The following is a 115,343-nucleotide window of genomic DNA, read 5'->3' on the forward strand; positions in this document are numbered from 1 at the left end:
CTGAAAACCATTCGTCAAAAAAAGGTTCCGATTATCAAATAACGATAATTGGAACCTTTTTTTATTATTTTAGGCTAGTTATGTCCCAGCCCCTTCTTTGTTATCCCTTTAGATCAATAGAAGTCCCTAAATGTGGTTCCATTGATTGCTCCATCATTTTTATCATGTCAGCACTTTGTGTTCTAGCTTGATCCAGCGCATTATCCATCAGTTTAACATTCGCCTGCTGTTTTACCTGTGCTTGATTCATGATAATAGACATCGCAGCTACATCCATTTTAAAACCTCCTTCATAAGAATGAGTTAATCACCTTATTGCTGACCCATTCCGCCGAATTGTTGCATCATAGCAGTAGCTTGATTATTCGCTTGCATCATTGCTTTTTCCATCGCTGTAAATTGACGCCAGTATCTATCTTCAATTTGATTTAAACGGTACTCAAATCGATCAATTTGCTCTGAAATATCCGTTAAGTTCCTTCCGAGCGTATACTGCTGATTAGTAGCAGTCGCCCGACCTGCTCTTTCATAGATTCGATCCATGGAAGCATTAACCGTATCTGTAAGACGATGTGCTATTCCCTTCTCACCATAAGTATCTCCAGTTCCACGGAATAAATTTTCAACTGCATCAGGATCAGAGGAGATCGCTTCTTTTAACTTAGCTTCGTTAATCTCAAGCTTTCCACCCTCCATATAGTTACTAGTGGTGGTAATTCCAATACTCGCTAGCTGATTAAAACCACCTTCACTTGCAGCATTATTTATTGGAGAATAGAAATCGTTACGCATATCTGATAAAGCACCGGACAAAATTGTATCTCTTCTGAGCAAACCACTTTTTGCTCTTTCTTCCCAGTCCTCTTGTTGCTTTTCAGACAAGCTTTCTCTTTGATCATCGGTTAAAGGTCTATAATCACGATAAAATTCCTGATTCACTTTTCCATTTACAGCACCAATCAAGGTATTATAAGTTTCTACAAATTCTTTAATATTATCAAACACCGCTTCAGAATCATTGGAAACATTCAATGTAGTGCTTTCTGCAAAGGTTTGTTTTACATTGAACGTTACCCCATCAACTTGGAAGTTGTTTGAATTTCTTTCAGTATCAAGGCCATTAATATTAAGCTTAATATTATCTCCGCCAGATTCAGTACCATTGCCGAAGCGAAGTACATTATTAATGAAGGCTCCGCTTGTTGTGATCTCACGGTTAGCTACTTCGCCTCCATTGGCTGGATCTTTTGAATCTAACCCATTATAGTTTCCAGTTTCTTTGCGTGTTAATGTCACTTGATCAGAAAAGGAATCGTAAAACATTGAAACACCAGCATTAGACTTGTTAACCTCGTTAATTACAGAATTTAATGATTCATTCCCTGCCACGATGAAGTTCGAGCTTACTTCACCATTTGAGGTATGAGAACCTATATTAAAGTTCGTATAATTTTGATCATAGGTAGCACTAATTTCTGAGCCCTCAGTAACGGGTGTATTAAAAAGAATTTTACCTGTTTCACGATTAATAGTACCGATAGTATTGGTTCCATCTGTTAATTCAAACTCATTATCAGCACCCGTTGCTGCACCAATCGTATAAGTGGTAGTGGTTCCACCCTCTGTCACATCTAAACTTAAATCATTGATCGATCCTCTTTGTAATTGAAATGCACTCGCATCAGCTGTTAATGTTTGAGTTTGTGTTTTGTTTTCTGCAATAAATTCAGCAGAAACCGTCGCCCCGCTTTTTAGCACACCATCTTTAAAGGAAAGTGATCCAGTAGCTTCATCTACAAGTACTTGATTTGCCTCTAAGTCAGCAACAGCAACTCCTGAAACTGCCTCATAACTTTTACCATTAAGCTTGATGTTTATAGCATCCATGTCATGAACTGCTGACCCCAGCTGTAATACCTCATCATTAGAAGCAGCTTTTAGACTTTTTGTTTCCACGGCACCTTGTTTCCACACATTTGTTGAATCACCTAAAAATTTGGCATCTTGTCCGTATAAACCTTTGGAAGGATCAATCTTATTATTTGCATCAGTAGAAAGTCCGCCTTCATTCTTCAGTGTCGCTGCAGTTGCCAATTGTGTCACATTTGAAATATTAAAAGAAGACTCACTCGCAGCGCTACTTGCTGTTGCTGTAACTTTAGCTTCATCCGTGGAAGAAACTTCACGTGCACGATAATTTGATGTAAGCTTCATGTTAGTCAGCGTCGAACGAAAATCTAACAATAACTTATTCATCGTGCGATAATCATCACGCTTCCATTCTAGAACCTGCTTATCTTGTTGCATTTTTTGAAGTGGCATACTTTCTGCCTTCATTAAATCACGAACCATCGTATCAATATCCATACCACTTGCAAAACCACTTATTCTCATCTTTTCACGCCCTTATTTTCTGTCATATTCTTAAGGTTATTATCGGCTATTTTGTTAAAAAGTTAAGTTTGTCAGCAAAAACACAACGTAAGTCCTAGTAAAAGATTAGGAATTTGAAAGTAAAATTCAATAATGACAAGATAATCTGCGATATTTTTTATTTCCTTACTGCTTCTAGCTCCTGCCAAATTTGTTCTATTTTTTCTTTCTCATTTACTGAAAGCTCTTTATCCCCGTATCTCACTTCATCATAGAGCCTTTCTAGTTCTTTAACTGACGGAACATTTTCAGTAATAGCTAAGGACTCATGTGCAGTAAAATATGGTTTATAAGTATTTTCGACTTTCACCATTTCTTTATATAAGAATCTTACTTTTTCTGGATCTGATAATTTTTTAAATTGTCTGCGCCTATTTGCCATTTTAGAAAATAAGTCTTGTGCTTTCTTTTTATTTTCATCACGCCATGCTTTAAAGTTGAACATTGCTTCTTTCTCATCTGTGTATTCCCCATTATTTTCTTTTTCATGTTTTTTGGTAAAAACATCTTGGAAGAGTCGGATCATATAAGCGAATACACGTTTCATAAAGCTTCGTGCTCGTTTAAATAAAAGAAAAATAAACAAGAGAACAATTCCAATAACTAATGCATAACCCATAGTAAATAGTATTTTTTCTATTATTTCTGCAAAAAGAGATGGTTCACTTTCTTCCGCCCCTGGCATCGCAGGCATTTGCCCTTGTTCTGGTTCTTCCATGATCACTTCTTCATCACTGCTTAAAAGAGCTACCAGCCATGAAATACCCTGAATGACCGACCGTGCTGCATGAAAAAATGCGGCTTGGACAATTTGAAAGTTGGTAATTAGAGTGACAGCTACTAACAGCAAAATCAGATAAAAATAATTTTGTCTTTTGATATCCTTACTAACCCCAACTTCTTTTTTCTTAGAAAGCGTTTCTTGTTTTAAATGATTGCGATTCGTAGCAAACAACATAACAGTGAGCAATAAAAATCCCAATAAACCAATTAACTCTAAATATGGAGTCAAAAATTCTATTCGCATATACACAATATAACTAACAAAATAGATTGGTAGGCCTAATGCCCACATAAATCTACTCGGAAAAACATCTGCACCTTCGTTTTCGGCATATAGAAGTCCGCGGTAACCTGTTACGATTGCTAGTATAAAGCCAGAAGTAATCGCAAGAATAGAAGGCATGACGAATATGGCATAGATTCCTGCTAGAATAATAGCAATAACAAGGCTAATCCAGCGGGCTTTTTCCAAAAAAATAAAACGAAAGATTGTGCTTGTTATTCCTACGAAAAGGATACCTAACAGCCAAATAAGCTGTGTTTCTACTGGTAAAACGAAGAGCGCGAACCAAAGTAGTACCGGAAAAAACACAAGAAATTCGACTGCAGATTGAAGCGTTTTTTGAAATAAGATAATGCTTTTAGCTTGCATGCGCTCCCCCCATTTCAGCTGCGTCATTATCGAGGGTGACAACCTCCACTGCATTTCCCATTTGCTCTAATTTTGTGATTTGTGCTTCTATTTTCTCTGTTAAGATTGCCGTGAAGATTAAGATATCGGTATTTGTTCTGCCTAAATCTATATCTTCTTGCAGAAAACCTCTGAAATTTCGGCTCCGATCCATCTTCGTTTTTGCGATGGTATCTAAAATATAGGAGAATTGTTGCCTACTGCTACTCGCTTCTATTCTAATCGAAGGCTTTATTGGTTCTGTTGGGTTGGTAAATGGCGACACAAAATAACCATTGCATCCAAATCCGGTGGCAAGGCCCTGATCAATGGTTACGTTAGCAATTGAAGCAGCATACGAAAGTGCTTTTTCAATTAATGCTTCGTTATCTATCGGGATACGGACATCTTCTGTTAAGTCGAAATTCACATAAATCATCAAATTGTGATCTGCAGTGAAATCCTTTTTATTTATTTGTAAGGTATTTGTCCGGGCTGTTGCCTTCCAGTTAACAGCATTCATTGGATCCCCTTCTTGGTATTCCCTTACACCAGCATGAATAAATGGATCTTCTATAATCCAGCGCTTCACTGTAATATCACCAAGATAACTGTGTGACGGAAGCGGGATTTCATCCACTGCTACGATTTCAGGGTAAACTGTAATGGATGTACTTGCTTCTACAGAATCAAATGTTTCAGTAAATCCAACTACATCTCCTGTTGTAACAGAAACGGTATGTAATGGATAATATCCCCTTCGCTTACAGGTTAATTGATGGCGACGTGTAATTTTCTGATAGGGTAATAGACTAAAAAGTGTCCGGTGAAACGTATCTCCTTCCGTTTCCTGTTGGGAAGATTGAAAGATTAGATTCGGACTAATTTTAGATTCCAATCGAAGCCAAGGAACTGGTAAAAGTTTGCGATTAGTTATCTCATCCGTCATTTCGATCGTATCACCGACAAAGGCATTATCCTGCTTAAAAGTACGCTTATATTCAATTCGTTTTAAGCCCACCCTGCTATAGACCACTCCTTGGATGAAAACAAGGATTAGTAAAACGACGATGACCCATGCGATATTCATGTGACATGAAGCTCCGATTCAGTTGGTACAGGGACTGCTTTTAATATCTCTTCTAAAACCTTAGTTCCTAAGCCTTGCTTTATTCCTATCTTTTGGGCTAAAACGAAGCGGTGAGCAAGCACTGGTTCTGCAATCGCCTTGACATCATCTGGGATAACGTATGATCTTCCTTGAATTAACGCATATACCTGAACTGCCTTTAAGAGCGCCTGGCTCCCACGGGGACTGACCCCTAATGCAAGATCTGGATGATTCCTTGTCTTTTCAATAATATCCATCATATAGTTTAAGACATCTTCGTGGACTTCTACCTGATGATAGACTTCTTGCATCGCCACAATATCAGTCGCGTCAATTACAGATTCAAGTTGCTCTAGAGGGTTCACTTGTTTAAATCGTTTTAAAATATCGATGCCTTCTTCCTTACTTGGATATCCAATATTTATCTTTAATAAAAAGCGGTCTAATTGCGCTTCAGGAAGCGGGAAGGTTCCTTGACTTTCAATCGGATTTTGCGTCGCAATGACTAAGAACGGACGATCAAGTTTTCTTGTCTCCCCATCAATCGTCACTTGTCTCTCTTCCATACTTTCTAGTAAGCTTGATTGCGTTCTCGGTGTGGCTCGGTTAATTTCATCTGCCAATAATATATTAGAAAATATTGGTCCTTTTCGAAATTCAAAGACCCCTTTTTCCTGACTATAAAAATTCAGACCGGTAACATCAGAGGGTAAAAGGTCTGGTGTGAATTGAATTCGTTTAAAAGACCCATTCACTGAAGTAGCAAGTGCTTTTGCCATCATCGTTTTTCCTGTTCCTGGCACATCCTCTAGTAAGACATGACCAGAAGAAATCATGGCAACTAATAATAAATCGATCGTGTCACTTTTCCCTACAACCACCTGTTGCACATTTGTTTTGATTTTTTCTGTTATGCCTTTTATTTCATTAAGTGCTATGTCCACTTCTATTCCACTCCCTATGTATTGTTTGCGTTTTCATTTTTTCTTATCTTAAGTTATAACATTTTTTAGGAAACTTGGTCAAAAATTCCGCCGTTCTCTTGGTGAAGAATTACTATCCTCTCACTCGATTTTTCTGATTATTCGTGAAATTAAGACTTTTTAAAATGTGTCAATTTTTTTAACTTTTTAATAGTTTTATTTATCTAATTTTGATACGCTATGAAGGTATAAGATAAGGGATGAAAGATGAAATACACAATTTGCAATCTATTTATTAATAGTTCATCGTTGCCTATTAATTTGGACAATAAAATTTCTACCCTTGTCGATATACTTCGATGCAAAAATGTATCCATTTTCTACTGCATATAGATAATAGATTTTATATTTTTTTAATAAATATTCAAAGACAGGGGTTTTGAACATGAAGAAAGTTGTCCTTATTGGTGGGGGCTATGGGGGCATGAACGCCTTACATAAGATGCTAGATAATGGCTTACCTAATGATGTTGAAATTACAGTAGTGGATCGGAATCCATATCATTCTTTAAAGACAGAATTTTATGCACTTACTGCGGGCACTGCTTCTGATAAAGAAATTCGCATAGACTTCCCTGAACATGAACAAATAAACTATCTTTTTGGTGACATTAAAGCAATTGATATTGAAGGGCAACAGGTACTAGTTGGACTTGATGAAAAAGCGATTAGCTATGATTACTTACTGATCGGATTAGGATGCGAGGATAATTATCATGGTATTGTCGGCGCAGAAGAATATACAGAAAGTGTCCAATCCATTGAAAAAGCAAGGCAAGCAAGCTATAAGATTAATAATCTACCAGCATACAGTCAGGTCTCTGTTGTTGGAGCTGGTCTTAGTGGTATTGAAGTGGCATCAGAAATCAGGGAAAGCAGATCTGATTTAAACATTCGTCTACTCGATCGCGGTGCTTCTGTACTGAGTGCGTTTGATAAAAAAATTCAAGCATATGTGGAAGATTGGTTTGAAAAAGCAGACGTTAAGATTCTTCACCACTCCAATGTGGAATATGTGGAAGAAGGAAATGTTTTCAATAACGGTACTGCAATTCCGAGTGATGTGATCATTTGGACTGCGGGTGTACGACCAAATAAACTAGTGCGCTCCTTACCCTTTGAAAAAGATTTCCATGAAAAAGTAATTATTAATGATTTTTATCAAGTGCCAACACATGAAAATGTATATGTTGTAGGAGATTGTGCTACATCTATTCACTCCCCAAGTGCACAACTTGCTGGTGAACAGGGGGAACAAATTGGGGACGTCCTTTCTGCTGTGTTAAATAACAAACAACCTAGTAAACCAAAAGCAATCAAATTAAAAGGGCAACTCGGATCTCTTGGAAAATCTGATGGATTTGGAAATATGTATAAGCAAGCAGTCACTGGATTGTTACCTCGACTTGCTAAATCTGGTGTTCTTTGGCTAAATAAACGTCACTAAATGCTCATGATAAATATAACGAACAACCACACTTCATTACCGAGACGTACAAAATTAATAACTACGAAATAGACTTCTCTCTTATTATCTAGAGGGAGTCTTTTCTTTTCCTCTGATTAAATTTAATTTTAATCACCCTTTATCTAAATATAAGCATTGTTTTATAAGTCTGTTCTACATATTCCCTTAACGCATATCTTATAGTAGAAACATCACTACATATTTTCTTAATAAAGAACAACAGTATTGAAAAAAAATGAAATTCGATGAAAAACCAAGATAAACGTCCATTTTTAAAGCAATTTTGTTCTTTATTAAGAATATTGGCTGATTTTGAGACTTTTCAAAACAATACTCCATGAATATAATCATAAGTGTAGTTCGCTATTAAGAACAACAAATTAAGGGAGGAATGTAAGATGTCAATTAAGAAAAAGTTAGGTTTAGGGTTAATGTCGGCGGCACTTGGTATTGGTTTAGTAGGGGGAGGAACTTTTGCATACTTCAGCGATACAGAAACAACGAACAACACATTCGCTGCAGGTACATTAGATCTTTCAGTAGATCCTACTACTATTATTGATGTAGACAATTTAAAACCAGGAGATTGGATGACTCGCTCGTTCGAACTTATTAACGACGGTACATTAGACATTTCTCAAGTGGAATTATCTACAAATTATACTGTGTCAGATGCAATGGGCGACAATGGAAATGAAGATTTCGGTGAGCATATCCGTGTTAACTTCTTAAAGAATTTAGATAAAGATTCGTTATTCCAATGGCCACATGAGAACGTAATTGTATCTACTACATTAGCAGACTTACAAGGAGACGTTCCTGATGCTGTTGAAAACCAAATTTGGGCATTCTTTGGTTGGGATGATGAAGCTAGCGGATTAAGCGCTGGTGACTCTGATACACTAATCGTTCAATTTGAGTTTGTGGATAACGGCCAAGATCAAAATGCATTCCAAGGTGATGCATTAGAACTTGAATGGACATTTGAAGCGCACCAAACTGATGGAGAAGCTAGATAATAAAGAACGGTAAAAGGTGGGCAATTTGCTCACCTTTCCCTTCTTATTCTTTTTCGCCTAAAGATACCAGGTCGTTAGGCGAAAGGGAATAAGATCCCCATATTTTTAGTAGGAGGGAATATCATGTCATTCCTAAAAGTATTAAAAACGCTACAAAAAAAGCCAGCTTATGGATTACAGATTTATCTGATATTACTTATTTGTGTGATGACTCTATTTTCTCTCACACAATTTTCGAGCCAGACTAGTGCATATTTCGAGAGCAAAGCAGCAAATAATCATATGATAAACATTGGTACATGGTGGGATAAAAGTGACCTTCTATTTCATCAGCAACCAACTTTTAATGAATCAAGTTGTCCGAATCCTACGATAGCATTTACTTTTAAAAATCAAGGTTTTTCAATGATTGGCCCTTCTTCGTATGAGATTTACTTCTCCGAACAAGAAGGCAAAAAAGGATCTAAAATTTTCGAGGACGATATTCTAGCATTAGGAGAAAACCAAACCTTGCCCCTTACCTTTGAAACTGAAGAAACTGGCTATTATTCAATAAAATTATTACAGCGCCAAGGTTATCAAGGAAATGAAGACACTCGAACCGAGCTTTGGAGTGATGTTATATTCATAGAATGTGTTGAAGAATTAGAAGAAGAACAACCACCTAGTGAGGTTGAGGAAGATGAAGTAGAAGACAATGACCCTCCAGTCAAAAAAGATAAAAAGGATAAAAAACAAGATAACAAGCCAGAGGAACAAGAAAATAATAAGGAACCTGAAGTGAAAGAGGAAGAAACAACAAACGAGGCACCAAAAGAAAATATTGAAGCCGAAATAGAGAAGGAAAACGAGAAGGTCCAAGAGACGGAAGATAAAAAGAAAACAAAAGAAAAGTCAGAAGAGCAAGTTAAAGCTGTAGAGGAGGAAGATATAGATGGAGCCGATTCAGAAGCCAAGGTCGGAGACGATGGCGAAAAAGAAGAAGTGGCCCAAGGTGAAGAAGGTTCTGAATAATATTATTACTACTGGATTATTTTTAATCTTATTCACTATGATTTTTCTATTAGCTTTTTCCAAAATAACTGGAGATAATCCATCCCTTTTCGGTTACCAGCTAAAAATTGTGTTGTCAGGGTCGATGGAACCAGCTATACAAACAGGTTCTGTCATTGCAGTGCAGGATGTTTCAGATAAAACAACATTAGAAACTGGTGAGGTTATTACTTTCATTGATGAAAGTGAACGGCTCATTACACACCGAATTACCGATGTTAGAACGAGTGGCGATAGTGTACTTTATCAAACTAAAGGTGATAACAATGATGCTGTTGATCAAGCCATGGTCATAGACGAGAATGTTGTTGCTAAATATACTGGTTTTACCGTACCTTACGCGGGCTATGTAGTGAATTATGCTCAATCAGACATTGGAAGTGCACTTTTATTTATTGGACCTGGAATTTTATTGATCATATATGGTTCTTTTATAATTTGGAAAACGATCAGAGAGCTTGATAATAAAAGCAAAAGGCCAATAGAAGAAGATCCCGCTAAACATTCATCCGTCTAGAGGGGATCACTTGTAAATAAAGCGGCCATAAAAAATCAATCATAAAAAAAATTGACTTTTTCAATGGCCATGAAAATAAACGGAGGGTTTCATTAGAAAGAGGGGGTTCCGGTGAAAAAAATCTTATTTTACATTTTCCTTTTAGCAGGCATTGTCTTTTTTATAATGGCACCAGTAGCTGACGCGGAAGCGGCAACAGATAGCAATATAATCGATATCCCAGATTCAAGTGATGCAACTATTTTATTTGATATAGATAATATGAAACCTGGTGATTGGGCTACAAGGGAATTAATAGTTAACAACACACACGATAAAGAAATGCTTTATAATATGGAAATTATATTTATTGATGGTTCAAAAAAATTATTCGAGCAATTGAAATTCAACCTAACAGATCAATCTAACACAATATTTAACGGCAAATTAATCGATTTTCCTAACAGAAAAGATACGCCAATTGAAGCAAATTCAAAACAAAATTTAAAATTGAAATTAGATTTTCCAGAAGAACTTGGAAATGAATATCAAGGGTTAGCAGTTGAATTTGAAGTACGCTTTACAATGAAAGATAAGCTTACTGTTACGTCATTAAGTAATGATTCGCCGTTAAGCTTCCAGCCTATTGAACAAGATATTTCTGTCCCACTTAAAGAAACGGTAACTGCAGAATTACCTAATACAGCTACCACTATGTTTACTTTACTCTTATTTGGAATAGCATTCTTAATGCTAGGTTTAGTAGTTTTCCTGATATACAGAAAAACGAATCCAGAGCTATTACAACTTATAAAGAAATGAAAACAAGCCCACTACGGATTGGTAGTGGGCTTGTTCGACTCTGGAGAAGACTTTTCCTTAATTTCTGGTTTCTTATTATCTTGCATACCTTCATTTTGTTTTGGTTCAGATTGGTTAGATTGTGATTCTTTTGTTTCTGGTGGAGTTGGCTTTTCCTTTACTGCATCATTATCAGCCTTTTTTGGTACATCTTTTGCTTGTTCATTCTTTTCTCCAGAATTGTTATTCTCTTGCTTTATTTCATCTGGTGCTTCAGATTTCTCTTCCTTTATTGAATTTTTCTCTTTATTTTTATTCGGTTGATTCTTAGGCGCGTCTTTTGCTTGCTGCTCTTTTTTTTCTTTAATATTATTAGTTATTTTAGGATTCTTCTCTTTGTTTTGTGCCTTATCAGATTTCGGTTGCTCTACGTTCTTGTTTTCTTTTTTGTTTTTCTCTTGCTCCTGTACTTTAATTGGTTCTGAAGTGCTGTCGGCCGGTTGTTCATCTAAAGCTTTTTCAGATGTTCCACTTCGTTTTTCATTCGCTTTTCTATACTGATTAATAGACACACCATTCTCTGTAGCTTCTTGATAATATGCTTCCTCTTCTTCATATACTTCTATCGCTGGTGTTGCTCCGTTAGCTACAATAGCGTCGGCTAACATTGTTTGAAGCGGCACAGCTTGTTGAATTTCATCCTTTTCTAAACGTACTAGGGTAGAATTAATTTCTGCAAGTTCACCAGACTTTATATACCCCTCTTCAGACAAACGACTAATTAAAGAATTGATCACGTCACCTATCTGTTGTTCTTTAATATCCAAATCGACTAATATTTTTTCTCCATCTTCATTTAAACCTTTTAATCCCAGTAGCTTCCAATTTTCATCAAAGGTTAACTCTACACTTGGATTAATATCAATCACTAATAGATAGGTGGCTTGATTGTCCTCTACTTGCTGCAAATTGAATACTGTAAACAGGATAATAGTCATGATTGTTATTAATGGAAGAAGTAGTTTTATTTTTTTACTGCTAGTATTTTCTTCTACTTCAAAAGAAAAGCTCTCCCCTATAATCGGAAAGTGATCAATCTCTCTTTCTACTGTGTGAAATGACCCATCTTTACTAAGAAGGGTAATATGATTTTCTTCCACTTCAATCACTGTTCCATGCTTTTTATTTTTCAATCAAGCTCACCTCCTTTTTTAATGGTATGTAGTCTCTTAAATATCGCCATTCTGGATGCAACAAAATTATAATGATCGTAATTAAGTATTTGCGGTACTTTTCAATTGTTTTTTCTTTATGAACTGTACTAGCTACAAACTGATTCATTGGAAATCGACGACGAGCATAAAGCTGTTTGACTAACGTTTCATTCTTTATAAAATCAACTGCCATTTGTAATACTTTTTTTCTTGTTCGTTTATGTTTAGGTGTGAAGGCTTCTAATTCTTCAAATCGAATATAGAACGGAGCAAGCTCTTCTTTTAATAGTAATATTTCATCTACAATAGCTTGATGTTCGTTATCCATATTCATTTGCAGACTTGCTTTTTTACTATCATTCTCTTCTATTAAATCAGAGGATAATTGGACTTTAGAATTTCGATTCTCTTTTCTAAAGAAATCTATTAAATCTTGTGAAATAAGTAAATATACATAATTAAAAAAAGTTCTACCCTTACCAGAGTCAAATGTATTAATCGCTTGATTAAAAGCAATCAAGCCAATGCTAGCTTCATCATCATTCCATGTTTTGTATTGTTTACATATTTTCCCTACAATTTGTAAAATATATGGTTTATAAAATTGAATGAGTCTCTCTCGCTCTGCCTCATTACCAGCTTGTATTTCCTGAATACTCGCTTCAAGTTCTTCTTGCGTCATAAAGCCTCTCCCTCACCCAATGCTAAAAAATAAGATGCATGCTTTTCAGCTAAGTCTACATGATATGAAATTAGCTTTTCTTATACGATGAATGACTGTCATCGTATAAGAAAAACTTTATCCCAACGAAAAGGAGTACCTATTGTTGGGATAAAGCATGCTTATTCTAATGTAAGGGATAACAGATAACGGGTAAATAGGTCTTTGGGCTATAATATCCCTAAGCTTCGTGCACTATCTTTATCGCCCGTTCTCAGCATTTTTACCTTGTCCTTGATTTGATTTATTCTTCTCTTCTTTTTCACTATTTTCTTCTTTTACTTCTTCTGAAGCTTCTTCATTCTTACGAGCTTGTTTTTCTTCTGCTTTCTCTACCTTTTTTTCTGCTTTTTCTTCTGCTTTTTGAATCTTCTTTTCTGCTTTTTCTTCAATTTTTTCAATTTTAGCTGCTGCTTTTTCCTCTGCCTTTACAGCTTTATCTGATGGAGTAGTTTCTTCTTCAACTTCCACTTCATCTACATCATTTTCTTCCACAGCTTGAAGTGATACTTGCTCTACTTCTTCAGGTGTCTCTTCTACTTCTTCCTCTTCTTCAGGAGCTTCAACTTCATTCTTAGCTTTTGCTCTTTCTCTATTTTCTTCTGCGCGTTTTTGATTTTCTAATGCTTTAGCAATACCAGCTTTAGCTTGTTCTGGTAAGTCTTCTCGTTCAAGTAAAGCTTGTAATTTGATTGTGCGATTTTTTAAATTTTCAGTCACAGTATCCTCTACAGATTCTTCTTCGTCAGTAGATTCTTCATCAGTGCCTTCTTCATTGGTACCCTCTTCAGCGTCTGATTCATTTTCTTCTTGACCTTCTTCAGTTCCTTCTCCGTCTTCAGTTTCAGTGCTTTCCTCAGAATCTTCTGTTTCATCTGTTGTTTCTTCTTCAGTTGATTCTTCCGTTTCTTCTTCAATTGCTTCAAGCTCTTCTTCGATGGTAACTAGATATGCTTCGTACTCAGTAAGTAAGCTCTGTGCACCTTCCACATCACCTGCATCTAATAATGCTTCTATTTCCACTAATCGTTCCTCAGAATACTCATCAACCAACAATAATTTTTCTAAACGATCTTCTGTTAATTCAAATTCTAATTCTTCTACTAGTTTAGAAGTGTCATAAAAAGAATCCTCAGGAGTTATAACTGGCTCCGCTTCATTGGCATATACTGTTGTTCCTACAAAAAACATACTTGCTGCTACAGCTACGATTGTTTTTTTCATTTTTTCATCTCCACCTTTATTTTAAAGTTATGTAGTGCTTAAAGTTTTGAATCGTTTCTTTTGTTTCAGCATAAGCCTTTTCAGGTGTCATGATAATAACAAGCACATCATGGCTTGAACCCTCTAGTTTGTAAACATCTCCACGAATATTTTCTTTTCGTTTTGTTTCAACTGCAAAATAATTTTCCATTTCTTCTGTAATTTCAGCATTGTTTGAAAAAGATGCCATCACTTGATTTTTCCAAGTTTCTTTCTTGTTCTCATCTAATTTAGATACAATCGCGACAGAAGAGTTATTGACAAAGACGCCTTCCTTTTCTGTGCTTTTCTGCTCTTCTACAACCCATTCATCTACCTGTGAAACCTCAAAATAAGGATTATCATACATGGGATCGATGGCCTCTTCATTGGACGAATTTTCTTCGTCTGCACTAACTTCTAATGAATTTGCTTCATCTTTACTGCAGCCAACTAGAAAAAGTAAAAGTATTGTAAACATTAGGATTTTCTTCAACGCATCTCCCCCAATCTATTTATTATCCTATTCACTTAACTATACGTAAGGCTTTTAAAAAAATAGGGGGGATTATAAAAATTTTTATAATAAATTTTATATTTTATTCTAGAAATCTGATATTGTACCTCCTCTATCTGGTATTGAACGAAAGGAATCTAGTATTTGAGGTGAGTTTTCTAGTTTTCTGGGTAATTTTCTAGCTTTATACCATTATTCAATGGTATAAGTACAGAATTTTTCCATATAAAGAGAGCAGGTTTCCCTGCTCTTCTCATCAATCAATAATATTATTTTCCTCTAAATAATTTCTGGCAACATCAGTTGGATCTTCTCCCTCTACATCGACTAAATAATTCATTTCTCTCATCTCGTCACCAGAAATTTTTCCAGCTAGCTTGTTTAATGCTGACTCTAATTCAGGGTGTTCTTCTAAAGTTTCCTCCCGCATCAGAGGTGCACCTTGATATGGCGGGAATAATTCTTGATCATCTTCTAGAACGACTAAATTATATCGTTCTAACTCACTATCTGTAGAATATGCATCAAGCAAATTTATTTCTCCATTTTCGAATGCAGTATAACGCAACTGTGGCTCCATTGTTATTACCTCAGGAAATTCTAAATCATAAACATCTTGAATTCCTAAATAACCATCCTCACGATCAGAGAACTCTAATGTGAATCCAGCAGTTATATCCTCTTCAACAGAAGCCAAATCTGAAATCGTCTCTAGGTTATTTTCTTCTGAAAACTCCTGTCCAACCGCAAGCGTGTACGTATTATTAAATTCCATTGGCTCCAGTAGCACCATATTAAATTGTTCTTTGATGCCACTTTTAGCCTGTTCATAGACTTCTTCGCGGTCTGTGCTTTCTGGCGTTTCGTTAATTAAGGCACCAAGCACGGTTCCTGTAAATTCAGGATAAATATCAATACTTCCAGATTCGAGTGCATTAAAAACAAAAGATGTCTTACCAAAACCAGGCTCAAGCTTAACACTCATGTCTGTCTCATCTTCAATTAAAATTTTATACATATTGATTAGAATCTCGGGTTCTGATCCAAGTTTTCCTGCAATGACAATTTCATCTTGTCCGCCCCTTATAATAAATGGAGCCAATATTATGAACGTAATAACCACCACAAAACTTATGATAGTAATCAATAGCTTTTTATAAGATAAACGTTCAAATCTTTTTAAAATAAAATCAAATAATATTGCAAGAAGTGCTGCAGGTATCGCACCTAATATTATTAAATTGGTATTATTACGATCAATTCCAAGTAAAATAATATCACCTAGTCCACCCGCTCCAATTAAAGCCGCAAGTGTCGCTGTACCGATAATTAATACTGTAGAGGTTCGAATACCTGCCATAATAACTGGCATAGCGAGTGGTAATTCTACCTTAATCAACCGTTTTCGACTATTCATTCCCATTGCTGTAGCGGCTTCAATCAGCGCACTGTCTACTTCTTTAATACCAGTGTATGTATTCCTAAGAATCGGTAGCAGTGCATAAGCAACTAAAGCAATAATTGCAGGAACCTTGCCAATCCCAAATAACGGGATAAATAAACCAAGTAGAGCAAGTGAAGGAATCGTCTGCATCACAGCTGAAATCCCAATAATGAACTCGGCAATCTTTTCTTTGCGAGTTAAATATATACCAATTGGAATCGCGATCAAAACAGAAAAGAAAACCGCAATAAATGATATTTGCATATGCTCGAGTAAGGATGCCCATAACTCTGATTGCCTAGCTTCAAATACATTTAAAAATTCACGCATGAACCTCACCTCTATCCTGCTGGTGAGCTAAGTGTGCAAAAACTGTTTTTCGGTCAATCACACCTATTGTTTTACCTTTATCAATAATTAAAATACGATCATTTTCAGTTAATGCTTCTAATACTGACTTTGGATGGCTATTAACAGAAATAGAAGGTAAACCTTCATTTTCATTTTCTGGCGACTTCATGATCGATTTCACATCCAATAATTGATCTAACCCTTGCTTTTTATCTCCTACAAAAGTACGTACAAATTCATTTGAGGGATGCTGAACAATTTCTTTCGGCGTACCCAGTTGTACAACATTTCCCTCTTTCATAATACAAACACGATCAGCAAGTTTAAGCGCCTCTGACATATCATGCGTAACAAAAATGATCGTTTTATTGATCTTTTTCTGTAGATCTAATATATCTTCCTGCAATTTTTCTCTGCTAATTGGATCAAGCGCACTAAACGGCTCGTCCATCAAGATAATATCAGGGTCAGCGGCTAGCGCTCGCACTACTCCTATGCGTTGCTGTTGACCTCCTGAGAGTTCATGAGGTAGACGATCACGATATGTCTTCGCGTCAAGGCCAACCATCTCAAGAAGCTCATCAATGCGAGCATCTGTTTCTTCTTGCTTCCATTTCTTCATTTCAGGCACAATCGCAATATTCTCTGCAATCGTCATATGCGGAAAAAGTGCAATTTGTTGTAATACATACCCAATATTCCAGCGTAATTCATGAATGTTATAATCACTAATACGCTTTTCATCAATAAAAATCGTTCCGTCCGTTAGCTTTATCAAACGATTTATCATCTTCAATAGCGTCGTTTTCCCGCAACCACTCGGTCCAATGATGACAAAGAATTCACCCTTTTCAATTTCAAGATCAACACCATCGACCGCATGCGTTTCATCCGCATACACCTTCGATACATTCTCAAATCGAATCATCTCACACTGCTCCTTTTACATTTGTATTTCAACTATTCTTTACCATACCCTAATTCCTAGGTGTATAAGCCTATTTCTTTTGAAAATATATGAGTAAGCACTGTGTTTTATGATGAACTCTATTTTGACATACATATAAGGTTATAACTTTATGACTTCCTCCGTGGATACTGATATCAAAGTAATCTTCCCAAACAAAAACCCAAAAAGGTAAGTTTTCACGTTAGCTTTTGAGGTGTAGTTCTTTATTAAAAATCTTTTTTAAAAAGTGTATAATAAAATTCTCACCTGAAATTAATCACTACTAATTTCAATCTTTGTCTCATAGCACTAGTAATTATTGAAATATCGAACTTGCAATTTAATAGTTTAAGCATGGTCTTGTGTAATTCTTACAGATTTTATGAGATCCTCATAAAAAGGTTTTGTAAACTCTAAATGATTTATAACCTCACGAATATATTTACCAAAATGTTGATTGATTTGTGATATTTTTGTTGATGAATCAATATCATATTTAATATTTTTTGACTTTTCCGCTAACGTCTCTGTTTGCACACGAATCATCGGTGAAATAAAAGAAATATAATAATTATTGTTCTTCATCTTTTTAAATACCCTATCAAACTTATTCAGATTATTTTCAAGTTTAGCCTTTTCATTCGAATTTATTTTCGAGTGAAGTTTCTCTAAAATAATTTCCAGTTCATATAAAAGCTTTTCTAAATTTTCTTGCTCTCTCTTATATTTTAAAAGCATTTTATTTACATGATCGATATTATAATTAGAAGTACCCTTATACCAATTAGGTGCCACTACATGATTACTAAAGTGTTTGTCTATCACATTACTAAGCAAAATAAAGCTAGTGCCTTCTATTTTAGCTCCACCAACTGTTGTGTTATAAACTTGAACATTTGGTGTTGATGCTATGGATTGTTCCAATTGTCGACGCATGCTGTCATAGCCTTCATTGGTAACTATCTTATTTCCCTCTACATCTTGGACAGTTAATAAGTTTTCCGAATTATTCTCGTCGATATCTTTCCCGTATTCAATACCTTCTGCATACATCTTTGAATCTAAGAATGCTAAATTTTGTCCAACCAAATATACCTGAGTAAAACCTAACTTTTCGAGTAATTGATACGTAACAACTGCGATAGAAGGTGCATCATTTACTCTATCTATTTCCTTTGAGTTCTCCAATAATGCAGCTGAAACAGTATCTTGACTTGTAATCATATGAACCATATCCCCAGGATAATTTTCTATAGTTTCATATCCTACTGTACTTCCAAAAATTATAGGGATATCGTTTATTTGTTTATCTTTTAATTTTTCAAAAACGACCTGATTATGTTCAGATGGGTCATAGGTACAAGCAGCATCAGGATAAATATTATTCTCTATTAAAGCATTAATCGCAGATCCAACTGAAAAAATATACGCCAATCCTTGTTCTTTAATCTTTTTTAAATTGTCAAATTCTTTATTTAAGCTTGGCCCTGCTGCTACTATAATTGCAGGTTTATCTTTAAAATGGTTAGTATTAATATCTTTAAAAATATTAGGTGTATTTAATACTGCAGGGAAATTTTTAACTGCATTAATCGTCCAACGTTTTTGAAATGTTACGTTTGCTACAAAATTTCCTTTTTGATTCTTAAGAGTCGTAATTAAAGATTTATATAGTTCCTCTAACTCTTTTTTAAATAAATCCTCGTAGGTAGGTAATGGAAAAACTTCGATATTATTGCCATACCTTTGTTGTAGTATTGCTAGCTCATTACTTAAGCTAGAATTGATGGGTAAAATGCAGCTTAATGTTCCTTTTTCTATACTCTCTAGTGAAAAGTTTTTTAAAAATGTAGCTAATAATTCTCTGTCTGGTTCATAAATGGACATTGTTATAGTAGGATATTTCTTTAGTAATTCAATAATATGATAACCCAGACCAACACCAAATAAAATAACATGCTTTGTTTCGCGTTTTAAATTCACACTTTTAACGATACGTTCTGCTTCTGAATAGGGATCATATTTACTATGAAGGTATTTGGTTCTACTTTGGTTCTTGATCACTAAAGTTGGCATACCTTTTCTAGCATTTTCTACAACTATTTTATCGCGATTTATTTCTACTTCATCTATCTCTTTTATGAGACTGCGCTGTTGTAGTCTCAAATAATTTCTATTTTCAATTAACATCGTTACTATTTCCTTCATTATTAATTGTGTTTGAAATAATCGTATTTAATTCTTCATATGTAGGCTTCATTTCATAGTTAATGATGTCCCCAATGAGCGTATTATCCTTTTGCTCTACTGCTTCACCAAGCTCCATCACAACATTTTGTATTTTTTGATGGATTTCAACATATTCCCCCCAATTACGAGGTCTTTCCTCTATACCATCCATATTCGTAATTAACTGCGTTAACCATTGCAATCCATCAACAAGATGCCCAAACTGTCCCCATTCTTTTGATGAGGGGTTGCTATAAAATTGACTGACTATATCATCTATTAATGAATTTGTTTGTGCTAAATAATTTTTAGCTGAAAGTAAAGATTCATGCACAAATTCTTTTCTAGTTCTTGCGATGACCTCTATTTTTTCGGTTTCTTTTATATTATTAGCTAAAAACTCTTCAAGATTACTATAAATTTCTTGCCCATTAATAACTACATGGCTAAAAATCAATTCGTCTCCAATAAGATTATTTATTTCATTTATTAATTCATTAGGTGATATTTCTCTATCTATACTCACTACCTTGTCATTGTTGTTCAATATTAAATTCATTCAACATCCTCCTGTATTACTTACATGTATATACCTATTATATCGGTCTGTTGATAATCTTTTCAATGGTAGACATCTTTTTTTATAAACAATAAGAAAAAAGACTCTGAAATTAATTCAGAGTCTTTGCTTTCTATTCGTTATTAACCAAGTAATTGTAATACTGATTGTGGTTGTTGATTAGCTTGAGCTAACATGGATTGAGACGCTTGAGAAAGAATATTTGCTCTAGTCATTTCCATCATCTCTTTAGCCATATCTACGTCACGAACACGAGATTCTGCTGCTGATAGATTCTCAGAAGAGTTATCTAAGTTAGCAATTGTGTGCTCAAGACGATTTTGCATAGCACCTAAATATGAACGACCTTTAGATACAGTTTCGATCTGATCTTCAATAGTTGTGATAGCCGCTTGTGCTCCACTAAGAGAAGCGATACTTCCACTTTGTGCTGCTGCAACTACACCAGATAAGTTTACTCCAGCTGTAGTAAAGTCAATTTCTGTTGTTTCAGTTTCGTTCGCCCCAACTTGAATAGTAACATTTCCACTAGCTCCAGCTGTACCATCAAGAAGATTTTGTGTGTTGAATTGTGTATTGTCTTTAATTCTTGCAAGCTCATTACCTAATTGTGTAAATTCATCATTCAATGCATCACGATCTTGTTGAACGTTCGTATCGTTTGAAGATTGAACAGCTAATTCACGCATACGTTGAAGGATTGAATGACTTTCGTCTAGTCCACCCTCAGCAGTTTGAATCATGGAAATACCATCTTGTGAGTTACGGCTTGCTTGATCAAGACCATTGATCTGCGCACGCATTTTCTCAGAGATAGCTAGACCTGCTGCATCGTCTCCTGCTTTGTTAATACGAAGACCTGATGAAAGCTTCTCCATTGAATTTTGCATTGCATTTTGGTTGATTCCTAATTGGCGGTGAGTATTCAACGCTGGAATATTATTGTTAATAATCATAAGTAAATTTCCTCCTTGAGTGTTTTCATTTTCCACATCCATGTGGTTCGACTAATGTGTGAAAGTCGGCCGCCTATCACGTGTATTAGCTTCTATATATAATATCGGTCGATGATACTAAATGTTTAATACTTTTTATCATTTTTTTTTAGTAATTTAATAAAATCCTCTGAAATGCTTGCTGCTTCGCTATTTTCAGCTTTAATTGCTTCATAAATTTCTTGTCTATATATGTCCACATCACTTGGTGCAGTTATTCCTAGCTTCACTTGATCACCGTCTATAGCAACAATTCGCACTTCTATGTCATCACTAATTTTTATCGCTTCATTGATTTTCCTCGTTAAGACTAACATGTTATTCCCCCTTCGCCTTGGAGGTAAGATTAAAAATCTTTTCTTTTGTTGAATACTTTTGACTTTTTGTAATATATTGCTTTGCTATCAATTTCTTTTGATTAATAACGATCGGAGCTTGCAAATTGGTGGTACTAGCTGGCATTGGATCTTTTAACGTTACAATAGAAAAAACTTGTACATCTTCTTCTGATTCGATTTTTAATTGTTCTATCGTTTGGTCATCTAATTCAAATTCAAAATCCTTCAAAAATATAAACGGATTTACTACAAAGAAAGCAGGATTAGCTTGTTTAACTGATTGTAAAACTTGAAAAAGATCATTATCTTCAAAATTCAATAGAATAAATTCCTTTTCATCTGTAAAACCTGGTAACCCCTGCGGGAAATGAATTTTTTCTTCTTCTTTTATATCAACTTCTCCAAAATACTTTGTTTCTATTATCATATTTCACCTCTAGATATTTATTTCAAAACTTCCACTATTTGGTTCTAAATTTTCAACACTTACTTCTATCCAATTTTTCTGTTTTAAATACGTCTCAACACTTCCTGCTTGATATTGAAATTGATTTTTTGTCTGTTGCACTTGTATTACCGGTTTATTAGCTGTTGCATTAATATCAACTTCCGCAGGCTGATAATTAATTTTCACTGCATCTAAGGAAGGGATCCAACCTATATTAAACCGTTTCTCTTGTCTTTCACCGTTTATTTTTGCCTGACGAGCAATTGGTTCTCCGCCATTTTCAATCTTCATTAATTCATCACCCTGGTGTCTTCTTTTACGAGAACCAGCCATTGCGGTTTGCATAGATTCTTGAGCATTTTTCTTAATTGACTGTTCAGTTGGTATAATGCCTACATCTGCCAAAGCTTTTGATTGATCAATGGTTAGTTTCCCTGGACGAGTATTGATTTGAAGATCTACAGGCGTATGGTTTATTGTTTGCACCGCTGGGCCGGAGTCAACCGTAAGCTCTGCATTTTTCTTATTAATACCAATTAAAGCATTTTGAGATTGAATTGATATTTGCGGTAGTTGCATTCCTTCACCTCTTTTAGAAAAACTTGCCTTCGCTAGTCTTATAGAGAATAGATGACTTTTTCTTATTCTTGAAAATTAAATTTCCATTACGTAGATTAGAACTATGAGGAAAAATATAAAATCTAAACGGGCAAGTAAACGAAAAGCCCTACCTTCATCAAAAGGCAAGGCTTCATATTAACGTAAAAAGTCTAATAAAGTTGGTTGGATCACGCGAGAGCCTGAGCTTAATGCTGCACGATGCACACTTTCCTGTGAAGTTAAGTTCATAATAACTTTTTCCATATCTGCATCTTCATTATTAGACATCATATTTTTTGCAGTAACTTCTTGTTCAAGCACCCGATTTTCGATTAACTCAATACGATTTTGTCTTGCCCCAAGATCTGCTCGCTCATTTACATTATTATCAATGTGTCCATCAATAGTTCCTATAAATGCACCTAGAGCATCTGTGTCTGCACCATTTCTTAAAGCAGCTGCAAAATCTTCCATGTCTTTAAACAAATCTTCACTAAAAAGGTTCGTTGGATCAATATTTGCTTGAATTTTAGAACCATTTGAAACTTCAATGTTAACTGCACCATTATTTGTTGGTACAGTCACGACATTTCCATCTGCATCTAATGTTACAGGTGGTTGCTCATCTCCTGCACCATCTATTGTTCCAGTAGTTCCAGTACCATTAAAAATGTATTTATTATTCACTTTTGTATTCGCAATTTCTACTAAGTGTTGTTTTAACTGATCCACTTCAGAAGCAATACTTCCACGTTGACCGTCTTCGTAGGTCCCGTTCGATCCCTGAACAGCTAGATCTCGAAGACGTGACAAACCTTTTTGCACTTTATCAAGGGCTGAATCAGTATTATCCATCCAGTTGTGTACTTCTCCAATATTGCGTTGATATTGCTCCACATTTTTCACTTGGGTGCGATAATTCATTCCCTTCATCGCTATAACAGGATCATCAGATGGTCGGTTAATCTTTTTGCCAGTTGATAATTGTTCCATATATTTACCGAGGCTACCGTAGCTATTACTTAAATTACGGAGCATATTATTGGTTAACATTCCTTGTGTTACGCGCATATACGATTACCTACCTTCCTACTAATCCCATATTATTGATGATTCGATCTAGCATTTCATCGACAGTTGTCATATTTCTTGCCGCTGCGTTATAAGCATGCTGGAACTTTATTAAATTCGTCATTTCTTCATCTAAGGAAACAGCACTGACTGATTGACGATTTTCTTGCACTTGCTGTCTTAACACACCAGCATTATTTACCATTCGGTTAGCTTCTTGGGCTATAACAGCCATTTCACCTATTGCTGATTCGTAAAAACTTTTTACAGATGTTTTTTCACCAAGACCAATATCTAATTTCGTATACACATCTGACAGTAAATCTGCGTTTTCTCCGTCTCCACTATCACCGTTTAGGCTTGCTGCTATTTTGTCTTTGTCCTGCTTAATGTCATCTGTTACATCTATCGTTGACGCTGCTCTTCCTGCACCGTCGAATTCAAAGAAATCATAGCTTTGATCATCAGTTAAGTTTGTTCCTTGTTGATGAACAGTATTAAATTCTGCTACGAATGCTTCAGCCATTTCATCAAGATTACTGAGCATAACATTAAATTCACCAGCTGCATCGCCGTTTTGATCCAAATAACCATTGCCTTCCATTAATGCCTTTAGCTTACCTGTTATGCCAAAATCATGTGCCTCAACAACTGTTGGATCATCAGAAAATGAAATATTTTCTACATTGTTATCATCACCGAAATTAAATGTCATATGGTTGACTTCTTTTGTAGCACCATCAACAAGGGTGACACCATTTGCAGCACCATTTCCAGCTAGTGTTACCGTAGCAATTCCTTGGGCTATAGAACTTGGTTGTCCATTACTTTTATCGTAAGTCACTTTAATATTCACAAGCTCGGATAGACCATCTATTAAACGATCACGCTCATCGTATAAGTCATTAGGTAAATAGCCGTGTGGTTCAATCTCAGAAATTTGTTGATTCAAACTGTTAATCTGATCCATATAAGAATTCACTTGCTTTTGGTCAACCGTAATTTCATTATTCAAGTTATTTCTGACACCTTCAAGTGAGCTATTTATATATTGAAAGGCTTCTGATACTGCTATCCCGCGCTGTCTTACAACAGAACGTGCTCCGGAATCTTCTGGGTTAACTGCTAAATCCTGCAAGCTTTGCCAGAATTGATCCATTGAATGCGATAAGCCTTCCTCTGACGGTTCGTTAAGAATCGTTTCCATTTGACTCATTGCATTTGCTTTAGTCTCATAAAAGCCAACCTTACTATTTTCCTGACGATACTGAATATCTAGAAAGCTATCACGCACACGTTCAATCGAACCCGCTTCCACCCCACTACCAACCTGTCCTGGTATTTCTGGACGATTTCGTGAAGCTGGTGGATATGGTGCTGTTTGAGTCATATTCACACGCTGACGAGTAAAGCCTTCTGTGTTTGCATTCGCTATATTATGACCTGTGGTATACAGGGCAGATTGTTGTGTATTTAGGGCACGCCTTGCTACTTCTAAACCGTTAAACGTTGACGGCATTTATTTGTTCCTCCTAAACTTAAGCCTTGGAATCAAAAACGGATCGATTCGTGCTTTGATCAGTGGCAGACTTCTTGGTATTTCCATAGTTAATGTTTTTAATCGATGGTTGAATCATATCAATCGAAAATCGAACAAATTGTAAGGATTGCTCTGTGAGCTGGCGATTTAATTCTTCCTGTGCACGTAAAGTTACAAGTACTTCTGCAAGTTTTAACGTCACTTTTTCTAATTTGTCTTTTTCCGTTCCTTCTACATGGGATTCGATCATCATCGACACGGTCATTTCATTTGGGTTGAGCTGATGACTTTTCGCCCACCCTTCTACCGCTTCTATTCTTTTTAACTCTACTTGGTTAATTGCTTGTACATGTTTTTGTTCTTGTTTAATTAACTCCTGCAGACTATCAATCTCACCAGCTTTCAACTTTTCAGTTTTTAAGTGGGAGATTTCTAACAAACTTTCATGAAGCTGTGTTAATTTATCTAAAAAAGATACGATCGTTTGAACGGACATACACATACTCCTTTACCGTTCGAATTATTTCTGATAGAACTCTAAGAGTTTTTTCGCCGTTGCTTGATGATCGACTTTATACTCTCCAGATTCTACTTGCTGTTTGATTTCATACACAAACGCTTGACGCACCTGCTGTGGGTGCTGTTTGTTTTGCATCTCCTTCGCTTGCTTAGAGATTTCTAATTGATCTGGTTTATAAGTAGATGATTTCTTTTCATCCGTTTGCTTATTTATTTGCTTTTGATAAGGGTTTATTTGACTCTGATTTGGCCCTTGAATCTTCATTCCAAACCACCTCTTTCCTTTCATTCGCACCTTTATTCTACTATTTATATCGACCATTGTATAACAATGTTAAATAATATTTCGAAAATAGGAAAAAAGGACCTTAATCCATGCAAAAAAGTATTCAACTATTAAAATGGTGCCAGGCACTAATTTAAGATGTCGAATACTTTTTTAAACTTTAGTCTTTTTTCATTGAAAAATATGTTCTTGCTTTTTTATTTTCTTCTGTTTCGTTTCTCTGTTTGATTTTTTCTAATTCAGCTTCGTGTTGTAGATCTGTATTGAATTTACTCGCGCAATTAGAACAAATCTTACCTTCTTGTATCGGGTCACCGCACTGTTCACATTTGTAATTAAGATTAGGAAATTGCGATGGACGCAAACGCTTTTCTTTTACAAACTTCATAATAAGATCCTCTTCTACTCCAGTCTCTTCTATGATTTGTGCAATTTTCGCCTCGCGATTTTTACGAATTTTCAAATAGTTATAAACGATTCGAAATGCTTTATCTTCTTCTTTGATACAATCCGGGCACACTGAACTAGTGGTTTTCACAAATAATTTATCACATCGTGCACAGTTATCAAGCTCCCCCATACTAGACACCTCTTTTTGTCGTATTTTGATTTCATTATAGCATATTCTTCCTGATTGAATAGACCTTTTTCTCTATCTCGCTAGAGTAAAACTGGTCACTTTTGGACAACCACTTTCTAATAAAATCTTTGTTGCATGACGAATAGTCATTCCGGTTGTGTAAATATCATCGATGAGTATAACAGGTTTACTTTGCTGCTTTTTTATTGTAAATGGATTATCTCTTGCCAAGCGCTTTTTTCTAGTCATTTTAGATTGTTTACTAGCTTCCTCGCTCTTTCTGGTTAAGGCATGCACCACTTCAACTTGAATATTTTTATTAATTAACAACGCCAGCGCTTCAGCCTGGTTAAATGCTCGTTCGATTAATCTGTCATTACTTAATGGAATAGGAACTAACGTTAAACTCTCTTCCTTTTTATAAAAAAAGGTTTCAAAAGCATGCAGTAATTCCTCTTGAAAACATTCTATTAACTGGTAATCCCCACGATATTTCCATGTTGTAATAACCTCACGCATGAAAGGTTGAAAAGGATAAACAGAATGGTTCGTAATTGGCACACGTTTCCACTGAGGATCTTGCTGCCATTTTAAACAATCCGCACAAAATCCCTCTTCAGTCATTTCTCTTCCACAGCCTTCGCAAAGGGGAGCAGCTAATATAGGTAATTTTTCTTTGCATTCTGAGCATATGATTGCTTCTTTTACTGGTAGGAGTAAGTTGGTCCAGGTGACTTGTGGCACGATCCGCTCATAACAAATTAGACAATGGCTCATAAATTTCTTCCTTTCTTATTCATCGTTTTTATTTGCTTGATGGCTGATACTAGAGCTTCTGTTCTTCCTTGATGTAAAAATAAAACTTCACCAGTAGGATCATCTGGACTTCTTCCCGCTCTTCCTGCGATTTGCACGAGAGCAGCTTCATCAAAAACAGCATGCCCTGCATCCATCACCACGACATCTACAGATGGAAATGTTACGCCTCTTTCGAGAATGGTGGTAGTTAAAATAATGTCAATTTCATGATTTCTGTATGCATCAATTTTTTCTTTTCGTTCCGCGTCTTCTGCGTGAACGGATTCTATTTTCTTGTTTGGATACATTGCCTGAATTTTTGGTAGGAGTTTTGTTGTGAGAGATATCGTTGGCAGAAATAGGAGAATTTGTCTTGTTTGATTCCGTCGATTTTTATACCAATTTTTAAATACTGAAGGAAGGGTCGATTTCTGCAGGGTATAAGATAGGCGGAATATATATTTTTCTTTTGGAATTGGGAGTGGGTGTCCATGAAAGCGAACCGGTACAAAGACAGCCTCTAGCTTGCCTGTTTGAATCAACATTTGCTCTCTCTTTCGTGGTGTTGCGGTTAAAAATATTTGTGAGCCTTCTTTTTTAAGTGCTCGGTTAGCTAAATAGTGGAGATTTTCATCATTATGGAATGGAAATGCATCGATCTCATCAATGATGATTACATCAAAAGCATTCGAGTACCTGATTAATTGATGGGTTGTAGCAATAGTGAGTTGGCTAATTCCTGTTTTTTCTTTAGTAGCACCATAAAGTGCTTCTATTTCTGTATTTTTAAATGCCTGTCTAAACCGCGGGAATAACTCTCGTACTACATCGGCCCTAGGAGTTGCGAGGCACACGCGTTTATTTTTGGAAATTGCCAAAGTTATTCCTGCAAAGAGCATTTCTGTTTTTCCTGCGCCACAAACTGCCCAACATAAAAGTTTCTTATCCTTACTATCCATTACTTCTGAAATACGATCGGCAGCTTTTTGTTGAGCTTTTGTTAAATTACCTTTCCATGTGCATGGTTCAGATTGATGGGTCCATTTTGGTTGTACCCCTGCCCAAAAATACAGTTTTTCACATGCAAGTACACGACCCGTTTGAAGGCAGTTACGACAATAGACGTGCGTTTGATGACACCTGTTACATGGAATAATTCCAAGTAAATGTTTCTTATTATTTCCGCAGCGATTGCAAGTTGGACGGCTCTTTGGCTGATCGATGGCGTCTAGTGTTTGTAGCTGTGATAAATAGGGTTCTTTTAAGTTTTGGGGTAGTTCTTCTTTTAATAAGAGTTTTCCTGATAGATATTGAACGATGGGGTCTTCTCGAAGTGAGGAATGATTTAATGGAAGAATTTTTTCAGGAGGAACAGAGGATTTTTTTGACATGTTTTTACTCCTTTTTAAATTGAAATAGATAATAGCACGACGGGAAGATCGCCGTGCTTATTTTATAACTTGTACCAGCCAAGACCAATTGCACCTTCTCCAAGATGTGTTCCAATTACAGGACCGAAATAACTAATTGAGATTTCTGCATTGGGATATTTCTCACTTAATTCTTGTTGGAGTGCAGTAGCTACTTCTTCACGATTGGCATGAATTAAGGTGGCTTTTAACTTATCACCTGTCTCTGCATCTTCTTCAAACAATTGAAATAAGCGCTTTATTGCTCTTTTCTGCGTTCTAATTTTTTCATACGGTACAATTTTTGTATTTTCAAAATGCAAAAGTGGCTTTACTTGAAGCATACTACCAACAAGCGCCTGAGCACTGTTTAGTCGTCCACCCCGATGTAAATTTGTTAAATCATCAACCATAAAATAGGCTCGCATTGATTTTTTCATTTCTTCTAATCGTTGAAGGATTTCCGATACTTGCTTGCCTTCATTTGCCATATCTACTGCTTCTAGAACATAAAAGCCTTGCACCATACAGCTAATTTCAGAGTCAAAAACATGGACCTTAATATCATCAACAAGGGTAGAAGCACTTACAGCAGACTGATAGGTACCACTTATTCCACTTGATAACGTGACAATAATAACATCATCATATTCCTTTGAAAGTTCTTCTAATTTTTTTGTGATAATTCCTATGGATGGCTGACTCGTTTTTGGTAAATTTTTTGATTCTCTAACTTTCTCATAGAAAGAATCCGTCGTAAGATCTGTTTCTTCTTGAAAAGACTCAGCACCAAATACGACATTTAAAGGAACCATGTTTATATGTTTAGCTTCCCTAACTTCTTTGGGTATATAAGCAGTACTATCTGTGATGACCGCGACTTTCCTCATTTAATCGTACCTTTCCTATTTTTATTTCAGACATTTCCTCTATTTTACCTAATAATGATGGACTTGCATAGTATCGGAATAAATAAAAGTACTCTTGGTTTCTTTTTACCTACAGTAACCAAACCTATATTTTAAATCTAAATTTTTTTAGTATTAATATTACACTTCAAGCAAATAATACGAAAAAAACACTTCTATTCAGCGGGAAATGCTTCAGATTATCCTTTAACACATCATTATTTCTTCTACTTGGTACGTTAAATTTCAACTAAGTCGATAAGACTTCAGTGTTAAAAATTTACTACCGTATAAAAAAAACCCCGTTCTAAAACGGAGTCTTTTTTAGTATTTTATAAGATTTCTACCCAACCATTTTTTATTGCTGTAACTACTGCTTGAGTACGGTCTTTTACGCTCATTTTTTGTAAGATACTACTCACATGGTTTTTAACTGTCTTTTCACTAATATAAAGGGTATCTGATATGCCCTTGTTACTTTTTCCTTCAGCAAGTAACTGTAGTACTTGACACTCTCTTCTTGTTAAAAGATGTAGTGGTTTTCTGTGTTCAATATTTTTTAGTTTAGCTACCGTGCTTCCAGACCCCATTCCGCCTTCTTCATCAGTAATTAAACGACGATATTCTTGTACTAGGTTGTGCGTAACTTTTGGATGAAGATAAGAACCACCTTCAGAAACAACCGTTATTGCTTCAATTAGTGCATCCGCATCCATTTCTTTTAAAAGATAGCCTTGCGCACCTGATTTTAGAGCATGAGTCACGTAATTTTCATCATCATGAATTGATAAGATAATCACCTTCAACTCTGGAAATTTTTCTAATAGTTCAGCAGTTGCTTCCACACCATTTAGCTCTGGCATATTAATGTCCATTAACACTAGGTCTGGATTATGCTCCGTTACAAGATCTACTGCAACTGAGCCATCATCGCCCTCGGCTACAACATTAAAGTCATCTTCAAACTCAATGATTCTTTTGACACCTTCTCGAAATAATTTGTGATCATCAATTAATACAATATTTGTTGACATTTTAAAATCCTCCCATTTAATATATATCCCGCTAATCTATCGTTGTCAATACCCTTTTACATTCTCTGTGTAAGATGTCGCATGTCCTTTGTTCTACCTTAGCATTCTTTCTAAGAATAATGATTGTTATCCCTATTATACAGAATATTTTTTCATTTGTATTCTTTTAACGGCATTCGTATTGTTATTTTTGTACCATACCCAACTTTTGAATCAATTAAAAGGCTACCGTCTAGCATTTCCACTCGTTCTTGCATACCAATTAAACCGAATGATTTTTCTTTTTTACTATCCGGATTAAAGCCTTTTCCATTATCAACGATGCATAAGGTAACTCGAGTATCTGTAAGCTCTAAACGCACCTTTATATGCGTAGCTTCTGCATGTTTAATAGCATTTTGGATTGATTCCTGCATTAAACGAAATAATGCAACTTCATAATTACTGGATAATCGTTTATCTGGTCCATGATAAACAAACTCGATATCAAGGTCACTATAATCCTCTGTTGTCATGATGTACTTTTTTATAGTGGGAACCAATCCTAAATCATCAAGCGCCATTGGACGTAAATCGTAAATGATTCTTCTGACCTCTTGCAGAGAAGTTCGTATCATAGAGCGCACGCTCTTCATTTCTTCGACTGCTTGCTCCACACTCCGCTCTCGGTATGTCTTTCCTACTAAATCAGACCGCAATAGGATATTAGCAAGCATTTGTGCAGGGCCATCATGAATTTCTCTCGAAAGACGTCTTCGTTCTTCTTCCTGTGCTTCAATAATTTTGAGCCCAAAAGCTTGTTTTTCCTGTGCATTTTGAATTAGAGTACTGACCTCTTTAAAATCCTCATTTAAATAATTTAGTACCACAGAAATTTTCCCAACCAGACCTTCAGCACGCTCTACCGTATGTTCAATTGCTTTTAGTCTTCGCTCGATCTCGTCACGCCGTTCACGGAGTCTAACCTCTTTTTCTCTTTTCATCGCTAATTCAGTTTGTAGTTGATGTGCTTGGTCGTATACTTCTCGAATTCTGACTTCCGAATACATTGTGAAATTCTTACTTACTTCTGATAGTTTTGTTCTTGATAGACGAGACTTGCGCTCGAGCTCGTCACCCTCTTCAATAATCTGCACAACACTTTCTTTTAAATCGTCTAATTCTTGTTTTAAAGCCTCGTATTCTGTACGGGACTCTTCACCCATTTTAAAAATTTCGTCCTTGCTATTTTTTACGGTATCGATCATTTCTTCAATAACGCGATCTAAATCATGCTCATTTCTTTTCAATTGCATCAGATCCTTTTTCCCCTTGTTAAAATGGTTCTAGTTAATCATTCGATTGATCTAGTTCTTTTTAAGGGGGTACTTTTATAATATTTTCTCATCTTTGTAAAATAGCATGGTTAATCTCACTTTTTCTCCTTTTATTATAATACAATTTTATCTACATATCCATTTGCCCATAAACGAATCCCTCGCTATACTTAGCATGAGGAGGTTACATTATGCTCGAATCATATTTTACTGTGAAAAGTTTTGGAGAAGATGAACAAGTCATACAGAAGTCACGATTCATTGGATATGTGAAGCGTGTTGAATCAGAAGAAGAAGCAAAAGCTTTTATCCAAGAAATAAAGAAAAAACATGCAGACGCGAATCATAATTGTTCCGCTTATATGATTGGTGAACATGACCAGATTCAAAAAGCAAATGATGACGGAGAGCCTAGTGGTACAGCTGGCGTTCCAATATTAGAGGTTTTAAAGAAACGAGAATTAAAAGATACAGTAGTGGTGATCACGAGGTACTTTGGTGGCGTGAAATTAGGTGCGGGGGGATTAATAAGAGCCTATGCTAGTACAACCACACTAGCTTTAAATACTACTGGTATTGTGAATCGCATACTCATGAAAGAGTTTAAAATAACTGCTGATTATAGCTTGTTAGGAAAGCTAGAGAACGCTTTAATACAATCTCCATATTTATTGGAAAAAATTGATTATTTGGAGCAAGTAACACTTTATGTATTTGCTGAAAATAACCAACAGGAAATATTTTACAATTGGGTTATTGATATATCGAGTGATCAGGTTAAAGTTATGGAAGGCGAATTACTTTACATGGAAATAGCTGCCTAGATCAAATTAATTGGATTTTTATCTATTTCCCGGGAAATAGGTTATCGAAAAAGGTAGGCGCCACCAGTTATTGGCAGCACCTACCTTCTATTTTCTAATTATCTGCATTTCTTTAATTTCATGAATTAATCTATTTACAAAATCTTTTGAAGTATTTATTTGATTATTCTCCGTCTGGAGGACCATTTTTTCCAAAATCGTTTTATAAAGCTCTTGCTCGGACAATTCCTCACCCCTTTGTAAGAAGATACGATATTTTATGTATGTCTAGTATAATATGTTCATTTAGCTATTTCTGCCTGATGCTTTTGATTTTTTTAAAGCTGATTATTACTAAAACGGCTATTAATCCCCCAAAGGTATCTAGTAACACATCACCAAAATAAGGTGTTCTATTCGGGGTTAATCCTTGATGCCATTCATCTAACCCAGCGTAAATAACGGTAAAAATAAAGGCATAAAGCATAAGCTTGGCCCAATTTTTTTGAGATGTTTGTTTCATTGCATAATAAAATAATAGTGTTAGAACAAAAAAGACCGTAACGTGTGCGCCTTTTCGAATGAAAAATTCGACGATCCCCTTTACACCCAAAGCCTCTAAACTAACTTCCGTATTATGATACGTGAAGTTCATCTTATTAAGTACTGGTTCTAAAAAAGCTAAATTTATGTATTCATCCATAAATGGCTTTATATCTTGTTTTTGATAGGGTTGATCTGAAGAATAAAATATCAGTCCCATCCATCCTATTGGGTATAACCACACAAGTAATCTCTTCATTTGTTCCATAATTTCACTTCAAATCCTTCACTGTTTTAAATTATACACTATATCTGTCGTTTATTGGAAGAGTAAAAGGTAAATCCATCCATAATTTATTGTTTTTGCTAGCTCACTTTCTTAGATAACAGTTATTTATAATAGTTTTTACAAAACAAAAAGAAAGAAAGCCTAATGGCCAAAATTTCGCCACTAGGCTATTACAATGTTAAATCGTATTTGTTCAATTGTTTTGCTTCCATTTATTAAAATCTAGAAACTCTTTAAATTGATCCTTTGAAATACCAGAATTCATGGCATCTTGTGCAAGTTCTAGCCAATCCTCATCTAGTTGATTGCGAATATCTTTTTCACTTTCGCTCATTAATAATTCGTTTACAGATGCATCTAGTACTTTCCCAACCTTCTCAATGAATTGAATCGAAGGATTAGACTGTAAATTTCGCTCAATTGAACTTAAATAGGATTTTGCTACACCTGCTTGCTCTGCTAACTCTGATAAAGACATTCTTTTTTCTTGTCGGAGCTTTTTAATTTTATCCCCAATCAAAGCAATTCACCTACTTTCCACCACACGAAAGTTATTATACCACATAATCATAAAATTGTTCTATATAAAGCATTAAAAATGTCGAAATTCATGAAAAAATCTTTTGATAAGACTTTTATACCAGTGTTATCAATGATCTATTTCAATTTATTAGTTCTTTAAATAGAATATAACATGAGTACTTGTCCAATATCAACGAATTTTTATGATTATTTTCTTTTTTTAAGTTAAATTAGTCGAATGAAGTCGAAAACTTATTTTAAAGAACTTAAATAGGAGGATGCAAGCGTATTATTTTCACTGTATAATAGAGACAGAATGTAAATAAAGGAGAAAGTATATGAAGAAGCTCGCCATATTATTTATGCTGGTCGGAATAAGCTTGTTAGCAGTTGGTGGCTATCAATTTATCAAGACACAAGCATCAGAAAAAGAAGCCATGACTGATGCAAAACAACTTCTAGAAACAAGTAGGACTGAAAAAACTTCAGATGCTGAGCGCTTAAAAGCTGCCGAAGAATTTCTTCCGGACATGGGAGAAGCTGTTGGTATTTTAGAGATCCCCTCTTTAGAAGCTGAACTTCCTATTGTGGAAGGAACAGATCCAGATGATTTAGAAAAAGGTGTGGGCCATTATAAAGGGTCCGCTTATCCGAAGCAAAATGATCAAATTGTATTATCCGGGCATCGCGATACCGTGTTCAGAAAACTGGGCGATGTGAAAATTGGGGATCGTTTCGTTGTAAAGCTTCCTCATGGTGATTATGAATATGAAATGGTAGATTCTAAAATCGTTGATGCGGACGATACGTCGATTATTAAATCAACTGCACCGGATGAAGAATTAGTGATAACAACATGTTACCCATTTTCCTATGTTGGTAATGCTCCTGATCGTTATATTATTTATGCACAACCTGTGACTCCTTGATACGCATAGCAGCAATTGCTAATGCGTATTTTTTTCAAGGTGGGAAGTTCTGCCTCATTGATAAGCATGAGAGCACGTACAGAGACCTTTTAAAAAAGGACTTCCTCAAAAAAACGGTAGGAAACTATTTTTTCAATAAACATATGAATCATAAAAAAAATAAATCTATGGTAAAATTCAACTATATCTATTATAAAAGGTGGGGGTCAATTCCATGAAGAAATTTGGAGTCATTTTCCTATTATTTAGTGCTTTTTTAGTTGCCTGTTCTGATGAAGAGGAAGAAGTGCAGCCTGAGGAGCGGTTAGAGGAATATGTAGCATTATGGAATGAAGAAAATTTTGGAGAAATGCATACAAGGGTTATCGATACACCAAAGGAAAAATTTGTGGATCGATATCAGAAAATATATGAGGATATAGAAGCAGAAGATCTTTCTGTTACGTTTGAGGTACCTGAGCCGGTCGAAGGTGAGGAGGAAAGCGAAGAGGAAGAAGAAAGTACGGAAGAGACTTTTCCTATCAGCGTTTCCATGGAGTCACTGGCAGGACCAATAGAGTTTGATAGTGAAATCACCATGGTTAAAGAAGAACCAGAAACTGAAGATGGTGAAGTGGATTGGAAGGTATCATGGAGTCCAGCACTAATTTTTCCGGAGTTGCAAGATGCTACTACCGAGATTGACTTTGAAAACACAGAACCGGTTAGAGGACAAATATTTGACCGAAATCGTAAAGGCTTAGCTGTTAATGAAAGTATTTATGAGCTAGGTGTCGTTCCAGAACGATTCGAGAATGAAGACGCGGAAAAAGAAGAAATTGCTGAAGCTATCGGGGTTTCCGTTGATGAAATCGAATCTGCTATGAGTGCAAGTTGGGTTCAACCAAGTTACTTTGTGCCTTTAAAAGTTGTACCCGGATTGGAGAAAGATAATATTGATGATGCAGTAGAATCAATTACACCTTTGACCTATCAAACTACCACGGGACGGATATACCCACTTGCTGAAGCAGCGGGCCACCTTGTAGGATATGCAGCAAAAATTAATGCTGAAAAATTAGAAGAGGTGGACCAATCCCGTTATACCGATCAGGATGTGATTGGTTACCGTGGGTTAGAGCAGCTATATGAAGATCGTTTAAAAGGGGAACGCGGTATTAAAATTATCGCTGTGACAGAAGAAAATGAAAAAACGACAATTGCAGAAAAAGAAGTACAAAATGGTGAAAATATTACGTTAACAATTGATATTGAGGTGCAACAGCAGCTTTTTAATGAAATGAGTGGCGACGCTGGAACTGCTGCTGCTATCAACCCAAAAACTGGTGAAACGCTTGCCTTAGTTAGTGCCCCAGCATTTGATCCAAATGCTTTCATTTACGGACTCAGTAACTCGCAGTGGCAAGAATGGCAGGAGGATGAACAAAATCCAATGCTTAATCGATTTGCTGCTACCTTTTCACCAGGTTCAGTCATTAAACCTGTTACGAGTGCAATTGGTCTTGAGAGCGGCTCAATTGATCCAAGTGAAGGGTTAGAAATAAATGGTCTTACCTGGCAAAAGGATGGTTGGGGAAATTATAGTGTCACGCGTGTTTCTGAATCAAGTGGACCTGTTGATTTAATGGACGCGCTCGTTCGTTCCGACAACATCTATTTCGCTCAGCAAGCTTTATCGATGGGAGAAGATGTGTTGGTTGAAGGACTAAAAGAATTTGGTTTTGAAGAGGAATTTCCTTTTACCTATCCAATCGAATCTAGCACCCTCTCAAACAACGGTGCGCTTGATCGAGAAGTACTCTTAGCAGACACGAGTTATGGCCAAGGGGAGATGGAAATGAGTGCTTTACACTTGGCAATGACATATACTCCTATTATCAACCAAGGTGATTTAATGCAACCTATTTTAGAGATGGATGAAGAAAGCGGTCAGGTATGGAAAGAAGATATCTTATCTGCTGAGCATGTGGATTTTTTAGCAGGAGCGCTAAGCAATGTTGTAACGGACGGGACTGCTAGAACTGCTAATCGAGAAAGTGTCGTTATTTCAGGTAAAACTGGGACAGCGGAATTAAAGCAATCCCAAGCTGATGAGAGCGGCCAAGAAAATGGTTGGTTTGTCGGTTATCCTGATGATCAAGAAATTTTAATCAGTATGATGATTGAAAAAATTCAAGATCAAGACAATGGAAGTGGCTACGTGGCAAATAAAGTAGCCAACGTCATCGAAAATTTAAGATAAAATATATAGGGAGAGCACACATCTTTTGGATGTGTGCTCTTGGTTCATTCTTGGGGGGAATTATGATTTGTTCTCGACTTTCACGATTTGTTCTCGACTTTCACGATTTGTTCTCGACTTTCACGATTTGTTCTCGACTTTCACGATTTGTTCTCGACTTTCATGATTTGTTCTCGACTTTCATGATTTGTTCTCGACTTTCATGATTTGTTCTCGACTTTCGCGATTTGTTCTCGACTTTCATGATTTGTTCTCGACTTTCGCGATTTGTTCTCGACTTTCGCGATTTGCTTGCATTGGAAGTCTAGCAAAATTGGAACATCTAACAACTCCGCCGGACCACAAAAAAGAGCCTCCGACAATGTTTGTCTGAGACTCACTTATTATTAATTTAACCTAATTTAACTGGGTCACCTGATTTGATACTTGTTAATACTGCATCTACTACTTCCATTTGAGCTTGCATTTTTTCAACGGAATAATATAGCTCGCGGTCATATAAAATTGCATCTGCAAAATCTTCAATCATTAAAGCGTATTGATCACCTGGCACATTATACTCGGTTTCTTCTCCGTTTTCTTTTACGACAGTAATTTTACCTGCCATATCTTCATTAATGTCAGGTCGATATGCGGCGGAAACGACAATTTTACCAGCGGAACCAATCACTTCATAGCTTTGTCTTGCCATGATATCAAAGCTTGCATTAAATGATGCTTGAATGCCGTCCTTAAACGAAAGAACCCCTGCAGTAGTCGTATCGACACCAAATGTAGAATCAATACGAGCATTTGCATATACCTTCACTGGTTCTTCATTTAAAATATTTCGAATCGTATGAAGCGTGTAGCAACCTACGTCGTATATTGCTCCGCCACCTAGGTCAGCATTCAAGCGAATATTCTCTCCATCATCTAGGAAGAATGAAAAGCTAGCATCCATATATGAAATATCGCCAATCTCGCCTGCTTCAATTAATTCTTTTACCTTAAGATGCTGTGGATGGAATTGATACATAAATGCCTCCATAAAGTAGACATCGTGTTTTTTTGTTACTTCCACCATTTCTGCTAACTCTTCTTTATTTAAAGCGACTGGCTTTTCACATAAAATATGCTTGCCATGCTCAGCTGCTTTTCTAACCCACTCTTTATGTAAGCTATTTGGAAGAGGGATGTACACTGCATCGATTTCTTGATCTTGCAGTAAAGCCTCGTATGTATCATAAGAAGTTTTAATACCTAATTCTTTAGCCGCTTCATTCGCTTTATCTGCATGACGACTAGCAATCGCTACTACTTCTGCATTTTCAGCACGCCCAATTGCTGGTATGACCTGCTCTTTTCCAATTTGTGCTGTGCTTAATACTCCAATTTTTAACTTTTTCATTTTGTGTACACCTATCCTTTCAAATTTTAAAGACGATTAACATCTCTTTCTATAGTGCTTTAACAGCTCCACCATCAACTAATAATGTTTGGCCGGTAACATAACTATTTGCTTCTGAAGCCAGAAAAACGATTGGCCGTGCAAAATCAGCCGGCTCCCCTAGCCTACCCGCTGGAATTGTGTTTGCAATATTGCTAAAAATATCATCCACACTCTCACCAGTTTCAGCAGATCTCTTTTCATTTAACTGAATAATTCTATCTGTTTTTATGGTTCCTGGTCCAACAGTATTGATGAAAATATTATCTGCCGCAAACTCCTGAGCTAAGGTTTTTGATAGACCTACAATCGCTGGACGAAAGGTGTTTGATAGCAGCAAATGGTCCAATGATTGCTTAACTGAGCTTGAAGTAATTGTAACTATTCGGCCAAATTGTTGTTTTTTCATATATGGTGTTACTTCACGCACTAACCGTATCACACTCAGTAAGATTGATTCGAAAGCATCCTGCCAGTCTCCATCATCAAATTTCTCAAAATCACCAGCTGGAGGTCCACCTGTATTATTGATACAAACATCAACCGTTCCATTCCATTCAATCGCAGTTTGCACTAAATTTTTGATATCGTTTACTTTTTTTACATCACAAACGATACCACGCACGTGATTGTTTCCAGTAATTCTTTTAATCTCTTCTGCACTTGCTTCAATCGATTTTTGTGTTCTGCTTGCAAGTAGTACATGTGCACCTTCCTTTGCAAACGCAAGTGCCGTCGCCTTACCTAAACCTTTACTAGCAGCGGTAACAATGACCGATTTTCCGTTTAAGCCAAGATCCAAAGTAGCAACTCCCTTCTTCCCTATACTTCTATTTTATCTAGAAAGCGCCTCAACTAGCAAGCTTTAGCATGTTTCATTTTGTGAAAGTTCAGAATAATCATTTTTTCTAAAAAAGAATTATTTCAAATTAAGTTTTCGCCTTAATAAAAGTGTATCACTCATCTTTATTTTCCCAATATATAAACTACGCACAAACTTAACATTTCTTTCCACACGAAAAAGCAGAAACCAATGGATTCTGCTTTTTCGTATGAATAAGAAATGCGTTACATTTCGATTAGCTTGTTGGAATAAAACATAAACGCTTTCTGGTCTTTATTAATAAGTGCTTGATCGATTAGACGTTTAATATTTTCATGTTCTAGTGCATAAATCACTTCATCTATTGCTGGATTCGAGGTTGTGTTTGGTTCTTCAGTTAAATGTGGTCTTAGAATATTAGCTAGGTGCTCCTGGAAATCCTCTACTTGAATTAATTCTGCTAAAGAAATTCGATTAAAGCTTTTTCCTTTTTGAAAAACAAATACTGCCTCTTCGTTTTCAATTTTTTGCGTCTCACGGTTAAATCGGATTTCTCTAGCCTCAAGTGGTACAAAATGGTACACCCCGCCATCTAAGACTAAGGAAAAATATTGATAAGCTAACACAACCCTGATGTATTTTCCTTCTTCTTTCACATAATACGGCTTAAACATTTTAATAGAAACCATCCTCGTCACCTCCCTAGAATTACGACCACAATTTATGATCGTCACCCTTTTATCTATAGTGTATGCTATCAATAAAAGTTAGTTATCCATTATTGTACAATATTTTAAATAAATTTGATAGCGTTTACATTTTATTTTTAAAAATTTATTTAAATTCCTAGTCTATTAGGTTAATTAACTTGAAAAAATCATACAAACTTCAATATTCGATTGTTTTAACCTGTGGTTTATATGTATACTAGAACTATTCGTGCTATACATATAGTAAAAGGATGATCTATAGATGAAATGGACAACTTGGCCTTTTCGGTTAGTCGGTAGACGTGTGATAAAAACCGCCTTAGCCGTATTTCTGACTTCTCTTATATGCCTATGGCTTGGCTGGCCTCCAGTTTTTGCAGTTATTACAGCTATTGTAACTATTGAACCAACTGTTTCAGATTCCATTAAAAAAGGATTGGTTCGATTCCCAGCTTCTGCGATTGGTTCACTCTATGCAGTTTTCTTTATCTACTTATTTGGGGATTCACCAATTACATATACGCTTGCAGCCTTTTTTACGATTGTAACCTGCTTTCGGTTAAATCTACACGATGGTCTACTTGTAGCTACCTTGACCTCTGTTGCTATGATTGAGGTTATTCACACAAATTTTCTATTGTCATTTCTAATTCGACTAGGGACTACAACAATCGGTTTATCCGTCTCAACCCTAGTTAACATGTTTATACTGCCACCAAATTACACAAAAACGATTTTAAATAATATTCATAGTATGCTGAAGCAGACAGGTGAAGAATTAGAGATGATTATGAAGCAAATGCTTGAAAATCAACAAACTGACAAAGTAAAAGATGAAATTCAACACCGGTTTTATTCACTTAAAAAGGCATTAGATCAAACAGAAGTATTATTAACTTTTCAATCTGATGAAGCAAAATACCACCGGATTGATGCTGAAACTACAAGAATGATTGAAAGAGAAACTGCTCAGTTAAAAGATTTACGGCTTATTCATTACCATATTGGAAATTTAGTAAACACACCGGTTAACGCGGTTTGTTGGAATAATAAAGAATGTAGAAATATTGTTAAGATGGTAACTACACTAACCGATGTAATGAAGTATCCGAATCATTTTACAGTTGAAAAGCACCGAGAACAGGTTACCGCACTCATGGAACAATTTTGGAATAGTAACCAACCTGCTCCAGTAAAGGAAAATGAAGAAAAGCCAAGATTCTTTACACCTGAAATTATAATTTTGTATGAGCTATTATCGATATATCAAATTGTGGAAGACATTATTGAAAAAGAAAATTTATCTACTACTAAAAAAAAGGTGCGCCCCTCATAAGGGAACGCACCTTTTTTGGTTTCAAAAATATCTGAAGTTACTATTTTAAAGCTTGAACTTTTTCACTAAACCATTTAGTTCTTCTGAAAGTTTAGCTAATTGCTCTGCATTATCAGATACTTCTTCCATAGAACTACTTGCTTGTTCAGCTGAAGCCGATGTTTCTTCCACTCCTGCTGCTGACTCCTCAGAAATAGAGGCAATTTCTTCCACAGATGTATGGATTTCCTGACTACTCGTTGAAATATCTGCTAAATTACCCGTTACTGTTTGGATACTTGTAACCATATCTTGCACCGCGCCATTGATTTTCTTAAATGTTTCCCCTGTTTCCTCAATTTGTGCTGTACCTTCTTCTACTTCCTGATATCCACCTTTAAGAGATTCTGATACGGCGGACGACTCAGATTGAATATTTTTTACGATACCAGTAATATCTGTAACAGAGCTTGCTACTTGTTCCGCTAACTTTCTTACTTCATCTGCCACCACTGCGAATCCTCGACCATGTTCACCTGCTCTTGCTGATTCTATCGCAGCATTCAAGGCAAGTAAATTAGTCTGTTCTGCTATGTCCTTAATGACAGATACAAGCTTTGATATTTCTTTTGACTGAACGTCTAATCCTTCAACTTTTCCAACAGCATCTTTTACAATGGTGTTCACTCTACCCATTTGTGAAATGGAACCTTGCATCATTTCCTGGCCTTCTTTTGTCATATCTAGCACATTTTGAGATGCACCATGAATAATTTGTCCATTATCGTTTGCTTCTTTAACTTTCCCAGAAAAATCGCTCATTTTAGAGGCTACATCCCCTGCATGATTTGCCTGTGTTTCCGTTCCAGAAGCTAATTCCTGCATCGTAGAGGCAATTTGTTCATTTCCAGACTTAACTTCCGATGATGACTGTGTTAACTCTTCACTTTGAGCACTAACTGTATCGGATACATTGGCAACACGTCCAATAATATCACGAAGGTTTTCAGCCATTTTATTAACGGAGCTAGAAAGCTGACCAATTTCATCTTTTGATTCATATTCCAGTCGTTCTGTTCTAAGGTCACCATCAGCAACTTGGTTACTAACCGCTACCACCTTACTCAAGTTACTCGACACACTTCTCGTTGTATATATGATCAAAATTAAACTAACAATAACAGAAATAATAATAGCAATACCCTGCGCAACTAACATTGCGGTTTGTCCTGTTTCGACCTGATCATACGCACTATCCCTTTGGCTATTCACCAAAAGTCTCAGTTCCTCTAATGCATTAACCGCATCAATTTGTGTTTGGTTCGCATCATTTCCTAGCATTTCTGCTACGCCATTTTCACCCTGACCAATCATAGATATGATTTCATTAAACTGTCGATTCAATTGATCATCGAGTTTCACTACTAAATCGAATAATGCTTGTTCCTCAGCAGTGTCCATTTTATCTTCTAAGCTCATTTCTAGTACTTCTAATGCTTCTTTCCTTTCATTATATTCATCCGTATAAATTGCCTCTGGTTCTTGTATATATCTAAATACTCTTATTGCTTTCGCCCTAACTAATGAACCCATCTCAGCTACGTCAATCGCTCGATCTGCCCTACGATCCATTGCTTCAATATTTTCATTACTTTTATCCATAAATAAATAGACGATGATAGAAGAAATAATAAACAAGCCTATTACAACACCTAAAATCAGGCCATACTTGGAACCAATTCTTAAGTTTCTAAACTTAAAGCCTTTTGAACGTTTCACTCGATCGGATTCTTTTGATTTTGATCGTTTGAAGGACATTTTTTTCATTTGGTTTCCCCCTACATTTCACATTTTAACTAGTCATAAATATTCATAAAACACTTCCTATATATGTATGAATACGTTTCCTTGAATCTATTCTATCATTACTTCTAAGGAAAATCTATATAATTTTATAGGAAATTAGTCCTTTTCAGTAGATTGTCATTCTTTTTATATTTCACATACAAGCTATCTTTCGTTACAATGAAGAAAATGTACCGAACGGAAGTGATTGTTTGAAAATACTAGAGTTAACCTCAGTTGCCGAAGACGCCATTCGAATAGAGTTTGAACCGAGTGATATACAAGCTTTTAATCAGCAAATCATCCTATGGAAAGATGTGCTCACAAAAAAATTATCTCCTATTGTAACAGACGTTGTAATGGGCTATAGAACACTTACTATTTATTTCAACCCTCTTCAAATAAGTCATACAAAGGTCACACAAAAAATAAACGACGCTATAAATAAATCTTCTACTTACAAGACCCCCTCTCGTCTTGTTAAGATCCCTGTATGCTATGACATAGAATACGGAATCGATCTAGAAGAAGTAGCAGCTTATCACAAGCTTTCCTTAGATAACATAATAGAGAAGCATTCAAATTCAACCTACTTCGTAAATTTCCTAGGTTTCTCACCAGGCTTTCCGTTTTTAAGTGGGATGAGTAAACACTTGGCAACTCCTAGAATGGAAACACCGAGAAGAAAAGTACCTGCAGGTTCTGTTGCTATTGCAGGAGATCAAACAGGAATATACCCAAGTAGCTCACCTGGAGGATGGAATATAATCGGAAGAACGAATGTCGAATTATTAACTTTAACTAAAAAGGAGCCCTCTCTTCTTTTACCAGGAGATCACTTACAATTTTATCCGATTAGTAAAGAGGACTTCGACCGAAGAAAAAGTAAAGTAGAGGTGATTTCCAAATGAGTTTGACTGTAATAGAAGATGGGCTCTACACCTCAATACAAGATGTTGGACGAACAGGCTATCAAGCATATGGTTTTTCTAAAAGTGGTCCCATGGATTACTTTTCTATGCAGCTTGCAAACTATATTGTCCAAAATAAACCGAATGATGCAGTACTAGAGATGAGTTTAATTGGGCCTACACTTTATGCTGATACGGATTGTGTGATCGCAGTGACTGGTGCTGATATGCAAGCAGAAATAAATGAAAAAGGTATTCAATTGGGTAAGGCAATAACGTTAAGGGCTGGTGACACCTTAAAATTTAAGGCTGCTAAATTCGGCGTTTATAGTTATTTAGCAGTACAAGGTGGAATATTGGTAAATAACATATTAGGAAGCAAGGCACTCGTTGTTCGTACAAATAATAAAGGAATTCAATTTAGAAGATTGAAGACGGGTGACACCCTGAACATAGCTACTACTTCTGAATATGCTACATCATCCTGGTATGTAGCTACTGATATTTTTCATTATGTTAGAAAAAAGCAACCAATTATTCACTATATGAGAGGACCACAAGCCGACTGGTTTGACAAACAAGCCCTATTACAATTAGAGTCGCAACCATGGACGATCTCTAATAACTCTAATCGAATGGGATATCGATTAGAAGGGGAAAAACTGAATAGTATTAACAAAGCGCAGCTTCATACAGAAGGCACTTCATTTGGTGCTATTCAAGTACCTGCTAACGGTAAACCCATCGTACTGATGGCAGACGCACAACCGACAGGAGGGTATCCAAAAATCGGCCAAATCATTAAAACTGATCTAAAAATCCTCGCTCAACTAAGGCCAGGTGAATCATTTAGATTAAAAGAAATAAGTTTAGAAGAGGCTATTAATTTTTATAAAAAAGAGCAAGAAAAACTAGTTAAGTTAAAACACTTTATCGATCTGAAGTGGAAGGAGGCGTAGTCTTGAATTCAATTGATCTTAATTGTGACTTAGGCGAAGGGATTGGAAAAGATGCGGAAATTATTCCGTACGTAAGTTCAGTGAATATTGCTTGTGGTTTTCATGCAGGTGATTCCTTAATGATGCATAAGACAGTCAAGCTAGCAAAGGAACATGGTGTTAAAATTGGCGCCCACCCTAGCTTTCAAGATATAGAGGGCTTTGGGAGACGAAACATCCAAATTTTGCCTAGTGAAGCATATGCCATAACGGTATATCAAATTGGAGCACTACTCGGTTTTGTGAAGGCGAATGATGCAACCCTTCATCACGTGAAACCACATGGAGCACTTTATAATATGGCGAGTCGTGATAAGGATCTTGCAGATGCAATAGCAAAAGCGATATTTGATGTGGATCCAGACCTAGTGCTTTATGGATTAGCTGGTAGTGAACTGATTAGAGCGGGGGAGAAAGTTGGACTTAGCGTTTATCATGAAGTATTTGCAGATAGAACGTATCAAAATGATGGCAGTTTAACACCAAGAACAGAGCAAGATGCAGTCATTCATGATGTGGATGATGCTATCGAACAAGTTCTTGCCATTGTTGACCGAGAGGAAATAACGGCAATTGATGGCTCTTTGCTCCCTATTAAAGCAAATACCGTCTGTATTCATGGCGATACAGAAGAAGCAGTTGCTTTTGCACAACAGCTTACACGAGAACTAAAGCTTTTAGGAATAATGTTAGATAAATGATAAAGTCACCCATTTAAGATTGGGTGACTTTATTTTTTCGATAAAAAAGATAGCCAATTCCGAAAGCCACAGCTAGCACTAATACTATAATTAGGAACAAAACCGATGTTGATTCATTTTGGCTTTTCCTTTCGTCACTTTCTTCGTCTTGGGCTAATTCAGCTTCATCTATCTGATTGCTCACATTTTCATTGGAATTATCTGTTAACTTAGTTTCGGTTGTTGGAATAATTTCCTGACCTGGTTCTATATAAAAGGTAGCTTGCTCACGTTCTTCATCAGTTTCTATTGGTTGAAAGGTAAGCTTATCCTCGTTGGTCTTTGTTAAATACAATGCATCATCCTTATACATTTGAATGGAATAAGCATTTTCATTAGCTAAGCCAGGAACAATTCGAAATGTAGCGTCTTCATTAAATGCTTGTGTTCCATCATGCCGCTCGAGCACTAAATTATTTTTTCTGTTTACTAAGTATGCACCAGAATTTGATTCAGCTTGAAAAGAAACTGTATTGGAGTTTTCTTCTGCTAATCCACTTGTTTGATGCCATCTATAATCATAATTTAATTTTTCTGAGGTATCAAAAGTTAAAAATCCAGCCGAATTCTTTAATGCTTTTTTCTGGTCATTTTCTGGACGAATAAAATAGCTAGGTTCAGTTATACCAGAAGAAGTTGCTTTAAGTTTTGGAATTGTTCCATCTTCATTATAATACAAATTTTCAATCGCCACAGAACGATTAAATTCACCTCCATCAGGAAGAGATGCGGTATGATATATCATATACCAATCTTCTTTATATTCTATAATGGCTGGGTGACTGGTGGAACTGTTTGGAATTTCGTCCAATAGTTTCCCCTTATATTCCCAAGGGCCTTCAGGACTATCACTCATCGCATATGCTAATTCTTCTGGATAATTCATCGCAAAGCTTAAATAATATTTATCTTTATAACGATGTAACCATGGTCCTTCTGTATATGAACCAGACATATTTTCAATCTCTACTCGCTGCACCTCTCCATCAATTTCCACCATATTATTCTTTAGCTTTGCATAATAAAGATGTGTATTCCCCCAATAAATATATGCTTGATCGTTCTCATCTATAAATACCGTTGGATCGATATCGTCCCATGACTCCCCTTCCATTGCGGCAGGGTTTTCTGTCGCACTGGAAGCTATGAGAGGTTCTCCTAAAGCATCTTTAAATCCGGTAGCGGGATTATCTGATCTAGCTACACCAATAGCGTACCCAGGATCACTCGGGTCAGCATTCAATACTGTTACGTACCAATAAAACTTCCCATTTCTTTCGATTGCCTGAGAAGCCCATGCAGAATCATTTTTTGCCCAGGAGAATTCTGTCCGAGGAAGTGTGCCTTCTAACGTCCAATTTTCCATGTCAACAGAGGTGAAGACGTTCCATTCTTTTAACACAAAAAAATTATCCCGATTTGTTGCTTCGTCATGCCCTGTATACAAATAAACTTTATCTTCATGCACAAGTGCTGCTGGATCTGCGGTAAAGCGTTCTTTTATAATTGGATTGCTGGCATTTGTTTCTTCAGGAAATCCCATTATAACCACACCGACGATAAATAGTCCTATAGCTATGTATTTTTTCAAAAAATAAAACTCCTCTCTTGCGCGTTTTCCCTATGTTCTTTTATTATATTTTACACCTTCGTATAACTCAACAGATTGTGATGAAAACATGTTCGTACAGGAAACGCTAAACATTTTTGAGAAAAGTTTTAAAGTACAAAGAAAAGACTCTCAATCTCATTGAGAGTCCCAAAAAGTTTATGAATTTCGATTCGTTAATTTTTCTACTCCACTTTCCCAAACTTGTAAGTGAATAAAACTAAATAGACTGATCACGATAGCACTTACTGCTGGTAGCATAAAGATAACCACGAGCATCAAACTCGCAATTAATATTAAAAGCACTACTCGCGGTAGTAGAGTTAGAGATAAAGCAAAAGATTTTTTTATTAAATCGAGTCCCTTATCTTCCGACATGATAGCAGTTGGAAAGATAGCGACCATTAAAAATAAATATAGTAAGGTTGCAAATAACCAGATTAATTCTAAAAATAGTCGAAATCCACCAGACATCTGAAGAATAATCCATCCATTTAAAATTAAGATAAACGCAACGAACATAGATAATATTCCTATGAAAAAGTGTCGTTTAAAATTTCTTTTAAATAGCTGAAAAAAAGTTTTCCAAAAACCTATTTCAACACCTTCTGTTTTCCATGTCTTCATCACCATATATAGAGTGATGGTAGCAGGAAAAAGTGTAATAATAGGAAGTGAGGCGATTATCCATAGTAACTGAACCGTTACAAAAGCAGCAAATATATGTAACACCCGATAAAAAATAGGTTCAGATCGATTCATCATGACACCTCTATTTCAATATCTACTCGGAAAAACTTCATTTGATTTTACCAGATTCACGGATGATTAATTGTGGATCAACTAATACCTTTTTTTGTACATCATAACCATTAATTAAGTCATGCAAAAGATGTGCTGCTAATTGACCAATTTTGTTTTTATCCTGCATAACTGTTGCTAATGCTGGATCACTATAACGACATGCCTCAATATCGTCACAACCAATTACTTTTATATCCTCTGGTATCAAAAGACCTTTTTCTTTAATCGCTCTTATTACACCTAAAGCCATCATATCTGATGCAGCAAAAACCGCTTGTGGAACTTCTTTACCCTGTAATAATTCCATCATTTTTTCATAGCCACTATCTTCAAAATAATTCCCATGCTTCAACCATTCTTCTCGTAAATCCATGCCAAAGTCTTTCATTGAGTGAATGAAAGACTCCTTTCGAATATTGGATATTATTGAATTTTCTTGGCCACCAATAAAAGCGACTTTTTTCACACCATTTAAATAAAAATACTCAACAACTTCGCGAGAGATTTTTTTATTATTTGTTATCACATAGCTTGAGTTATTACCCGTTAAAGCCATATCAACTGCAACGGTTGGTACATCGCTTTGATCCAATTCATATACGGATTCTTCAATGTTTTCACCAGCTATAATTAGACAGCCATCCAGTTGGTAATGTAAGCTTCGTGCTACATAATTTTCTTTTCCCATATTAAATGCTTGATTGGAAAAAACTAAAATATCATACCCTAATAGGCCGATCGCATTCTTAAAATTATTAATAACTTGATTAAAAAAGGGGTGGTTAAATTCAACATGAACCTCCCCTGCATATATTAAGCCAATCATATTTGATTTTTTTGTTGCTAACGCCTTAGCGGAAAAACTAGGTTGATAACCTGTATCATCAATCACAGCTTTTACTTTATCAATCGTCTTTTGGCTGATGCTTCCCGTCTGATTAATAACCTTTGAAACGGTACCAGGTGAAACACCTGCCATCTTCGCAATTTCTCTTATAGTAAGTTTCATTTTTTATCCCTCTGTCTATTTTATCTAAGCAAGCTTTCTATATTAGTATACCATACACACTAATAGTTTTAGCTTTTAACAGCACCTTCTGTCAAGCTTGCAATAAACAAACGGTTAAGTAATAAGAAAATGATAATGAGTGGCACCGTTGCCCAGAAGGTTCCAGACATGATCATTCCGTTATCTCTCACGTAATTGTCAATGAGACCACGAAGTGCAACTTGAATCGTAAAGGATGATTCCTCGCGTAATACAACTAAAGGCCATAGGAAATCATTCCAAATGTACATAAATTTAATGATTGCTAACGTAGCAAATGCCGGGATAATAACTGGCACAGCAATGTTCCAATAAATTCTAAAGTTATTACATCCATCGATTTTTGCAGCATCTACCAATTCATCTGGAACGTTACTTGTAATATATTGACGCATCCAGAAAATCCCGAAAGCATCTATTAAACCTGGAAAGATGATTGCCTTCAAATCGTTTAACCAGTCTAGTTTTGTAATGATAATATACTGTGGGATTAGCCCTAATTGTGGCGGTATCATCATTGTTACCAATATAGCAACAAATAAAAAGTTTTTACCTTTAAAGTTAAACTTCGCAAAGGCATAACCTGCTAAAGAACATAAAAATAGCACACCTATCGTCGTAACAGTTGCTACTATAAATGAATTCCATATTGCTCCAAAAAACTCAATCGTATTGACAACATTGGTGAAATTCGTTACAAGTTCGTCTCCTGGCAAAAAGGCAGGTGGTACATTGTTTATCGCACTATTATGATTGGTCGCCATTACAAACATCCAATATAATGGAAAGATTGATAAAAATGCGCCAATCGATAAAATCAGATAGACAAACATTTTCGGAAAGCTAAAACGTAGCTGCTTCTGTTGATTTTCCATTCTGTTAACCTCCTAACGTCCAATCCTATTTGCAATCCAGACATTAATCGTAGAAATAATAATGATAATGATAAAGAGAATAATCGCAGCTGCTGAAGCTGGACCAAATGCAAGATTCGTAAATGCTTCACGGTATAAATATAAAACAACTGTTATTCCTTCTTCACGATACGAACGTCCAATAAAAATTAATGGTTCAGTAAATAGTTGCAAGGCGCCGATCGTTGACGTGAATACGGTCAAAATAATAATCGGTCGCAGCATTGGAATTGTAATATACTGAATTTTTTGTCTTACACTCGCTCCATCTATTACTGCTGCTTCATATAATTCATTTGGTATACCTTGAAGACCTGCTAGGTATATGATTGTGTTATACCCAACCCAACGCCAGAATACCATCGTAGATATGGCGACTTTTACTCCCCATTCAGATGTACCCCAACTAACCGGATCTGCGCCAAACCAGCCAACAATGATGTTAAATAATCCAAACTCTTGATTATTAAACATAATCCCAAATACAATAGCAACTGCTACTGTAGAAGTAACGTACGGCATAAATATAGATACTCTAAAAAAGCTCTTTAATTTAATTAAAGTCGAATTTAGGGCATACGCTAGGATTATTCCGATTAAAAGCTGTGGAAGTGTTCCGAGTATCCACATAATTAATGTATTTGATAACGATTTCCAAAATAAAGGATCCGTTAAAATCCACTCAAAATTTTGAAAACCGACATATTCCATTTCCCCTAGACCATTCCATTTTTGAAAGCCTAAATAAAAACTAAATAGAATCGGAAACAAGCCAAAAATAGCAAATAGAATAAAAAAAGGCGAGATGTATAAATAGCCTGTCAACGCTTCTTTTTTTTCTTCACTAAATCTACGCCGCCTAGGCGCTTTTAAATTAGCTGACTTTGAATCACTCATCTATTTCACTCCTCTCTATAAAAAGCAATATCTACAGTTGAATAAGTAAGGCTACAATAAAGATGTGTGCGATCACTCCTACCAATCGGTAAGAATGACCGCATTACAGCCTTAAAGAATAACTTTTTAAACTACGAAACTCTTATTCTAGGTTATTAAATTATTGTCTTTCTAATTGCGACTCAATACGCTCAACAGCGGCGTCCCACTCTTCTTGTGGATCTAAACCTTCAACTGCAACGTTTGTTAATGCAGTTACTAATTCATTATTTACTGTTGCATAATTCACACCCATATATACTGGTTGAACTGATTCAGCTGCTTCTGCAAAGATTCTTGCAGTTTCTGCACCACTAAAATATTCATCTGTTGTTGCAAGGAATTCCTCATCTTCATACACCTCTGGCGTAGATGGGAATAAACCATTATTGTGGAAAGATTTTAATTGGTTTTCTGGTGATACTAACCATTCAATAAATGCATACGCTTCTTCAGGATGCTCTGAATCAGCCGGTATTGTTAGGAATGATCCACCCCAGTTACCCGCACCTTCAGGAATGTTTGTTAAAGACCATTTCCCACTTGAATCAGGAGCATTGCCTTTCACATTTGCAATCATCCAAGCTGGTGCACCAATTAAAGTTGCATAGCTTCCTTCTTCCATTGCACTACCCCACTCAGGAGTCCATAGTGCATTTTGACCAACTAATCCTTCTTCGATCATCATTGTCGTGAAATCATATGCTTCTTTTACTGTATCTTCAATAATTAATTCATCTTCTTCGTTAAAGTATTGCTGTGGCAATTGATCACGTCTTGCATTAAACATTAATTCTGGGCTATCAGAAATAGGTTTTCCTGTTTTCTCTTTAATTTCTTTTGCAGCTTCATAATAAGCATCCCATGTATCAATTTCAGCTGATAACTCTTCAGGATCTGTTGGAAAACCTGCTTCTTCCATTACATCCGTACGATAAAACATTGTAGTTGGACCAATATCTGTTGGTAAACCTATTTGAAAGTCACCATCTACACTTGATGCTTGTTGCCATTTCCAATCTAGATATTTATCTTTAACATCTCCTGCACCTAAATCATTTAAGTTGTGGAATCTATCACTAGCTTCTAAAAATTTTGCTACCTGACTTACTTCTACCAATGAAATATCTGGCGCTCCGCTACCAGCAGAAATAGAAGTGAAAAGGTTGTTATGAACGTCTTCCATTTCGCCTTCGTTCAATGTTATTTTAACGTTTGGATTTTCTTCCATATATTCTTCAATTAATACATCATACCCTGTACTACCAAATAACCAAAAGTTAAGCTCTACTTCTTCTCCTGAAGCTTCACTTCCTTCTGCACTTTCTTCACCATTTTCAGATTCACTTGAATTTCCCTCTGATTCACCACTTGTATCATCATCATTACATGCAACTAGGAAACCAAATAATAAAATTACTGCTAACATCATCAACCACTTTTTCATAACTTTTACCCCCGTCAATTCAATTAGTATTTTTGAAACCAAAACCAAACTCTTCACCACAAAGGAAACCGGTTTCTCTTTTACCGTAAAAAATATGCGATTAATTTCACTGCAGTTAAAAGTAATCGCTTTCGTAAATGATTATATGCCGTAAATAGAAAAAATACAATACCTTTTTTATAGTTTTTAATAAATAAATTAATTTTATGAAGAAATCGATTTCTTTCGACAAATATTGTGATTACATTTAAAAATAAATATAAATACTGACATAACAAGCTTTTATCAGACAATATTGAACATGTTTTTCATACCCTTTATAGTATTTTTCTATTTTTTTACATAAGTTTTAAAAAATTTTTTAATCATATTGATTTCCTTAAAATATTGAATATTTTTTAGTAGAAAACAAAGAATATATTCAATCTATCTTATTTAAGTCGCAGTTCCAAGTGGATCAGAAACCAATTAAATAAGATTCATGATGACATTTCTAGTTTTAAAAGTATTCTTTCTAACTTTAAAGCGTCTTTTTTCGCTTTATTACTAACTAAGGTCATAGTGGGACTAAAACTTTACCAGCCTTTAATTCTGTTTATTTTAGAGAATATCTATAATACAAAAAGAGAGCAACCAAATTTGGCTGCTCTCTTCTAATTTGTATTATTTTATTTCTGGAATAACGCGTACTTCTCTTTTCATCTCTGATTTGCAAAGTGGGCACTTTGGTTCTTCATCAAAAGAGTAAGCTTCTCGCATCCAGCCTGCACAATCATCACTTACACACGACCAAACCTTTGTTTCTACTTCATTCACAGGTTCGCGCTGGTTATTGTAATAAGCCATGTAGGTGGCACTCCCTTTCTTGGGTAATACATTCTATTATACGCTTATTACAACCAAATTACAAAGAAACTTCTATATCTTTACAAAAGCCTTGTAAACGGAATTGATGTCTATAAATCTGATTAGCAAAAAGAGTATAATCCGGATGAGTATGTTGCCCCCATGAGTCGTCTCCACCTACACCCATCTGCTTATGGTTGACTCTTACTGTTATTTCTTTCGGTGCTGGTAATTTATAATGATGATCATACTTTTCAATTTCAAACGGTGAATATGGGAGTGCATTTACTTCTACTAAAGGTAAGCCGCTAACTCTCAGTCCTTCTCCGTTTTCATTTGAAATCTCAAACCATCTTACACCCATTTTATTACCGCTCTCTTGTGGGCATAGATAAGGTTCTAACTGTTCACTCACCTTACCTTGGTGAAGTGCTATTTTAGCGCCATCTTGACGATCCCAATATGTTTCATGTGGGCCTTTACCATACCATTTGATCGAATTAAAGTTTACTGGAAGTTCAAAACGCATACCGAATTCAGGAATTTCGTTGAGATTTTTTCCAGGTATTAATTTTTCATCGATGTCTATCACACCATCACCTGCGATCGTATAAGTTACCTCGCAGATGCTTACCGGTGATGTTGGTAAATGGTACACAGTATAAATTGATACGGATTCATCCGTGCTTTTCGCTTCACAATTGGTAAGAACTCTTGCTAAGCTTGCTTTTCTCCATGACTCACTACGAACATTTAGACCATTCCCACGATCATTATCCGTCATCGCTCTCCAGAAGTTTGGAACTAATGTATTTTTTAGTAATTCCTTACCATTCACTATATAAGAATCAAGCAAACCTGTTTCTCTATTTAACTGAAGTTCAAAGTTAGCTCCATTTACCACAAAGCTTTGATTTTGTTCGATAAGCTCCACTTTTTCTTCCGTTTCTCTTAAGGCAGGTGTACCAGGTACAACAAACTGTTCAAAAGCAATTTCATGATCAGGCTTTGCCCATTCAGGTTCTTCAATACAAACGACTGATAAGGTAAAGACTTGTTCTTTTAATTTAGAGAATTTCAGTTCCTTTAGGTCAACTTCAATTTGCTGACTTTCACCTGCTTTTGCATGTAAAACTTCCATACCAGAAGCTTGAATTTCTCCTTCTTCTTCAACCGTCCAAACAAGCTTATAGGCGTCTAATGCTGTGAAAAGGAATTTGTTATGAATGGTAAATTTTCCACTCATGCTATCAATTTCTTCAATTTTTATATTTGAATAACAAGCTTTTACCTCGAGTAGCTTTGGTGAAACTGTTCCATCGGCATATATTAAGCCATCTCCAGCAAAATTGCCGTCATGTGGAGATTCTCCAAAATCACCACCATAAGCTAGATAAGAAGTTCCATCTTCTGTTTGGGTGTGAAGCGCTTGGTCTTTCCAATCCCAGATAAATCCACCTTGTAAAATTGGATAGGCATCAAATAGATCTGTATATTTTTTTAGATTTCCTGTTGAATTACCCATAGAGTGACTATATTCACAAAGGATATACGGTTTTTTCTCTCCAGGTTGTTGCGCATAAAATTCAATGCCTTTTGGACTTATATACATTGTACTTTCCATATCAGATGCTTTTTCTGAAGCACGATAATGGAAAATCCCTTCATAGTGAACAAGTCTTGTTGGATCTACTTCTTTAAAGAAACGGTGCATTTCTAAGAAATTATCCCCACCAAAAGATTCATTCCCAAGAGACCAAATGATAATGGAAGCGTGATTTTTATCACGTTGATACATCGAATTACAGCGATCGATTAAATTAGAAGTCCACTCAGGTCTGCTCCCTGGAACTGTTTCTTCTAATTCCTTTTGACCGTAACTCCAAGAACCATGTGTTTCAAGATTTGTTTCATCAATAACGTATAATCCATACTGATCACATAAATCATACCAATAAGGATGATTTGGATAATGAGAGGTACGTACAGCATTAATGTTATATGCTTTCATTAATTTTACATCCGCAAGCATATCTGCCTTTGTAACAGCTCTGCCGTTATCCGCAGTAAATTCATGTCGATTGACACCTTTGAACACAATGCGCTTCCCGTTTAATTGCATCAAGCCATCCTTCATTTCGAATTGACGGAAACCAATTTTAGTCGTTCCGATTTCTATTAAAGAACCTTGCTCATTCACTATTTTAAATTCGATTGTATATAGATAAGGATTTTCAGCACTCCATTTTTCAGGATTATCAATATCAATTTTTTCTTTTACACTTATATGATTTTCATTAGCAAAATCTAGAGGATATGTTGATGTTTTTACTATTTTTTTATCCGCATCCATTAGGGTTGCTTCTAACTTCGCCCCAGAAATTGCTTTCTCATTGTAATTCACTACATCCGTTTGCATTTCAAGAACAGCATTTGTATAGGTGTCATCTAAATGTGTACGAATTTGATGATCAAAGACATGTAATTCTGGCATCGCATAAAGATAGACGTCACGGAAAATACCGCTCATTCTCCAGAAATCTTGATCCTCTAACCAACTTGCATCAGACCAGCGATAAACCTCAACAGCTAATTTATTTTCGCCATCTTTTAGATAGGGAGTTAAGTCAAATTCTGCTGGTGTAAATGTATCCTCACTATAGCCAACAAGTTCTCCGTTTAACCATACATAAAAGGCAGACTCCACCCCTTCAAAACGCACGATTAGCGGTAGATTGTCCCATTCCTTTGGCGTGTTAAAATGAGTAACATATTGTCCAACCGGATTATAATTAGTTGGGGCAAATGGTGGTTTAATATCGTCGTGTTCGATCCATGGATATCTTGTATTTACGTATTGCGGGTAGTCATACCCTTCTAATTGCCAATGCGCCGGAACATTAATCTTATCCCATTTACTATTATCGTAATCAACTTTATAAAAATCTTCTATTTTAGATGCAGGATTCTTAGAAAAATGAAAATTCCATTTCCCATTTAACATCTGAACGTATGGAGATTGTTCTTTTATATTAATGTGCGCATTTTTTTCATCTAAAAATGGCACAAGCTCAGCGTGAGCTGGCATACGGTTTAATGCAAATATCTCTGGATTGTTGTTCCATTCTGGATAACCATTCTTTGGTGCTTGATACACATACTTTTCTGACTTTTTAAACATTTACATCCTCCTCAATTTGGAAACGTATTCAATTTAACATTATCTCTCGACAAGTCTATGCACTTATATTATAATCATAAGTAAAATTAGTCAAGTTAAAGTTTACTTATTTTACTTAAATAGAATTGGGGTTTTTTACATGACTACCATTAAAGATATTGCAGAAAAAGCTGGTGTCTCAATAGCGACTGTATCTCGTGTGTTGAATTATGATCCAACTTTATCAGTTGGAGAAGATACAAAAAAAAGAATATTCGAATTAGCAGAGTCGATGGCTTATAAAAAAAGAGGACAAAGAAAAAAATTGAATCGAAGAATTGCTTTTATTAACTGGGTAACAGAAGAACAGGAACTTAGTGACCTATATTATATGGCGATAAGACACGGTGTGGAAGAAGCAGCAAAAAAAGAACATCTGCAATTAATTAAATATAATCTACAGAATGATTTCTCAGACTTAACAAACATAGATGGCATTATAGCTGTTGGACGTTTTAGTAAAAAACATCTTGATCAATTTAACTTGTTAACAGACCATCTTGTATTAATTGATACGGATTTTGAACATGTGAATTGCGATGCGGTTTTAGTTGATTTTAAAAAGGTAGTCAAAGACGCTATTTCTTTTTTTACTAAAAATGGTCATGAGCGAATTGGATACATTGGTGGCAAGGAAACATTACAAGGTAGTGTGGAACCAATGCAGGATATTCGAGAAAAGCATTTTAGAAATATTATGAAGGATTTAGGCCAACTGAAGGAAAAAGACATCATTACCTCTGGCTTTAACGTAAATTCTGGGTATGAATCGATGAAAAAATTCATTCAAACCTATCCAAGCAATTACCCAACTGCTTTTCTTAGTGCCAATGACCAAGTAGCTATTGGTGCTATCAAAGCTTTACATGAAGCTAATATAAAAATACCAGCTGACATTAGCATTATTGGGGTAAATGACATTAGTGTATCCCAATATATTTATCCTGCTTTAACCACAGTTAGAATTGAAAAAGAATTAATGGGAAAAGCAGCGATAGGTTTAATGTTAGAGCGTTTAAAAGATGATAGGCAAGTAGCGAAAAAAGTATATTTGGATACCACCTTGATTGTCAGGGATTCAACGATAGTCCGTTAACAGTCTTTATCATGCCTCATTTTAATGAATATAAACACAAAAACTGACGTGCCGTAAAACTCTTTAGCGCGTCAGTTTTTCGTTATAATATAATTTTTTTCCCTTTTTCAGCACTTTCAATTGCGCCAAATACCATCTGCATACTCTTAAAGTTATCTTTATAATTTGTTTCAGCAGGCCGTTTTTCTTCTAAAGCTTGAAACATTTCGTCTAAACAGCCAAAATGTCCTTCTTTTCCCATCCAGTAATTAGGATACGTTATTCTTTTCATTGGACTAAAAAAGTCCTTAGGTAGTGTTTCATCGATAACTTCTGCAGTAGGTTCATCTTCTCCATTCCAACAAACAGTACCAACTTCACCAATTATACGCCAATCACTTTCCCATGATGTAGGATAACCCTCGGCACTCCACGATCCTTTATAATGGAAAATGGAGCCATCGGACATTTCAAAGATACAAATTGCAGATGCATCTCCTTTAAACCAAGACCCTTTTGCATTATAACTATGACAGTACACGGAAATCGGATCAGCATTACTAATAAATCGCGCCTGATCAAACGTATGGATAGCCATATCTAAAATTAATGGATGCTCCATTGTTTCTCTGAAACCACCAAAATGTGGCCCAAGGAAAAAATCAGCATGTATTGAGCTTATCTGACCTATAATTCTATCATCTAGCATTTTTCTTAAGGTTCTAATTTGCTTTAAATATCTTCTGTTTTGCATCACATTATATACTTGATTATTTTCTTCAACAATATTCCATACATCTCTCGCATCTGCGATTGATTCAGCCATTGGTTTTTCACCAAATACATGACACCCTTCTTCTACAGCAGTACTTACGACCTTTTTGTGAGCAGCCGGGATGGTCACATCAAAAACTAAATTAGCATTTGTCTCTTTAATTGCTTTTTTTAAATCTGAAAAAATTGGAACTTTTAATTCTTTTTGTTTCGCTTTAGTTAAGGCTATTTCTTTATCTAGATCTACTAAAGCAACTATTTCTGCATTTTCCCGTACCTTGGCATAATCTATCCAAATATCTGCCATTGCACCGCAGCCTACTACAATAATTTTGTGCTTCATCTTAAGCTTCCTTTCGATTAAAATAATTAAAATTATTCTGTTATTATGGCGGAATCCCTGTAATACCTGCACTTCTAGATTCGAGCATAAGCAAAGAAGTTAAGCTAGAGATAAACGAGCGCTAACCTCATTTTAAGTTTGGCTAACAATCAATAGGAATCTCCCTCTATCATTTCTTTTAACTGGTGTAGCGTTTTGGCATCCTGATAGAATTGATTCACGTTATTATCTTTCACAAATTCCATCATCACATATCTATCTTTATGGTCTTTCATGATTTCCGTAAGATAATTCTGCCACTCTCTAGCACCAGCGCCTAATTCTAATCTTTTCTCTGGTGTCCAGTGAAAAACATGTACATTCGTTATCCAAGGCTTCACAACAGCAATACTACGTAAACGTTCCTCTACTGATAATCCTACAGCTGGTTGCCAATATAAAAAGACGTTGGCATGATTCACCTCTTGCATGAGCGCAGCAGCACTTTCTTTTGTATCCGTTAAAGTTCCTCCATGATACTCAAAATGAATACTGATTCCTGCTTTTTTTGCTTCTTCTCCAATTTTTTTCGCATCTTTTATTACATTTGATCGATAGGTTTTATCTGCTTCATCTGATCCTTTAACCCCAGCCCATACACGAATAGCTGGAGCCTTCAGTGCCTCGGCAGCCTGTAAGATTTCTTTAAAGGTAAAGTCATTTTCACTATGATCTCCAACACGATAATAGGATCCGTAAGAAGAAACTTTCATCCCTCTAGATTCTGTTAATTTATGTACTTCTTTTGCATTGGTTAAATCATTAGGAGGAACGTGCACATCTGCACCCCACTCAATCCCCTCTAATTCAGCCTGCATTGCTAAGTCTATCACTTGTTCAACAGATTTTTCTCGAAATGTAACGGAACATAATCCTAGTTTCATATTATTCTCCTTTCTATTTTAAGCCATTCGATCGAATTGATCTTTCGTGATTTGCCATTTTAACGGTTCCGCGTTCACATACCGCTTCAATTCTTCTAACATATAAGCTCCCATCCTCCCGCATTCTTCTCCTTCACTTCCTGCTAAATGAGGGGTAATTACCACATTATCCATTGTATAAAAAGGAGAATCTTCACTAGGAGGCTCTGGATCAGTCACATCTAACACAGCAGTAATATCAGTACGTTTTTTTAACACTTCAAGCATCTCTTTTTCTTTCACAATTGCACCGCGTGCTGTATTAATAAAACTAGCACCTTCTTTCATCATTTGAAAATGCTCTCCAGTAACCATACCAACTGTCTCTTGTAGAAGTGGGGTATGTAGCGAAACGACATCAGCTTGTTTAAAAATCTCTTCTAAACTACAAAGTCTTACTCCAAGCTTTTTAGCTTCTTCTTCTTTTACGAACGGGTCAAATACGAAAATATCCATATCAAAAGGGCGTAATAATTCCAGGGTGTGCCTACCCACTGTACTTAGTGAAATCAGACCAATTTTACTCCTAAAACCTCCTTTAATTTGGAATGGCTTCTGCGGAAAGGTCTTAGAATTTCTTATATTCCTAACAAATTGCCAACCGTTTTTTAAACAGAATAGAATTTGGGAGAGAGTGAATTCTGCAACCGGTAATCCATTTGCATGCACAGCTGTTGAAAACAGAATTCCTCTATCCCACGCCTCTTCAGTAGCATTATTTTTAATGGAACCTGCAGCATACAAAAATGCCTTTAAATTCGGTGCGGCATCTAACAATTCTTGATCTAGTTTTGGCCCACCCCAACCTGATAACATTACTTCTACCTCTTCTAATATCGATAAATTCTTTATTAATTCATTTTTAGTAATCGGTTCTTTTACTAAATCTACTTGTTGTTCTATTTCTTCTCTTATAAAAGACGGATACACTAAATCCCGGGTATCCTCATTCATTACGAGGATTGCTTTAGTCATAGGCACTCTCCTTTTTTAGTTGAATAATTTGTTGTATAAAAAAGAGCAAGGTACCTGTGAATAGCTACCCTGCTTTTTATAAGTTGTTATTGTTTTAAATCTTTGAAAAAAGTATCAATAAAATCTTTGTTTTCTGCCGTTGCAGGTACAAATAAAATCATATCTTCAAATGCCTCATAATCATCAAAAACATCAAAGTCATTTGCATTAACTGCATAGACTTCTCCTGTATCCAAATCATATGTCGTAGTGCCTTCCAATAAGCTTTCATCCATCACCGTATTTAATGGGACGATGCCTTCTTGTTCAAGTATATCTTTCGCAAAATCCTCATTACCTATAAAAACATCAATCATTCCAGTCGACATTTTCGCTACCAGCTTTTGCACTTGCTCATATGATTGATTTGCTAATGTACCACCCCGGTGAGAAATATTGTCTACCGCTACTTCATATTCCTCAAAATATTCTTCATTTATTTGGGTTTGAAACGGCTCTACTACCTCATAAGAGACAGCGCCCACAATTGTTACATTAAATTGGGGTTCATTTTCTTTTAATACTGCTGAAAGAATCGAACCAATCACAAATAATCCAAATATAATCCCCATTATATGAATTTTATAATACTCCCAGATATAATCTACTGCTTCTTTAAAATGCATTGTTTTAAGTGTTTCAATTAACTTCATTGGTACGAATGCTCCCCCTACTGTAACTATCTATAAGCTTATAAAAAGTATATCACAAAATAATAATAGTCGTTGTTATTTTAAAAACCTAATCATATTATCAAAGTCTCTAATACGATATATACCATAGCCATCTATATGCGTTTTCACCACTTAATTTGTTACAACTGAATTCTAAGTTGGAATCTTTAAATTGTAATTTGCAATTATAATTATTTTTGAATTAATAACACATATACAGATAACTTAATTCTATTTTACGTACGGATTCATATTTCTATCGAATTGAAGACTGATCATTTTTAAATTCTTTTAAAATAATGTTTTGATTTCTTTATACCTCCAATAATTTTAAGTGGAGCCAATCATAAGATTTTCGTCCACTTATTTCATGTTCTCCAGGAAAAATGTCTGTCCCGAACAATTCATTTCGATTTTCATAGCAAGGTTCAATTTGTTTGATTGCTTCTTTCACATGTTTCACAGGGAATAGAGGATCATTTTCTCCCGCTTCAATAAATAAAGCTCGTGGAGCAATTAATGAAATAATTTCAGGTAACTCTGCATAGCGCAAAATACCAGGAACATAATTATCAATGCAGTGATGCATTGCCATAATGCTTCCTTTAAAGGTATTAGTAAAGCCAGCGAGGACACTGACTTGTATCCGTTGATCTAATACCGCTGTATATGCTGTTATAACTCCACCACCAGAAAAACCCATCATTCCTATTTTATTAGACTTTACATCACCACAGGCTTCCATATAATCTAACACTTGTCTAGCTTCCCAAACTCGCAGCCCTGCTAGAGTTTTACCTTCTAACAGAAGGTTTGTAGCCATAGCCTCACAGGAGTTTTGTTTCCCCTCCCTTTTATCTCTTTCTAGTAACCTTTCTCCAAAACCTAAAACCTCTGGAACAAACACTTTCATTCCGCGCTTAACAAGCTGAACAGCAAAATTCTGATGAATTCCTGGTAATTCGGTATTTTCTTCACCAGTTTCAGTTATACCCACTGCCTCACCAACACCGTATCCATGCCCATGGATTGCTAGAACAGATGGATACTTATTCTCCCTCACTAAAGGTGTTAAAATATAGGTCTTGATCTCAATATCATCTGTAATTGGCAAATACACTAATTCCCTAATATAAGTATCAAATTTTTCTGTTTTCACTGTTTTAGGACGAATTGGAATTCGCATCTCATCTAAACAAGAAAAATCACCTAATAGAGTTTCAAGCTTTCTTTTTAGACTTAATTTTCTTTCTACAGGACCTGCGGCACGATCAGTATCCTCAATGGTTTTTTGGTAAAACTTTTCGAATAAATTATCTAACTTCTCCATGCTCTTCACTCCTCTTGAATCAAATAGAACTCCTTAAGATTTTGTAAGCGTTATAATTAGTACTTCTATTATATACGATTTAAAGCTTACGAACAGAGATAAGTATTAATGAATATAAATTTTTTCTGTTAAATTAGGTAACTATCAATAATTTTATCGTTTAAAAGAATACTTGAATTGTATGTTTTTAGTTTTACTTGATGAAATTACTAGATTCTAAAAAATTCCATTTAACAATAATTTAAACTGTTTCTGAATAAGAAAAAATTTTATTGTTTTTTGAATTTTTGTTACGATATGATTCGAACTTTACACTAATAGGAACGAGTTTATGTTTTAAAAAATAGCTTTGTTAAAACATTTCTATTGATCGTGACTTCATTTTTTACATAAGAAAACTCCGATGATTGTTTTGATATATAGTTTAATATTAAAAAGCATGAATTCATATTCTACCGAATTCATGCTCATTATCTTTTATCTACGATTCATACCTAAACCAATTATAATAAGCTTTTGATGTAGATTTCTTTCCATTACCAGTTGCGTATAAGCCAAAGTAAACTCCAGTGAAACCACCAGCAACTTCTTTTGACAACATTCCACAATCACCTGTGCCTAGAAGTCTAAAATCTAAATTATCGCTCTCTCTGTAGTAGAATGAGTAATTATTTTCATTCGCAGATATTCTAAGTTGCATACACTGACCGGAACACTCTATTTCCTTTTCTATAACTGAAACATCACTTAAGCTTTTGCGTAATATTAATTTTAAATTTTTGTTTATTTGTACCATTGCTATTTCATAATGAAAGCTCTCGTTCATTATTACGGTCATTCCTGCTTCTTCTAAATCATTTTCAGGTCGGAAGTTTAATTCTGTTGTAACAGCACATTCAAAGTGCTGCTGTCTCATTCCAATAAAAGATGGGCTATCAGTTTCATTCAAGGTAATATCTGAACCCTTCAGCACTAAATAACCCTTTTTTTCATTTAGACTGATATCCTTTTGATGCGGATTTCTTAAAAAATTCCATTTATTATTGAGGGTTGTTTCCGAAAAATCATCATAAAATAACACCGGACTAACTAATGTTTCAGCATTTGAAGGTGCGTTCATCTTTGTACTAATCACACCGTTATCCCCTATTATTGGCCAGCCTTCTGTGTCCCATTTCACTGGAGCTAAGAAAGTTTCACGACCTAAATGATGTTTCTGAGGATAACCAATTGGTCTAATTCCTAAAAAGACTGCCCACCAAGTCCCATCACCATATTGAATTAAATCCGCATGACCTGTGGCTTGTATCGGATGATCCAAACTTCTGTGAGTTAAAATAGGATTATATGGTGCAGACTCAAAAGGTCCAAATGGATTTTTGCTTCTTGCTATGGTAACCATATGGCCATATTCGGTACCCCCTTCTGAAATCATCAAGTAATACCAATTATTTATTTTATATAAGTGAGGCCCCTCAGGATGCGCCCCTCCTGTACCTGACCAAATAAATTTTCTTTCTTCAATAATATTGCCTGTTTCTAAATTTAATTTAGCTTGATATATTCCCGGTTCCTCTCCTCCCTCAGCATCGCTATTTCCTGTTATGTAAACATCTCCATTATCGTCAAAAAACAGAGAAGGGTCTATACCAGGCCACTCCTTTAACCAAATTGGATCGGACCAATCACCTTCAGGCTCCTCTGTCCAAACAATAAAATTACCTCCACCACTTACGTTCGTTGTAATTAGATAAAATTTTCCATCATGATATCGCAAAGTAGGCGCAAAAATTCCAAGTGAACTTCCAGCTTTTTCTAAGTTAATTTGACTTTTACGTGTTAAACAATGTCCAATCTGCATCCAATTCACTAAATCTTTACTTTTAAAGATAGGCACTCCTGGGAAATATTCAAAAGAGCTGGTAACCAAATAATACGTATCTTCCACTTTACATATACTTGGGTCTGGATAAAACCCACTTAAAATTGGGTTATTATACTTCAATTTAATCACCTCATCATTTATTAAAAAGCTAAAATATAAGAATACACGTAATAGAATGGCAGCTGTTCTATCACTCCGAACAACTGCCAAGATAATCTTTCATTCTATTTTAAATTAAATTTATTCGTACCATTTTTAAGATCACCATATTTTCGGCCATCTATTTCTAACTGGCAGTTGGCATGACTACCTTGAAGCGTGACTTCTATTGCTGTATCTTTTCTAATAACTGTAATCGATCCAGCATCTTCTCCATCGGAATCAACTAGATTACGAGTCAGCTCAACCTTATTTTTTAATTGGAACATTTTAAATGTAATATCTTCTAAATAATTGTAATCAGGCTTACCATCTTTTGCTCCAAAAGGTAATATGGTGTGCTCACGAACAAATAATGGAAGACTTAGATAATCATACTTTTCCTTTATCCAAATCCCACCGGCTACAACTTCTCCACTTAAAAGATGTGTCCAATTTCCTTTTGGTAAGTAGAAGGATCCGATTCCTTCCTCGTTAAAGATCGGTGAAACTAGAATGGAATCCCCTAGCATATATTGACGGTCTAAGGTATCACAAAGTGGGTCCGCAGGAAATTCTAATAACATCGAACGCATAACCGGGACTCCTGTTTGATTATTGGTCACTGCTTGACCATATAAATATGGCATCAATGTGTTTTTTAATTTCGTGAAATGACGTGCAACTTCTACCGCTTCTTCATCAAAATTCCAAGGCACACGGTAGGATGAACTTCCATGGAAACGACTATGACTGGATAATAATCCAAATGCAGTCCATCTTTTAAACACATCAGGTGTTGCGGTGTTTTCAAAGCCACCAATATCATGACTCCAATAACCAAAACCAGAAGAGGTTAAGGACAATCCCCCGCGCAAACTCTCTGCCATTGCATCATACGTAGAATCGCAATCACCACCCCAATGGACAGGAAATTTTTGAGCCCCCGCTGTTGCAGATCGTGCAAATACAACTGCATCTTTTTCTCCTTTTTCTTCCTTCAATAAATCAAACACGACTTCATTGTATTTGTATGCGTAGTAGTTATGCATTTTCTTAGGATTTGATGCATCGTAATAAACGACATCTGTAGGAATTCTTTCCCCAAAATCCGTTTTGAAGGAATCCACTCCCATGTCTAACAATACCTTCAGCTTGGATTGGAACCATGTGCATGCTTCAGAGTTAGTGAAGTCAACAATACCCATACCAGGCTGCCACATATCCCACTGCCACACGTCTCCATTTTCACGTTTAATCAGATATCCTTTTTCCATACCTTCAGCAAAAAGTGGCGATTTCTGTGCGATATAAGGATTGATCCACACGCATATTTTTAAACCCTTCTCTTTTAAGCGTTTTAACATGCCTTCTGGGTCTGGAAAGTTATCACGATCCCAGACAAAATTACTCCACTCAAACTCTTTCATCCAAAAACAATCAAAGTGGAAAACACTAAGTGGAATCCCACGTTCAGCCATTCCATCAACAAAGTGGTTGACGGTTTCTTCATTATAATTCGTAGTGAACGAGGTTGATAACCATAATCCAAAAGACCACGCTGGTGGCAAGGCGGGTTTCCCGGTTAATTCGGTGTAACGAGAAATTACTTCTTTTGGCGTTGGACCATCTATAAGATAGTAGTCTAAATATTCTCCTTCTACACTGAACTGAGCACGAGCGACCGTTTCGGATCCCAACTCAAAATTTACTTCTTCGGGATGATTAACAAAAACTCCGTACCCCTTATTACTTAAGTAAAAAGGAATATTTTTATAGGATTGATCCGAACTTGTCCCACCATCTCTATTCCAAATATCAACGGTTTGACCATTTTTAACAAAGGGCGTAAACCTTTCCCCTAGTCCATATAAATATTCCCCTACACCTAGCTTAAGCTGTCCTCGCATATACGTGGTATCCTCAGCTTCTATCCATGCTAAACCTTTTTGATCCGCTTGTGTAAGTGAACCATATTCGTTTGAAAAGGCTATTCCAAAATTTTGTTTATCAATTCCAATGGTTAGATTTCCGCTTTTAAAAGTAAGCACATCTTCTTTATTTGTTAAGGCAATTGAAGTTGAATTTTCAAGTACATCAAAATTAGGTAATGTTGCTTTTTGTCCCATGTAATGCCATGTCTGCACTCTTACTACACCAAGAATTGGAGCAGTTAATTTTATCGTAAGAAGGGGGCCTTGAAGCGTATCCCCTCTATGATTAATATAATTACAAGGCGCATATAGCGTGAGGGAATCTTCACTTTCTTGAACCTCATGCACTACTTTTGGGAAATGAATTGTATAGCCTTCTTGCACTAGCCAATTACCATCAGTAAATTTCATCTTTTTCATTCTCCTCTTCCATTATTACTCTGCCTATTTTTGCTTTAAAATGAGCACATCCTTAGCACTTATTTCAGCAGTTCCAGAATAGATTTCACCGGTAAGTAGGTTCTCTAATTCTCTTTCTCCCGCTTCAAAGGTGGAAGTTTCCGTATTGTGGTTCATAACAAATAACGTTGTTTCATTTTTCTTTGTGCGCGCTATCACCTCTACACCGGTTTCTGAATCAAGTACACCGGAGAGACCTTTTTCTTCTGCAATGGTTGAAGCCAAATCATTCACAAATGCTTGTTCAGGACTTGTAGCTACATAATACGCAGCACCTTTTCCATACGTATTTTTCGTAAGTACAGGCATTCCTTTATAAAAATCTTTTCCATAGGTTGCTAGAACTTCGGCTCCCTCTGCATGGATAAGATCAAATAGAATATTACAGCTATAGTTGTTTTGCAGTTGTCCATGTCCTTTTTCAAACACAATATCATTGGTTTGTTTAGGGTCTAAGGAATCTATTTCTTCAGCCCATACGCCGACTAAGTCACGGAGCTCACCAGGGTATCCACCCAGTGTTACTAGGTCATTTTCATTCACGATCCCACTAAAGAAAGTCGTCACGAATGTTCCACCATTTTTCACAAAAGCTTTTAATCTATCAGCGTGTCCCGCTTTTACCATGTACAATACCGGTGCAATCACGACGTCATATTGACTAAGATCTTCTTCAACAGATATCATATCTACAGCGATATTTTTTTGGTAAAAAGCATCATAATATTTATGAACTTCTTTTACATAATCAAGTGCAGCAGACGGTCCGCTTGAAAGTTGAATGGCCCAACGATTTTCCCAATCAAACACAATGGCAACTTTAGCTTTCACTCTGCTATCGATAACCTTATCTGATAGCTGGTTCAATTCTTGCCCTAACTGAGCAGATTCCTTAAATACGCGTGTATGTTCATGACCGACATGTTCAATCACTGCCCCATGGTATTTTTCAGTTGCCCCTCTAGATCTACGAAGTTGGAAGAACAATACGGTATCCGCTCCTCGTGCAACAGCCTGATAGCTCCATAAGCGCATCACACCTGGTCTTTTTAATGCATTAAAAGGTTGCCAATTTTGTTGACTTGGTGTTTGCTCCATTAACATAAATGGCTGCCCACTTTTTAGTCCTCTCATTAAATCATGCGTCATTGCTGTCATACTAAAAGGTGTGTCAATCGAAGGGTAATTATCCCAAGAAACAACGTCCATTTCTTTACCCCATTTAAAATAATCCAGCTCAGGGTATAATCCCATCAAGTTTGTTGTAACAGGTATATTCGGCGTGTGTTTTTTTAGTACATCTCTTTCCAACTTGTACACATCAAGTAAGCTATCTGATTGGAAACGACGATAATCCAGTGAAATCCCTTGGAAATTTGTATTATTGCCATTTTCCCATTCTTCACTTAGCCCACTTGGTGCCACAATTTCATCCCATTCGTAAAATGTATGTCCCCAAAACCTTGTATTCCAAGCTTCATTTACAGCATCTAACGTTTGATACCTATCTTTTAACCATACTCTAAATTCCTTCTGACAATTGTCACAATAGCAGTATCCACCATATTCATTGGACACGTGCCATATAAGAACAGCAGGATGATCTTTATATCGTTCTGCAAGCTTCTCAGCCATTCGTTCGGCATATTTACGATAGGTAGGACTATTGGGGCAAGAGTTGTGTCTTCCTCCAAATTGGCGTTTCCTTCCCTCAAAATCCACACGACGAACATCTGGATAACGCTTTGCCATCCATGCAGGATGTGCACCTGTACTTGTAGCAAGGCATGTATAGATCCCATTTTCGTACAGTTCGTCAATTTTTTTATCTAACCATTCAAAATTATATGTATTTTCATCAGGTTGATTTAATGCCCAAGAAAATACATTTAATGTCGCCACATCAATTCCTGCTAGCTTAAACATGCGTATGTCTTCTTTTCCTGTTTTTTCGTCCCACTGCTCTGGATTATAATCTCCACCATACCAAATCTTCGGCAAATTTTCGTTTATCATTTTATTATCCTCCTTGAATGTCTAGTGTTTTAAGCATTGATAAAGAGCACCTATCATGCCAGCATCATTATGGTATTTACAAGGCTCCAAGGCGGTGCGAACATCCTCCCATGAAGGGATCTTTAATAGCGCTAGTTCTAAACGTTCATATAAATCAGAACGTTCACTAATTGCTCCACCAATAAGAATTTTTTCAGGATTGAATGTTGCTACTAAGTTAAAAATGCCAAAGCTTAAATAGGAGAACCATTCTTCTAGCATCTGATTTACTTCAGGGTCTGACTTGGCTTCGTCAAAAATTAGACTACCTTCTATATGCGTGTCAGTCGAGATTTGTTTTATCTCTTTGTATCGTCTAATAAAAGCGCTTGTCGATGCAATATCATGCATGTTCTCATACCCATTCTTCATCCCATTTACAATCATTAATCCAAATTCCCCAGCCTTAAAATTATATCCCGTTACAATGCTACCATTTACAAACAAGCCTCCACCAATACCTGTACCAATCGTCATACAAATAAAATCAGTACAATTGACAGCGTTTCCACTGTGTTTCTCTGCTAGTGTAGCACAATTTGCGTCATTTTCGATAATAATTGAAAGTGAGATTTTTTCCTTTAATAAATCTAATAAATTAGTATGATGCAATACATCAATTGCACCTGCAAATTCTGCATATCCAGTCGTTGGATTAATAAAACCTGGAAAACTAATGCCTACTTTTTGAATTGTATATTCTTCTTGTAATTTCAAAATAATGTCCGTCATATCTTGAATAAATTCTTTTGCATTATTTTTTCTTGTTCGATATTGGTTTCGTGTAACAACTGTTCCATCTTCTTTTAAGACACCGTATTTTACATTGGTGCCTCCTACATCCATACATAAATACTGGCTTTCCACTTAAATCACTTCCCTTTATCAATGGGTAAAAGGTGGAGCCTGAATTCAAATAGATGAATTCAGGCTCCTTACATCCTTTAGTTAGTACCCCATAGCTCCATCACGTCTTTCGTTTTTTGTGTCATTTCTTCATTAGCTTTTTCAATATTCATTGCTTCTAATTCTTCAATCATAGATTCCCATGCTGCGTCAAATTCAGCAGGGTCTCCTAGTATAGCTTGAGTAATTCGTTGTTCCGTTAAATCATCGGCTTTTTGTTGAATTATTTCTAACTCGCTGCCTGATTGAATAGAATAATTGAATGCTTGACCGTGATTGGAAACACCTAATTCTTCAGTCGGCGGGAACCAGTCGATCCAATTTTCCATTTGGTATTCTTCTAACACTTCTTTTTCAGCGGTGTTAAAGTTATTAATAATATCTTCTTCAGAGTTTGGTGTGATAGGTTGCCCATTTGAATCAACCGCTCCGTTACCCCATTGCGGGAATGGGTACACATAATATCCTACTCCAGTTTCTTTTGAGTAGTCTGGATCATTATTCATACGTTCTCGGTCTTCTTCTTTCATCACGCGTTCACCATCTACGATATCATAATTTTCACCCTCAATACCCCAGTTAGTGAGGATTTGAGCTTCTTCACTTGCCATCCAATCTAAAAATTCAAAGGCTTCTTCTTGGTGTTCGCTTGTAGAGGAAATAGCAATACCCCATCCTCCAGCAAAACCATAATCTTTTAATCCTTGCGATACATACTCTTCACCTAGTGTAACAGGAAGTGGTGCGTAGGTTCTCCACTCTTTACCATCTGCAACAAGCGCTTTGTCCGCGTCGCCAATATTCCAATCTTGGTCAGCGATACTTAACACTCGACCTGAAGATAATTTAGAAATATAAGTATCATACGTGTGCGTAAAGGATTCAGAATCAAGTAGACCTTTGTCATTCATTCCATTTAGCCATTTAAAATACTCTTTAAGTTCTGGCAATAAAAACTTATAGGTAGCTTCTCCGGTATCATCATTAATAGCCCATTGACCATCTCCAGGAATACCAGCAACTGCTGCAGCTGGATCTCCAACTGTGATTAACCATCGCCAGTCACTTCCAAGTAAAGATAAAGGAAGCGTTTTTTGTCCATCAATTTCAGGGTATTTTTCATAATACTCTGTTAAAGCTGCTTCAAAGTCTTCTAATGTTTTAATTTCTGGATATCCTAATTCACGTAAAACATCTAATTGAATTTGGAAAGAACCACTCGTAGACCAATATGCTCCTTCTACTCCATACGTACCTACTGTATATATACTAGGATCGTCTATGGTATTGCGCAGGCAATCTAGTTGGTCACCATACATTGCTTTTAAATTATCACCTTTTTCCTCAATGAGGTCGTCTAACTTAATAACGCCACCAGCTTCGATTAATTTAGAAATATCTCCTTTTGCAAAAATTAAATCCGGATAATCTCCACTAGCAATCATTAATGGAACAGTTTCTTCATTTCCACCTACTGGGTATTGCATATCTAACTTTATACCTGTTTTTTCAGTGATGGCTTGTGCAACAGGATCATCGAACGATTTTTCAGCACCGTCTTCACTATAGAAAGATAAAGTTAGTGGATTTTCAGCAGAATATTCCTCCCCTTCACCTTCTCCTTCCGTTGAGGTGTTTTCAGATTCATTACTACAGCCTACCAAAAATGCACCTAATAAAAATAAAATGAATAACGATAAAGCTAATTTGGTACTTTTCATGTTTTCCCCTCCATTTTTTATACATATCTATATTAATTTTCATTAATACCTTAACTCTTTACAGCACCCAAGGTTAATCCAGTTACAAAGTACTTCTGCAAGAATGGATACACCATAATAATTGGTATTGTCGCAATAATAGTAATGGCCATTTTGATTGATTGCGGATTGGTTTGGCCAGCTATTACTTCAGCATTTTGAGAAGTAATATCACCACCCGAAATGTTCGTGTTATCTAAAATTTTCATAAGCTCATACTGCAAAGTTGTTAATGCCTCGTTCCCTCTTGCGTATAAGTAGGTATCAAACCAGCTATTCCACTGACCAACAGCTAAAAATAAAGCGATGGTAGCTATTACTGGCATACAAAGTGGAATGATAATTCTCCAAAAAATCGTAAAATCATTTGCCCCATCAATTTTTGCTGACTCTTCTAACGCAATTGGTAAGTTATCCATAAAAGAACGGATAATGATGACATTAAAAGCAGATATCAACATTGGTAAAATATAAACGGCAAACTCATTAATTAGTCCCAAATTACGAATTAACATATATTCTGGAATCAGTCCACCACCGATAAACATGGTAATAACAAGCATGAAGCCTACAAGGCGATTAAATACAAAATCTCTTCTACTTAACGTGTAAGCAAGCATTGTACTAGCAATAATCCCTGTGATTGTACCTACAACTGTTCTTAATATCGACATCATAAATGCTTGTAAAAGACGATCATTACTACCGAATATTTCTTGATAATTAGCAAAGGTGAATTCTCTTGGCCAAATATGAATACCGCCTCTAGCTGTATCGATCGCATTATTTAATGATATGGCCATAATATTTAAAAATGGATATAGGGTAACTACCAATACAAAAATCATAAATATAGTAAGAACGATATCAAACATCGTCCATTTTTTCTTTTTCATTTTTATTACTCCTCTCTATCAAGCTTCCACTAAAAGACGCGACCTTCTCCTATACGTTTTGCAAATCCATTACAGATAAGAATTAAAATAATACTTACTACTGATTTAAATATACCTATCGCTGTACCGAAGGAATACCTAAACATCCCAATACCATAATCTAGCGCATATAGATCAATGACTAGAGCCTTTTCGGCAACTATATTATTTCCTAATAACATTTGCTTCTCAAATCCAATATTTATTAGGTTTCCTATGTTCAAAATAAGCAATACAATAATAACGGCTCTGATACTCGGTAAAGTGATGTGCCACATTTGACGCCACCTGCTTGCACCATCGACCTTTGCTGCTTCATAGAGCTGCGGATCAACACCTGCCATGGCTGCTAAATAGATAATGGCATTCCATCCAGTCTCTTTCCATACATCAGCTGCTGTTACAATTCCCCAAAACAAATCCGGATTTGACATAAATGCTATAGGGTTATTAATTATACCAAGCCCCATTAAAAGGTTATTAATGACACCATCTTGAGATAGCATTGTTATCACAATGTTTGCTACAATTACCCATGAAACAAAGTGTGGTAAGTAAGATATAGTCTGCGTCCACTTCTTAAATGTGATAAATCGCAATTCATTTAATAAAAGAGCGAATCCAATGGCTGTTATTGTTCCAAATACTAAACCTAATACACCCATACCAATAGTATTTTCTAACGCACGATAAAACATTGGTTCATCAAATAAATCCTTAAAATGTTCCCATCCTACCCACTTTTGCTCAAGTAATCCAAACTGTGGCTTATAATCTTGAAAGGCCATTACCCATCCGCCAATTGGAATATACTTAAATACGATCAACCAAAGCACAAATGGTAGTGACATTAAAATTAATGCTTTTTGTTTACTTAAACGTTTCCAAAAACCGTTTTTATTCGGTTTAAGTGATGGTGTTTTTTTCTGTTTTCCTAAACCCATCCCAACTTTTACACTTGTTGTTGCAGGAATTTGCGATTGTCCTTCACCTTGCTTGGCTAAATTGCTCATTTTGTCTCTCTCCTTACGTGCCAAATAATCGTATTTACCTCTCTTTTGAAAGCGCTTATTTGTTGTTACATCTATTATATTAGAAACCGGTTTCATAAAAAACGGAACAATGAAGACATAAAATCATGTAAAAAGGAGTGGTGTCTTCTTTTTACATGATTTTTTCATATATTGAATTATACTTTTAGTAAAAATCGCGTTTTGTGACTTACTCGTAGTGTCCTGATTTTTTAATTTTTTTCTCAAACAAACTGTAGAACATAAAAATGCACTACCGCATAAACAGTAGTGCAAATCTTTTAATTTGGAAGCATTTCTTTCACCGTTTCAATCATCTGGTGAACCTCATCTTTTGAAATAGAAAAATCGGCAACATCTTGTTTGAAAACAGCATACCGTTCATCACTAATTGGAACAAGCTCTACTGTTGTTTCCGAATCATTTCCATTAATTGATCCAAGCTTATAATGAAGTGTTACTTCACTCTCAGATTTCTCAACTTGTTCAGTAAGTTCTTCATCAAAGCTAAGTCCTGCAATTAATTTATAGATTTTTTGAAAGGTTTCTAATGCTACCTTTTCCCCTTCATAAGTTATACTAGAAGTTATTTCTTCCTCATTTTTCTCATGTGCAATATTTAATTTAACGGATTCTTCTTCCGTCTCGATAGTTAGTTCGTCTAGCACATCAACAGCAACAATATGGACAAAGTGATCGACTAAATCAAATGCTTGATAGCTAAATGGATCGAGGGCAGCAGTTTCTATTGTATATACAGTATCTTCTCCTTCTACCATCGCGTAGTATTGCTGATCTTTTGCGGGATTGCCTATTACTAGTGTTTCTTCTGCATCATCTGATGTTAAAGTAATCGAAAAATCACTATTACTGAGTCCGTAACTTTCTAAATCTGTCGCATTTTCTTCAATTGTTTCGGTTTGTTGAAGCATATCTATCCCATAAATCACTTCAGACATTTTAGAAAAAGCGACACTATAAACACCTTCGTATGGGGCATTTATATACCAGCCACTTATATGGGCTAGGGCTTCGTCTTCTGAGTAAGGAGATTCCTTACTCAGTTCGATTTTCTCTGTACCGTTGTCTATATTTATTTTTTCTACATCTTCTGAAGATATTGATAATATTTTATTATCGAGCAGGGATACCGTGCTAAGAGGTATTGTTTCAATGACTGTTCGCTCTACTAAATATATTTCTTTATCTTCAATATGCTCAACATAATAATACTCTTCACTAGAGTGTAACTGTCCAACTGACATTCTTTGTTTATTTTCCTCGTCAGTTACTAATACAACAGTTACTTTCGGAAAAGCTAAACCCACATCTTCTTTTGAAACATTTACAGGTTGTCCTGAAATATTCATCAAAGCATAAGTAAATTGCTCTACTCTCTCTTGATCTACTTTTCTACTAGCGTCTTCTACTCTCCATTCCTCGTCATCTTTCGTTAATCTAACCTTTTGATTTGCATTTACATTTATTTCTTTAACCGCTTCCGTATTTTCAAAAATCGGCTCGGCGGAATTCTGCGTTTCTTCTTCACCCGTTTCTTGATTCGTTTGATTCACTACATACATTAATAATCCTGAAAGTAAAACGATAATCAGAATTACAATGGTTATGATTCGAGATCGTTTCATATTATTAACCCCCACTTGCTGTTTTGTTTTGATCAGTAAGTTCTAGTTCCATTATTTCAAAAGGTTTTCTCATATTAAACATAATAAAATAAGCTGCTAAACTCATAAAAAACCATACTATGGTTCCTGGTGCAATATAATAGATTAACGCTAATGATAATATAGTTGTGATATTTAAAATCGTAGTTTTAATAAATCGAAAAATAGAGTAAAAGGAGACAACCCAGAGATTCTTTTGTTTAACTTCAAATCTAGTTAAGATAGGTAAAGCATATATTAAAATCACAAAAATTCCTATACATAACACAAAGAAAAATGGTGTGAAAAATGCTAAGAATCCTTCTGCATAGTAAATATCGATAAATAAAACCATTAAAGCTGTGGATGTTATAATCCAGTAGAGAAAGGCAGGCTTAAAATTTTTTTTATAATATATCCAAAAATCAATCGTTGGTCTTACTTCTTTTTCTCTCACATATTTTCCCATCGTCGCAAATAAAGCAGCCAGACTTGGGCCAGTAGGTAAAAGCGTAATATAAAAAAGCAAAATATTTTCCATTGTTAGGTCAGAAAAGATAAATGCTAATAAAAATAGTATATTAGCTAATATAAAATGAAAGTTCGTTACTGCAATAACATATATATAATTGACTGCTAAATATAATGGTCGATCAGTTATCATATTTGCCATGATGTTCCCCCATTAAAATTTCTCTATGATTCATTTTTTGCTTGTTCCATTTTTTGAAATTCTTTTGGACTTAATCCGGTATGATTCTTGAATTTTTTATAAAAATAATCCATGTTGCAGTACCCAACTTCATTGGATACTTCATATACTTTTAAATTTTTTTCCACGAGTAATGTTTTTGCTTTTTCAATTCTGACTTGATCTAAGTAGGTATGAAAATAAACCCCTGTATATTTTTTGAATTTTTTTCCTAAATAGGAGCGATTATAGTTAAATAAATGAGCCAATACTTTAAGATTTAAATCCTCAAAATAATATTGTTTTACATAAGCTGTAACTTTTTCCATCATATTATCGGGTGTTACTTGAAAACCATTAATCCTACTCGCATGTATGACCAGATCTTCTTTGACTTGACTAAGTGTTGCTTTAAGGTTAGGTCCATCGAAGATCACTTCAATAATTGTTTCCTTTGCAGGAACAGATAATTCAGGATAATTACGCTGTAAGTGAATATAAATTTCCCAAGTAACGTCTACTAAGTCCATTTTTATTCTATCTTCATCATAGCATTTTCCTTTATAATATTCTTCCAAATTTGTAAATAAAGCATCAATCTGTTCTGATGCTTTAAACTCTAATGCTCGAGATAAATCCTTAACAAACTGCTTTTTATCAAGTTCAACTTGATTAACCTGTTCAAAAATATCTGAGCTAAGAATTTGTTTTTCACTATAACAATAAGCGATACCTTCTAATTTATTAAGCTCTGAAGCTGCTTTTGGAATACGGATTAATCTTTCTACTGGCTTTGCTATGGCACATTGGATTAGAAAGTCAGCTTCTTTTCTAATCATCGTAGAAATATCTATTAAGGTTTGACTTACTAGCTGCTCTGATTCATCTTTAAATAACAAATAATTACCAGTGTCATCTATTATTAACGTGGCTTTATTCTTTACGCTATTTATCAATCGATTTTTCCATCTACTTAAATCTTTTAAATGTGGAACAATCAATTTAACGAGATGATAATGGCTATCCGGCTCTTCTAGCATGACGAGAGATAGTTCATCTACTTTCCCATCAATTAAATTCTTCCATGCTTGGTCCACAGAAATTTTTTCGAATTCCAATAATTGAGAAGTGATAATTCTTTCTTCATTTAATTCTTTATGAATGTCTTTTAACAAAGGAATTAATTCATCCTCATCCACAGGCTTTAATAAATACGAGGCGATTCCTAGTTGAATAGAAGCTTGCGCATAGGAGAAATTAGAATACCCAGATAAAATGACAAATTTACATTCAAAACCTTCTTCCTTGGCTTGTCTAATCAGTTCAATTCCAGTTAAACCTGGCATTCTAATATCTGCAAAGACTACGTCTGGACGTAATGTCCTTATTTTTTCTAATCCATCTCGTCCATCTTTGCCGACTCCGATGATTTCGAAACCATATGCCTCCCATTCAATAACACTCTTTAATCCCTCTCTTATTAATGGTTCATCATCAATAATTAATATGCGATACATAGAGATCCCCTTCCTGAACCTAGTGAAACCTACTCTTTGGTTGAATCGGCAGGCGCAACTGTACAACCGTACCTTCATGAAGTACACTATCGATGCTTAAACCATAAGATTCACCATAAAATAACTGAATACGCTGATGAACATTATGTAGCCCAATCCGGTTTCCATCTGATTTATAATCTTGATCGAATAAGCGATGACGAACGACCTTTAACCGTTCTTTTGAAATGCCTATTCCATTATCCTTCACATCTATTAATAGATAATTGTTCTTTTCATAAATATCGATTTCTATAAAACTCGTATCCTCTTTTCTTTCAATACCATGAATAATAGAATTTTCTACAATCGGTTGAATAAGCAACGGAAATAGCTGATAGTTTTCCAGATTTTTATTTATATTAATTGAAAAATCAAATTTATCCCCAAATCTTAACCGCTGAATATCCAAGTAATTTCTTACTAATTCAACCTCTTCTGTTATTGGAACAGGCTTATCGGTGCGCTCTAAAGCTGAACGCATCATTTTACTTAACATCTTAACAATTTTAGCAACTTCTTTATCATGGTTTATCAAAGCTTTCATTCGGACCATTTCTAATGTGTTATATAAAAAGTGTGGATTAATTTGGCTAGATAACATTTTGAAATCCATTTCTTTTTGCTGTCGTCGCCATTTTTCTTCTTTTATATTATGAATATATACTTCGTCAATTAACGTTTGGATACTTTGTGAAGTAGTTGCTAATTCATCATACACTTCACTAATCTCATCCTTACCTTCCATTCTATTGGTTATTGCAAAGTCACCTTGTGCTACTTGAAACATTGCTTTTCTCAATCGATTAATTCGTTGATGAAATCCTCGAATAAATATAACTAATAATAGCAAAGAAACACCTAGAGCACCCACCACTACAAAAAATCCTCGCGTGAAGATTACATTTGACTCCCTTACCACTTCATCAATTGGAATGATTGCAGAAACCTGAATTTCATTATTTAGCGACTTTTCCGGTTTAAAAGAATGTACGTTTACTTTGACATCTTCTCCTTCAAAAGCAGTATCAAATAGCGCTTTATTAGAAGTACCTTTCTCCCATTTATTTAAAAAAGTAGGAGGCTTTCCTATAAAATGATTATCCTGATGATAAACAATCACTTCATTATCAAGTGTAATAAATGCTTCAAATGGTTCACCTTCAATAACGCTTGACAGCATTTCTTTGGAAACATAAATAGCTAGCACACCTAATAGTGTATTATTATCACTATATACTGCTCTTGTGAGTGCTAAGAAATTATCATTCGTCCAATGATCTTGCATATACACCCAGGAAATCTTTCCTCTTTTACCAACCGCTTCTTGATACCATTCTTGATTTCGAATGTCTACATCTGCATGAACAAAATGCGAATCTGTAATCATGTTTTTTGTCATAAAAAAACGCACTTCTTCTACTTCATCATAGTATTGTAAATAATCATCAAAAACCGGATAATCATTATAAGCATTATATACTTCCAAAGGAGTCGTATACTCATCTGTCAGTAATCGGTGTAAGTTCTGATTAATATAAATTTGATCCGATATACTAGTAACTCTATTGAAAATAGTTTGGAGTCTAATTTCAAGCTTGTCCACACTTTGTTCCGCTTCACTTAGAGAGTTATTTAGAACAATATCTCTCGTACCAAAATTTAAGTATGCCCCAACAAGTAAAATTGGGATGGCAGTTACAATAAGGTAGATGCCAAGCAACTTATGTCTAATCTTCAATTGATGATACATACGCTGACAATGGCGAATAAATCGCATATTAACTCCCCCTATTGTAACTTCCCTTTTATGATTTAACCTTACAACTCTCTTCCATTTGTTTCAATCACTTTTTTATACCAATAGTAGCTTTTCTTAGGTATTCGCTCTAAATTCTTTTCACTGTACTCATCTCGATCTATATATACAAATCCATAACGCTTTTTATAGCCATTCAACCAACTAAGTAGATCTGTAAATGACCATGCACAATACCCAATTAAATCTACTCCATCTGTGATTGCTTTTTGTATTTCTTCTACATGCGTTTTTAAATACTCAATTCGATAATCATCCTCGACTCTTTTATCATCGGTTAACTCATCATAAGCACCTAAGCCGTTCTCTGTAATCATCATCGGTATATCATAACGGTTTTGCAATCTTCTTAAGGCTATTCGAATTCCAACTGGATCAATTTCCCATCCCCAAGCTGTCTTTTCTAGATATGGATTATTCACATTAGTAAACATCATCGTCTCTGGGCTTTGCGCTTGCTCATCCTTTGGCTTCATCAAATAAGGGTCAGTTGCTTCAAAAGACTTCTCTAAATCAGCTTCTTCCTTCTCCATTGGTCGTTCAATTTCATTTGCTCTAACCGTTCCCCCGTGATAATAATTAACACCTAGGAAATCTGGCTTTGCTGATTGCAATAAAGCTAAGTCACCTTCTTCTATGGTTGGTGCAATACCTAATCGATCTAGATGTTTAAACGTTACTTTTGGATACTTACCATGAATATAGACATCTAACCACCAATGATTCTGAAATTCTTCTCCATTAAGCTCTGCTAACACATTTTCCGGATCACAATCAAAGGCATACATCGGCCCATAACCAAAACTCGGACCAATCATGCCATCTGGCACAATCTCGTGAAAACTATTTATAGCCTTTGCATTAGCCAGATTAATAATATGATTCGCCTCAAACATTTTTTTCACATCTGGAATGCTCGGTGGGTGTGCTTCCCATCTGTAACCCATCGCAGTAAAAACATTTTGCTCATTAAAGCTTACCCAATATTTCACTTTATCTTTAAATCGTTCAAATAATACACGGGCATATGTGTCAAAGTCTTCTATTACTTGTCTTGACTCCCAGCCATTATATTTATCCTGTAAGGCTTGTGGAATATCCCAATGGTACAAGGTTAAAACAGGCTCGATGTGATTTTTATTTAATTCATCAATTAAATTTTCATAGAATAAAAGACCTGCCTCATTTATTTCTCCGGTACCTTCTGGTAAAATACGACTCCATGACACAGAAAAACGATAAGCTTTTAACCCCATATCTGCCATTAGTTTCACGTCTTCTTTATATCGGTTATAATGGTCAACCGCCACATCTCCATTTGTTCCCTCAAATGTTTTTCCGGGAATTTTGGTGAAATTATCCCAAACGGATGCACCCTTTCCATCTGCGTCATATCCCCCTTCAATTTGATAGGCAGCAGAAGCGGCGCCCCACAGGAAATCTTTTGGAAAATCATCTAATTTTTTATGGTACATATCATTATCCTCCTCTTTATTCTTCTAATTTGTAAATGAGCAGTAATTGCTCTTGTTTTTCTAAAATTACTTTGCTATTTGTTATTTCTTTTGAGCTTATTTCAAGTCTAGCTTTTTTAAATAAAGGTAAATGAACAGAGAAATGTTGGGCTTGTTTAGCTTTAAGTCTAACTACCAGTTGTTTTTCAGGAAGATTCCAACTAAGTTCTTCTACTTCTAACTGATCGACTAATTGCACACCTTGCAAGTTCCCTTTCGGAAAAATATGAGGTAAAGCACCTAGTAAGGTTAAGCGTTGATTACTATAGTCTATTAACATTTCATGGACGACTTGCGGGAGTGCACCATTGCCATCGACATTAAAAACCTCTCTGTTATTGTAATGAGACATCATTAACGAAGAATAGAAACAGTCATTTAATAGTAATAGGGTGAATACCTCCTCAATTAAATCCGGCATATGAAACTGGGTTGCACAAAGTGCAGCATGCATCCTTCCATGGGTAGAAGTTGTATTGCCATCTTCACTTAATAGCCATGCTTCTCGTCTTTTTTTAAATGCCATTCTAGCTGCTTCCCACATTTTCGGGTTTGTTTCTTCGTTAAATTCTCTACTTTGAAAAACGGGATAGAGATGTGAGAAATGTCGGTGATTATAATTTTCTCCTTTTTCTTTAGTCAACCATTCTTTAAGTGCTCCATCCTCATTTATCATATAATCGGGTAGTTTATCTAACATCCTTTGCATTTTTGATATTTTCTCTGTTGATGTTTCTAACATGTGATAAGCTTTTATTAAATTCATCAATACTTCTTTTAATACTGCAATATCCTGGGTCGCATTATCTCCACACCCATTTTCAGCCGAGTATGAAGGTGTAAAACGATATGTACCGTCAGCATCTTCTATTAAAAAATCTTCATAAAATAAAACTACTTCCTCTAAATAAGGAATTGCCTCTGTTTCTAAAAAATTTAAATCTCCTGTGAAGCGATAATATTGATAATACCAATGTCCTAACCAACCCGCTCCACATGTCCAAAGATGTAGTGGCCATTCCTCATTCCAATGAACATGCACTCCACTATTACTAGAATGTGCAGAAGACATAATCCCCCTACATCCATAATATTTTCTAGCATTTTCTCTAAATCCAGGCATTAATTCTTTAATTAAGCGAAAAAATCCATGTAGGCCTTCTGATAGATTGCTAGATAATGCAGAAGCAATCGATAGTTGTACATTTGTATCAAAAGTAAAATCACCGCTCCAGGCTGGATGAAAGGTTCCTGTCCAAATTCCTTGTAAATTAGGAGTTAATTCACCTGCACTACATATATACATAAATCTGCCGGCATCATACATTTTTTCTAACCACTCGGGTGGTACTTCTTTACTTTTTTTAGCTTTTATCAAAATATCATCAAGTGAAGCTAGTCTTTTTGATTGATCAACAAGGTCCAATGTTACTCGATTAAAAAGTGCTTCATGGTGGGGAAGATGATTTAAAAAAAGTTCAGAGTAGGTCGTTGTTTCCTTAAAGCTACTAGCTGATAGTTCCCTATCTTTAACAGTTGCATAAGGCTTTATTTGCATGATGATTAAAATAGGATGACTACATTTTAGATAGACCTCATTCGTTTCTTCATTTTTGTTAACTTCTAGATTTTCACCCTTGAGGGAAATGGATACATCATAGCCCCCCTCACTATGAACATAATCATATTGAGCTTCTATCTTACGACCAATTTTCTTTACAATTTGTTTTAACTGTGGAACCTCGTAATGCTCAAGCAATAAAGTGTACGTATGCTCGGGTGCCGATGTTGTTAATTGGTGAACAATTACATCATCTTTTCTAGAAACAAAGGTCTTTCTGTAATAGCTGTATTTATTAGAATCAAACGAAACAGTAATCTCACCAGTTTGGTAATTGATACTTCTTTTATAATGTTTGTAGGAATCAATATCTGATTTAATGTGCAAATGAAATCCCGGATGGGTTGGGTCACTCATGGTTAAACCTTGATAGCCAAGTTCGGTTGCTTTTTCATATTGAAAAGCGAGAGCCTCCTGATAGCTCTTTTGTTTTATAATTTTTCTTGTTTCATCTATGTATGGAGCTAATGCAGGTGCTTCAAACTTATTTCCGTATGGTAAAAAAAGTCTGCAATGATTTCCAACGATAATATCTTCCTTTGGATTCCCAAAAACCATTACACCCTGAACGCCATTAGCCGTAACTGAAGCATCCTCCCAAGCCTTTGCTGGAGCTTTTGTCCAAACCCCTCTTTCTGGCAAGTTGTGTTCCATTCTTTTCATCCTCTCTTTATTATGTAAGCACATTCATTTTATCTCGAATTAAAAGAAACCGGTTTCTTAATTGCTCCTAAAAAGATAAATTCATTATAAATAAATTAAATTAAAAAAGCAATGTGTGTTTGTTTAAAGTCTTATTTCCACATAGGAATAAGAGAGATCTATAATTTAATACGCGATATAACCAAAATTTAAAATATCTAAAAACCAAAAAAAGTTTGCAGAAATATATTCCGCAAACTTTTCTAATTTACTTATTTAATGATATGAAAAAAGACTTCTTTTGGCTGTTGTTTATCATCAAATAAAAACGGCCAGTTTTTACGACCCTTCTGTGGAAAATCATCTAACCACGTGTAATCATCCGCTATTCCCCAAAATGTAACAGAACCGATATGCTCTTTATATTCCTTGAAAATGTCAAAGAATTCCCTATATCTTTTTTGCTGCATGCTTATCATTTCTTCTGTAGGCTGTGTTAGATCTGTTCTCTTATCTTCAAATTCAAATACAGAAACATCCATTTCTGTAATATGAATTTCAACACCTAGAGAAACATATTTCTTAATGGCAGCTCTAATTTCATCGATAGAAGGATCGTAAATATTCCAATGTGCCTGCATGCCTATTCCATGAATTGGAACACCCTTTTCCTTTAATCTCTTAACTAATTGATATATTTTTTCGCTTTTCACCGGATCGCATGCATTATAATCATTGTAAAATAACGTTGCTTGTGGATCTGCTTCATGTGCAAAAAGAAAGGCTTTTTCAATAAATTCTTCCCCAGCTAAATCTAGCCATGGTGACTTACGATAAAAAGTCTCTGCTTTATCATCGATTGCTTCATTGACTACATCCCAAGCATGTACCACATCTTTATATCTTTCTACAATTTTGAAAATGTGTTGTTTCATCATAGAAAGAACTTTTTCTTTATTTGTATTCTCAAACACCCAGTTTGGCGTTTGATTATGCCACACAAGTGTGTGACCTCTCATTTTCTTATCATTCTTTCGCGCATAATCTGCGAGTAGGTCCGCTTGTGTGAAATCGTAGGTATCCTTTTTAGGATGAATGACTTCAAATTTCATCACATTTTCTGCTGTAATACTACTAAAATGATAATCTAATAATTCTTTTGAAGACTTTAATGTCTTCGGATTTACAGCTGCCCCTATGTGAAAGTCTGTTTTAAATACTTCTTTTAAACTAGGAATTTGATCATACATTTTAATTACTCCTTCATTTATCTATTTAACTGCACCCAATGTCATCCCTTTCACAAAATATTTTTGCAAGAATGGATATACCATTATGATTGGAACACTTGCTACAATCGTCATCGTCGCTCGAAGTGATAGCGGGGTGACGGTGTTAGCATTTTGATTTTGTGAATTGGCGAGATTAGAGGTTACATCCTGACTGCCACCAGCAGCATTCGAACTTTGTAATATTTTCATAAGCTCATACTGCAGAGTGGTGAGCGATGGATTACTCGAATTGTACAGAAACACATCAAACCACTGATTCCACTGGAATACCGCAACAAATAGTGCAACTGTTGCTAGAACGGGTAATGATAGTGGCAATACTATCTTAAAGAACATCATAAAATCTCCCGCTCCATCAATTCTAGCTGACTCAAATATACTAGTTGGTAAGCCTTCAATAAATGACCGCATAACAATCAGATTAAATACACCTATTAAACCAGGAATAATATAAACCCAAAATGTCCCGATCATATTTAGATCTCGTATTAAAAGATATGTCGGAATCAATCCACCATTGAAGTACATCGTCATAACAAAAATGATAGTGAAGGAACGTTTGAAAATAAAATCTTTTTGCGCAATTGCATACGCAACCATGGCAGTTGCAAGTAAAGAGATTCCAGTACCAATTACCGTTCTGGAAACTGAAACAATTAGCCCCTGAATAACACTAGCCTCTGAAAATACATGCTCATAATTATGCCATGTGAATTCTCTTGGCCATAAATAAATACCACCACGGATAGAGTCATTTGCCTCATTTAAGGAAATAGCTAATTGATTGATGAATGGATATAACATAATGATGCAAAGCAAAACCATAAATGTGTAGTTAATGCTATCAAAGATCACATCTTCACGTGTTCTTTTTATAAAAATACCATTGTTTTTTTTCATTATTTACCCTCCTAGTAAAGTCCACCTTCACCCATTCGTTTGGAAATGTTATTAGCTGCAATTAAGAAAATAAAACTCACAACTGTTTTAAACATCCCTGCCGCGGTAGCTAAAGAGAAGTTGAACATGGAAATCCCGTATTTTAATACAAAAATATCGATATTCTCTGAATATGCTACGTTTAAAGGATTACCTAATAAATACTGAGGTTCAAATCCTGATTCTAAAATGTACCCAATATTCATGATTAAAAGTACGATGATAACAGACTTCATACCAGGGATCGTAATATGCCAAATCCGTTGAACTCGTGAAGCACCATCGATTTTTGCTGCTTCATATTGTTCTTGGTCTATCATGGAGATCGCCGCTAAATAAATAATGGCGTTCCAACCAACATTTTTCCAAGTTTCTGCTGCACCTATAATGCCCCAAAAATACTCTCCAATTCCCAACCAGAGAACTTCTTCCTTCACAAGATTAAATGTAACTAAAATCTCATTAATAATTCCATCAAATGATAAGGTAAAAGAAACTAAGCTTGCAGCTACAACCCAAGATAAAAAGTGAGGCATATAGCTAATTGTTTGTACTACTCTTTTAAATGCTAAGTTCCTTAGTTCATTTAAAAATACAGCTAACCCTATTGCGGTTACAAAACCTAAAACTAAATTAATTAGACTCATCGCTAACGTATTTCTTAACACCATCAAGAAGTGATTATCATGAAATAAGAATAAGAAATGCTTAAACCCAACCCACTCCTGTTCCGAGAAACTAAGTGCTGGTTTATAGTCTTGAAACGCCATTGTCCAACCCCAAATAGGTAAATATTTAAAAATAAAGAGCCATATAATAAATGGTACAGTCATAATTAATAGTGCATGTTGTTGTTTGCATTTTTTTAAAAAGTTTTTGAATTTTGATTTTTGATCTGCTTTTGACTTTATAGTTACTTTTTGTGTCAGCTTCTCATCCATCGCCATAAACGTCCCCTCCAATCATTTCTCTTTCCTGTATAAAAAGTCAGGTTGCAGCCTTTTAAAATTTCTCTGCAAATCGACGAATTCTCGAGTATCATATATAAAATTCTACATAATTGTTTTAAAAAATCAGAAGGCTGTCAAAACAGCCTTCCTGTTTATTAGTTTCCTGCTAATTCTGCTTTTCTTTTAACCGATTCAGTTATTACTTCTTCATATGCTTCATAATCTAATTGCTCAAATTGATCTACATAATTTTCCCATTCTGCTTCAAACTCACCTGGATCAGCAAGTGCAATCTTAGGATAAGAACTTTTCATTAAATCATCTACTTGTTGCTCATAAATTTGAGCTGGAGAACCTTGTTCAATTGGTGTATCCCAAGCAGGGAACCATGGTCTTTCATCTGGTTTAGAAAATAATTCACTAAATGTTTCAATTCCATAAGCGTCTAAAAACTCTTTATCTGTTTCATCATAAGACAAGACAGCTACTTCAGGTTGTCTTCCAGGTTCTACAGCATTACCATCGCTATAAAGTCCACTCATACGTGGCCAACCCCACTCAAAATAGGTCCAGCCTGTTTCATCACGATAGTCTTGATCAGCAGCTAAATCAATTTGTTCTTCTGTACGGTAGTAACGTCCGTCTTCATCTACCTCATATGTCTCACCTTCAAAGCCCCACATAATCAATTTTTGCACTTCTTCTTGTGCAAGATGATCTAGGTATTTGATGATTTGGATTTGTTCTTCTTCTGTAGCACTAGTTGTAATACCCATACCAGGAGATGCTACAAATCCGCTTGGGTCAAGATATTGGTCCTTTATTCCTTCTTCAAATACTATTGGAAATGCCATATATTCTGCGTAAGGATCATCTGCATTTTGGATATTATCTAATGCTTGACCAGCTTGCCAGCGATAGTCAAAGAACCCTAACACACGACCAGAAGTTACCTTAGCTAAATACTCATCATAATTTTGTGTGAATGCTTCTCTATCAAAAAGTCCTTTATCATTCACTTCATTTATTTTCATTAACCAATCTTTTGTAATATCTTTATTTCCATATACTTCTGTTTCAAGTGTATCCATATCGACTAAAATACCGCCATCATTCGGATAACCTGCTAAATGCATTGGTTGGTTAGAGAATGCGAAGAAGCGCCAGTCGTAAGTTAAAGCGGTAAAGCCAATCGTATCTGCCCCATCCATTTGAGGATTCTCAGCAGCATATTCTTCGATTATGTTAAAATAGTCATCTAATGTTTTAGGCTGTGGATAATCCATGGCTTTTAATACTTCGCGTTTGATCCACCATCCACCTTGATCTGGATTAGGTGGTGCAGCATATCCATTTGCAGCTCCAGATGGAATTAGATAAATATTCCCATCATCACGCTTCATCATTTCTAAATATGGTCCATACATTTCTTTAATATTAGGTGCATGCTCTTCTATTAAGTCATTTAAAGGAATATACGCACCTGCGTCAATAACAGCATCGGTTGATTGCTCTGCGTTCATTAGGTGTGGGTACTCTCCACTAGCAATCATCGTACCTATTTTCGTATTAACATCCCCAACAATGTGTTCAATGTCAAAATTAACACCAGTTTCTTCTTCAAAAATCTTTCCTAATCTCGTTTCACTCGTATTGATATCTGTACCTGGTGCAGATGCATCAAAGAATTTGAAGGTGGTAACCTCTCCTGACGATTCATCTGTCTCTTCTGTATCATCAGAATCATTTCCACTAGTTTCTTCTGTATCATCACTACAACCGATCAGTGCAAATAATAGCAAAAGCATAACTCCAAAAAGACCAATCTTGAAAAACCTCGACATAACCCTTTTCCCCTTTCAATGTATCATTTATTTTTACAAGGAAAATTGTAATCGCTTTCCCTTGTAAGCACTTTCATTATAACTTTGAAAACTTTGTGCCGTAACCGAACAAAGTATAGGTGAAACTTTCAAAACTTAAGATCCTTTATTTCTATTACTTTCACAAAAAGCGGCTAACACATATTCACGTATAGTTTTTTAGCACATAAATAAATGGTGATTAACATAACAGAAAAATTGCACCGCTAATTGCAGAATTATATACTACAGTTAGGGTGCATTTCATCTTACTCTTCCTAGTTTTATATACTACTCTCTTGTTTTTAAAAGAATAATAGGTAATTTTAGTATTATCATGGTGCCTTCATTCTTTTGACTCTCAATATTCAAGGTAAAGGAATCACCATAATACATTTTCAACCTGTAATAAACATTCTTAATCCCAACACGGTCTCCTATTTCATCTTTTTCCAGTGATCGATATAGTTGTCTTACTTTATCTTCTGACATACCTACCCCATTATCGTATATTCTAAAAATGATCGCTTGATCTTCTCTCTCAACTTTTACAACTACTTTTCCTTTGCCTTTTTTAGCTTCAATTCCATGGATACTAGCATTTTCAATAAAAGGTATAATCACCATATTGGGAATTTCTACTTTTTTAACATCGTTATCAATCTCAAACTCATAATATAATTTATCATCGAAACGATATTGCTGAATCTCGAGAAAGCTTTTAGCAAGCAACAATTCTTGTTCAATCGTTATCCAATCCTTGTCCCATGTAATGGAATTACGTAAAATTTTAGCCATATTATGAATAATCTCAGCTGTCTCTTTTTCTTCTTTTAATAAGCTCCTCATTCTAACGGTTTCTAGTACATTAAACAGAAAATGAGGATTGATCTGGCTTTGAAGTGCATTTAATTGCGCTTCTTTTTTTTGCAGTTCTAAATCCTTTTTTTGAATCTTAACAATATAAACATCATTTATTAAACCTTTTATTTTTTTGGTCATTCGATTAAATTCCGATGTTAAAACACCAATCTCATCTTTATACGTAGCACCTTCTATCATTTCAAAACTTTGATCTTTTACCTTTCTCATTTTTCTCACTATTTGATTTAAACGCAGATGAATATTACCTGCCATATAGATAATAAACATAGAAGGAATTACAAAATTCCATATAGCTAAGTAAAATATAAAAGATCGTGAATTTTCCACATCAGAAATTAAATTATTTTCAGGTAATATACCGATTAACTTCCAATCATTCAAATATTGAAGCTGATAGTTAGAAGTTAATTCAATACTATCTTCTATATTTCTAATGGATTTATAAGAAACAAATTGTGTTTTCCACGGCACATCATTCTTTGTTGTATACTCGATATTTCCTTCTTTATTGACGAGATAAATATCTCCTTCAAAGGTAACGTTATGAAAAATCTGTTCAATCACACTGTCATTTAAATTAATCATAATTATTTTTTGTGTATTATTTTGATTAAAATAATCCAATTGCCTTACTACACTAAATTTTGATAGTTCTCCTTGATCATCTAACGTACGGGTAACAACAGGATAAAACTGTCTAATATTCGAAGTACTTTGATACCAATGAGAGTCTTTAACTTTTTTATCAATGCCAAAAATCCCACCTGCTGTAATAACAGATGAATTATCTGTATACAAATAAATCGATCGAATTGATGAGTATATAGGGGTATACTTATTCACATCTCTAAAATAATAATTGTAGGCAAGTATAAAATCTAGTGGGGTTTCATAAGTTGTTTCTAAAAATTGATGCAGCAATGAGTCAGAGTATAAAACAGTTGAAATACCAACCGCATCCTCCACACTTTTTCTGAAATCATTGGAAATTTGCTTTAATGCTAGCTCACTATCACTAATTTTTTGAGCTTTTACATTTTCACTTGTAACATGATAAAAAATAACATTGGTAAGTACGATTGGTAAAAATACTGACACCATGTAAATCATTAAGAGTTTATTTCTAATTTTCACATCATTAAAATGGATCCTTTTCATCGTATCCCATCCATATTCTTATTTATTTGCAATTTTCTTTCGATATTGTGTCGGTGTCATGTTTACTGTCTTTTCAAATTGTGTAACAAAATAATCTGCATTTACAAAGCCGACTTTTTCAGCCACCTCATATATTCTGTCATCAGTTTGACGCAAGAGTATCTTCGCTTCCTCTACTCGTGCTATTAGAAGATATTCTTTAAAATAAATACCATATGTCTTTTTAAATAATTGTCCCATATAAACTGGATTCATATAAAATTTATTCGCAATACTTTTTAATGTTAGTGGTTGCTGATAATTAGCATCGATGAACTTTTTTATTTGATGGATGGTCCCCTGGGTATTGTTTTTATTTAACTGATGAAGCTGTTCGGCACATTCCTTTAAAAAAGAAAGCCATAATTGTTTAATATCCTTTAAATTCACAGGATAATGATCCCATTCCATCATCCATTTCCACGTATGAATTCGACTTATATCTCCACCAGCTTCTTTAATTGCTTTTATTATCTTGTGATTAGCTCGATTAACTACTGTACTTACTGCATCCTTAGCAAAACGATGCTCCTTACAATTTCCCAAGATGCGATTGATTACTGTAGCGATTTTTTCTTGATTATTTTCTTCAATTGTTTCCATCAGTTGTTGATAAAAGGTTCGATCTAATTCAATATAATGAATTTTTTCTTTTTCTAACTCTTCATAAAATAACACATCATTTTCATTTAGATATTTATGTTGAACAGTTGTTTTGGCAGTTAAATACGATTCTTTCAATTTATGTAACTCACTGACTGTTTTTCCTTTATATATGCGCAGATTCCCTTTCATTTTTGCATTTATATAGAGTTGAATTTTTCTATAGAAGTCCCGTTGATTATAGGATTGACTTTTTAATTTCATATCGGTAAAAACAGCAACTAAACATCCCGTCTTTTCTTCAAAAAATAAGGTGTTATCAGCTAGATCGTATTCAACAAATGTTTGCTGAACAACTTCTAAGAGAGACGAATAATCAATCCCCATACCATTAAGCTCAATTTTAGTAACCGTATAGGAATCTTTTTTAAAAAGCGGAATATGCAACTCTTTCATGAATTCCTGATTTATTTCATTATTTAGCAATTTTTTCATATATGTAATCGCTAACATTTTTTCTCGATTTTTAATTATTTTAGCATCTTTTTCAATTACATTTGCTACCTTTAAAAGAGTGGTCTCTAATTCCTCTTGATCAACAGGCTTTAGTATAAAATCCTGCACACCAAATCTCAGTGCTTTTTGAGCATATTTAAAATCATTATATCCACTGATTATAATGAAATATGGTTGCTTTTCCATTGTTTTAGAAATTCCTTGTATTAAACCTAATCCATCCAAAACCGGCATTCGAATATCTGTTATTACAAGGTCTGGCTGTAAATGATCAATTTGTAGTAACGCATCCTCCCCGTCATCTGCTTGTCCACACACTGTAAATCCGCATTTTTCCCAATCTATTAAAGAAATAATACCTTTCCTCACAAATACATCATCATCGACAATGAATACGCTATACATTTTACCCCTCCTTTGGTTGTTTTTCATGAAGGACCTTATGACTTGTTTCAAATCGCTCAAACGCGATTAATGAAATGGATGTAATGATAAAAAAGGTAACACTAACCCCAATAACGGGAATCAGTCCTGGAATCCAACGTAATATAAACTGAAATAAAACAAGTAAGCCAATCATGATGAGTGTCATCAATGGACTAAATACTCCTAATAAAAATGCATGTTTAAAATAATCCCGAAATGATATATCAAAATGAGCATAGGTTGGAAAAATATATAAACTCAAGATCACAAATAGAATTCCTACAATCATGAGTCCAATTTGCATGAGGGTTTGAAAAGAACCCTGCATATTTAAAACAAATTGAAAGTTTAAATAGAGAAGATATAAGATTGCTGTCAGGATTAACCCTACACCGTTCGACCTTAAAAACTCACGTTTATAGGTGGTAATAAAGGTTTTGGTAAACCTCACTTCCTCTTCCTTCGCTAACCACTCTCTCATAACCGTCACTAAGGCAATCGTTGCTGGGAATACCCCAATAATAATCAAGCCTACTAAACTTCCGATTATCCATAGTAAATTCAAATACATCATCCACATCAACCATTCAAGTGCTTTATAGATGCCTCCGATATTATTCGTCTTTGCCAAATTCTTCACCCCTTATGTAAACGCTTTAAAAATCAAAGGATATACTATACTTTGTTTGTTCGTTATACATACTTATTATAGTATAATTTTCATGAATTGGGAATAGGATAAGCGACTTTACAGAAATAGTAGTAATATATTTCTATTTTTGTTAAGAAGTAATATTATCCTTTTTCATAAAAATTATAAGGAGGATACAGATGGAATCAGCATTTACAACTAATACGTACCGTAACTTACTTGCAGAATACGGTTATAAACAAGACGAGATTGACAGTTGGATTCAAGATACCTGGAATAAAATATTCTCACCAAAAGAAGAAGATACGCGAATCTATTTTCCAGTTGGAAAAGACGCGGGGTATATCCTGGATACAGGGAATAACGATGTCCGTACAGAGGGTATGTCTTATGGAATGATGATGGCTGTTCAAATGAATGAAGAAGATTTATTTAACCGTTTATGGAAATGGACTAAAACAAATATGTATATGGAAGATGGTGAAAATGCAGGATACTTTGCATGGTCTTGTGCTCCGAATGGAGAAAAAAATGCATATGGTCCTGCTCCTGATGGGGAAGAATATTTCGCTCTTGCATTATTTTTTGCTTCTCACCGATTTGGTGATAAAAGTGGTATTTTCAACTATAAAAAAGAGGCACAGGATTTACTTCACACTTGCCTCCATAAGGGTGAGAATAATGATGGTTATTCCATGTGGGATCGAGAGAATAAACTAATTAAGTTTGTCCCAAGTGTAGAATTTTCAGACCCATCCTATCACTTACCACATTTTTATGAATTATTTGCATTGTGGAGCTATGAAGAAGATCGAGCTTTCTGGAAAGAAGCAGCTATCGCAAGTAGACACTATATTGCCACTTCTGCTCATCCTGTTACAGGACTCTCCCCTGAATATGCATTTTATGATGGATCACCAAACCATATTCGAGGATTCGGCCATTTTTTTAGCGATTCTTACCGTGTTGCATGTAATATCGCACTTGATTATGTCTGGTTTAAAGATAATGCTTGTCCAGTTGTTGTTAATGAAAAAATTCAAGCATTCTTTCATGACAAGGATCCAGAGAACTATAGACGTTACAGAATAAATGGGGAAGCATTTGAAGAAAAATGCTTACATCCTGTTGGACTTATTGCTGCCAATGCAATGGCCTCCCTCTCGACAAAGGATGAAAAGGCACAAGAATTTGTAGACTTATTTTGGAACACACCCGTTCGTACCGGCAATCGGAGATATTATGATAATTGCTTGTATTTCTTTAGTTTATTAGCTCTAAGCGGAAACTTTAAAATTTGGATGCCAAATAATTAATTATAAAATAGATGGATATTCGTATTTTTCGTTATATATTCGTTTATTTATTCGCTATATTCGGTAATTTAATTATTTATTCGTAAATTATTGCTGATATTCGTAATTTGAAAGCTTTTATTCCTATTTCGTAATATAAAATAAAGGAACTAGGAGAATACAAATGGTCACGACTATATTTAGATGTCCAAATATTCCACAGTCAATAATTTTATAATTTCTAAACCACAAAAAGACGTCCCCCCAGGTGGAAGGACGTCTTTTTCTACTATTATTTTCTAAACTGCATAAGGTTTTCGTTAAGCTCTTTTGTTTGTTGGTAAACGTTTTGATATAGTGGAAATAATTGTTGGTATTTTTCAACATTTTCTTTATTTGGTTCAAATGTCTGTGCATCCTCTAAAAATGCATCCGCACATTCTTTTAAAGATGAAAACCATCCTACTCCAAATCCTGCTAACATTGCAGCTCCCATACCAGGTCCTTGTTCACTTTTCAATTTTACAATTTTGGCATTAAAAATATCAGCTTGCATTTGTAACCAAGCAGCATTTTTAGCACCACCGCCAATAGAATAAATGGTATCAATCACTTTTCCATTCTCTCTAAAAATCGAAATGGATTCGTGTAAAGAGAACGTTATCCCTTCGAGGACAGCTCGTGCAAAATCATTCAATCCATGAGAGCTATCCATCCCTATAAAGCTCGCTCTAATTTGCGAATCAGCATGTGGAGTTCTTTCTCCAACAAGATATGGTGTGAATAATAAACCATTGGAGCCAGCTGGTACGTCACCAACACCATCTAATAATGTATCAAAATCCAATTCTTTAGCAAAGGTATTTTTAAACCAGTTCAGACTATGTCCTGCTGAAAGAGTAACTCCCATAGCATAAAAAGCATCTTCTTCACCATGATTAAAATAATGCACTTTACCTTCGTAATCTTTATCACCAGTTGGTTCATAGGATAAAACCACACCTGATGTCCCTATGCTTGCGAATGTTTTTCCTTCAGAAAGAATACCTGATCCAATTGCGCCACAAGCATTATCAGCACCACCTGCGAAAACCTTGGTGCCAGACGGCAAGGACGTAGCTTCTTTTACCTCATCAGTAATGTCTCCTACGTATGCGTGAGAATCCACTAATGGTGGACAAATGGAAATATCGAGATCTAATGCATCACAAATTTCTTTACTCCATTTTTTCGCGTGAACATCTAGTAAACTCGTGCCTGCCGCATCAGAAAAATCCATATGCAATTGTTTGGTTAATGCATAACGTACATAATCCTTAGGTAAAACAAATGTTTTCGCTTTTTCGAAAATTTCAGGTTCGTTTTCTTTCACCCACAATATTTTGGGTAATGTAAATCCTTCAAGCGCTAAATTTTTTGTGATTTTTATAAATTTATCTTTTCCAACTTTGTTATAAATGGTTTGACACTGAGGTGTTGTCCGCGTGTCATTCCATAGTATTGCATTTCGAAGAACTTGATTATTTTCATCTAGCAGGACAAGTCCATGCATTTGCCCCGAAAAGCTTAAGCCTTCAATTTCTGAAACATTACCATCAAAGCTTTCCACTAATTCTTTTATTCCTAAAATGGTCTGATTCACCCAGTCCTCAGGCTTTTGTTCGGAGTATCCGGTTTTCTCTTGAATAAGCGAGTAGTCCTTGGAAACCTCATGGACTACCTCTCCTGCTTTATTCACTAATAGTAACTTAACCGCACTTGTACCGAGGTCTACACCAATTACATAGCTCATAGCTTCACCTCTTTTTATGATCGATTATTTTGAATAGGCATTAAGAATATATTGATTAACTGTAGCTTTAATTACTTCTAAACGACCAGACTTGTTCTTAATATCTCCTAAGCCTAAAGCATGCTTTTCTAATGATTTGAAGTCAGCTTTTCCACTTACAATATCAAGCCCAACTCCATTTTTATAACTATCATAACGATCATCAATTATATTTTCGAAAACTTTATCTTGAACTAGTTGATTTGCAACCTTATAACCAACTGCAAAATGGTCCATTCCAGCAATATGTGCATAGAATAAATCCTCAGGATCAAATGAGCCACGACGAGCTTTTGCGTCAAAGTTAAGTCCGCCAGATCCTAATCCACCGTTTTTAATAATCTCATACATCGCAAGTGTAATCGAATAGATGTCTGCAGGGAATTCATCTGTATCCCAGCCTAATAGTGGATCGCCTTGGTTAGCATCAACAGAACCAAGCATTCCATTAACTCTTGCGTAACGAAGCTCGTGTTCGAAAGTATGGCCAGCTAGAGTTGCGTGGTTTGCTTCAATATTAAATTTAAATTTGTCCGCTAGACCATAGTTCAATAAGAAAGCATGTGCTGATTGCACATCAAAATCATATTGGTGTGTTGTTGGTTCTTTTGGTTTTGGCTCAATTAAGAACTGTGCATCAAAGCCAATTTCTTTCGCATAGTCTACAGCCATTTGGAAGAAACGTCCAAGGTTATCCTGTTCTAATTTTAAGTCAGTGTTTAATAGGGTCTCATACCCTTCACGTCCACCCCAGAATACATAGTTTTCTGCACCTAGTTCTTTCCCGATTTCTAAACCTTTTTTCACTTTCGCCGCAGAATAAGCAAATACATCTGCATTGTTAGAAGATGCTGCACCATGAACAAATCGTGGGTTCGTAAAATTGTTTGCTGTGTTCCAAAGCAATTTTACGTCACTATCCTTCATGTAATCTTTAATCATAGCAGTAATCGTATCTAAATTTTGATAGGTTTCTTTTAAGGTATCGCCTTCTGGTGCAATATCTACATCGTGGAAACAGAAGTATTTTGCACCAATTTTATCGAAAAATTCAAATGCTGCTTCTACACGTGCTTTAGCTTGGTCCATTCCAGTATATTTATCCCAAGGTCTAATTGCTGTACCCGTACCAAAAGGATCCGATAAATCAGCAGTAAACGTGTGCCAATATGCAACACCAAAACGTAAAAACTCTTCCATTGTTTGTCCATTAATTTTCTCTTCTGGATTATAAAATTTAAATGCTAGTGGATTCTTTGACTGTGGGCCTTCATAATTAATCTTGTTAACGTTTTCAAACCATGTCATTTTGTTATCCCTCCGAATTGTTTTTAAGATTTATTTCAACGCCTTCATTATAGCAACGCTTTCTAAGTTTGTCTAGTGACTAAACAAAGATTATAGTAAAGAATTTTAAAATGTGATAAAATAGAGCGTACAATACGATCGTATATAGAGAGTGAGTGAAGATTGTGAGCCAAACTTGGAACCAGCACGTTGTAAAAAAAGAAAATAAAACGTTAGTTCTCGATCAAATCCGAGAACATGCACCAATCTCAAGAGCTAGTATTGCACAACAAACCGGATTGAATAAAGGTACCGTTTCTTCTTTAGTAAGTGAGTTAATGAACGAAAAATTAATTTCCGAGTCCGGAACCGGACAATCGAGTGGTGGGAGACGCCCTGTCATGCTTCTTTTTAATCAACAGGCAGGATTCACGATTAGCATTGACCTAGGAGTTAAAAATATACTTGGTGTGCTTTGTGACTTAAAAGGGAATATCCTCGAGGGGAAAAAGATAATTCTAGAAGATAATCAAGTTGAAATTGTGCTTGAAAGATTATATGGATTAATAAATGAATTAATTGCAGCTGCTCCAGACGCTCCTTATGGGATAGTTGGGATAGGAATAGGCGTACCAGGAGTTATTTCAAACGAAGGGGAAGTGCTACTTGCCCCAAACTTAGACTGGAAAAACGTTCAATTGAAAGAAATATTAGCAGATAAATATCAGCTACCAATTGTTGTTGAGAATGAAGCAAATGCGGGAGCAATCGGTGAAAAAACCTATGGAGCAGGACAAAAATCTAATGACCTGGTATATGTAAGTGTAGGAACAGGTATTGGTGTCGGTTTAATCTTAGATGGCGAATTGTATAAAGGAATCCGTGGTTTTTCAGGAGAACTCGGTCATATGACGATTGAAAGAGATGGACTAAAGTGCAGATGTGGAAATACTGGTTGTTGGGAATTGTACGCATCAGAAAACGCCCTACTTAGTAAAGCAAAAACAGATCAGTTTAAATCCATTCATACGATAGTAAAAGCTGCAGAAAAAAATGACAAAGAAGCTATCTCACTATTAAACGACATGGGTAAATATTTGGGTATAGGTATCACCAATATTCTTCATATCTTTAATCCCGAGCAAGTCATTCTTGGTAATGCGATGATTGAAGCAGAGAAATTTGTCTTACCAGCTATTTTAGAGTATATCGATGCACATACTATTGGGTTTAACCGTGATGATGTGAAAATTTCCGGTGCAATGCTGAAGGAATATTCAACTGTTCTTGGTATAGCTTCAGTAAATATAGAGTTATTTTTTAAAGAAAATCAAGCAACACTAGAACTGTTATCTTAATTTTTTATTATTGAAAGCAATCTCAATTGGTGTACAAATTCGCATTTGTACACCATTCTTTTTAATGTGTTGATCACCCAGCTTTTTCACTACGTCTATATATTGCTCTGCTTTCTACGTTAGATTGGATAAGTACTCCTCATCTATAACTTCAGGTACTTTAACTAACAAAGGGAACTTTTGACTGAAGTTCTTTAAAACATTATGTGTTTCGACAGTTATTTATAATGCTTTAACCTCGTCTTGTGCTAGCACTGCAGAATTTGGAATATATATTTTCTATTGTGGAATTACTGCTAACTACTACAACAGAATCTAGAATACAATCCAAGGTTGTCAAATAGATAAACCCCTTTTATTGCTACAAACATTTCATTAATTTTTCATTTGAAATTATTCTTTAAACCCCGCTGTACGCCATAAAACCACCATCAACGGCGATACATGTACCTGTAACAAATCCACTTGCTTCTTCATCAGCCAACCAAAGTAAAGTTCCTAATAAATCTTCCGGATCTCCTAGTCGTCTCATTGGCGTATGATTAATTATTTTCTCCATCCTAGGTGTTGGGGAGCCATCTTTGTTCGTTAGTAATGGGCGATTTTGATCGGTTAAGAAGAAGCCTGGTGCAATTGCATTAACTCGAACGTTAGCCGGTGCCATGTGAACACTGAGCCACTGAGTAAAATTATTTACTGCTGCTTTTGCTGCAGAATATGCAGGCACCTTTGTCATCGGACTAGGTGCACTCATAGATGAAATGTTAATAATCGTTGTCTTCTTCTCTATCATTCTTTGAGCAAATATTTGTGTTGGTATTAATGTCCCAATAAAATTAAGATTAAAGACAGAGGAAAATCCTTCTGTAGTGAGATCAAAGAATGAAGTAATATCATTATTTTCTATATCCTCTATATTAAACGCTTCATTTGTCGTACTTCCTTTTGGATGATTGCCTCCTGCCCCATTTATCAAAACATCACACGCACCAAATTCTTTAAAAACAATCTCCTCTGCTTTTTTTACTGCTTCACGATCTAATACATCACACCCTACAGAAATGGCAGTTCCTCCCGCATTACGAATTTTATCAACCACAGTTTCGGCTTTTTCTAACGTTCTATTTAATACAGCTACTTTCATTCCTTGTCTACCTAATTCCATAGCCATCGCTCCACATAAAACGCCACCTCCACCGGTCACAACTGCTACTTTGTTTTCTAAATTTTTATTAATTGGTAACACGTTTAAGCCCCTCCTTCTTTCGTTCAAATGCATCCCATAACCCATGTAAATACATGATCCCTAAGGCACGATCATAAAGCCCATAACCAGCTCTAGATTTTTCATTCCAAATATGTCTCCCATGATCAGGCCTAATATAACCGCTATAATTCACCTTGCTAAGCATCTCCATTACTGCATCTATTTCAATCGAACCATCCTTTGTGTAATGGGAGGTTTCAATAAAGTCACCATTCTCAAAATTCTTCACATTTCGAATATGAGCAAAATAAATGCGCTTTTGAAAATCCTCTATCATTTTCACAAGATTATTATTTGGATTTACTCCTAAAGCTCCCGTGCAAAAAGTTAAACCATTTGCAGGATGATCAACTAACTGCAAGATTCGTCCCAAGTTTTTTTGATTGGTAGCAATTCTAGGTAATCCAAAAACCTCCCATGGTGGATCATCTGGATGTAAGGCAAGCTTGATATCGTGTGCTGCGCATACAGGAATAACTCTTTCTAAAAAATAACGCAAATACTGAAATAAATCCTCTTCGGTTACGGATTGATACTTTTCAAATAAATTCTTTAAAGCTTTCATCCTGCTTGGTTCCCATCCTGGCATCGTATAGGCCGGGTTTTCGTTTATTTTATCTGCCAAATCAAGAGGATCTAAATCTTTTATTAAATCCTTTTCGTAAAACATTGCCGAAGATCCGTCCGGTAATGTTTTATAGAGATCAGTCCTAATCCAATCAAATACAGGCATAAAGTTATAGCAAATTACTTTGACACCAGCGTTAGCAACATTTTTTATAGTTTCGATATAATTATCAATATAATAATCCCGATCCGTGGATCCTAGCTTGATAGATTCATGTATATTAATGCTTTCTACTACATCCAAATGAAAATGGAGCCTGTCTGCCTCTTGTTTAATTTTATCGATTCTCTCTTTCGGCCAAACCTCCCCAGCTTCAATATCATGAAGGGCCCATACAACTCCTTTCACTCCTGGTATTTGTTTAATATCTTCTAGACAGACACTATCATTGCCTTCACCGAACCATCTAAATACCATATTCATTGGTTGTACTCAACTCCTAATAAATTGTGCGTCCTTTTTCATCTTTAATACCTGATTTACGATAAAAATAAGTATTAATTTGATCACGCCACTCTTTTGCATTCGCAAGTTGCATAGATAAACGATCAGCAACATTGTTAAAAGTAGTTTCTTCCACGTAAGCTTCTACTTTATTCCATAATTCTATTAATTCCTCTACTTCCCTGTAGCCCTCAAAATGAGTATCATAGATATGCTGAATGATCGATTTACCACTTTTTAATGTATACTTGTATGGTAGATGATGAAAAAATAAAAGAAGATTTTCCGGACACGTGTCAAGATCTTCAAAAAAACGTTGATTTTCAATTTGATATTGCGCAGCATAACCTGTACCTGTCTTTTCTGTCCTATCCACACCAATGCCATCACGATCAGCAAAATGATAAGTTCCCCAAGCTGCGTATTCATAGCCGTCAATGTTTGGGCCATAGTGGTGACCTGGATTTATCATCCAACCTACACCTAAAGGAGCTGTATACTTTTCATAAGTTGGCCAGGATTTTAACAACATATCTAAAATCGTTTCCCTCACTATTTTCTCCTCACCAAAGGTTTGTATGATCCATTCCTCTGCAATTTGCTCTGATGTTAATGAAGGATTCCAAATTAACCTTCCATAACCGTATAAATTAGCTTGAGCTAACGTATTCCCGGTCCAATTTTCGTCATCACCAATATTAGATACAGCTACAATACCGCTATACTTATAGGGATGAATATTTCCTGCTACCACTTCTTCTATAGTCGATCCTTCACCCTTGTGATATGTATCAAAGGATAATACTTCCTTCCATTGCGGAATGAGATAACACAAATCCTTTTGTTGCCCTGTATATTCCTGTGCAACTTGAAATTCGATCAGTTGATTTGTGCTCTGCATCGCACCGATTAAAGGGGAGACGGGCTCTCTTACTTGGAAATCCATTGGACCATTTTTAATTTGCAAAATAACATTATCTAAAAAATCTCCATCTAACGGCTTAAAATGATCATATGCTGCTCTTGCCCGGTCCGTTGATCGATCTCGCCAGTCTTGTAAGCAGTTATAGACAAAACATCTCCATATGATTTTGCCACCGAAGTCAGCGACCGCTTCCGCTAACATATTTGCCCCATCAGCATGGTTTCTATTGTAAAAGAAAGGTCCAGGTCTGTGCTCAGAATCAGCTTTCACTACAAACCCACCAAAGTCAGGTATTTCTTGATAAATTTCCTTCGCTTTATCCTTCCACCATTTTTTAACATTCTCATCTAGAGGATCCGCTGAAGCTAGTTGGTCAATGGCCATTGGACTAGCAAAATTAATACTCAGATAAAGTTTGATGCCATATCCTCTAAAAATAGCTGCAATTTTTTTCACCTCAGCTAAATGTTTCTTGGTGATTAAAAACGTTTCTTTTTCCCACACATTCACATTATTTATTGAAATAGCGTTAATTCCTACAGAAGATAAAAAACGTGCGTAGTCTTTGATACGGGACTTATTTTGAACAATTTGGTCGTTTTTAAAGAATATTGAGTTTCCTGAATAACCTCTTTCAACTGTTCCATCAAAATTGTCCCATTGATTCAACATACGAAAATCATTTTTAGGAGAAGAGATAATCTCAAGTTGATCTATTGTCTTTTTCAATTGCAGTGACCGTAAAAAATGATGCGCTCCATACAAGGCACCTTGTACCGAATTTCCAATAATAAATAGTTTTTTTTCGTCTTTAATAATTTCAAAAGCTTCTTTGCTTTCTTCATGTAAGGAACTTTTAACATCTCTTCCTAACTCTTTTTCTAATATATCTGTTGTACCAATCACAATCCCTTCCTCAGTGGATAGATTGTAATTAACCTCGATATTGAACATACCTTTTATTCCCATTGCTAATTCTTCCATTGCATTGCTTAAAACTGGTGAATTCTCTACACTTCGAATATTTTTTAAAAATGGTGCGATTGCTTTCTTGTATTGCTTATCTTTTATTGGCTGGTACTGTAACCACATATGGTAGCCTTTTAAATCCATGTAATCATCCTCCTTTTAAATTAGAAAATCTTGGTTTATCGCCAAGTCTTTATGGCAAAATCCTTAGTTTTTCTTACGCTATAGTTCGTTAAATTTTTCATTTATTATAGTGTGAAATACGTAGGATACTCTTCTTTTAACTTATCCTTTTCAATGTCAACTAACCTTAAGTGCTCCTGCGTCTTCTTGGCAGCAAGTACTACATCCCTTTTTTCAATAGCATCGAAAATTTCTCGGTGCTGGGAAACAACAATTTCCCAATCATGATTTACCGCTAATCTAAATAATCGCAATCGATCAAACTGAATATTCATTCGTTTCACCATTTCCCATGTTCTTTCCTTATTACAGCCCTTATAGATAATGTGGTGAAACTCATCATCTAATTCATATAAACGCTTGAATGAGGATTTTTTAATTGAAAACTCTTGCAACGTAAGATTTGTTTCAAGCTGAAATAAATCATCCTTTGTCAGCTTCTCACACGCCAATGTTACTATCGCCTTTTCGATGTGCTCCCTGACGAACCTACCTTCTTCCACTAATGCCAAATCTATTCTTGTTACATTTGTGCCAACCTGAGGCGTCACTCCTAAAAGACCTTCTTGATTTAATTTTAAAAATGCCTCACGTACTGGAGTTCTGCTTAGGTCCAGTTTCTCGGAAATTTCTTTTTCAGACATTCTTGTACCTGGAACAATTTCTCCGTTCATAATTTGCTTTTTTACCATGTTATATGCAAAATCTCTTGAAGAACCATGTTCTCTTGTAATTTTAGGTGAAATAATAATCATCTCCATTTATACTAGTATGGTAGTTATTCAATTATAAAATAATACTGAAACTAGCGCAATATATAATCCTTTATAAAAAAACTTCACAGAAGTATTAGAGATTCTACATTTAAATTCTATAATTTAACATAAAAATAGTTCTTTAGTCCGATTGAAAGACAGTTCTATGTATCATATACTGAAAACGGTTACAATAGTTGTTGTGTACATATACTGTTCGTAGTTACCTAAGGGTTTACTATGAATTAAATGTACAGTATTTTGATTCAAAATAGATTGTCCCCCTTTGCATCCTCTTAATCGAGGGTGCGCTTTTTTTTGCTATTATTTTTCTGCATACAAAAAACTCGCCATCTGCATTTAGATGACGAGTTTTCTAATTAATGTACTTCCACTGTTTTTGGTTCGAAATTTTTCTCTTTTCTTGCTGTGAATAATTGTCTTACATATGGAATTGCATAACGATCAAGTCCGAAGCGACCTGCATTATAACCTGCAACTAGTAAAAATAAAGTGATTAGAATCATTTGACCATTGGTACTTACTGTTCCACTGAATAAGAATGCGAAGTTCATTACGATACCCATTAAAGCTGCAAAGTTAGTAAATAATCCAAGAATTAGCGCGATCCCTACTAAGAATTCTCCCCACATTACTAAGAAAGTAAAAGCATCTGCACCAGGTAAAGCTACAGCTTCTAAAAAGCTTGCCCACCAGCCTTGTACCGCTGGGTGTTCTCCACTCGCTTTTCCAATTGCACCTTGGATAAACCCACCTGCATCAAATCCACCACCAGTAATCTTACCCCAGCCACCCATCAACCATTGGTAACCAATATATACTCTTAAGAAAGTTAATACTCCAGCCGCTATTTTGTTATTTCGAATAAATTCTACAAACATTTTCAACACTCCTTCAAATTATTTTTTGTTCAATCATTCACATAATTGAGTAAAATTATACGTTTGCTAATACTTGCTTTTCATTCCCTTTACGGTTATTAAATTTGTTACGAATAAATGGAATGACGTATCGATCTAGTCCAAAGCGTCCTGCATTGTAGCCTGCGATTAAAATAAATGCTGTTAATAAAACCATTTGACCGTTTGTGCTTACTGTTCCACTGAAGATAAAAGCGAAATTCATTAAAATTCCCATTAAAGCTGCAAAATTTGTAAACAATCCTAAAATTAATGCTAATCCAACTAATACTTCTCCCCACATTACCATGAAGGTAAATGCGTTAGCTCCAGGTAGTGCAACAGTTTCTAGAAAGCTTGCCCACCATCCTTGTACAGCGGGATGATCTCCACTTGCTTTTCCAATTGCTCCTTGGATAAAGCCGCCTGCGTCAAATGTTCCTCCTGTAACCTTGCCCCAACCTGATGTTAGCCAGCTATAACCTAGATATACTCGAATAAGTGCTAATACTCCTGCAACAATTTTATTTTCTCTTAAAAATTCTACAAACATCTTGACCACTCCTTTTGTTTTTGTTCAATCATTCACAAATTATTTTGTGTAAGTTGTTTTGTTTTTGTTTACATTCTTATAATAACATGTTTAGAAAGTATGGAAAGTAGTTTGTGCAATTGTTCACAAAGTAGTAACAACTTTTTGTCTAAAAGGTGACAGGGGGGATGGATGGTTTTCTTTTCTAGCATTTAAAATGTTGGTCTATCAAGACTTATCTTACGATGGGCTCTTGTATCATATCTATCTGGCGAAAGCATCTAGTGTCATCTCATCCATAAAAAACAAGCAGACCGCGTCGCAGTCTGCTTGTTTTTATTCATCTTCCTTATTTTCGTTGGTTTGATTAGGTTGATCTGTTTGATCTGTTTGTTCCGCATCTTGACTATCTTCAATTTCCTCTTTTATTTCTTCTTCCTCTTCTTCTACTTCGTCTGCTATTTCATCTTCTATTTCCTCAGGTTCTGTAACTTTTTCTTCCTTTTCTGATGAATCGTCTTCATTAGAAGGGTCTTCTTCCGCCGATTCATCTACTTTTGGACTTTCTTCCTTAGGTGTAGGGGATGTACCCTTCTTTTTAGTAGAAGAATTATTATCAGTGCTAGCTTCAGATGATGTTGTTTTCTTCTTGCTAGTAGATGTCGATGTGCTGGTAGAATTCTCTGAGTATGTAGGTACAGGTTCTTTCTCCCAAGTAGTTTCTTCATTTGTCTCTTCTTGAATATCTACTATTTCTTCATCCAATCCCGTGATTTGATCTTCGTCTTCTATCTCTTCTTCTTCATTAAATAACTCTATTTCCTGATTAGTAGTTAAAATAATAGGAGTGCTACTTTTGTATGTGTGATTCAAAGAGGCTTTTCCATTTGCTTGAATGCTTGTCTGATTAAATACTGTTTTCCCATCTAGATAACTCTTCCCTATCCACAGTCCCGCAACTGCGAGAGAAAACACAAGCGTAACAGTTAAATAGACAGCGATTGAATCCTGATTAAATTTCACTTTTTTGAACTCCTTTAAGCATATATATGATGCTTTAAACCTACCATGTTTGTACAATATTGTAAAATTAATTTTTACGAGTGAGCTCCTCTTTTTGGTTCTCTCTCATTTATCCGCGAAAAATTTGATATATTCGCGAATTTGCCTATATATTCGTTAAAATTGAAATATATCCGCGATTCACCAAAAATGAGATCCTCAATTAGAGAATCTCACCTTAGTTAATCTATCTTATACATGTTTTTTGAAACTGGATGTTACCTGTTTCAACACGTCATCACCGTTTTGATCCCACAGTGCTTGATTAATAATCTCAACTTCAATAGGACCATGATAACCAGCTTCTTCCACAGCTTTTCTCATGCGATTTATTTCGATCACACCATCACCCATCATCGCACGTCCTTTAAACATATCAGCCATTGGTACTTTCCAGTCTGATACATGGAAGCCTAAAATTCTTCCTTCTGCACGCTTAATTTCATGATAAAGATTCGGATCCCAAAAAACATGATAGACATCAACGATAACACCTACTTCATCTGCAGCGTGATTTTGAGCCATCGTCGTCGCCTGCTCAAGTGTATTGATCACAGAACGATCTGCTACAAACATCGGATGTAGTGGTTCAATTGCAAGCTTTACCCCATGATCCTTTGCAAATGGGACCAGCTGATCAATACCCTCTTCTACCCATTTTCTTGCTGCACAAAGATCGCGATCTGGACTTGGTCCACACACAAGCACTAGTGTGTCGGTTCCAAGCTCACTTGCTTCTTCAATTGCTCGTTTATTGTCATCAATTCTTTCTGCTCTTTCCTTTGCAGTTGGAGCAGGGAACATTCCTCCACGGCAGACACTCGAAACCTTTAGCCCTGAATCTTGAATCAATCGTTTACTCGCCTTTAATCCGATTTCTTCTATCTTATGTCTCCACACAGAAATCCACTCGATATCATGCCTTAGTGAACCTTCTACCGCTTCTTTTAAATTCCATTGCTCTGTAGTTATTTGATTTAGGCTTAGGCGCTTCATTAACTCTTGTTCACTCATTATTTTCCTCCTTGATCGACACCAGATAAGTTAAGCAGGTGCTTCATTCTTTGAATGGCTTGCTCTGGTTTTCTTAATAACCCTGCTTCATCTGCCATCACAAATAGATCAGCGAAATGAATAATTGAGCGTGCACTCTCTTTTCCACCAATCATCCTAAAATGATCTTGATGACCATTTAAATAAGCCATAAATACAACACCTGTTTTATATGAAAAGGTTGGCGTTTGGAAAATATGTCTGGATAACGGAACTGTTTTTTCAAGTAGTGCATCATATCTATCTAAATCACCTGCATCTAAAGCATGCATCGCTGCAGCAGCAGCCGGTGCAATTGCATCAAAAATTCCGAGCAAGGCATGACTGTGACCTTTTTCATCACCTTTTATTAAATGTGGGTAATTAAAATCGTCCCCCGTATACATTTTGACACTCTCTGGTAAAAGACGACGCATATCGATTTCCTTTTGATCATCTAATAAGGAAATTTTAATTCCATCTACTTTCGCTTCATTATCTTTAATAATTTGCAAACAAACTTCCATTGCTTGATCGACATCATCATGACCCCAATATCCTTTTAAGGCTGGGTCAAACATATCCCCAAGCCAGTGTAGAATAACAGGCTTTGAAACATTTTGTAAAATATTATTGTACACGCGCTGGTAATCTTCTGGCCCTTTAGCACAAGCGGCTAGTGCTCTACTTGCCATCAGAATAATTTGTCCTCCTTCTGATTCGACAAATGAAACTTGCTCACCATAGGCCGCTTCTACTTCCTCAATCGTCACTTCTGGAGCTGGGGCTAATTGATCTGTTCCAACACCACAAGCGATATTTCCACCTACGGATTTCGCTTCTTTTAAAGAGCGAGCCATTAATTCTTTAGCTCCCTCGTAGCTAAGTCCCATTCCTCGTTGAGCTGTATCCATTGCTTCTGCAACTGATAGTCCCATTGACCACAAATAATGACGATATTCCATCGTTTTATCCCAATCTATTTGTGAATTGGTTGTTGGATCAGCGTCACTTAATGGATCTGCTACCACATGGGCAGCAGAATAAGCTATTCGTTTTTCAAACGGTTTATTTTCAGGTATATCAAATGCTTGGTAATTTTTCGCTTCATAGGTGTAAAGCTTGCGATCTTTATTTGGTAAAATGATTTTATTCGGCATAAAAACCCTCCTACGCTTTAATATCAGGTACGTCTACCCAACGTCTTTCTTCCCAAGATTGTAATCCCAAGTCAGATAATTGTGTTCCTTTTGCACCTTCAAAAAGATCCCAAGGGAATGCTTCATCTAACACAATGTGCTTTAAAAATAGCTCCCATTGTACTTTAAATCCATTATCATATTCTTGATTAGACGGAACCTCTTCCCATTGTTCTTCAAAATTAAATGGATTTTCAATATCAGGATTCCACGTTGGTTTTGGTGTGTTCACACGATGCTGTACCTTACAGTCACGAAGTCCTGCAACAGCACTACCGTGTGTACCGTCTACTTGAATCGTTAATAAATCATCTCGATTTACCCGAACTGCCCAAGAAGAATTTGCTTGCACGACAACACCATTGTCTAACTCGAACGTTGCATATGCCGCATCATCAGCAGTTGCTTGGTAACGTTCGCCTTCTTCATCAATACGCTCTGGAATATGCGTTTTACCGATACAAGAAACAGATTTGACATTTCCGAATAAATTGTCAATCACATAACGCCAGTGTGCAAACATGTCGACAATGATTCCGCCGCCATCCTCTTTTCGATAATTCCAAGATGGACGTTGTGCAGGCTGCCAGTCACCTTCAAATACCCAGTAACCAAATTCCATACGAACAGACAACATTTCACCGAAGAATCCAGAGTCAATCAAGCGCTTCAATTTAAGTAAGCCCGGCAAGAACAATTTATCTTGTACAACTCCATTTTTAACGCCAGCTTCTTGTGCCAATCTTGCAAGTTCAATAGACCCTTCCACACTTGTTGCTGTTGGTTTTTCACAATAGATATGTTTCCCTTTTGCGATTGCTTGTTTTATGCTTTCTGCACGTCTCACAGTTGTTTGCGAATCAAAATAGATTTCATTATACGAATCATTTAAAGCAGATTCTAGATCTGTGCTCCATCTTTCTACTTCATACTTATCTGCTAACGCTTTCAATTTACTCTCATTACGTCCAATTAAAATCGGATCTGGCATAATCGTATCTCCATTATTTAATTGCACCCCACCCTGATTTCTGATTGCTACAATAGAGCGAACTAAATGCTGGTTTGTACCCATTCTTCCTGTTACACCATTCATGATAATTCCAATTTTGCGTTCTGCCATTTTTTTCTCTCCTTATAAAAAAAGAATTTGTTATGCTGATTTCATCATAACCGATCAGCATAACAAATTCTTATAACTTACCGAATGAAATTCTTAATTTCGGAAATAAGATTCTATTCCTTTATTTGTTTTTGCCCTGTTCTAAATTTATGTGGGGAAATCGAAGTTGCTTGTTTAAAGCTACGATAAAAAGTAGATACCGATTCAAAACCAACTTCAAAACAGATAGAAGCAATATCTTTATCAGATTCGGTTAATAGTTTTTTTGCTAATTCAACTCGAACATGGGTAAGGTATTGCATAGGTGTTAAATGATAATTTTCTTTAAAAATATTGTTCATATGTCTCGTACTCATCTGTAATTTCTGCGCTAAATCCTCCGCTCGCATAAATTCAAAATAATGAGAGTCAATGAATTTCTTTAACCTTTCTGCTCGTAAGCTATTTGCATCCACCGAATCTGTCTGATCTTCTGATCTAGCAAGTTTTAGCAGAAGCTCAGACAGATAAATTCTTATCGCAGCTTCTTTCATCGGTCCTTCATTGGAAGTTTCATAGAGCATGGTTCGTAAAATATGTCTGACAGCACTACTATCAAAAGGGGAAAGCTCCAGTAGCTTCGTATTTTTAAATTGCTTGTCTAGTAAATCCTTTTTATACATCGGATCAATTCTTTCATCATCAAAGGCAAGTACTAGAATCGTTAATCGATTATCGGACAAAATTGCATGCGAGCAATTCGGCGTGATCATCGCTACATGATCAAGAGAAAAAGAATCACTTTTTCCATTTAATATTATTTTGCCGTCCCCTTCTAGTACATATAGCAGTTGATAAAATCCATGATAATGCTCGAGTACTTCGTCACCTGCTTGATGTTTACTTTCATATAATCGAATTCCAATGTGGGTTAAATCCAACTCTTTTTTCATGGAACATCCTCCAAATATCCTTCTTTTTTGTTCATGATTCCGAGCATTTTATAACTCCCCCCTGCAAATATCAGGAAGTTATGGTATATTGCTTATATATTATCATAGCTATAATAGATTCAGAAATAATTAAAGTGAGGCGAAAGTGATGACAAAAGAAGTTTCTGTATTATTAGTAGGGATAGGCGGATATGGAAATATGTATGCAAAGACCCTTTTAGAGAGTACAGATGTAAGCGCATACGTAAAAGGAGTTGTGGAAATTAACCCTAAACATGCTCCAGCCTATCAGACTATCATGGATAAAAATATTCCTATTTACAATTCAATTGAAGACTTTTATGAAGAACAAGAAGCGGATCTAGCAATTATCTCGACACCTATTCACCTACATAAAGACCAAGCTTGTTATGCAATGGAACATGGTAGTCATGTTTTATGCGAAAAGCCAGTGACTGCTAACCCAGAGCATTTAACAGAAATGAAGAAATCAAGAGATAAAACAGGAAAATTTTTAGCAATTGGTTTTAACTGGTCGTTTACAAAATCAGTTCAATCACTAAAACAAGATATCTTAAATGGAGAATTCGGGAAACCTCTGTCAATGAAAAGTCTGGTACTTTGGCCAAGAAATGAAGATTACTATAATCGATCAAGCTGGGCAGGTAAAAAATATAGTGCAAATGGTGACATGATATTCGATAGTGTAGCTAATAATGCAACAGCTCATTTTCTTCACCATTTATTTTATTTAAGTGGAGAAAAAATTGACCAAAGCGCTACCATTCAATCCTTAACAGCTGAATTATATCGCGCCAATCCAATCGAAACATTTGATACCTGCGCTGTGAAAATTAAAACAACAAATAATGTAGATATTACTTATTTAGCCTCACATGCGGTTGAAAAAGAGTACCGACCAAAATATACACTAACGTTCGAAAATGCGATGATTAAGTATCATCCAGATGGTTCCACCTCTGATATCATTGTAGAATTCAAGGATGGAACAGTAAAAAAGTATGAGGATCCTGAGCATAATCATTTAGAAAAATTGACAGTGTGTATAGAAGCTATTAAACATAATCATAAGGATATTCTTTGTGGATTAGAAGCAGCTTCTAGTCATGTAAATGCCATTTATGCGATGCATCAATCAGTAAAAGAGATTCCTGTTTTCCCGAACCACTGGATTGCTTATGACGACGAACGTAAATTAACTACAGTTCAAGGGTTGAGTGAGACATTAAAGCAATGTTATAGACAAGAAAGTCTCCCGAATGAATTGGGTGTTGAGTGGAGTGAAATTGGAGAAACCATTACATTTTCTTGAAGGAGTTACGTGCTAACTAAAAAATCAAGACAACTTTCCATCAATTAAATTTATCTTTAACCTTTTTTAAAAAAATTTATACCTTTAGAAAAATCGGGAAAACCCACCCGGTCCTTTCACTTCTGATCAAGGATCAAGTCACATCAGGAGCATAATGATTATTGACCTATTTGGTATTTTCGAAATAAACAGGATGGCCATTCCTTCGTGTCACTTAAAATAAATGGTAAGAAGGAAAGCTATACTTATTAGCAGATTACTTGTTTTCGTGTATCAATCCAAAATACTAGCTGTTACAAACATTGTAGAACTTGATTCAGCGTAGGCGTCCACTTCCACTCCTGTGGGAACGTTTTACCTGAAGATCCACTTTTTCAAGCGTTCTATGCTTGGAGAAGTTAGCTGAAGGGAAAACCCTACGGAAAGGGAAGTGGACAGCCGAAGCGATTTCCTTGCACACGATAACGCTCATAATATACAACATTACTAGTCCACAATCTCTTTGTTTATTTCACATTTAAAACGTGAATAAGCTACCAAAATGTTGTAATACCAACGATTATATACTTTCCTACCTTAATAAAAGACAGAGCAAAAAATCGCTCTGTCTTTTTTGATCATCTTATTTTTCTGGAAAAGTAGCTTTCAGAAAATCAATCGACTGATGAATTAAAGCTTTTAACACATCTACATCGATATCATCGACTTTATTAATATAGACACAGGCTTTACCTGAAGTATGCTTTCCAAACTTATTCAATAGTTCAGCACGCTCCGTATCACCAGTGGCAAAATAAAGACTGATTTTAGCTTTGCGAGATGAAAAACCTACTAACGCTGCATCGCCCTCATGACCAGTTGGGTATTTATAATGGTAGGATCCAAACCCAATTATACTTGCTCCCCACATTTTTGCCTCGTACCCTGTCGTTTCTGTAAAAATATCTAATAAGCGATAAGCATCTTCTCTTTTTTTAGGGCTTTCTACTTGCTCAATAAATTCGATGACATCTTTATCATTTTCTTTTGTTTTAAGCTGATACATTTTAACATCACCCTAAGTATTTATTAGTAGATCCACCTTACTTTATATTTCCATTTGCTTCACTTTCTGAATAGCTTCTTCTATTTCCTCTCGAGATTTTCCGATACTTGACTCTACTGCTGCAACATAAGACCCTTCCACTAATGGTATACCATTTGCGATCGTTACATTTTCAAGCTGATTGAATTCAACTGCCATTTCTGCATTCATTCTAGCGCTTCCCAAATCGTAAAGTGCAATTACACCTTTTTCTGACATCACGCTCGAAATAGCTTCATGTATCTTTTCCATACTCGTTCCGATTTCCCCGTCTTCAGTTCCTCCAGCTGTAGCAACTGGTACATCTTTGATCACTTGTCTAATGAGCTCCAGTAGACCCTCCGCAAGCTTTGAACTATGTGAAATTATTACGACACCTACGTATTCCATCAGACCGTCGCTTCCTTTTCTAAAACTTCAGCTAGCGCTTCAAATAAATAAAAGGAGGACATGGAGCCAGGATCCTCGTGCCCGATTGATCTCTCATTTAGATAGGAAGCACGACCCTTTGTTGCTTGGATCTGTTTGGTATCCTCGACTACCGCTTGACAAACTTCTATAATTTCTTTCGGTTCACTTAAATCCTCACTGTCTAAATAGGAAGAAACTTGATCCCAGACATCGAGCAATGTTTTTTCACCAATTTCTGATTTCCCTCTTTGCTTCATACCAGTAATCGCGTGATCAATAGCTTCTTTTAATACTTTTTGATCCACTGTTTTACCCTTCATTACCATTGACATATTCATAAATGCAGTACCATATAACGGACCTGAAGCTCCACCTACTTTAGCCATTAATGTCATTGCAACACTTTTTAGTACATCAGCAGGATGATCATACTCAGTTTCAGCTATTTTCTCCACTACAGCTTGATACCCTCTTGCCATATTAATACCATGGTCACCGTCACCAATCGCTTGGTCCAGCATCGTCAATGTTTCTTTATTTTCTTTGTATTTATCTCTTGCTATTTCCATCCAATTTATAGCCATATCAACCGTTAATTCCATTTAATTCATCCACTCCTCTTATTCTTGAAATGTTAAGGTATTTACTTTTTGAGCAAACAATTCTTTCATTTGATTATCAAGCTTTAATAGAGTTACAGAAACCCCAGACATTTCAAGAGATGTCATATATTCTCCAACCCAGGTTTTATAAATCGCTACATTCTTTTCTGTTAAAATCCTTTGCACCTCTTTATTAAGAATATACAGCTCCATTTCCGGAGTTGCTCCTAGCCCATTAATCAAGACTGCTACCTCACTATTTTCATAATTAAAATCCGCTAGTATCTTATTCACTAAAATAGAAGCTACTTCTTTAGAGGACTGTATCTTGGTACGATTGATACCAGGTTCTCCGTGAATACCAATTCCAATTTCCATCTCGTCATCAGCTAATTGAAAGCTAGGCTTACCTGCAGCAGGCACAGTACAAGCAGAAATTGCCATCCCCATAGATCTAACGTTGTTTATCACTTTCTCTGCCGCTTCCTTTACTTCCTGCAGGGTGGCGCCAGTTTCCGCCATAGCTCCAGCAATCCTATGTACCAAAACCGTACCCGCAATACCTCTTCTACCAATCGTAAAAGTACTATCCTCTACGGCTACGTCATCCGCTACAATTACTTTTTCAACCTGAATGCCTTCTGCTTCAGCTAGTTCTTGTGCCATTTCAAAGTTCATCACATCTCCGGTGTAGTTTTTTATAATTAATAATACACCTTTACCATAATCTACCGCTTTAATGGCTTCTAGAATTTGGTCTGGTGTAGGTGAAGTAAACACCTCACCAAACACTGCAGCATCTAGCATGCCTTCTCCAACATAACCTACATGAGCGGGTTCATGTCCGCTTCCGCCGCCACTTACTAAGCCGACCTTATTAAGCTGTACTGTGCTTTTTCGAGTGAGTACCGTCGTTTTTTCTATTCTTTCAAAACGACCAGGGTGTGCTAAAAGAATGCCTTCTATCATTTCTTCTACGACTTGTTCTGGATGATTGATTAATTTTTTCAAACCGTTCACCAGCTCCTCTATTTATAATAAAAAAAATTTAACTATAGCTTGGTATAATAGGCTTAGCACCTTGAATTGCTTCTGTTAACTCTTGCTCATAACGAGCCTTAATTTCATCTGGCCAATTTAATTTTTCCTGCATATACTTAATTACTTCTGGCTTTACACGTTCAATCCATCCAATATTAAAATATAGAGCACTCGTACGTTGGTTAAAGAAGTCTATC

The 115,343-nt window shown here is 35.6% G+C and carries 101 protein-coding genes (1 of these 101 running past the window's edge); 16 read left to right on the forward strand and 85 right to left on the reverse strand.

Going from position 1 to position 115,343, the window contains the following annotated elements; translation table 11 throughout:
- Window positions 1–100: 100 nt before the first annotated feature.
- The 5 genes from DFR57_RS03755 to DFR57_RS03775 form a co-directional block, all read right to left on the reverse strand.
- Window positions 101–277 carry a YjfB family protein gene (locus DFR57_RS03755; RefSeq protein ID WP_114351828.1) on the reverse strand — a complete coding sequence of 59 codons (177 nt, stop codon included), beginning with the start codon at window positions 275–277 and terminating at the stop codon, window positions 101–103.
- A 35-nt stretch (window positions 278–312) separates the two neighbouring features.
- Entirely contained in the window at window positions 313–2,394 is a 2,082-nt protein-coding gene (gene fliD, locus DFR57_RS03760; RefSeq protein WP_114351829.1) for a flagellar filament capping protein FliD, read from the reverse strand.
- A 157-nt stretch (window positions 2,395–2,551) separates the two neighbouring features.
- On the reverse strand, window positions 2,552–3,868 hold the full coding sequence (locus DFR57_RS03765) for a hypothetical protein (RefSeq protein ID WP_114351830.1): 1,317 nt from the start codon (window positions 3,866–3,868) through the stop codon (window positions 2,552–2,554).
- Window positions 3,858–4,976, reverse strand: coding sequence for a DUF58 domain-containing protein (locus DFR57_RS03770; protein ID WP_114351831.1), 1,119 nt, complete (start codon window positions 4,974–4,976; stop codon window positions 3,858–3,860). The genes DFR57_RS03765 and DFR57_RS03770 overlap by 11 nt, the downstream gene beginning before the upstream one ends.
- Window positions 4,973–5,935, reverse strand: a complete 963-nt coding sequence (locus tag DFR57_RS03775) for an AAA family ATPase (RefSeq protein WP_211315345.1) — start codon at window positions 5,933–5,935, stop codon at window positions 4,973–4,975. The genes DFR57_RS03770 and DFR57_RS03775 overlap by 4 nt, the downstream gene beginning before the upstream one ends.
- Window positions 5,936–6,365: 430 nt before the next feature.
- On the opposite strand from DFR57_RS03775, the gene DFR57_RS03780 reads away from it, so the two are divergent.
- The 5 genes from DFR57_RS03780 to DFR57_RS03800 all read left to right on the forward strand — a co-directional run bounded on the left by DFR57_RS03780 (window position 6,366) and on the right by DFR57_RS03800 (window position 10,838).
- Window positions 6,366–7,427 carry an NAD(P)/FAD-dependent oxidoreductase gene (locus DFR57_RS03780; protein WP_114351833.1) on the forward strand — a complete coding sequence of 354 codons (1,062 nt, stop codon included), beginning with the start codon at window positions 6,366–6,368 and terminating at the stop codon, window positions 7,425–7,427.
- Between the two features lie 419 nt (window positions 7,428–7,846).
- Window positions 7,847–8,467: a CalY family protein gene (locus tag DFR57_RS03785; protein WP_114351834.1), complete on the forward strand. Its 621-nt coding sequence runs from the start codon at window positions 7,847–7,849 to the stop codon at window positions 8,465–8,467.
- A 123-nt stretch (window positions 8,468–8,590) separates the two neighbouring features.
- Window positions 8,591–9,481 carry an amyloid fiber anchoring/assembly protein TapA gene (gene tapA / locus DFR57_RS03790; RefSeq protein WP_114351835.1) on the forward strand — a complete coding sequence of 297 codons (891 nt, stop codon included), beginning with the start codon at window positions 8,591–8,593 and terminating at the stop codon, window positions 9,479–9,481.
- Entirely contained in the window at window positions 9,462–10,037 is a 576-nt protein-coding gene (sipW, locus tag DFR57_RS03795; protein WP_245937382.1) for a signal peptidase I SipW, read from the forward strand. Before tapA ends, sipW begins: the two co-directional genes overlap by 20 nt.
- A 111-nt stretch (window positions 10,038–10,148) precedes the next feature.
- On the forward strand, window positions 10,149–10,838 hold the full coding sequence (locus DFR57_RS03800; protein WP_114351837.1) for an LPXTG cell wall anchor domain-containing protein: 690 nt from the start codon (window positions 10,149–10,151) through the stop codon (window positions 10,836–10,838).
- A gap of 11 nt (window positions 10,839–10,849) precedes the next feature.
- Here DFR57_RS03800 and DFR57_RS03805 read toward each other — a convergent pair whose 3' ends face one another.
- The 22 genes from DFR57_RS03805 to DFR57_RS03910 all read right to left on the reverse strand — a co-directional run bounded on the left by DFR57_RS03805 (window position 10,850) and on the right by DFR57_RS03910 (window position 31,885).
- On the reverse strand, window positions 10,850–12,010 hold the full coding sequence (locus DFR57_RS03805) for an anti-sigma-I factor RsgI family protein (protein WP_114351838.1): 1,161 nt from the start codon (window positions 12,008–12,010) through the stop codon (window positions 10,850–10,852).
- On the reverse strand, window positions 12,000–12,713 hold the full coding sequence (locus tag DFR57_RS03810; RefSeq protein ID WP_114351839.1) for a sigma factor: 714 nt from the start codon (window positions 12,711–12,713) through the stop codon (window positions 12,000–12,002). Before DFR57_RS03810 ends, DFR57_RS03805 begins: the two co-directional genes overlap by 11 nt.
- Window positions 12,714–12,953: 240 nt before the next feature.
- Window positions 12,954–13,976, reverse strand: coding sequence for a DUF5667 domain-containing protein (locus DFR57_RS18200; protein WP_170132898.1), 1,023 nt, complete (start codon window positions 13,974–13,976; stop codon window positions 12,954–12,956).
- 16 nt (window positions 13,977–13,992) lie between these two features.
- Window positions 13,993–14,490: a putative periplasmic lipoprotein gene (locus DFR57_RS03820; protein WP_114351840.1), complete on the reverse strand. Its 498-nt coding sequence runs from the start codon at window positions 14,488–14,490 to the stop codon at window positions 13,993–13,995.
- 277 nt (window positions 14,491–14,767) lie between these two features.
- The gene (locus DFR57_RS03825) at window positions 14,768–16,285 is read right to left on the reverse strand and encodes an ABC transporter permease/substrate-binding protein (protein WP_114351841.1); all 1,518 of its coding nucleotides are present in this window, start codon (window positions 16,283–16,285) and stop codon (window positions 14,768–14,770) included.
- Complete coding sequence (locus DFR57_RS03830; RefSeq protein ID WP_114351842.1) at window positions 16,278–17,234, reverse strand: ABC transporter ATP-binding protein; 957 nt, start codon at window positions 17,232–17,234, stop codon at window positions 16,278–16,280. The genes DFR57_RS03825 and DFR57_RS03830 overlap by 8 nt, the downstream gene beginning before the upstream one ends.
- 369 nt (window positions 17,235–17,603) lie before the next feature.
- Entirely contained in the window at window positions 17,604–19,445 is a 1,842-nt protein-coding gene (locus DFR57_RS03835; protein ID WP_170132899.1) for a motility associated factor glycosyltransferase family protein, read from the reverse strand.
- Window positions 19,435–20,043: a hypothetical protein gene (locus DFR57_RS03840; protein WP_114351844.1), complete on the reverse strand. Its 609-nt coding sequence runs from the start codon at window positions 20,041–20,043 to the stop codon at window positions 19,435–19,437. The genes DFR57_RS03835 and DFR57_RS03840 overlap by 11 nt, the downstream gene beginning before the upstream one ends.
- Before the next feature lie 143 nt (window positions 20,044–20,186).
- A complete protein-coding gene (locus tag DFR57_RS03845; protein ID WP_114351845.1) occupies window positions 20,187–21,020 on the reverse strand; it encodes a flagellin N-terminal helical domain-containing protein in 834 nt (277 codons plus the stop codon).
- A gap of 125 nt (window positions 21,021–21,145) precedes the next feature.
- Entirely contained in the window at window positions 21,146–21,376 is a 231-nt protein-coding gene (gene csrA / locus DFR57_RS03850) for a carbon storage regulator CsrA (protein WP_114351846.1), read from the reverse strand.
- A 1-nt stretch (window position 21,377) separates the two neighbouring features.
- Complete coding sequence (gene fliW / locus DFR57_RS03855; protein WP_114351847.1) at window positions 21,378–21,824, reverse strand: flagellar assembly protein FliW; 447 nt, start codon at window positions 21,822–21,824, stop codon at window positions 21,378–21,380.
- A gap of 9 nt (window positions 21,825–21,833) precedes the next feature.
- Window positions 21,834–22,424 carry a DUF6470 family protein gene (locus DFR57_RS03860; protein ID WP_114351848.1) on the reverse strand — a complete coding sequence of 197 codons (591 nt, stop codon included), beginning with the start codon at window positions 22,422–22,424 and terminating at the stop codon, window positions 21,834–21,836.
- A gap of 177 nt (window positions 22,425–22,601) precedes the next feature.
- Window positions 22,602–23,516, reverse strand: coding sequence for a flagellar hook-associated protein FlgL (gene flgL, locus DFR57_RS03865; RefSeq protein ID WP_114351849.1), 915 nt, complete (start codon window positions 23,514–23,516; stop codon window positions 22,602–22,604).
- A gap of 10 nt (window positions 23,517–23,526) precedes the next feature.
- Window positions 23,527–25,035 carry a flagellar hook-associated protein FlgK gene (flgK, locus tag DFR57_RS03870; protein ID WP_114351850.1) on the reverse strand — a complete coding sequence of 503 codons (1,509 nt, stop codon included), beginning with the start codon at window positions 25,033–25,035 and terminating at the stop codon, window positions 23,527–23,529.
- A gap of 19 nt (window positions 25,036–25,054) precedes the next feature.
- A complete protein-coding gene (locus DFR57_RS03875; protein WP_114351851.1) occupies window positions 25,055–25,552 on the reverse strand; it encodes a flagellar protein FlgN in 498 nt (165 codons plus the stop codon).
- A gap of 24 nt (window positions 25,553–25,576) precedes the next feature.
- A complete protein-coding gene (flgM, locus tag DFR57_RS03880; protein WP_114351852.1) occupies window positions 25,577–25,840 on the reverse strand; it encodes a flagellar biosynthesis anti-sigma factor FlgM in 264 nt (87 codons plus the stop codon).
- A gap of 181 nt (window positions 25,841–26,021) precedes the next feature.
- A complete protein-coding gene (locus tag DFR57_RS03885) occupies window positions 26,022–26,441 on the reverse strand; it encodes a TIGR03826 family flagellar region protein (RefSeq protein ID WP_114351853.1) in 420 nt (139 codons plus the stop codon).
- Between the two features lie 72 nt (window positions 26,442–26,513).
- Window positions 26,514–27,218 carry a ComFC family protein gene (locus tag DFR57_RS03890; protein WP_114351854.1) on the reverse strand — a complete coding sequence of 235 codons (705 nt, stop codon included), beginning with the start codon at window positions 27,216–27,218 and terminating at the stop codon, window positions 26,514–26,516.
- Window positions 27,215–28,630, reverse strand: a complete 1,416-nt coding sequence (locus DFR57_RS03895; RefSeq protein ID WP_114351855.1) for an ATP-dependent helicase ComFA — start codon at window positions 28,628–28,630, stop codon at window positions 27,215–27,217. The genes DFR57_RS03890 and DFR57_RS03895 overlap by 4 nt, the downstream gene beginning before the upstream one ends.
- A 62-nt stretch (window positions 28,631–28,692) precedes the next feature.
- Window positions 28,693–29,538: a DegV family protein gene (locus tag DFR57_RS03900; protein WP_114351856.1), complete on the reverse strand. Its 846-nt coding sequence runs from the start codon at window positions 29,536–29,538 to the stop codon at window positions 28,693–28,695.
- 350 nt (window positions 29,539–29,888) lie between these two features.
- Entirely contained in the window at window positions 29,889–30,590 is a 702-nt protein-coding gene (locus DFR57_RS03905; RefSeq protein WP_114351857.1) for a response regulator, read from the reverse strand.
- A gap of 152 nt (window positions 30,591–30,742) precedes the next feature.
- Entirely contained in the window at window positions 30,743–31,885 is a 1,143-nt protein-coding gene (locus DFR57_RS03910) for a sensor histidine kinase (protein WP_114351858.1), read from the reverse strand.
- 212 nt (window positions 31,886–32,097) lie between these two features.
- Here DFR57_RS03910 and DFR57_RS03915 point away from each other — a divergent pair, with 212 nt between their 5' ends.
- Window positions 32,098–32,730 (forward strand): YigZ family protein, encoded by a 633-nt coding sequence (locus DFR57_RS03915; RefSeq protein ID WP_114351859.1) that lies wholly within the window; start codon window positions 32,098–32,100, stop codon window positions 32,728–32,730.
- A gap of 87 nt (window positions 32,731–32,817) precedes the next feature.
- On the opposite strand, the gene DFR57_RS18205 is transcribed toward DFR57_RS03915, so the two are convergent.
- From DFR57_RS18205 to DFR57_RS03925, 3 genes are all read right to left on the reverse strand, one after another.
- Window positions 32,818–32,955 carry a hypothetical protein gene (locus DFR57_RS18205; RefSeq protein ID WP_170132900.1) on the reverse strand — a complete coding sequence of 46 codons (138 nt, stop codon included), beginning with the start codon at window positions 32,953–32,955 and terminating at the stop codon, window positions 32,818–32,820.
- Between the two features lie 64 nt (window positions 32,956–33,019).
- On the reverse strand, window positions 33,020–33,520 hold the full coding sequence (locus DFR57_RS03920) for a VanZ family protein (RefSeq protein WP_245937383.1): 501 nt from the start codon (window positions 33,518–33,520) through the stop codon (window positions 33,020–33,022).
- A gap of 214 nt (window positions 33,521–33,734) precedes the next feature.
- A complete protein-coding gene (locus DFR57_RS03925) occupies window positions 33,735–34,061 on the reverse strand; it encodes a helix-turn-helix domain-containing protein (RefSeq protein ID WP_114351860.1) in 327 nt (108 codons plus the stop codon).
- A 340-nt stretch (window positions 34,062–34,401) separates the two neighbouring features.
- Here DFR57_RS03925 and DFR57_RS03930 point away from each other — a divergent pair, with 340 nt between their 5' ends.
- On the forward strand, window positions 34,402–34,992 hold the full coding sequence (locus tag DFR57_RS03930; protein ID WP_114351861.1) for a class D sortase: 591 nt from the start codon (window positions 34,402–34,404) through the stop codon (window positions 34,990–34,992).
- 214 nt (window positions 34,993–35,206) lie between these two features.
- Complete coding sequence (locus tag DFR57_RS03935; RefSeq protein ID WP_114351862.1) at window positions 35,207–37,234, forward strand: penicillin-binding transpeptidase domain-containing protein; 2,028 nt, start codon at window positions 35,207–35,209, stop codon at window positions 37,232–37,234.
- A 391-nt stretch (window positions 37,235–37,625) separates the two neighbouring features.
- On the opposite strand, the gene DFR57_RS03940 is transcribed toward DFR57_RS03935, so the two are convergent.
- From DFR57_RS03940 to DFR57_RS03950, 3 genes are all read right to left on the reverse strand, one after another.
- Complete coding sequence (locus DFR57_RS03940; RefSeq protein WP_114351863.1) at window positions 37,626–38,624, reverse strand: Gfo/Idh/MocA family protein; 999 nt, start codon at window positions 38,622–38,624, stop codon at window positions 37,626–37,628.
- 49 nt (window positions 38,625–38,673) lie between these two features.
- Window positions 38,674–39,465, reverse strand: coding sequence for an SDR family oxidoreductase (locus DFR57_RS03945; protein WP_114351864.1), 792 nt, complete (start codon window positions 39,463–39,465; stop codon window positions 38,674–38,676).
- Window positions 39,466–39,731: 266 nt separating this feature from the next.
- Window positions 39,732–40,175 carry an IDEAL domain-containing protein gene (locus DFR57_RS03950; protein WP_114351865.1) on the reverse strand — a complete coding sequence of 148 codons (444 nt, stop codon included), beginning with the start codon at window positions 40,173–40,175 and terminating at the stop codon, window positions 39,732–39,734.
- 283 nt (window positions 40,176–40,458) lie between these two features.
- Between DFR57_RS03950 and DFR57_RS03955 the strand changes: the two genes are divergently transcribed.
- Entirely contained in the window at window positions 40,459–41,532 is a 1,074-nt protein-coding gene (locus DFR57_RS03955; RefSeq protein WP_114351866.1) for an FUSC family protein, read from the forward strand.
- A gap of 45 nt (window positions 41,533–41,577) precedes the next feature.
- Here the strand turns inward: DFR57_RS03955 and DFR57_RS03960 are convergent, their stop codons facing one another.
- Window positions 41,578–43,329: a methyl-accepting chemotaxis protein gene (locus tag DFR57_RS03960; protein WP_114352108.1), complete on the reverse strand. Its 1,752-nt coding sequence runs from the start codon at window positions 43,327–43,329 to the stop codon at window positions 41,578–41,580.
- 239 nt (window positions 43,330–43,568) lie between these two features.
- Here DFR57_RS03960 and pxpB point away from each other — a divergent pair, with 239 nt between their 5' ends.
- From pxpB to DFR57_RS03975, 3 genes are read left to right on the forward strand one after another with little or no spacing between them, the layout of a single operon-like run.
- Window positions 43,569–44,267 (forward strand): 5-oxoprolinase subunit PxpB, encoded by a 699-nt coding sequence (gene pxpB, locus DFR57_RS03965; RefSeq protein WP_170132901.1) that lies wholly within the window; start codon window positions 43,569–43,571, stop codon window positions 44,265–44,267.
- On the forward strand, window positions 44,264–45,226 hold the full coding sequence (locus tag DFR57_RS03970) for a 5-oxoprolinase subunit C family protein (protein WP_114351868.1): 963 nt from the start codon (window positions 44,264–44,266) through the stop codon (window positions 45,224–45,226). Before pxpB ends, DFR57_RS03970 begins: the two co-directional genes overlap by 4 nt.
- Before the next feature lie 2 nt (window positions 45,227–45,228).
- Entirely contained in the window at window positions 45,229–45,966 is a 738-nt protein-coding gene (locus DFR57_RS03975; protein ID WP_114351869.1) for a 5-oxoprolinase subunit PxpA, read from the forward strand.
- 13 nt (window positions 45,967–45,979) lie between these two features.
- Here DFR57_RS03975 and DFR57_RS03980 read toward each other — a convergent pair whose 3' ends face one another.
- The 8 genes from DFR57_RS03980 to lacZ all read right to left on the reverse strand — a co-directional run bounded on the left by DFR57_RS03980 (window position 45,980) and on the right by lacZ (window position 56,790).
- Complete coding sequence (locus tag DFR57_RS03980; protein ID WP_211315340.1) at window positions 45,980–47,596, reverse strand: family 43 glycosylhydrolase; 1,617 nt, start codon at window positions 47,594–47,596, stop codon at window positions 45,980–45,982.
- Between the two features lie 177 nt (window positions 47,597–47,773).
- Window positions 47,774–48,376 carry a DUF624 domain-containing protein gene (locus tag DFR57_RS03985; RefSeq protein ID WP_170132902.1) on the reverse strand — a complete coding sequence of 201 codons (603 nt, stop codon included), beginning with the start codon at window positions 48,374–48,376 and terminating at the stop codon, window positions 47,774–47,776.
- 37 nt (window positions 48,377–48,413) lie between these two features.
- On the reverse strand, window positions 48,414–49,427 hold the full coding sequence (locus DFR57_RS03990; RefSeq protein ID WP_114351871.1) for a LacI family DNA-binding transcriptional regulator: 1,014 nt from the start codon (window positions 49,425–49,427) through the stop codon (window positions 48,414–48,416).
- Between the two features lie 68 nt (window positions 49,428–49,495).
- Window positions 49,496–50,341, reverse strand: coding sequence for a carbohydrate ABC transporter permease (locus DFR57_RS03995; RefSeq protein WP_114351872.1), 846 nt, complete (start codon window positions 50,339–50,341; stop codon window positions 49,496–49,498).
- A gap of 12 nt (window positions 50,342–50,353) precedes the next feature.
- Window positions 50,354–51,277, reverse strand: coding sequence for a carbohydrate ABC transporter permease (locus DFR57_RS04000; protein ID WP_114351873.1), 924 nt, complete (start codon window positions 51,275–51,277; stop codon window positions 50,354–50,356).
- Window positions 51,278–51,437: 160 nt separating this feature from the next.
- Window positions 51,438–52,763 carry an extracellular solute-binding protein gene (locus DFR57_RS04005; protein ID WP_114351874.1) on the reverse strand — a complete coding sequence of 442 codons (1,326 nt, stop codon included), beginning with the start codon at window positions 52,761–52,763 and terminating at the stop codon, window positions 51,438–51,440.
- Window positions 52,764–53,426: 663 nt separating this feature from the next.
- Complete coding sequence (locus DFR57_RS04010) at window positions 53,427–53,609, reverse strand: cold-shock protein (protein ID WP_114351875.1); 183 nt, start codon at window positions 53,607–53,609, stop codon at window positions 53,427–53,429.
- 58 nt (window positions 53,610–53,667) lie between these two features.
- Window positions 53,668–56,790: a beta-galactosidase, LacZ type gene (gene lacZ / locus DFR57_RS04015; RefSeq protein WP_114351876.1), complete on the reverse strand. Its 3,123-nt coding sequence runs from the start codon at window positions 56,788–56,790 to the stop codon at window positions 53,668–53,670.
- A 139-nt stretch (window positions 56,791–56,929) separates the two neighbouring features.
- On the opposite strand from lacZ, the gene DFR57_RS04020 reads away from it, so the two are divergent.
- Window positions 56,930–57,925: a LacI family DNA-binding transcriptional regulator gene (locus DFR57_RS04020; RefSeq protein ID WP_114351877.1), complete on the forward strand. Its 996-nt coding sequence runs from the start codon at window positions 56,930–56,932 to the stop codon at window positions 57,923–57,925.
- 82 nt (window positions 57,926–58,007) lie between these two features.
- On the opposite strand, the gene DFR57_RS04025 is transcribed toward DFR57_RS04020, so the two are convergent.
- The 25 genes from DFR57_RS04025 to DFR57_RS04145 form a co-directional block, all read right to left on the reverse strand.
- Window positions 58,008–59,021: a Gfo/Idh/MocA family protein gene (locus DFR57_RS04025; protein WP_114351878.1), complete on the reverse strand. Its 1,014-nt coding sequence runs from the start codon at window positions 59,019–59,021 to the stop codon at window positions 58,008–58,010.
- Window positions 59,022–59,170: 149 nt separating this feature from the next.
- Window positions 59,171–59,944: a sugar phosphate isomerase/epimerase family protein gene (locus tag DFR57_RS04030; protein WP_114351879.1), complete on the reverse strand. Its 774-nt coding sequence runs from the start codon at window positions 59,942–59,944 to the stop codon at window positions 59,171–59,173.
- A gap of 18 nt (window positions 59,945–59,962) precedes the next feature.
- Window positions 59,963–60,958, reverse strand: coding sequence for a hydroxyacid dehydrogenase (locus tag DFR57_RS04035; RefSeq protein WP_114351880.1), 996 nt, complete (start codon window positions 60,956–60,958; stop codon window positions 59,963–59,965).
- An 86-nt stretch (window positions 60,959–61,044) separates the two neighbouring features.
- Window positions 61,045–61,650 carry a hypothetical protein gene (locus DFR57_RS04040; RefSeq protein ID WP_114351881.1) on the reverse strand — a complete coding sequence of 202 codons (606 nt, stop codon included), beginning with the start codon at window positions 61,648–61,650 and terminating at the stop codon, window positions 61,045–61,047.
- A 334-nt stretch (window positions 61,651–61,984) separates the two neighbouring features.
- Window positions 61,985–63,001 (reverse strand): dienelactone hydrolase family protein, encoded by a 1,017-nt coding sequence (locus tag DFR57_RS04045; RefSeq protein WP_114351882.1) that lies wholly within the window; start codon window positions 62,999–63,001, stop codon window positions 61,985–61,987.
- Window positions 63,002–63,482: 481 nt separating this feature from the next.
- The gene (locus DFR57_RS04050) at window positions 63,483–65,096 is read right to left on the reverse strand and encodes a glycoside hydrolase family 43 protein (RefSeq protein WP_342768822.1); all 1,614 of its coding nucleotides are present in this window, start codon (window positions 65,094–65,096) and stop codon (window positions 63,483–63,485) included.
- 14 nt (window positions 65,097–65,110) lie between these two features.
- On the reverse strand, window positions 65,111–67,369 hold the full coding sequence (yicI, locus tag DFR57_RS04055) for an alpha-xylosidase (RefSeq protein WP_114351883.1): 2,259 nt from the start codon (window positions 67,367–67,369) through the stop codon (window positions 65,111–65,113).
- A gap of 33 nt (window positions 67,370–67,402) precedes the next feature.
- A complete protein-coding gene (locus DFR57_RS04060) occupies window positions 67,403–69,433 on the reverse strand; it encodes a beta-galactosidase (RefSeq protein ID WP_114351884.1) in 2,031 nt (676 codons plus the stop codon).
- A 21-nt stretch (window positions 69,434–69,454) separates the two neighbouring features.
- Entirely contained in the window at window positions 69,455–70,339 is an 885-nt protein-coding gene (locus DFR57_RS04065) for an ROK family protein (protein ID WP_114351885.1), read from the reverse strand.
- A 77-nt stretch (window positions 70,340–70,416) separates the two neighbouring features.
- Complete coding sequence (locus DFR57_RS04070) at window positions 70,417–72,099, reverse strand: ABC transporter substrate-binding protein (RefSeq protein ID WP_114351886.1); 1,683 nt, start codon at window positions 72,097–72,099, stop codon at window positions 70,417–70,419.
- Between the two features lie 50 nt (window positions 72,100–72,149).
- Window positions 72,150–73,034 (reverse strand): carbohydrate ABC transporter permease, encoded by an 885-nt coding sequence (locus tag DFR57_RS04075; RefSeq protein ID WP_114351887.1) that lies wholly within the window; start codon window positions 73,032–73,034, stop codon window positions 72,150–72,152.
- A gap of 29 nt (window positions 73,035–73,063) precedes the next feature.
- Window positions 73,064–74,017, reverse strand: a complete 954-nt coding sequence (locus tag DFR57_RS04080; protein WP_114352111.1) for an ABC transporter permease — start codon at window positions 74,015–74,017, stop codon at window positions 73,064–73,066.
- Window positions 74,018–74,385: 368 nt separating this feature from the next.
- Entirely contained in the window at window positions 74,386–75,750 is a 1,365-nt protein-coding gene (locus DFR57_RS04085; protein ID WP_114351888.1) for a DUF4340 domain-containing protein, read from the reverse strand.
- Window positions 75,751–75,754: 4 nt separating this feature from the next.
- A complete protein-coding gene (locus DFR57_RS04090; protein WP_114351889.1) occupies window positions 75,755–76,441 on the reverse strand; it encodes a YesL family protein in 687 nt (228 codons plus the stop codon).
- 23 nt (window positions 76,442–76,464) lie between these two features.
- On the reverse strand, window positions 76,465–77,976 hold the full coding sequence (locus DFR57_RS04095) for a response regulator transcription factor (protein ID WP_170132903.1): 1,512 nt from the start codon (window positions 77,974–77,976) through the stop codon (window positions 76,465–76,467).
- A 19-nt stretch (window positions 77,977–77,995) separates the two neighbouring features.
- Entirely contained in the window at window positions 77,996–79,795 is a 1,800-nt protein-coding gene (locus DFR57_RS04100; RefSeq protein WP_114351891.1) for a cache domain-containing sensor histidine kinase, read from the reverse strand.
- A gap of 41 nt (window positions 79,796–79,836) precedes the next feature.
- Window positions 79,837–81,309 carry a glycoside hydrolase family 1 protein gene (locus DFR57_RS04105; protein WP_114351892.1) on the reverse strand — a complete coding sequence of 491 codons (1,473 nt, stop codon included), beginning with the start codon at window positions 81,307–81,309 and terminating at the stop codon, window positions 79,837–79,839.
- A gap of 16 nt (window positions 81,310–81,325) precedes the next feature.
- Window positions 81,326–83,623, reverse strand: coding sequence for a glycosyl hydrolase family 95 catalytic domain-containing protein (locus DFR57_RS04110; protein WP_114351893.1), 2,298 nt, complete (start codon window positions 83,621–83,623; stop codon window positions 81,326–81,328).
- Between the two features lie 260 nt (window positions 83,624–83,883).
- A complete protein-coding gene (locus DFR57_RS04115; RefSeq protein WP_114351894.1) occupies window positions 83,884–84,861 on the reverse strand; it encodes an endo-1,4-beta-xylanase in 978 nt (325 codons plus the stop codon).
- A gap of 21 nt (window positions 84,862–84,882) precedes the next feature.
- The gene (locus DFR57_RS04120) at window positions 84,883–85,803 is read right to left on the reverse strand and encodes a carbohydrate ABC transporter permease (protein ID WP_114351895.1); all 921 of its coding nucleotides are present in this window, start codon (window positions 85,801–85,803) and stop codon (window positions 84,883–84,885) included.
- An 11-nt stretch (window positions 85,804–85,814) separates the two neighbouring features.
- Entirely contained in the window at window positions 85,815–86,783 is a 969-nt protein-coding gene (locus DFR57_RS04125; RefSeq protein WP_114352112.1) for an ABC transporter permease, read from the reverse strand.
- A 164-nt stretch (window positions 86,784–86,947) separates the two neighbouring features.
- A complete protein-coding gene (locus DFR57_RS04130) occupies window positions 86,948–88,636 on the reverse strand; it encodes an ABC transporter substrate-binding protein (RefSeq protein ID WP_114351896.1) in 1,689 nt (562 codons plus the stop codon).
- A 309-nt stretch (window positions 88,637–88,945) separates the two neighbouring features.
- The gene (locus DFR57_RS04135) at window positions 88,946–90,697 is read right to left on the reverse strand and encodes a cache domain-containing sensor histidine kinase (RefSeq protein WP_114351897.1); all 1,752 of its coding nucleotides are present in this window, start codon (window positions 90,695–90,697) and stop codon (window positions 88,946–88,948) included.
- 18 nt (window positions 90,698–90,715) lie between these two features.
- A complete protein-coding gene (locus DFR57_RS04140) occupies window positions 90,716–92,260 on the reverse strand; it encodes a response regulator transcription factor (RefSeq protein WP_170132904.1) in 1,545 nt (514 codons plus the stop codon).
- Between the two features lies 1 nt (window position 92,261).
- Window positions 92,262–92,912: a YesL family protein gene (locus tag DFR57_RS04145; protein ID WP_114351899.1), complete on the reverse strand. Its 651-nt coding sequence runs from the start codon at window positions 92,910–92,912 to the stop codon at window positions 92,262–92,264.
- A gap of 200 nt (window positions 92,913–93,112) precedes the next feature.
- Between DFR57_RS04145 and DFR57_RS04150 the strand changes: the two genes are divergently transcribed.
- Window positions 93,113–94,249 (forward strand): family 8 glycosyl hydrolase, encoded by a 1,137-nt coding sequence (locus DFR57_RS04150; protein WP_114351900.1) that lies wholly within the window; start codon window positions 93,113–93,115, stop codon window positions 94,247–94,249.
- Between the two features lie 271 nt (window positions 94,250–94,520).
- On the opposite strand, the gene xylB is transcribed toward DFR57_RS04150, so the two are convergent.
- Together xylB and xylA are read right to left on the reverse strand one after the other, a co-directional pair.
- A complete protein-coding gene (gene xylB, locus DFR57_RS04155; protein ID WP_114351901.1) occupies window positions 94,521–96,020 on the reverse strand; it encodes a xylulokinase in 1,500 nt (499 codons plus the stop codon).
- Between the two features lie 24 nt (window positions 96,021–96,044).
- Window positions 96,045–97,367 carry a xylose isomerase gene (gene xylA, locus DFR57_RS04160; protein ID WP_114351902.1) on the reverse strand — a complete coding sequence of 441 codons (1,323 nt, stop codon included), beginning with the start codon at window positions 97,365–97,367 and terminating at the stop codon, window positions 96,045–96,047.
- A gap of 164 nt (window positions 97,368–97,531) precedes the next feature.
- On the opposite strand from xylA, the gene DFR57_RS04165 reads away from it, so the two are divergent.
- Complete coding sequence (locus DFR57_RS04165; protein WP_114351903.1) at window positions 97,532–98,704, forward strand: ROK family transcriptional regulator; 1,173 nt, start codon at window positions 97,532–97,534, stop codon at window positions 98,702–98,704.
- Between the two features lie 400 nt (window positions 98,705–99,104).
- Here DFR57_RS04165 and DFR57_RS04170 read toward each other — a convergent pair whose 3' ends face one another.
- The 11 genes from DFR57_RS04170 to DFR57_RS04220 all read right to left on the reverse strand — a co-directional run bounded on the left by DFR57_RS04170 (window position 99,105) and on the right by DFR57_RS04220 (window position 110,675).
- Window positions 99,105–99,950 (reverse strand): SDR family oxidoreductase, encoded by an 846-nt coding sequence (locus DFR57_RS04170; protein WP_114351904.1) that lies wholly within the window; start codon window positions 99,948–99,950, stop codon window positions 99,105–99,107.
- Window positions 99,937–101,022, reverse strand: a complete 1,086-nt coding sequence (gene uxuA, locus DFR57_RS04175; RefSeq protein WP_114351905.1) for a mannonate dehydratase — start codon at window positions 101,020–101,022, stop codon at window positions 99,937–99,939. Before uxuA ends, DFR57_RS04170 begins: the two co-directional genes overlap by 14 nt.
- A gap of 16 nt (window positions 101,023–101,038) precedes the next feature.
- Window positions 101,039–103,081 (reverse strand): alpha-glucuronidase family glycosyl hydrolase, encoded by a 2,043-nt coding sequence (locus DFR57_RS04180; RefSeq protein ID WP_114351906.1) that lies wholly within the window; start codon window positions 103,079–103,081, stop codon window positions 101,039–101,041.
- A gap of 104 nt (window positions 103,082–103,185) precedes the next feature.
- Window positions 103,186–103,875 (reverse strand): GntR family transcriptional regulator, encoded by a 690-nt coding sequence (locus DFR57_RS04185; RefSeq protein WP_114351907.1) that lies wholly within the window; start codon window positions 103,873–103,875, stop codon window positions 103,186–103,188.
- 380 nt (window positions 103,876–104,255) lie between these two features.
- On the reverse strand, window positions 104,256–104,777 hold the full coding sequence (locus DFR57_RS04190) for a DoxX family protein (RefSeq protein WP_114351908.1): 522 nt from the start codon (window positions 104,775–104,777) through the stop codon (window positions 104,256–104,258).
- Window positions 104,778–104,832: 55 nt separating this feature from the next.
- Window positions 104,833–105,348, reverse strand: a complete 516-nt coding sequence (locus DFR57_RS04195; protein WP_114351909.1) for a DoxX family protein — start codon at window positions 105,346–105,348, stop codon at window positions 104,833–104,835.
- Window positions 105,349–105,663: 315 nt separating this feature from the next.
- Window positions 105,664–106,350 carry a hypothetical protein gene (locus tag DFR57_RS04200; protein WP_114351910.1) on the reverse strand — a complete coding sequence of 229 codons (687 nt, stop codon included), beginning with the start codon at window positions 106,348–106,350 and terminating at the stop codon, window positions 105,664–105,666.
- A 231-nt stretch (window positions 106,351–106,581) separates the two neighbouring features.
- On the reverse strand, window positions 106,582–107,403 hold the full coding sequence (locus tag DFR57_RS04205; RefSeq protein ID WP_114351911.1) for a sugar phosphate isomerase/epimerase family protein: 822 nt from the start codon (window positions 107,401–107,403) through the stop codon (window positions 106,582–106,584).
- Window positions 107,403–108,581 carry a dihydrodipicolinate synthase family protein gene (locus DFR57_RS04210; RefSeq protein WP_114351912.1) on the reverse strand — a complete coding sequence of 393 codons (1,179 nt, stop codon included), beginning with the start codon at window positions 108,579–108,581 and terminating at the stop codon, window positions 107,403–107,405. Before DFR57_RS04210 ends, DFR57_RS04205 begins: the two co-directional genes overlap by 1 nt.
- 10 nt (window positions 108,582–108,591) lie before the next feature.
- Window positions 108,592–109,743: a Gfo/Idh/MocA family protein gene (locus DFR57_RS04215; protein WP_114351913.1), complete on the reverse strand. Its 1,152-nt coding sequence runs from the start codon at window positions 109,741–109,743 to the stop codon at window positions 108,592–108,594.
- 113 nt (window positions 109,744–109,856) lie between these two features.
- Complete coding sequence (locus DFR57_RS04220; RefSeq protein ID WP_114351914.1) at window positions 109,857–110,675, reverse strand: AraC family transcriptional regulator; 819 nt, start codon at window positions 110,673–110,675, stop codon at window positions 109,857–109,859.
- A gap of 148 nt (window positions 110,676–110,823) precedes the next feature.
- On the opposite strand from DFR57_RS04220, the gene DFR57_RS04225 reads away from it, so the two are divergent.
- Window positions 110,824–112,008 (forward strand): Gfo/Idh/MocA family protein, encoded by a 1,185-nt coding sequence (locus DFR57_RS04225; protein WP_114351915.1) that lies wholly within the window; start codon window positions 110,824–110,826, stop codon window positions 112,006–112,008.
- A gap of 622 nt (window positions 112,009–112,630) precedes the next feature.
- Here the strand turns inward: DFR57_RS04225 and DFR57_RS04230 are convergent.
- The 5 genes in view from DFR57_RS04230 to DFR57_RS04250 are tightly spaced (at most 42 nt apart) and all read right to left on the reverse strand, a layout consistent with a single transcriptional unit that may run on beyond the window.
- Window positions 112,631–113,053: a DUF1801 domain-containing protein gene (locus DFR57_RS04230; protein ID WP_114351916.1), complete on the reverse strand. Its 423-nt coding sequence runs from the start codon at window positions 113,051–113,053 to the stop codon at window positions 112,631–112,633.
- Between the two features lie 42 nt (window positions 113,054–113,095).
- Entirely contained in the window at window positions 113,096–113,482 is a 387-nt protein-coding gene (dhaM, locus tag DFR57_RS04235; RefSeq protein WP_114351917.1) for a dihydroxyacetone kinase phosphoryl donor subunit DhaM, read from the reverse strand.
- Window positions 113,482–114,105 carry a dihydroxyacetone kinase subunit DhaL gene (gene dhaL / locus DFR57_RS04240; protein WP_114351918.1) on the reverse strand — a complete coding sequence of 208 codons (624 nt, stop codon included), beginning with the start codon at window positions 114,103–114,105 and terminating at the stop codon, window positions 113,482–113,484. Before dhaL ends, dhaM begins: the two co-directional genes overlap by 1 nt.
- Before the next feature lie 18 nt (window positions 114,106–114,123).
- Complete coding sequence (dhaK, locus tag DFR57_RS04245; protein ID WP_114351919.1) at window positions 114,124–115,116, reverse strand: dihydroxyacetone kinase subunit DhaK; 993 nt, start codon at window positions 115,114–115,116, stop codon at window positions 114,124–114,126.
- 37 nt (window positions 115,117–115,153) lie between these two features.
- Window positions 115,154–115,343 carry the final stretch of a glycerol-3-phosphate dehydrogenase/oxidase gene (locus tag DFR57_RS04250; protein WP_114351920.1) on the reverse strand. 1,478 nt of this gene lie beyond the right edge of the window, so 190 of the gene's 1,668 nt are visible here — the last part of the coding sequence; its start codon lies off the right edge, out of view; its stop codon occupies window positions 115,154–115,156.

It is taken from the genome of Saliterribacillus persicus, assembly GCF_003337485.1.
GTDB classification, from domain to species: domain Bacteria; phylum Bacillota; class Bacilli; order Bacillales; family Amphibacillaceae; genus Saliterribacillus; species Saliterribacillus persicus.

Excerpts from the sequence above, each read along its gene's own strand:
- DFR57_RS03755 (WP_114351828.1), bottom strand. The coding sequence starts at position 277 with ATGGATGTAGCTGCGATGTCTATTATCATGAATCAAGCACAGGTAAAA.
- fliD (WP_114351829.1), bottom strand. The coding sequence starts at position 2,394 with ATGAGAATAAGTGGTTTTGCAAGTGGTATGGATATTGATACGATGGTT.
- DFR57_RS03765 (WP_114351830.1), bottom strand. The coding sequence starts at position 3,868 with ATGCAAGCTAAAAGCATTATCTTATTTCAAAAAACGCTTCAATCTGCA.
- DFR57_RS03770 (WP_114351831.1), bottom strand. The coding sequence starts at position 4,976 with ATGAATATCGCATGGGTCATCGTCGTTTTACTAATCCTTGTTTTCATC.
- DFR57_RS03780 (WP_114351833.1), top strand. The coding sequence starts at position 6,366 with ATGAAGAAAGTTGTCCTTATTGGTGGGGGCTATGGGGGCATGAACGCC.
- DFR57_RS03785 (WP_114351834.1), top strand. The coding sequence starts at position 7,847 with ATGTCAATTAAGAAAAAGTTAGGTTTAGGGTTAATGTCGGCGGCACTT.
- tapA (WP_114351835.1), top strand. The coding sequence starts at position 8,591 with ATGTCATTCCTAAAAGTATTAAAAACGCTACAAAAAAAGCCAGCTTAT.
- DFR57_RS03810 (WP_114351839.1), bottom strand. The coding sequence starts at position 12,713 with ATGACGCAAGAAGAACTTGAAGCGAGTATTCAGGAAATACAAGCTGGT.
- DFR57_RS18200 (WP_170132898.1), bottom strand. The coding sequence starts at position 13,976 with ATGAAAAAAACAATCGTAGCTGTAGCAGCAAGTATGTTTTTTGTAGGA.
- DFR57_RS03825 (WP_114351841.1), bottom strand. The coding sequence starts at position 16,285 with ATGCGTGAATTTTTAAATGTATTTGAAGCTAGGCAATCAGAGTTATGG.
- DFR57_RS03830 (WP_114351842.1), bottom strand. The coding sequence starts at position 17,234 with ATGATTCGATTTGAGAATGTATCGAAGGTGTATGCGGATGAAACGCAT.
- DFR57_RS03835 (WP_170132899.1), bottom strand. The coding sequence starts at position 19,445 with ATGTTAATTGAAAATAGAAATTATTTGAGACTACAACAGCGCAGTCTC.
- DFR57_RS03840 (WP_114351844.1), bottom strand. The coding sequence starts at position 20,043 with ATGAATTTAATATTGAACAACAATGACAAGGTAGTGAGTATAGATAGA.
- DFR57_RS03845 (WP_114351845.1), bottom strand. The coding sequence starts at position 21,020 with ATGATTATTAACAATAATATTCCAGCGTTGAATACTCACCGCCAATTA.
- csrA (WP_114351846.1), bottom strand. The coding sequence starts at position 21,376 with ATGTTAGTCTTAACGAGGAAAATCAATGAAGCGATAAAAATTAGTGAT.
- fliW (WP_114351847.1), bottom strand. The coding sequence starts at position 21,824 with ATGATAATAGAAACAAAGTATTTTGGAGAAGTTGATATAAAAGAAGAA.
- DFR57_RS03860 (WP_114351848.1), bottom strand. The coding sequence starts at position 22,424 with ATGCAACTACCGCAAATATCAATTCAATCTCAAAATGCTTTAATTGGT.
- flgL (WP_114351849.1), bottom strand. The coding sequence starts at position 23,516 with ATGCGCGTAACACAAGGAATGTTAACCAATAATATGCTCCGTAATTTA.
- flgK (WP_114351850.1), bottom strand. The coding sequence starts at position 25,035 with ATGCCGTCAACGTTTAACGGTTTAGAAGTAGCAAGGCGTGCCCTAAAT.
- DFR57_RS03875 (WP_114351851.1), bottom strand. The coding sequence starts at position 25,552 with ATGTCCGTTCAAACGATCGTATCTTTTTTAGATAAATTAACACAGCTT.
- flgM (WP_114351852.1), bottom strand. The coding sequence starts at position 25,840 with ATGAAGATTCAAGGGCCAAATCAGAGTCAAATAAACCCTTATCAAAAG.
- DFR57_RS03885 (WP_114351853.1), bottom strand. The coding sequence starts at position 26,441 with ATGGGGGAGCTTGATAACTGTGCACGATGTGATAAATTATTTGTGAAA.
- DFR57_RS03890 (WP_114351854.1), bottom strand. The coding sequence starts at position 27,218 with ATGAGCCATTGTCTAATTTGTTATGAGCGGATCGTGCCACAAGTCACC.
- DFR57_RS03895 (WP_114351855.1), bottom strand. The coding sequence starts at position 28,630 with ATGTCAAAAAAATCCTCTGTTCCTCCTGAAAAAATTCTTCCATTAAAT.
- DFR57_RS03900 (WP_114351856.1), bottom strand. The coding sequence starts at position 29,538 with ATGAGGAAAGTCGCGGTCATCACAGATAGTACTGCTTATATACCCAAA.
- DFR57_RS03905 (WP_114351857.1), bottom strand. The coding sequence starts at position 30,590 with ATGTCAACAAATATTGTATTAATTGATGATCACAAATTATTTCGAGAA.
- DFR57_RS03910 (WP_114351858.1), bottom strand. The coding sequence starts at position 31,885 with ATGCAATTGAAAAGAAATGAGCATGATTTAGATCGCGTTATTGAAGAA.
- DFR57_RS03915 (WP_114351859.1), top strand. The coding sequence starts at position 32,098 with ATGCTCGAATCATATTTTACTGTGAAAAGTTTTGGAGAAGATGAACAA.
- DFR57_RS03920 (WP_245937383.1), bottom strand. The coding sequence starts at position 33,520 with ATGGAACAAATGAAGAGATTACTTGTGTGGTTATACCCAATAGGATGG.
- DFR57_RS03930 (WP_114351861.1), top strand. The coding sequence starts at position 34,402 with ATGAAGAAGCTCGCCATATTATTTATGCTGGTCGGAATAAGCTTGTTA.
- DFR57_RS03935 (WP_114351862.1), top strand. The coding sequence starts at position 35,207 with ATGAAGAAATTTGGAGTCATTTTCCTATTATTTAGTGCTTTTTTAGTT.
- DFR57_RS03940 (WP_114351863.1), bottom strand. The coding sequence starts at position 38,624 with ATGAAAAAGTTAAAAATTGGAGTATTAAGCACAGCACAAATTGGAAAA.
- DFR57_RS03950 (WP_114351865.1), bottom strand. The coding sequence starts at position 40,175 with ATGGTTTCTATTAAAATGTTTAAGCCGTATTATGTGAAAGAAGAAGGA.
- DFR57_RS03955 (WP_114351866.1), top strand. The coding sequence starts at position 40,459 with ATGAAATGGACAACTTGGCCTTTTCGGTTAGTCGGTAGACGTGTGATA.
- DFR57_RS03960 (WP_114352108.1), bottom strand. The coding sequence starts at position 43,329 with ATGTCCTTCAAACGATCAAAATCAAAAGAATCCGATCGAGTGAAACGT.
- DFR57_RS03970 (WP_114351868.1), top strand. The coding sequence starts at position 44,264 with ATGAGTTTGACTGTAATAGAAGATGGGCTCTACACCTCAATACAAGAT.
- DFR57_RS03985 (WP_170132902.1), bottom strand. The coding sequence starts at position 48,376 with ATGAATCGATCTGAACCTATTTTTTATCGGGTGTTACATATATTTGCT.
- DFR57_RS03990 (WP_114351871.1), bottom strand. The coding sequence starts at position 49,427 with ATGAAACTTACTATAAGAGAAATTGCGAAGATGGCAGGTGTTTCACCT.
- DFR57_RS03995 (WP_114351872.1), bottom strand. The coding sequence starts at position 50,341 with ATGGAAAATCAACAGAAGCAGCTACGTTTTAGCTTTCCGAAAATGTTT.
- DFR57_RS04000 (WP_114351873.1), bottom strand. The coding sequence starts at position 51,277 with ATGAGTGATTCAAAGTCAGCTAATTTAAAAGCGCCTAGGCGGCGTAGA.
- DFR57_RS04005 (WP_114351874.1), bottom strand. The coding sequence starts at position 52,763 with ATGAAAAAGTGGTTGATGATGTTAGCAGTAATTTTATTATTTGGTTTC.
- DFR57_RS04010 (WP_114351875.1), bottom strand. The coding sequence starts at position 53,609 with ATGGCTTATTACAATAACCAGCGCGAACCTGTGAATGAAGTAGAAACA.
- lacZ (WP_114351876.1), bottom strand. The coding sequence starts at position 56,790 with ATGTTTAAAAAGTCAGAAAAGTATGTGTATCAAGCACCAAAGAATGGT.
- DFR57_RS04020 (WP_114351877.1), top strand. The coding sequence starts at position 56,930 with ATGACTACCATTAAAGATATTGCAGAAAAAGCTGGTGTCTCAATAGCG.
- DFR57_RS04025 (WP_114351878.1), bottom strand. The coding sequence starts at position 59,021 with ATGAAGCACAAAATTATTGTAGTAGGCTGCGGTGCAATGGCAGATATT.
- DFR57_RS04030 (WP_114351879.1), bottom strand. The coding sequence starts at position 59,944 with ATGAAACTAGGATTATGTTCCGTTACATTTCGAGAAAAATCTGTTGAA.
- DFR57_RS04035 (WP_114351880.1), bottom strand. The coding sequence starts at position 60,958 with ATGACTAAAGCAATCCTCGTAATGAATGAGGATACCCGGGATTTAGTG.
- DFR57_RS04040 (WP_114351881.1), bottom strand. The coding sequence starts at position 61,650 with ATGAAGTTAATTGAAACACTTAAAACAATGCATTTTAAAGAAGCAGTA.
- DFR57_RS04045 (WP_114351882.1), bottom strand. The coding sequence starts at position 63,001 with ATGGAGAAGTTAGATAATTTATTCGAAAAGTTTTACCAAAAAACCATT.
- yicI (WP_114351883.1), bottom strand. The coding sequence starts at position 67,369 with ATGAAATTTACTGATGGTAATTGGCTAGTGCAAGAAGGCTATACAATT.
- DFR57_RS04060 (WP_114351884.1), bottom strand. The coding sequence starts at position 69,433 with ATGATAAACGAAAATTTGCCGAAGATTTGGTATGGTGGAGATTATAAT.
- DFR57_RS04070 (WP_114351886.1), bottom strand. The coding sequence starts at position 72,099 with ATGAAAAGTACCAAATTAGCTTTATCGTTATTCATTTTATTTTTATTA.
- DFR57_RS04075 (WP_114351887.1), bottom strand. The coding sequence starts at position 73,034 with ATGAAAAAGAAAAAATGGACGATGTTTGATATCGTTCTTACTATATTT.
- DFR57_RS04080 (WP_114352111.1), bottom strand. The coding sequence starts at position 74,017 with ATGGGTTTAGGAAAACAGAAAAAAACACCATCACTTAAACCGAATAAA.
- DFR57_RS04085 (WP_114351888.1), bottom strand. The coding sequence starts at position 75,750 with ATGAAACGATCTCGAATCATAACCATTGTAATTCTGATTATCGTTTTA.
- DFR57_RS04090 (WP_114351889.1), bottom strand. The coding sequence starts at position 76,441 with ATGGCAAATATGATAACTGATCGACCATTATATTTAGCAGTCAATTAT.
- DFR57_RS04095 (WP_170132903.1), bottom strand. The coding sequence starts at position 77,976 with ATGTATCGCATATTAATTATTGATGATGAACCATTAATAAGAGAGGGA.
- DFR57_RS04100 (WP_114351891.1), bottom strand. The coding sequence starts at position 79,795 with ATGCGATTTATTCGCCATTGTCAGCGTATGTATCATCAATTGAAGATT.
- DFR57_RS04105 (WP_114351892.1), bottom strand. The coding sequence starts at position 81,309 with ATGTACCATAAAAAATTAGATGATTTTCCAAAAGATTTCCTGTGGGGC.
- DFR57_RS04110 (WP_114351893.1), bottom strand. The coding sequence starts at position 83,623 with ATGGAACACAACTTGCCAGAAAGAGGGGTTTGGACAAAAGCTCCAGCA.
- DFR57_RS04115 (WP_114351894.1), bottom strand. The coding sequence starts at position 84,861 with ATGTATGATCAAATTCCTAGTTTAAAAGAAGTATTTAAAACAGACTTT.
- DFR57_RS04120 (WP_114351895.1), bottom strand. The coding sequence starts at position 85,803 with ATGAAAAAAAACAATGGTATTTTTATAAAAAGAACACGTGAAGATGTG.
- DFR57_RS04125 (WP_114352112.1), bottom strand. The coding sequence starts at position 86,783 with ATGGATGAGAAGCTGACACAAAAAGTAACTATAAAGTCAAAAGCAGAT.
- DFR57_RS04130 (WP_114351896.1), bottom strand. The coding sequence starts at position 88,636 with ATGTCGAGGTTTTTCAAGATTGGTCTTTTTGGAGTTATGCTTTTGCTA.
- DFR57_RS04135 (WP_114351897.1), bottom strand. The coding sequence starts at position 90,697 with ATGAAAAGGATCCATTTTAATGATGTGAAAATTAGAAATAAACTCTTA.
- DFR57_RS04140 (WP_170132904.1), bottom strand. The coding sequence starts at position 92,260 with ATGTATAGCGTATTCATTGTCGATGATGATGTATTTGTGAGGAAAGGT.
- DFR57_RS04150 (WP_114351900.1), top strand. The coding sequence starts at position 93,113 with ATGGAATCAGCATTTACAACTAATACGTACCGTAACTTACTTGCAGAA.
- xylB (WP_114351901.1), bottom strand. The coding sequence starts at position 96,020 with ATGAGCTATGTAATTGGTGTAGACCTCGGTACAAGTGCGGTTAAGTTA.
- xylA (WP_114351902.1), bottom strand. The coding sequence starts at position 97,367 with ATGACATGGTTTGAAAACGTTAACAAGATTAATTATGAAGGCCCACAG.
- uxuA (WP_114351905.1), bottom strand. The coding sequence starts at position 101,022 with ATGAATATGGTATTTAGATGGTTCGGTGAAGGCAATGATAGTGTCTGT.
- DFR57_RS04180 (WP_114351906.1), bottom strand. The coding sequence starts at position 103,081 with ATGGATTTAAAAGGCTACCATATGTGGTTACAGTACCAGCCAATAAAA.
- DFR57_RS04185 (WP_114351907.1), bottom strand. The coding sequence starts at position 103,875 with ATGATTATTATTTCACCTAAAATTACAAGAGAACATGGTTCTTCAAGA.
- DFR57_RS04190 (WP_114351908.1), bottom strand. The coding sequence starts at position 104,777 with ATGTTTGTAGAATTTATTCGAAATAACAAAATAGCGGCTGGAGTATTA.
- DFR57_RS04195 (WP_114351909.1), bottom strand. The coding sequence starts at position 105,348 with ATGTTTGTAGAATTTTTAAGAGAAAATAAAATTGTTGCAGGAGTATTA.
- DFR57_RS04205 (WP_114351911.1), bottom strand. The coding sequence starts at position 107,403 with ATGAGTGAACAAGAGTTAATGAAGCGCCTAAGCCTAAATCAAATAACT.
- DFR57_RS04210 (WP_114351912.1), bottom strand. The coding sequence starts at position 108,581 with ATGCCGAATAAAATCATTTTACCAAATAAAGATCGCAAGCTTTACACC.
- DFR57_RS04215 (WP_114351913.1), bottom strand. The coding sequence starts at position 109,743 with ATGGCAGAACGCAAAATTGGAATTATCATGAATGGTGTAACAGGAAGA.
- DFR57_RS04220 (WP_114351914.1), bottom strand. The coding sequence starts at position 110,675 with ATGAAAAAAGAGTTGGATTTAACCCACATTGGAATTCGATTATATGAA.
- DFR57_RS04225 (WP_114351915.1), top strand. The coding sequence starts at position 110,824 with ATGACAAAAGAAGTTTCTGTATTATTAGTAGGGATAGGCGGATATGGA.
- DFR57_RS04230 (WP_114351916.1), bottom strand. The coding sequence starts at position 113,053 with ATGTATCAGCTTAAAACAAAAGAAAATGATAAAGATGTCATCGAATTT.
- dhaM (WP_114351917.1), bottom strand. The coding sequence starts at position 113,482 with ATGGAATACGTAGGTGTCGTAATAATTTCACATAGTTCAAAGCTTGCG.
- dhaL (WP_114351918.1), bottom strand. The coding sequence starts at position 114,105 with ATGGAATTAACGGTTGATATGGCTATAAATTGGATGGAAATAGCAAGA.